We start from the raw sequence: 101205 nt of genomic DNA on the forward strand, positions 1-101205 counted from the left end.
CGGCGCCAAGGTCCCCGTCCGGGTGGCCGCCTTCTTCCCGGGTATCTTCATCGGTCAGCCACTCTCCGGGTCGATGGCGGTGATCCGGAGCCCGCTGAGCACCCACCACCCGCCACCAGCGCCCGCTACACCCCGCGTGTCCTCCTCCGGAACGCCGTCGGTGTGGCGCCGGTGCGCTGCCGGAAGAACTTGGTGAAGTCACCGGCTCCCGCGAAACCGAGTTGTTCGGCCACCGCGCTCACGGCCAGGTCGCCGTGGGCCAGCTCCCGCTTGGCCTCCAGAACCACCCGCTCGTCGACATAGCGCTTCGCCGACATCCCGACGGCCGCCTCCGTGGCACGTGTGAGGGTGCGCCGACTGTAGCCGAGGGCGGCAGCGTAGTCCTCCACCCGCCGGGTGACGGTGAAATCGCGTTCGACGGCTGCGTGGAAGCGACGGAACGTCTCGCTCGGCACCGCCCTGCCCGGCTCGGACCCGTAGGCCGCCGTCAGCCGTTCCACCAGCACCGTCAGCAGGTGCCGCAGCACTCTGAGGTGCGCCTCCAGGGGAAGCTCCGACGGGCTGTCGTACTCGTAGCGCAGATGGTCCAAGGCCCTGCGCAACCCCTCGGCCGCCGGGCCCGCCGGACTGAGCGGTCCCCGTGCGAAGGTCGGGTCGGCGGCGGTGGTCGCCGAGTCCGGGAATCCCGGCGGGAAGGCGACCACCACACCGTCCGCCTCCGTCAGACCCGGCCCCCAGCGCTGCACCTGCCCCGGCCGGATCCACAGCCAGTCACCCGCGCCCGGCTCGTACGCGGTGAAGTCCACCCAGACGCCGAGCCGGCCGGAGCGCACCGCGACGATCTGGTGGAAGGCCGGCCGCAGGGGAGCGTAGGGATCGTTGCCGTGCCGCGATGCCCGTCCGGCCAGCGCCGCCAGGTCCACCAGTTCCAGACCGGGCGGCGACCCCGCCGTGTGCCGGAACACCAGCTCCCGGATGACCGGTCTCGAAGACTGTCCGTTTCTGCCCATCGTGAGTCCCGAGCTTACCGCCGCCTGCCGTCCCCGCGCTCCTAGGCTGTTTACGTCGGCGCAGGTCAGCGCCGCACGGGCGAGAGGTGACCGCCGTATGAGACTGATCGTGGGAATGACGGGGGCGACGGGTGCCGTCCTCGGTGTCCGTTTCCTTCAGACCCTGGCCGAGCTGCCCGAGGTGGAGACACACCTGGTCCTCAGCCGGTGGGCGCGCACCACGATCGAGCTGGAGACCGGCCTGTCCGCGGACGCGGTCGGTGAGCTGGCCGATGTCGTGCACCGCCCCGAGGACCAGGGAGCCGTCATCTCCTCCGGTTCCTTCCGCACCGACGGCATGGTGATCGTGCCCTGCTCGATGAAGACCCTCGCCGGCATCCGCGCCGGTTACGCCGACGGCCTGGTCGGCCGGGCCGCGGACGTCGTCCTCAAGGAACGCCGCCCGCTGGTGCTGGTGCCCAGGGAGACACCGCTGAGCGAGATCCACCTGGAGAACATGCTGACGCTGTCGCGGATGGGCGTCCGGATGGTGCCGCCCATGCCCGCCTTCTACAACCATCCGCAGACCGTGGACGACATCGTCGACCACGTCGTCGCGCGTCTCCTCGACCAGCTCGACCTGCCCGCTCCGGCCGCCAAGCGGTGGGAGGGGATGCGTGCCGCCCGATCCCTGCGGCCGGCCTCCTGACGACGTACCGGCCGGTCTCCTGACGACGTACCGGCCGGTCTGCTGACGACGCACCGGCCGTCCCCCACCCCCGCTTCCGCAGCGACCTCCCACGGAGTACCCATGCCTTACGACGATCTGCGCTCCTTCCTCGACACCCTCGACGAGGAGGGGCAACTACTGCGGGTCAGCGAGGAAGTCCTCCCCGAACCAGATCTGGCCGCCGCCGCCAACGCCACCGGCCGGATCGGAGAGGGCGCCCCCGCCCTCTGGTTCGACAACGTCAAGGGCTTCACCGACGCCCGTATCGCCCTCAACGTGCACGGCTCCTGGGCCAACCACGCGCTCGCCCTCGGCCTGCCCAAGCACACCCCGGTCAAGGAGCAGGTGGCCGAGTTCGCCCGGCGCTGGGACGCGTTCCCCGTCCCGCCCGAACGCCGTGAGGACGCGCCGTGGCGTGCCAACACCCAGGAGGGCGACGACGTCGACCTCTTCTCCGTGCTGCCCCTGTTCCGGCTCAACGACGGCGACGGCGGCTTCTACCTCGACAAGGCCGCCGTGGTCTCGCGCGACCCCGAGGACCCCGGCAACTTCGGCAAGCAGAACGTCGGCACGTACCGACTGGAGGTCGTCGGCCGTGACCGGCTGGCCATCCAGCCCGTCCCCGTCCACGACATCGCCCTGCATCTGCGCAAGGCCGAGGAACGGGGCGAGGACCTGCCGATCGCCATCACCCTCGGCAACGACCCGGTCATGGCCATCGTGGCCGGCATGCCGATGCGTTACGACCAGAGCGAGTACGAGATGGCGGGCGCCCTGCGTGGTGCCCCCGCGCCGATCGCCACCGCCCCGCTCACCGGCTTCGACGTGCCCTGGGGTTCGGAGGTCGTGATCGAGGGTGTCGTGGAGGGCCGCAAGCGCCAGATCGAGGGACCGTTCGGTGAGTTCACCGGGCACTACTCCGGCGGCCGCCGGATGCCCGTGATCCGCGTCGACCGGATCTCGTACCGCACCCGCCCGGTCTTCGAGTCGCTCTACCTGGGCATGCCCTGGACCGAGTGCGACTACCTGGTCGGCCCCAACACCTGTGTCCCGCTGCTCAAGCAACTGCGTGCCGAGTTCCCCGAGGTCCAGGCCGTCAACGCCATGTACACGCACGGCCTGCTGGCCATCATCTCCACCAGGAAACGCTACGGCGGCTTCGCCAAGGCGGTCGCGATGCGCGCCATGACCACCCCGCACGGTCTGGGGTACATCACCACGGTCATCGTGGTCGACGAGGACGTGGACCCGTTCGACCTTCCCCAGGTCATGTGGGCGGTGTCCGCGAAGGTCAACCCGTCCGGCGACGTACTGATCATGCCCAACCTGCCGGTCGTCGAACTGGCGCCCGCCGCGCAGCCCGCCGGCATCACCAGCAAGATGATCATCGACGCCACCACGCCGGTCGCCCCCGACGTCCGCGGCAACTTCTCGACGCCGGCGAAGGACCTGCCCGAGACGCGCCAGTGGGTGACCAGGATCCAGAACCTCATGGCCGCGCGCGGCTGAGCCGCCCGGCGTCCGCCCGCCCGACATCCACTGCCGAGAACCCCGGCACCCGCCTCCGAGAGGAAGAGCCCCCATGCCCGTGTGCCCCCGCTGTGCCTTCGGGACCGTCGAGACGCTGCACTCCTCACCCGTCCCCGGCGTCTGGGGCGTCCTGCAGTGCCGACGCTGTCTGTACACCTGGCGCACCACCGAACCGGCCCGCCGCACCCGGCGCGAGGCCTATCCCGAGCAGTTCCGGCTGACCGCCGACGACATCGAGGCCGCTCCCGAGGTCCCGGCGGTGCCGCCGCTGCGCACTCCTGCCTGAGAGGCACACGGCGTCTGCCCGCCCAGCCCGGACGAGCGGACGTACGAAGCCGCTCCCCACCCCCTTGGGGTACCACCAACAGCCCGAGGGCGACGGCACCCGGTGCCCCGACCCGACCGACGACGGGAGCCGATGGCCCGCCCCGACTCCCCGCCGGCACGCTGCTTGTACCCGCTGCGGGACGAGCGCAGCGGTGAGGAGGCATGCCCGCCTCCCGGCTTCGGGCAGTGTTGGGGAAGCGGAGATCGCACAGGGCTTCGTCGTAAACATGCGGAAGCCACGGGCAGCCGGTCACACATGACCTCCGGACCCCGCAGGTATGCTCCCGCACCCGCTGCCGCCACTGCGGCCCCGGCGGTCTGGTCTGCGGCGGCTTCGTCGCGGCGGGCGCCGCTGGTCGGCAGGTCGGTGCGACAAGGCCTCGGCGTGCATGTGCCAGGACCCGAGCCGAGAAGCCGGGTCGGCCGCCGGCGTACCGCTCCGGCGACACCGGGAGCCGCGGTTCGTCGTCCGCCGCTTCCTCCAGGAACCGAGGCCCCGGTCAGGCCGTGGGCACGGGCAGCAGTCGGTAGGCGTCCCCGTGGACGACGACCCGGCCGGCGGTGGGCGGGGCGAAGTGGGTGCCGAGCAGGAGGGTGTCGGTGCCGGCGAGCGAGGCAAGCAGTGTGCGGCGCGTGGCCTCGGCTTGCTGGGGAGCGATGTCGACGCAGGCGCCGATGGCGGGGTGGGCGAGCTGGACCGGGTGGTGGATGCAGTCGCCGGTGATCAGGGCCGTCTCACCCCGGCTGGTCAGTTCGACGGCGACATGGCCGGGGGTGTGGCCGGGAGTCGGGAGCAGGCGCAGGCTCGGGGTGATCTGCACGCCGTCGGCCGGGACGTCGACCAGGTCGAGCAGGCCGGCCCGCTCGACCGGGATCACCGAGTCGCGGAACATCTGGCGGCGCGCCTCGTCCATGGCGTATCCAGCCCAGAACTCCCGTTCGGCGCGGGCGGTGAGGTAGCGGGCGGCCGGGAAGGTGGGGATCCACGCGCCGTCCATCTGCCGGGTGTTCCAGCCGACGTGGTCGGCGTGCAGGTGGGTGAGGATCACCAGGTCGACGGCCTCCGGCGGGAATCCGACCGCGGTGAGGCGCTCCGGGTAGTCGGTGCGCAGGTCGTGCCAGGCAGGGTTGGCCCGCTGCTTCCCGTTGCCGATACCGGTGTCGACGAGCACGCGCAGCCCGTCCACCACGAGGGCGAAGCTGTGACTGTCGAGGTGGAGGACGCCGCCGGCATCGGCGAAGTGGGGAAGCAGCCAGTCCTGGCTGGCCACCACCTCGGGGGTGGCGTCGGGCAGCAGCCACGGTCCGGTCGCGGGCGGCAGCGGGATCTCGTCGATACGGTGGACGGTCGCCTGGCCCACGGTCCAGGAGGGCGCGGCGGCGGTGGAGGAGGGCTGGGACTGCATGGTCTGTTGTTTCCTTTGACGAGGAGGGTGGAGCGGCCTGCGTGACCGGGGCGGCTGCCGGGACGAGGCGTCGTCCCAGGTGGCCGGGTAATGGGACTCCTCCCCGCAAACGCAATGGATTTGCTTTAAGCGACGATAGGACCTACCGTCCAACTAAAGCAAATCATTAGCTTTTACGGGGTGTTCCGCGCCCCGGTCCCGACCAGATGAGGGCTCCGTGTCTTCCGTCGAACTCACACCGCCCGAGGCCGCCCGTTGGGCCGCCCGGGCCGGACTTCCCCTGCCCGACGACCGCCACGCCGCTGTGGCGGCCACCGCCGACCACATCCACTCCGTCGTCGCGGTCCTGCGCGAGCTGGACTTCGGGGACACCCCGTCCGCCGCCGCCTATCGAGTGGGGGGAGGAGAAGCGCGATGAAGCCGCATGAGCTGACCCTCGCCGCCGCCGCGAACGAGATCCGGGAACGGCGGCTGTCCCCCGTCGAGCTCGTCGACTCCGTCCTCGATCGCATCGGCCAGGTGGATCCCCGGGTCAGGGCCTACGTCACGGTCGCGGCGGAGCAGGCCCGCAGCGCGGCCCGCACGACCGAGCGGGAAGCGGTCCGTGGTGTGTTCCGCGGGCCGCTGCACGGTGTCCCGGCCGGCCTCAAGGACCTGATCGACGTCGCCGACATGCCCACCACCGCCAGCTCCCGCGTCCGCGCCGGCCACCGCGCGACCACCGACAGCACGGTCGCCGCCCGGCTGCGGGCGGCCGGCGCGGTCCTGGTCGGCAAGACGCACACCCACGAGTTCGCCTACGGTCTGACCACCCCGCAGACCGGCAACGCCTGGGACAACGGCCGGGTCGCCGGAGGCTCCAGCGGCGGGTCCGCCGTCGCGGTGGCCGCCGGGGCGGCGACCTTCGCCCTCGGCACCGACACCGGCGGGTCGATCCGGGTTCCCGCCGCGCTGAACGGCGTGGTCGGCCTCAAGCCCACCTACGGGCTGGTGCCCCGCCACGGCGTCACCTCGCTGTCCTGGTCGCTCGACCACGTCGGGCCGCTCACCCGCACCGTCGAGGACGCGGCCCTGGTCCTGGCTGCCCTCGCCGGGCACGACCCGCGCGACCCCGCCTCGCTGGTCACCCCCGCCGTCGACCACCGGCCGGAACAGGAGCCGGACCTGACGGGCGTGCGCGTCGGCGTGCCGGGCAACTACTACTTCGACCACGTCGACCCGGAGGTCGCGGCCGCCGTCCACCAAGCCGTCGCAGAACTGGAGGCGCTGGGCACCCGGCTGATCGAGGTCGACATCCCGATGACCCGCTACCTCCAGGCCACCCAGTGGGGCCTGATGGTGCCGGAGGCCACCGCCTACCACGAGCGAACCCTGCGCACCGTCCCCGAGCTCTACCAGGCGGACGTGCGCATCCTCCTGGAGGCCGGCGAACTGATGAGCGCGGGCGACTACCTGCGCGCCCAGCGCGCCCGGACGCTGATGCGCGACGCATGGGCCCGCCTCCTGGAGGAGGTCGACATGATCGTCGCCCCGGCCGTCCCGATGACCGCGGTCCCGGCCGGCCAGGAGACCGTCACCTGGCCCGACGGCACGGTCGAGAGCGTCTCCGACCCCTACGTCCGCCTCTCCGCCCCGGCCAACATCACCGGCCTGCCCGCCCTGTCCGTCCCCGTCGGCCACGACCCGGCGGGCATGCCCATCGGCATGCAGCTGATCGGCCGACCGCTCGGCGAACGGACGCTGCTGCGGGTCGGCCACGCCTACGAGCGGACCCAGCCCGCCCGTGCGCTCGCGCAGGCCGCCTGAGGGCGGAAGTCTTCCGAGCCCACCCCGAGCGGCCCTGGGCAGCAGGTGATCCCCATGCCGCCCGCACCCCTAAACGCAAATCCTGCGCTTTAAACTGGTGCCATGAGTCGCAAGCAGATGACGCGCCCGGGCGGGCGCAGCGCCCGGGTCCAGGCTGCGGTGCACTCCGCCGTACGTGAACTCCTGGCGGAGTTGGGGCGCGACGCATTGACCGTCCCACTGGTCGCCCAGCGCGCCGACGTCACCCCGTCGACGATCTACCGCCGCTGGGGAGACCTGGCCGAACTGTTGTCGGACGTCGCGGTGGAACGACTGCGCCCCGACGGCGAGCCGGAAGACCACGGCGACCTGCGGTCCGACCTCACGGACTGGGCCGAACAGTTCCTCGACGAGATGGCGTCCGGCTCGGGCCGCGCCTACAGCCGAGACGCCCTGCTGGGCGATCCGGACGGCAGCAACGCAGGCCGGTGCTCGGCCTACGCCGCCGAGCAGATCGACACCATCCTCGCCCGTGCGGTCCACCGCGGGGAGAACACTCCCGACACCGAGGCGGTCATCGACCGCGTGGTCGCCCCCATGATGTACCGCATCCTCTTCCGCCCGGCCGGCCTCGACGCCGCATACGCCCGCCGACTCGTGACCGACCTCCTCGACGCCTCCGCAGCGGGCGCCCGGCAGGCGCGTGCCTCCCGGCAGTGATTCTCCACCTACCTGTTCGGTGACAAAACGTGCGGTCCGGGTCCGAGTCGTCCTGCGGCTTGTCAGAAGTGTGTAACAAGCATCTATGACCTGTGATCAAGTGGGTTCCGGTGTGATGAACTGCGGATGCCTGGGGAACTCCCCTGGCGCAGAAGTGTTTTGTGCGGTCGCAGACGTGTGGCCGCGCCGGGTGTGAGGTCCGGGCGCCCGCCATGCTTCGCAGGGGCTTCACCACCGTGGCCCGAAGCGTGGCGATCGGTGGTGGCTCGCGCCTGCCCGCGCCCAGCAGCCACGCGCCTGCGGCGCGTGTGCCCACAGACAGAAATGGAGTGAAGAATGCGCAACACCCTCAAGAAGGCGGTAGTCGTCGGTGCCGGCGTCCTGATGTTCTCCGGCATCGCTGCCGGCGCGGCTCAGGCGACGCCGCGGCAGGGCGCGGACATACCCGGCAAGGGCCCCCTCCAGGAATGCACCAACTGGGGCAACGCCCTTCAGGCCCACGGGACGATCGTGGGATTCGCCTGCATGGAGGACGAAGGCGGCAACTCCTGGGAGTTGACCCCCTACTACGCCAACTGACCCTTGGCGCATCAGATGTGACCGAAGCGGTCGCACTCGATGAGAGCGCACAGTGACGCCTGCGACGTCGGCAGGGGGAACGCCGACGACGCGCCGCAGGCGACGAGCCTTCTGCGCTCAACGTAAGGAAGGCTCAGCGCGATGCCCCAGGCAGAAGTCTGGGGCATCTGCGTGTAGTCGGTGTCCGTGCGCGTCCCACGGGCCGCGAAGACTTCGTCCCGAAACGGCGCATCCGCCCGACGCCCCGCTCCCGTTGCACGGCATCGGTCGGCATGCCGGGTTCTACGACCAGGTGTCTTCGGCGGCACCCTGCCCGGCCGACGCCGGCCGACCCGTCAGCATGAGCGATGAGGAGCAGCAGCAGTCGGCGCCGCGCCGTGGGAAGGTTCTGAAAGCTCTCGCACAGCAAAGTGAGAGCCGCCGGGCCCGCCACCGCTGCCTTGCGGCCCTCGATCCGCCGGTCCCGACCATCACCAGGGCAGCACCGCCCACAGCTTGGTGCCTTCCGAGGCTTCCGCCACCGCCCCGCGGCCGACTGGGTCGACCCGGACGTCAGCGCCCCGGTGGCCGCGGCGCTGAACGCCAGCGGCGGCGACGGGACCGCGTCGCTCGCCGTCTTCGAGTCGCTGGGCGCGGCGGGACCGGCCCCGCTGCTCAACTCACGCCTCAACAGGGCCCATTAACCGGCACTGGGGGTCGTGACCGCCAGATGACGGACGTGGTGTGTCGCTGGCTCGGCCCGTGGGTGTGTACTGGTGTCCGGCAGCACTGGCCGGTGTGTGGCGACAAGGTGGTCGGTGCGGCGAACCGCGCGGGCGTCCGTGACCGTGTGGTCCAGGGCAGGAGCCCGGGGCACCTGCGGAGGGGGGAGCCCAGCCCGTCACCTCTTCCCGATCCACAGGACGTGCGGCAGGCCGCGACCTCGGTTGCCGGGGCCGCGTCGACCTTCCCCCGCTGTGGCGCACTGACACTCCCGAGCCCCCGGGTGTCCTGAGCGCCTTCGGGCAAAGACGCGCGGCCTCAGGAGGCGGGTGCCGCGTCCCAGGGCGGCACCGTGCCGGCCGTGGTGTCCTTGAGCGGGCCGCTGACGGCGCCCGCGGTCAGGGCGAAGCCGAGGACCAGCAGGGCGCGGGATGTCTCCAGGGGGAGTGGGTCCGGTGCCGGGGGCCGATGGCCGAACTGCGGATCCGTCTTCCCTCGGGGGTCGTAGGTGACCTGCGCGCTTCTACCCGTCTGCCCTTCGCCCTCGACGGTGAGCGTGGTGCCGTTGCCGAGACGGACGTTGCAGTAGGAGGTCCGGGACGCCCCGTCGCCCTGGTCGAACCAGGTTCTCGTGATGACGCCGGTGGCCGTCACCCCGCGGTCGTGCAGCGCCCGTTGATCGATCGCGGAGGTGCCGGACAGGACGGTGGCGAACCAGCCACCGATGGCGGTCACCGTTCCGGCCCAGCAGAGCACCGCCTTCCAGCGGCCGGATCGGTTCCGCCACTGCCGCCTTGCGTACCGGGCCGTCAGCACGATCGCGCCGAAGTAGAACGGGAATCCGCCCAGTTGGAGCAGGACGGGCACGGTGGTGCGATGCCCGCCGCGCCACAGCTCCAACAGGAGCCACGAGAACACCAGCGCGAGCGCCGCCGGAACAGCGGCCGCCACGGCGCACCTCGCCGCCCACAGCAGCCCCCACAGTGCCTTTCGCACCCAGCCGCCCCCCATGCGGTCAGCGTGCCGGACGGGAGGGCGCCGCCGCAATACCCCGGCAGCCGCCGCGCCCGTGGCCAGGGCCAGGCCGTACTGCACTTCCGGGCCGCCGACCCTACGATCGAGGAGAAGCTGACCTCCTCTGCGACCGGTTTCTCGCCTTGTGAGAGACGCGCCCGTCCCGAGCGGAATCGGAGATCCTGCGCGGCTGGATTCTTCCGGTCCTCCGGCACAGCCGACGGCCTCGGCCTACGGTGCGCAGACTGGTTCGAAAGCCTGTTGAGCCGCCGTGTCGTTCGTGCTGAATGGCTTGGAGCGGCCGGAACAATTGCAATCCGCTGGGAGTTCGCCGCTGGTTCGTCGAGGGCCAGCCCGATGTCGACCATGAAGGCGTCGTGAGTGCCGGGTCGGTGCTGAACGCGGTCGAGCCGGTTCCACTCTCGCTGTGCACTGCGGCACCGGAACCCCGGCTTCACTGTGCAACTTGCCACGCCGCTCGAGGCATTGCCAGCCCTAGGGTGGCTTGCGAACGCGTACCGGCCTCGGCCAACCCGGCGCGCTCGACACGATGATCTCGCGGACCCATCCGTCCTCTCGGCAAGAAGGTGTTCGATCATGAAACTGCGCAGACTGCTCGCCCCCTCCGTCGCGACCGCCCTCGCCGTCCTCGGATTAGCCGGCAGCGCCACCAGCGCCCACGCCGGCGACGACCTACCGGACTACTGGGCGGTGATCACCACCGGCGATCACGTCGGTGTCTATTGGCAGCCCTACGACACGCCCGCCAATAAGGTGGGCCTCACCGACGACAGCAAGGACGGCTCGGTGTTGATCGACTGCTGGGTCTCCGCCGGCCAGGTCGGCACTGCCGGGGACGTCTGGTACCGCACTTGGAAGGTCAATTACCCGCCTCCGGGGGGAGCCACTGTCACCGACAGAGACACCAACCCGTGGTGGACCTTCGCTCCGTACGTCAACGGCGCATGGCACTTCCACAACCACATCGTGCCGCAGTGTCCCTGAGCTTCGGTTCGCGCCCGACCGCGTCCCAGAAGCGCTGCCTGTAGACGGTCTCCCGAGGACCGAACCGCTCGGACAGGACCCGACACCGGGCGATGCGTGCTGCCGAGGACGTTGTTCGCCTCCGCCCACGAAGGCGGCACCCATCTCCCGCCAAGCAGGGGGAAATCAACTGGGAGGGTCCAGGAGAGCAAGCCCCAGGGGACGCTTCACCGCGTGGCGCGGCAAGATGCACGTCATGGACGGCGATCCCTTCTACGTGCTCGCCCGACCGCGCACAAAGTCACGCCTGACGAGGTGCCCCGCTCCCGGAAATGCTCGGGAGCGGGGCACTCGCTCCGTGGAAGGAGGCTTCCCATGCTGATCCGTGAGACGACGTTCACCGTCGACCTCGGCGAAAACGGCTACCTCATCGGCTTCGACGACGACTACGAGTTCCCGACCGAAATGCCTTTCGGGTGGCGCTGCGGCCCCGCCACGCCGGCCACTGCCGTCGTCCTGCCCACCACCGACACGGGCACCCTGCGGATGACCGTTCAGCTGCACGACAGCCCGCCCGGTGCCGGGCGTGGTGACGGATGGGGGCCAGCCGAGGAGATGAGCCTGCTCGCCGACACTCCTACCCTCTGCGTCGCCACCATCGGGCAGGGCGACTTCTGGGACGCATGGCCCGAGGAGGAACCCCCTCTCGAGGCGTCTGCCGATGGCGACGGCTGGGTCCGGATGCGTCTGTACTGCCATGTCGCTGACCTTGAGCCGGGCACCGGCGACCGCGGGGAGAGGCACCTGATCCAGTTCTGGCCGGCCCCTCGGACAGCCCCCGTACACCCGGACATCAGCGACGCGGACCGGCAGGCACGCGCCGCCTACGCCGCGGACATGGCCAAGCCCGCGGAGGACTACTCCTACACCTACGGCGACCAGGAAATCTGACCGCGCTCGTCCGGCGCGAAACGGGCCACCACCGGCGCGCAGCACACCGTCGTTGTCGGTCACCGAGGACCTGAGCAACCTCCCGCTGCCGACCGAGAAGGCGATCGAGATCGACGGTTTCGTGCCGCTGGAGCCCGTCGACCCGCGCTGATTTGGCACCTCGCCATCATTGAGCTTCAACCTACAGGCCGGCTGCTCCGTGGGTACGGGGGTGTCAGCCGCGGGCGGCGGAGGCGATGAGAGCGGGGAGGGCCCCCAGCGGGGGTGGGCGGCGAATTCGGTGAGAAGTCTTCCCGTCCGGGTGGCCGTGGTGTTGGTGACGAACCACGGGGCTTGGGGGAGATGGACGCTTCACCGTGCAGGATCGAGCGGGGTGCGGGCCGGAAGGGACCGGTGACGAGGGTGCGTTCGGTGCCGGCGAGCAGGAGGGCGTTGTGGACGACGCCGATGCCGCTCTGGATGCGGTCGAGGGTGTGGCCGGGGTAGGCGCCCCAGGTGGCCCGGGGGGTGGCGTAGCCGACGCCGGTCCAGGCGTTGACGGCGATGGTGCCGTAGCGCAGTCGGAAGCCGAGTTCCTTGATCGTGGTGGGGTGGGCGATGAGGTGGGCGCCGAGGGTTCCGTGGAGTCGGTCATTGACGGCGGCGACGGCGGCGCCGAGGAACGCGGCGCCGGTACCGGGCAGTTCGGCGACGCCGAGGACGGGTCCGAAGTACTCGGTGGAGAACGCGGATTCGGTCGGGTCGTCGAGGTCGAGGCCGGTGAGGAGGGTGCGTTCAGGGGTGCCGCCGGGCATCTCGGCGTGGGGGTGCAGGTCGCGGGCGTCTTGGACCCGGGTCTGGCAGCAGCCGGGGTACCAGGCTGGGCGCGGTGGCGAGGGCGCGGCGCAGGGCGGTGAGGAAGGCGTCCTTCTGGGGCCAGTGGGAGCTGAGAAGGAGGATCTGACCGGCGATGCAGTTGCAGCCGCTGTTGTGCAGCCGCATGGTGGCGACGTGCTCGGCCTGGTATTGCAGGTCCGCGCTGGACCAGGGCCCGGGGAGGACGATGATCGGGGCGACCCCGCCGAGTTCGCTGGTCATGGGCTTGTCCAGCTTGGGGGTGCCGGCGGCCTTGGCGGCCTTTGCGCTTTCGCCGGTTCCCCAGGCGACGGCGTCGTGAGTGGTTGCGCTGCCGGTCATGTGGACGGCGGTGACGCCGGGGTGCTGGGCGAGCGCCTCACCGAGGTCGGGGCCGCCGGTGGCGATTTCCACCAGGCCGCGGTCGGTCAACGGGCGGAAGACGCTCCGGTAGACGTCGGCGAGGGGGTCGGTTACGGGGTTCAGCTTGAGGACGGTGGTGCGGTTCTCGGCGTAGAGCTGGTACAGCACGTCGAGCGGGGGGATGGACGTGATGTTACCGGCGCCGAGGACCAGGGTTGTGCCGCGTATCCGTTCCGGGCTTCGCTGCCCGAGGCCCGCCGTGGCCCGCAGCTCCCTCTCGGTGACGCCGGGGCGGGTCCAGACCTCGGCGTGGAAGCCTCCCATGAGCAGCCGGTCGAAGGAGTCGTAGGGCAGGACACGGACGGCGAGCCGTCGGCCGGGGGCCGCGGTGATACGGGCGTCGGCCAGGACGTCGGTGCCGCTCTCCAGGCGGCGGAGGGTGTGCTGGAGGGCCTGAATGTAGGTGAGCACGGCGTAGGGTCCGCTGATCCACTCCTCTCCGGTGAGCAGGGAGCCGGGCGGGAGCTGCTTGATCTGGCAGGCGGTGCGCACCCAGCGGTCGGCTGCGGCGGCGGTGGTGGCGGCGACCTCGAGGAGCAGACGGCGCCGGTCCTTCAGGGGGGTGCGGGCCCGGGTTCGTTCGCCGGCGGCGAGCCGGGCGAGGAGGGCGTCGATGTCCGGGGTGGAGCTGCGGGTGGTGGGGTCGGTGCTCATGACGGGACCTCGCTGACTGTGGCGGTGGGTGTCAGTGGAGAGCGGGCAGGACCTCGGCGGCGACGCGGTGCCCGGATTCGGCGGCCCCGTCGATGTAGCCGGCCCAGCGGGTGGCGGTCTCGGTGCCCGCCCAGTGCAGGGGGCCGACGGGCCGCCGCAGGGCCGGCCCGAACCGGGTGAGGGTGCCGGGCGGACCGAAGGCTCCGTAGCAGCCGCGGCTGTACTCTCCTCGGCCCAGTCGCGTTCGATGTAGGCGATCGGATCGCGCGTCCTGGGACCGAAGTAGCCCACGAGGTCGCCGATCACCTGGGACCGGCGCTCACCGGGATCCATACGGGAACAGACGTCGGCGTGCCGGCCCTCCAGGAACCCGACGAGGACACCGCACGAGCCGTCGAACGGCGTGTTGTCCAGCACCGTCCCCAGCGGCCGTTCGCTGTTGTTCGCCTGGCCGCTCAACGCCTCGCGCCGCCAGAACGGCTCCTCGTACGCCACGTTGACCTTGATCACACGCCCCATCGGCATCCGCTGGACCAACTGGTCCCGGTCACCGGGCAGCCCTGGGGAGAAGCGGATCCGCGCCGCGAGCGGCGGCGGCACCGCCAGTACCGCCCGGCGTGCCCGGACCACTGGGCGCCACGGGTCACCACCCGCACGTCCCCCTCCCGCCATTCGACGTCGGTGACCGGCGCCTCCAGTACCACCCGGTCCTGCTGCGCGCCCCCAGTGGTGTTGATCAGCGCGTCCAGACCTCCGGCGGAGCCGACGTAACAGGTGGCCCACAGGGCGGACACGTCCTCCGGTTCCGCCGAGAACACGGCCTCGGTGACCAGCCGGAAGAAGGCGCGGCCGTTCGCGGTGCGCGCGGTGCGGCGCAGCCAGGTGTCGAACGTCTGCCGGTCCAGGCGCTCGGCGCCGGGGGCCCGCCCGGCGCCGCCCGCGGCGACCTGCCGGGTTGTTCGGTCCAGGCGGTACTGGGCCTGCCCGACGTCGGCCAGTACCAGCGGGTTCAGGTGACCAGGTGTCGTGCCGGGTGGTGGCCATGACGTGGGAGGCGTCCGCCCGCTCCAGCTCGGAGCGCCGGCCCTTGGAGCAGCCGTAGGCGGCATCTGCGGTCACCCACCGGAAAGGGATCCCGGCCGTGCTGCCGCTGCGGACCATCGGCTTGGCCATGGCCACCTTGGTCTCGAAGCCGACGTCGTCGATGCCGGCCCGGCGGCACCTGTCGCGGTCGTCGGTCCAGGAGGCGGGCAGACACACAGCTACAGACGCCGGTCGATCAGTGTCCGCCCGCGGCCGGTTGCGTAGGTGAGGAAGACGCCGGCCTGGCAGTTCTCCGTCCGCCCGGCGGTGCAGGAGCAATGCCGTTGCACCCCGGCCGACCGCGTCCCCTTCTTCAAGGAGCCCGCGTCGCCCACGACCAGGACGGCGTCACGGTCGCCGAGCTGCTCGACGCGGAACCCGCGCTGTCATCGCCCAGCCGTCCGGCCAGGTCGGTCACCATCTGCGGCCCGGCCGCGTCGGCGGTCGTCCACCGGCCTTCGACGCCGAGACGTATCCAGCCCAGCACATCGGGCGACGCATCGAGCGGACAAGGATGGTGGCCAGGACGTTGCTCTCCTGTCGGTACCCGTCAAAGGGGCGGCGACCGCGCAGGTCGCCGCCCTTGAGATGAGTGAGGGCCCGGTTGCCGTTCAGCCGACGTCGCGTTTGCGGTAACGGATATGAGTGGTCAGCGGTGAGTGGAGCACCTCGACGGGTTCGAAATCGAAGGTCTCGACGCCGTCGAACAGGCGCTCGCCGCCGCCGAGTAGGACGGGTGCGATGTCGAGGGTGAGTTCATCGATCACGCCGGCGCTGAGTGCCTGTCGTACCGTCGAAGCGCCGCCGGCGATGTCCACGCCCCTGCCCTCGGCGGCTTCGAGCGCCTGTGCGTAAGCGGCGTCGAAGCCTTCGGTGACGAAGTGGAAGGTGGTTCCCCCCTCCATCTTGATCGACTCGTGGGCGTAGTGAGTGAGCACGAAGACCGGGGCGTGGTAGGGCGGCTCGGAGCCCCACCATCCGTCCCACGTCTCGTTCCACTCACCTCGGATCGGCCCGAACATGTTTCGGCCCATGACATAGGCGCCACGCGGGCGCATCAGCCAGCTTTTGGCCGTCTTGTCGGCTTCGGTCGCGCGCGGGTCGCCGATATGCCAGCCATGCAGCTCTTGGCCGCGCTTGCCCAGCGGATTGTCTCGACTCTGCTCGGAACCGGCGACGAAGCCGTCGAGGGAGATCGACATGTGGCAGGTGGTGTCGGACATCAGCTTCTCTCTGAAAGCAGCAGTTTCGGGTTGTCGTGAGGTAGTCGGGCCGCACGACATACGTAGAGACTGGTAGCGGCGACGAAACTCATCGCAGCACCGCGGATCCGTTGAAGGTTTGGCTGCGTCACGATCAGGCGGATACTCGCCACGCCCTACATGAGTTTGGACCCGACCGGTAAGGGCCGCAAACACTGGTCGCAGAAGTGGGAGGCCGACCTCGACGCCGTCGAGCAGAGACGGTGGCGCACCGTCCGGCCCACCGCGCCGAGTAGGGGATTGCCACGCACCGTGGTCAGAGAGACCGTCCATCGATGAGGCCAGCGGGGGCCAGACCATCGGCGATCCGCTCGGGGCGAGGCGGCCGGTGACGGCGGTGGGCGGCAGCGTCGGCGCCGTCCCCTCCGTCACCTAGGAGCCGATGGGCCGGGACGTGCGCGTGCTGCCCTTCGAAGCGATCACGCTCGGTGAGTTTGCACCCCCGAGGCTGAGGCTCGCGCGGATGCCCTGCAACGGGGACCGACAGAGGGCCCCCCACCCGCGTCAGCAGAACGGCTGGAACTCCCTGAAGCCGGGCGTCGGGCGGGGATCGGGCAGCCGGTAGGCGCCGGTCCGCGCCCGACCGCTGGCCGGGTCGGTGGTCCCGTCGGCCAGCGCGCCCGGTATCGGACGCCACCCCAGATTGGTCTCGAAATACGCCACGGCAGCGCTGACCGATGGCCACCAGACATCATCGAGCAGCACGATGCCGCCAGGTCGCACGATCTCGCCCAGAAAATGGAGGTCGACGAACACGTTGTGGAAGTGGTGACTGCCGTCGACGAACGCTGCGTCCGCGGCGAAGCCCGCGTCGGCCGCCCGGGCAAGGAAGCGCTGCGACGGTGCCGTCACCAGCTCGGCGACTCCGTCCAAGCCGGCGCTGTGCAGCAGCTCCCACCCGACACCGTCGTACACCGTGTACTGGAACGGGTCGATCACCACATGCCGCGGGTTCCGTGAACCGGTGCGCAGCAGCGCCTCACTGATCGCCAGTGCCGAGCCGGCGTAGGCGAGCCCGATCTCCACGACCGTGCCGACTCGCTCTTCCACCAGGAGGTCACGTACCCCATCGCAGTCGCGCTCCGGCAGCGTGACGGTGGCGAAGTCCGGAGCGCCGTCGGGACGCCGCGGCGGTCCGTGCTCGATGAGTTCGCGGCGTACGGCGGCCACTCGATCCAGCCACTGGATCGCGCCTCCGTTCGGTTGCACCATCGGGTTCACCAGGCTCACTCCTTCTGGCTCAGGGCACGTGGCTGGTCAACTGTGGCACTCAGACCGGCCTACCGCGGCGCTCGGTCACACCAGCCACGCCGGGCGGCTGGAATGAGCATGATCGTCCTGCCCTTCACGATGCCGCCGGACCGCTCAGCGGTGAAGTCCCGTTCGATGCGGCTGTGTGCGCGGACCGACGCCGTGATGTCGCCGGTCAGCCCCACCGTCAGCTCCATCTCCGGCACATCGAACTCTTTTGCGACTACGTGGATCACGGCGTGCACGTTCTCGACGAACCCCGTCAGGCCAGGGCGGGCACCGTTCTCTGAGAAGAGCCTGCGGCGTCCTGGCGCTGCTCCTGGAAGGTGGCGCCATGCAGAGCGAGCGGGCGGAGACCTACGCCAAGTGCACCGCCGACCCGGAGCTGGCCCCCACGCCGGCGGTGGCCGCCGGGGCCTTCGACACGGCCCTCGCCAACGGCCTGGCGGCGACCATCGCCCACGAGTGGCCGACCCAGCTTGCCTCCGACGAAGGGCGTACCAAGTCTGCTTCGGCGCTGCTGAAAGTTGTCGAGGAAGTGGAGGCGGCCGTCGCAGACCCCGGACAAGCCGGTTTCCACGTCCTGCCAGACCCCGAACCGGGCAGCCGCTGCCCTGCCCGGCACACCTCGGCCGTGGGCCGAAGCCTTCCCGCTGCGGCCACTCGACACCCGCATCGACGTCGAGGCCCTGAGCGACGGACCGCGCCGCACACAGCCAGTCCGCCACGCCGGCGGCGAAGTGGGCCTCGACCGGATTGGCCCAGCGGCCCGCACGGAGCGGCCGTCGACGGGCAGGGCCTCCGGCCTTCCCCGGCCGCTGGAGCAAGACGCCGAGGGTCACCGGGCGAGGGACGAGCGCCGCGCGGTCAAAGCCCTCTTGGAGCTCCGAACCCGGCCGCGTGGAGTTACTGTCCGACGGGGTTGAGGTAGGTGCCCGGTCGGGTGGCGCCGTCCTGCTTCAGGATCTGGCCGCCGAACGGCCACTTCAGGGTGAAGTGCGTCGTCTCGTTCGGCGGGGTGACCAGGAACTTCGCCGGGACGAACTTCTCCTTAAGCGGCGTGGACTTGGCGACGGGGAGCAGGGTGACGCTGAAGTCCGCCGTGCCTCCGCGCCCCAGGGTGATCTTCGTGGGCTTCTTGGAGGAGCGCACCAGGGACCAGGTGCCGTCGGTCTTCTGCGCGCCGACCATGTCGACACCGGCGAAGCCGGACAGGGTGCAGGTGCGGTTACTCTTGTTGGTGAACCAGATGAACGCCTGCGTCTGCTTCCCGGTCCGCCCCATCTCCGGCTTCGCGTCGTCCCCGGTGGCGAAACCGGCCTTCAGGTCGGCGGTGTGGCAACGCGTCGGCGCGGCCTTGGCGGTGGCGGCCGAGGCCGGGACGGCGGCGACGGCGGTACCGGCGGCGACGACCGCCGCAAGGGCCACGGTGGTCAGTTTGGTGTTCATGACGTGTTGGTTTCCCCTCGAGTACGACTCGGTGCGCGAGGTCAGTGCGCACCCCCGCACCTGGAGACGCTCGATGTCCGGCGAAGGTTCGGTGCGCCGGGCAACCTTTTCCACGGGTACGGCGGGGGCATGGGACCGCCTCGCACCCGAGCCGCCGGCACACGTGACCCGCAGGTTCCTCGAGCCGGCCGGGGAGGCTCCCTCGCCACCAACCCCTCCGCGCCCCGCCGCCATAAGCCGCAGGCGAGTTGATGATCGGCGACAACTGCTCCTGTGAAACGCGACGAACCTGGTGAACCGGCATGGCTACCGGAACTCCATGGAGCCGGCCGTGTTCAGCGCGAGCGGCAACACCCGGGCCCCCGTCGGGTGGGCCGAGCGCGCGACCCAGGAAGGGCCCGGTATATCCGAAGTCTGAGCGGCAGGTCTCCACTTCATCTCCTGGGCGAAGTACGCCGCTGCCCGGCGCAGGACCTCCCGCCCCGAACTGCCACTCCTCCGTCTTGCACAGCCGGCCGTTCTCCGCGCGCAGCCGGACCCGGTCGCCGTGGCCGTGAGCGCGGCCTGCGTGCTCATCGGCCCGACGCACCCGTCTCCGCAGCGACTTGCCGGTCACCCCGGCATCTTCCGGGCCGGCGCCGGTGGATCGCCGGCGTGAACCCCGCCGGGAGCTGCGGGCCGCCGCCGACGACGCCTTGCTCGTGGAAGACCTGCCGCCCGCAGCCGACTCTGGTACGGGTTGATCGTTTGGGCCAGCGATGATCTACTGCGGATCGTGGGCCGCCCCCGGAAACCCAAGGAGCCCGCCATGCGTGACGGTCGGCCGCACGCGTCCGATACCGGGGACCGGGGACCGGGGGATCGGCAGGCGGTCGGTGGCCTCGATCACCGCAAGAGGCACCGGCCGTGAGCACGAGACCCGAAAAGCTCGCAGCCGGCCGGGAGGGACCGTCCGCGTAGCGGCCAGGAACAAGTGGCTGCGACCAGCACATTCCATACTTGAGCCACGGAGGCCCATCGTTGACCCGACTCGAACTCACGCCCCAGCGCCGACCCCGGTCCGACGCGGCACCCGGCTACAAGGCCGGAGCTTTCGGCCATCAGAGGACCGGTGAGTGGGGTCGGCTGCGTGCACTGGAGGACCTGTGGGACCCGTTCACCGAGCACTGCCTGAGACAAGCAGGCGTGCCCCCCACGGCCCGCTGCCTGGAAGTCGGGGCGGGCGCCGGGTCGGTGGCCCGGATGTTGGCCCGGCTCTGCCCGAGTGGTGACGTCACCGCGACGGATACCGACACCCGCTTCTTCGAGGACCTCGCGGCCGAGGAGCGCATCACCATCCTCCGCCACGATGTGACCGAGGACGGCTTTCCCGCCGGCTCCTTCGACGTGATCCACGCCCGAATGCTCCTGTGTCATCTGGCTGACCCCGCGCGAGTGTTGGCTGCCATGGCGGGGTGGCTGAGGCCCGGCGGTCTCGTCCTGGTCGAGGATCTCGATCTGGGACCCGCCGATGTCCTGCCCCACCCGGTGATGCGTCGGGGTCTGCACGTCGCCGAGCGCACCCTTGGGCTCTCGCAGGGCAGCGATCTCCGTCTGGGCCGGCGATTGCAAGCCTTGGTGACCGACGGCGGCTTCACCTTGGACGGCACGGAGGTGCAGCCGGTGATGATCGGTGACGGCGGCCCCGCAGATGAGTTCTGGCGCCTGTCGTTCGCCCAACTCCGCGATTTCCAGGCCCGGAGCAGCGTCCCTCTGGCAGACGAGCTGGACGCGGCGCTGTCCTTGATCGACGATCCGGACTTCGTGGAACTCGGCATGCACGCCGTCTCCGTATGGGGCCGCAAGCCAGTGCAGCCGACAGGGTAGACCTGCGGTCTGACAGCTCCGGGAGCGGTCGGCCGCCCAGGTCCGTGCACCTCCGCGAGCCTTGAGCGCAGTCCCGACACGCCCTGTCGACGCCTCACCAGCATCCCTGACATCCGAGCCTGTGCCGCTCATGTGGAGGCCTCCATGGCTGAACTCCGTCCATCCTCTCCGTCCACCTCCACCGTCTGCGATCCCGCTTCTGTGCCCGCTGACGCGGTGGCGGTGATCGGGGTGGGCCTGCGTCTGCCGGGCGGCGTCCACCGCCTGGACCAGCTCGGGAAGGTGCTGGCCGAAGGACGCGACCTGGTCGGCACCATGCCCTCGGACCGCTTCGACATCAGTGCCCGTCAAGCCCGTCGCCCGGAAGCAACCGCGGGCGGTTTCCTGCCCGAACCGGAAGTCACCGGTTTCGACACCTCGTACTTCGGCATCACTCCCAAAGAAGCCTCCCGTATCGACCCGCAGCAGCGGCTGCTGCTCGAGTGCGCGGTCGAGGCCCTCGACGACGCCGCCCTGGACATCGATGCCCTGGCCGGCAGCGAAACCGCGGTCATCACCGGTGTCTCCACCCACGACTACGCCGACCTACAGGCCCGCCGTCTGCGTTCGAGCAATCCCTACACGACGACCGGCGGATTCCTGTCGATCACGGCCAACCGCGTCTCGTACGAACTGGACCTGACCGGCCCGTCGAGCGCCGTGGACACCGCCTGCTCCTCCGGCCTGACCGCGCTGCACCAGGCGTGCGAGCATCTGCGCACCGGCCGCAGCCCACTCGCCCTGGCAGGCGCGGTGAACCTGATGCTGTCGCCGGGCCTCTTCGTCGGCTATGCGCAGGCCGGAGTGCTCTCGCCGACGGGTCGTTGCCACCCCTTCGGCGCCGCGGCCGACGGCTTCGTACGCTCCGAGGGCGCCGTGATGCTCGTCCTGAAGCCCCTGGCCGCCGCGCTCGCCGACGGCGACCGGGTACATGCCGTCATTCTGGCCACCGCCCTCAACTCCGACGGCCGCACCGTGGGTCTGTCCGCACCGAGTTCACGCACCCAGGCGGCTCTGCTGCGCCGTGTGTACGCCGCCGCCGGCGTCGACCCGCGCGACCTGTCCTATGTGGAGGCGCACGGCACCGGCACCCTGGTCGGCGATCCCGTCGAGTGCGCGGCGCTGGGGGAGGTGCTCGGCAGCCACCGTGCCGATGCACCGCTGCCAATCGGTTCGATCAAGTCCAATCTCGGGCACATGGAAGCGGCGGCCGGGATGGCGGGAGTCCTGAAGTCGCTGGTCGTGATCAAATCACGTTCCATTCCGAAGACTCTGCATGCCGATCCGCCCAACCCGAAGATCGACTTCGATGGTCTCGGACTGCAGCCGGTACTCACCGCCCGCGCCCTCCCCGGTGACAGCCGTGTCGTGATCGGCGTCAACTCCTTCGGCATAGGCGGCGCCAACGCGCACGCCGTCCTGGCCTCACCGCCCGCCGGCAGCGCCGCGGTGAGCGCCGTCGCCGCCGCGCCAGTCGCCAACACGGCAGAGCGGCCGGTTCCGGTCATCGTTTCCGCGCACACGCGCCAGGCGCTGACCGCCGCCCTGGAGTCCTGGGCGGACCACTTCGCCGCTATGGCCGCCGATCCTTCGCGGGGACCCGAGGCGCTGTACGACGTCGCCTTCACCTCATGCCGACGACGGACCCGGCGCCGCCACGGTATGGCCTTCTTCGCGACCGGCCCCACCCAAGCCGCCGAAGTCCTGACGCGGGCGGCACGAGGACAGGAAGTCGGCACTGCCACCGAACGCCTGGTGAGCGCAGGCCGGATTGGCTTCGTCTTCTGCGGAAATGGCTCGCAGTGGGCGGGCATGGGAGCCGAACTCCTCGACAACGACCCCGCGTTCACCGCCGAGGTCCAAGCCGTCAGCGACGAACTCGAGCCCCTGCTCGGCTGGAAGGTGCGTGACGAGCTGGCCTGCGCCGATACCTCCCGCTGGGACCGTACGGAAGTCGCGCAGCCGACGCTGTTCGCCGTCCAGGCGGGCCTGGTCGCCGCCTTGTCCGCCCGGGGCATCGAGCCGCACGCCGTCATGGGACACAGCGTCGGGGAAGTGGCCGCCGCGTACTGTGCGGGTGGCCTCAGCCGGGCCCAGGCCTGCCTCGTCATCGCCGCCCGCAGCCTCGCCCAGGCCGCCACCGCGGGTTCGGGAGGCATGGCCGCGGTGGGCCTGAGCGAACAGGCCGTCAGGGAACGCCTCGAACAGGCTCACCTGCACGACCGGGTGGAGATCGCCGCGATCAACTCCGACCAGGACGTGACCCTCGCGGGCTCGCACGAGGACCTTGCGTCCCTTGGCACCGCGCTGGATTCGGACGGCGTCTTCTTCCGCGACCTGCGCCTCGACTACGCCTTCCACACGAGCGCCATGGACCCGGTGCGTGACCAGCTGGCCCGGGCGCTGAAGTCCCTCGTCCCCGGATCCTTCCGCGTCCCGCTGATCTCCACGGTGACCGGCCGCGCCGCGTCGGGGGGCGACCTGGACGCCGAGTACTGGTGGGACAACATCCGCCGCCCCGTCCGCTTCCACCAGGCCGCCACCGCGTTGACCACCGGGGATGCCGCCTGCGACGTCCTGGTCGAGATCGGCCCCCACCCCGTGCTGACCGCCTATCTGCGACGTGCCACCGCCGGCGCTTCCGGCCCCGGCGTGATCGTGCCCACGCTGTCCCGGACCTTCGCCACTGTGGACGCGCTGGAGCAGACCGTGCTGCGTGTACTCGCCGCCGGGGCAGTGGTGGACTGGGACAACTACTTTCCCCGCCCCGGCGCGGTAGCCGAGCTGCCCCCCGTGGCGTGGCAGCGCGAGCGGCACTGGAACGGCGACGCGTCCTGGTGGAGGGAAGACGCCCCCGGTGAGGACTCCGCCGGCGCCCACCCCCTTCTCGGGCCCCGCCAAGCCGGGCCGGAAGCGGCATGGCTGAACCGTCTGGACGCCGACCGGCTGGCTTGGATGGAGGACCATCGGGTCACGGACGCTGTCGTCTGGCCCGCCGCAGGCTTCGTGGAAATGGCCCTGGCCGCCGCGCGGAGCCGACAAGACGAACCACTCGAAATCACCGGCCTGTCCATCGGCCGAGCGCTGACCCTCGACTGGAGCGCCGACCCGGCAGATCCAGCGGACGGGGACGACGTCCAACTGGCCACCGGCCTTGCCCAGGACGGCCGGCTCATCATCCGAAGCCGCACGGGTGAACAGGACTGGACCGAGCACGTCCGCGCCGGCGTGCGGAGCCTGCTGCGCCCACAGCGCCCCCGTGTGGACATCGCCGCTCTGAAACGCCGCCTGCCGAACGAGTACCGCGCCGTCGAGCACTACGGGGCCGCCCACCGGGCCGGTCTCGACTACGGGCCGGCGTTTCGTACCGTCACACACTTGCACCTGGGGCAGGACGAAGCCTTGGGACGCTACGAATTCACCGCGCCCGTCCAGCCCGAGCCCCAAGTCATCGCCCACCCCACGCTGGTGGACGGTGCCCTGCAGACCTGCCTGCCGCTGGTGTTCACCGAGGACCGACCCGCCCCGTTCCTGCCCGCCCGCATCTCCACCATCCGCAGCTGGCGGACCCTGCCCCTGTCCGGCTTCACTCACGTCACCCGCGCCACCGGCCCCGACGCCCTGTGGGACATCGCCGTGTGCGACGACGACGGTGACGTGTGCATGGAAATGCTCGGCTGCGAGCTGCGACGCTTCGAAACTGCGTCCGTCGACGAACCGGACAGCCTGACCGAGGTGCTGCGCGCCGCCCCCCTGCCGGGCCAGCCTGCGCCCGGCCGGAGCCCACTGCCTGCCGCGCCGTCCCTGCCGGACCGGGTCAGGAGGCAGAACGACGCCCAGCTGGGCCGGCTGCATCAGGTCAGCGACGCACTCCGGCCGCGTCTGCTCGAAGTCTGCGCCCACTTCACGGCCCAGGCCGTGCGCCAATTGCTCCCGGCTGTGAAGCACGCCTCGTTCGGTCTCGCCGACCTCATCGGCGCAGGGGTCAAGGCCAAGCACGCGAAGCTGCTCGACGTCCTGCTGCCGCAGGCCGTCAGCCACGGCGTGCTCACCGTCACCGGGCCCGACGCCTGGAACATCCCGGCCGCGCCACGCCCCGAGGAACTGTTCAGCCGTCTGCTCGGGGACTTTCCCGGCGAGTCCGTCACCATCCTCACCTACGGTGTGTGCGGCGGCCGCCTCGCCGATGTCCTCACCGGTGACGTCGACCCTCTGGAGCTCCTCTTCTCCGACTCCGACAACCTCGTGCAGCGGTTCTACGAGGCCAGTACCTTCTTCGCCCCGCACACCCGTGCGCTCGTCGGCTGGATCCGCAACGTCGTCGACGGCTGGCCCGCCGACCGGCCGCTGCGGATCCTCGAGGTCGGCGCGGGCACCGGCGCCACCACCGCGGCCCTGCTGCCGCACCTGCCGCCCGAGCGGGTCCACTACACCTTCACGGACGTGTCTCCCGCGTTCTTCCCAGCCGCCGAAGAGCGCTTCTGCCACTACGACTTCCTCGTTCACCAGGTCCTGGACGCGGGAAGCGACCCCGTGGCCCAAGGCTTCGAGCCAGGTGCCTACGACCTCGTCATCGCCGCGAACATCCTGCACGCGACGAGCGACATCTCCCGCGCCCTGCGCGGCATGGCCACCTTGCTCGCCGACGGCGGCCATCTGATCGCCCTGGAGACCCACAGCGTGGAGCTTCTGGCACCGGTGTTCGGTCTCCTGGACTCCTTCTGGCTCCCCACCGACCAGGGTGTCCGGCCAGACGGCCCGCTGGTGCCCTATGACCGTTGGCCCGACCTCCTCGCCGACTGCGGCTTCACGAGCACCGGGCAATATGACGACACCGCGGCGGACCGGCCGTACGTGTCCCTCATCGTCGCGGAGCGCGACGCCCACGCCGTCCCCGACAGGACGACGGGCCGCATTTCCTCCGGCGCACCGGGCGTGCGACGGTCGTCCGCCGCTGCAACGGCGACCGACGGCGTGACGCAGCGGTCCTGGCTGCTGAGCACACCTACCGCCGGCGACCCCACCGCGCTGGCGCAGCGGCTCATCCGAGCGCTGCTCGCCGAAGGCCCTCACGGCAGCGTCCACCACATCGCGGGGACAAGCGGTGCGGCCTGGTGGACCCGCGAACTGGCCGGTGCGGCAGCCGGAGCCCAGGCACCCCGGCCGGTGAGCGACGTGATTTTCCTCGCCGAACCAGCCGACGGAACGGGTCCACAGCAACGTACCGACCACGGCGTACGGCAGCTGGCCGCGCTGCGTGACCTCACCCGTGCCTGGAGCCGGAGCGAGCGGTCACAAGCGGAGAGCCTGCGCGTCTGGATCGTCGACGCCGACAGTCAGCAGCCGCCCACCCCACCACCCTCGCTCCATGGCGCACCCCTGTGGGGCGCCGCGCGAAGCCTGGCGAACGAACACCCCTCACTGAACGTACGTCGTATCGCCCTGAGCGAACCCGGCAACGACGACACGTTTCAGCGTCTCCTGCACGAACTGCGCCATCTGGAGGGCAGTGCAGCCGCAGCGGTCGATCCCGATGCACTCGTCGACGACGAGGTGGTCCTCACGCCGCATGGGCGCTTCGCCACCCGTGTCGTACCACTGCCCGCCGGTGAGGTCACAGCCGAATCCGGGCCCCACTACGCACTGCACGTCGAAACCGCCGGACGACATCCCGTCTTCGCCTGGCGCGCCACCACCGCACTGCACCCGTCCGAAGGTCAAGTGCTCATCCGTACCGCGGCCGCAGCACTGAACCACCACGACCTGTTGACCGCAACCGGTGACAGCTCACTGCCGGCATCCCGGCGCCACGGGTTCCTCGGCCTCGGCTTGGACTGCGCGGGCACCGTCATCGCAGTCGGCCCCGGTGTCACCCATCTCGTACCGGGCGACCGCGTCGCGGCCATGGCCCACACCGCCCTGGCCTCCCATGTCCTCGCTTACAGCGATCACGTCATACCGCTGCCCTACACCATGGAATTCACCGCGGCGGCCACACTGCCCACCGCGTTCCTCACCGCACACCACGCCCTCCGGCAGTGTGCTGTCCTGACCGAGGACGACACCGTCCTCGTGCACGCCGCCGCCGGGGGAGTCGGGCTGGCCGCCCTGCAACTCGCACAGCGATCCGGCGCGCGCGTCATCGCCACGGCCGGCACCCCGGCCAAACGGAGCCTGTTGCGCCTGCTGGGTGTCGAGCACGTGCTGGACTCGCGCACCCTGGACTTCGCCGAGCAGATCGCAGACCTGACTGACGGCCACGGCGTCGACGTCGTCCTCAACTCCCTTCCGGGCGAGGCCCGTTTGCGCAGCCTGCACCTGCTCGCCCCACAGGGGCGCTTCGTCGAACTCGGACGCGGCATGGAGCGGGGCGATCCACTGCCCGCCGCTCCGCCGGCCCGCAACGTCTCGCTGTTCGGAGTGGACACGCTGGACCTGCACGATCGGCGAACGCCCCTGGTACGGCGCCACTTCACGAGGTTGGCCGAAGCCGTCACCACCGGCCACTGGAGGCCGTTGCCCCATCACACGTTCCCCGCACACCGCTTCGAGGAGGCCTTCGGTCTGCTGAATCGCGGCCGGCACATCGGGAAGATCGTCATCAGTTTCGATGCCCCACCGCCGGTCGTCCGCTCCGAGCCCACGAGCGCACTCGACGCCGACGCCGCTTACGTCATCACCGGTGGCCTCGCAGGATACGGGGCGGCCACGGCACGCCACTTCGCCGCACGCGGCGCCCGTCACCTCCATCTCGTCGGACGCCGAGGGAACCGGACGCCCGGCGCCGCGAAACTGCTCGACGAACTGTGCGCCGCGGGAGCCGAGGTCACCGTGCACTGCGCCGACATCACCCGGCCCGGCGCTCTCGATCCCGTGCGCACCGCTCTGCGGGACCGGCGCCTGGGTGGTGTCGTGCACGCCGCCATGGTCCTCGCCGACGCACCCTTGGCCGACTCCACCGACACCCGGCTGGAAACCGTCCTCGCGCCCAAGATCACCGGAATTCATGCGCTCGATGCCCTCGCCGGGGAACATGATCCGGACTTCTTCGTCGCCTACAGTTCAGTGGCCGCTCTCGACGGCAACATTCAACAAGCCCCCTACGTCGCCGCCAACGCCGCGATGGAGGCGCTGATCCGAGCCCGGCACCGATGCGGCAGCCCCGGCCTCGCCGTCCAATGGGGTGTCATCGCAGACGCCGGTTACGTCCACCGCACCGGACGCATCGACGAAATGGCCTCCTACGGCATGGCTCCCGTCACCGCCACCGACGCGCTCATCGCGCTCGACCGGCTTCTCGACACGCGAACGGGGCCCGTGGTTGCAGTGGGCCGCTTCGACTGGGACAGCATCAGCCGTGTCCTGCCCCGTCTTGGGGCGCCCAGGACCGGTGCACTGCTCCGACAGCGGCATGAAAACACCGACAATCCCAGCACCCTGCTCAGTGAAGTGGCCACGTTGAGCGACGGGGAGGCCCTCGTCCTGATCGAGGACAAGATCGCGGAGCTCGCCGCCGCGGTCCTGCACACCCCGGCGGAGCGCGTCGACCGCACCTGCCGTCTGGATCTGCTCGGCATCGACTCCCTGATGTTCCTGGAACTCTCCACGGCGCTGCGCCAACACCTCGGCTGCGACATCCCCGCCCTGGAACTGATGGGCGCCGCCCACCTCCCCGACCTCGCCAAGCGAGCCCTGCAACGCATCCGGCAGCCGGGTTCCCCGGACCGCGCCAAGACGGGCACCGTCCCAGAGCGGAGTGAACACGCATGAACGCCCCCGGCCCGACGGACGGCTCAGTCCGTCCCGACACCGCCTTGGACCAACCGGCTTTCGTCGCCCTGCGCCCGGCCACCGGCGACGAACACGTCCTTCGCCTCTACTGCATGCCGCCCGCGGGAATGAGCGCCCCCTACTTCCAAGGCTTCATCCCCTACCTGCCGGCCACCGTCAGTGTGCACGCCCTCCAGCTGCCCGGACGAGGACGCGCCATCGGCATGCCGGTGCACACCGACCCGCACCGCCTCGGACAACTCCTCGCAGAACGCATCCGACAGGCCGACAACGGCCACCCGTATGCCGTGTTCGGTCACAGCGTGGGATCACTCATCGCCTATGAGACCGTCAAATGCCTCGTCAGGCAGGGGCATCACCCCCCTACCCTGCTCGCCCTGTCCGCCATGGCCGCTCCCCACCACCCCGAGTTCACCGCACAGGCTCCGGACGTTCTGCTCGGTGGCCGAGAGGGGATCGAGAGACTCTTCGGCCGCCTGCCCGACCACGCCGGCCACGACCCCAGAGCACTGATCAACACCTGGGTTCCGATGCTCGCCGATCTTCTGCTCGCCCTGCAATTCCCGCCCCACCAGGGCCCACCCCTGGACACCCAACTCGCCCTCTACGGGGGCGCGGACGACCCTGTCATCTCCCCGGCGGCGCTGGCCGGCTGGAACGACATCAGTAGCCAACCGGCCACCCCGCGCCTTTTCCCAGGCACTCACACCTACCCCCTCGACAACGTCGAAGCCCTCAGCTCCCGGCTGACCGCCGACATCGTCACCTCCCTACGAGGGTGGGTGTGCCCCGCCAACGGCCCTGGCTCGGCTTCGGGGGAGTGCCCACTTGGCAATCCCCGGCACAGCGCGTGGTCGTGATCCGCGATCGCGTCACCGGCACTTCCCGACTGGAGATGGGGGAGGGAGCGCCTAGGTGTGCTGTCCCGGGACGTTGGTGACACGCGCGCTGGGTTCTTGAAACGGGTGAGGGCCTCCGGGTTCGGTGTGGATTGCGACATCTCCACCGAGATCAGGAGGCCCTCGTGGTCCACCGTAATGCCCCGCTGACCGAGACCGGGAGACTCCGTCTGGCCCGCTGCGTCGTCGAGGACGGATGGCCGGTGCGGCGGGCGGCCGAGCGTTTCCAGGTCAGCCCGCCACCGCAGCCCGCTGGGCCCACCGCTACCGGCAACTCGGCGTCACCGGAATGTGCGACCGTTCCAGCCGCCCGCACCACCAGCCCCGCAGGACCGCGGCCGCCGTCGAGGAGCAGGTGCTACGGCTACGACGCGAGCACCGGATCGGGCCGCTACGACTGGCCGTCCGATGCGGCATCGCCGCCTCGACCGCCCACCGCATTCTGGTCCGGCACGGCCTGCCGCCACTGGCCGCCATGGACCGGGCCACCGGCGAGCCCGTCCGCCGCTACGAACGCGACCGTCCGGGCGAGCTGATCCACATCGACGTCAAGAAGCTGGGCCGCATCCCCGACGGCGGCGGTCACAAAGTCCTGGGCCGGGCGGCCGGCAGCCCGAACAAGGACCGCCGCGACGGCGCCGGATACTCCTACCTGCACACCGCACTCGACGATCACACTGGCCTACACCGAAGACCTGACCGACGAGACCGCCCCGACCTGCGCAGGCTTCCTCAGACGGGCCACCGCACACTTCGCTTCCCTGGGCATCACGGTCGAACGCGTCCTGACCGACAACGCCTGGTCCTACAGCAAGAACACCTGGCGCAACGCCTGCCGCGACCTGGGCATCCAGCCCCGCTGGACGCGCCCCTGGCGCCCGCAGACCAACGGCAAGGTCGAACGCTTCCACCGCACCCTGCTCGACGAGTGGGCCTACCAGAAGCCCTACACCTCAAACCGGGATCGCATGGAAGCATTCACCAACTGGCTGCACTGGTACAACTATCACCGACCCCACACCGGAATCGGGGGCCAACCACCCGCCAGCCGCGTCACCAACCTGTCGGGACAGCACACCTACTGATCTTTTCGTAAGTTCGGTGGGTGTGCTGGGTGGATGGAGCGAACAGCGGGCTGGCGGTGCACACACGGGTGACGAAGTCCTGCCATCGCGGGTCGCCCGAGTTCTGACTGTGGCGATAGCGGAACGCTGCCACGGCTTCGGGCGCCTGCTCGTCGCGGTTGACGATGTGCTGCCCTCCGGTGCCGCGAAGAGGTGCCAGAGGGTGTTGCGCTTGCCTGGTGGAGCACTGACCAGAGCGGGGTGCAGGGCCGCGTACGCGCGGTTCCAGTGCAGCACGTCGGTGCGGGCGTCGACCAGCATGGCGGGCAACGGGTCCAGGGCTCCCAGGCCGGGGAGCTCGGTCGGCGGATCACTGATGACCGGGGGCTGGGGGACCTCGCCCAGACGGTAGAGGTGGTCGCGCTCGGCGGCATCGGTCGGCGTCACAAGGCGGAGTGCTCGCCATAACGGCAAGTCGTCTGCCGTGAGAACCGCAGAGGCGTCATGCCCGCGAATCTTCCGCCCTGCGACCGGATCGGTCCACCGGCTGGCCGAACATGATCGGTGACAAGACGGGCTGCTGTCCACCAGTTCAGGAACAATGGGCTGCGAACACGGTTGCCACGACTGTGCTTTGTGGCGTTTCGCGGCAGACAGAACCGAGGAAAGGTGGGCGCATGACGGAGAGCCCCGTGTCGAGCGAGGAACTCGCATGGCTGGACGCGACGGCGCAGGCCGACCTGGTGCGGTGCGGTCTGCTGACACCGCGTGAGCTCGTCGAGGCCGCCATCGAACGGATAGAGCGGCTCAACGGCACACTCAACGCCGTCATCACCCCTCTGTATGAGAAGGCCCTCGCCGACGCGGAGGCGTCCGGGCTGCCCCATGGCCCGTTCCGCGGCGTGCCGATGCTGCTGAAGGACGCCTTGTGCCAGACCGCGGGTGATCCGTACTACGGGGGGATGCGCGCGCTGCGGAACCGCGACTGGCGGGCTCATGAGGACTCCACCCTGGCGGCACGGTTCCGGTCGGCCGGGTTCGTCTTCTGCGGCCGGACGAACCTTCCCGAGCTGGCCACCAGCGTGACCACGGAGCCGTTGGCCCACGGGGCGACGCGCAATCCGTGGGCGCTCGATCGATCGCCTGGCGGCTCGAGCGGTGGGTCGGCGGCGGCGGTCGCCGCCGGCATGGTCCCGGTGGCGCACGGCAACGACATGGCCGGCTCGATACGGATGCCCGCCAGCGCCTGCGGCGTCGTCGGGCTGAAGCCCACTCGGGCACGGTCCTCGTTGGGGCCGCAGTACGGCGAGTACTGGGGAGGAGTGACGCACGAGCATGTGCTGACCCGGTCGGTGCGCGACACCGCCGCCGTGCTCGACGTGACAGCCGGTGCGGCAGTCGGTGACCCGTACGCGGCGGCACCCCCGGCGCGGCCCTACCGCGAGGAGGTCGGAGTCGATCCGGGCGCACTGCGGATCGGGTTCCGCTCGATCCCGCCCGGTGCGACCGACCCGGCCCACAAGGAATGTGTGGCGGCGGTCGAGCACACCGCCCGGCTGCTCGACCGCCTCGGCCACCACGTCGAGCCGACACCGGCGGCGGCGCTGGACGCACCCGAGCTGTTCCAGGCCCTGCCCACCCTCTTCTCAGCCATACTCGCCTGGGAGTTGGAGCAGTGGTCGCAGCGCCTCGGCGAACAGCTCGAACCCGCCGACCTGGAACCGATGAACGGGGCGCTCGCGGAAGCGGGCCGCTCGGTCACGGCCGCCCAGTGGCTCTCCGGCATACAGGCGTGGCAGAAGTGGGCACGAGGTGTGGCCGGTTTGTGGGAGACCGAGGTCGACGTCCTGCTCACGCCCACGCTGCCGATACCCCCGCCGCGCCTCGGTGAGCTCGCCCCGGACGCGAAGGCCCCGATGGACCTGGTGGCCGATGTCGCAGGATGTATCGCCTTCACCCTGCCGTTCAACGTCACCGGCCAGCCCGCCGTTTCCCTGCCCCTGTACCACGCCTCCGACGGACTCCCCATCGGCGTGCAGCTCGTCGCCGCGCACGGCCGGGAGGACGTGCTGATCCGATTGGCCTCCCAGCTCGAGCGAGCCGCTCCGTGGTCCGGCGCGCACCCCCCGTTCTCTGCCTGAGGGCTTCCAGCGCGTGTCGGCGGACAGCAGCGGCCTTCCGGGACGAACCTCCCGGAGGGCCGCCAGTGCTCGTGATCGTCTTCAGACCGGTGATGTCCCTACTGCGGGGAACCATGGGTGCGGTCGACCACAATCTGCCCGTGGTTGAAGGGCGTACGGGGTGGCTGCCAACTCCGGATCGGCCTTGACGATCGCGAGGGGCCGCCCGGCGGAGCCCATGTCGACGACGCCCTCGGCGCCCAGAAGCATCTCGTCGAGGTACGCGGCGCAGTGCCAGGCGCGCTTGGGCGCCGATCCGGAGCGAAGCGGCCCGCACGAAGTTCGGGTTCGGCGAGTTCACTGGCTTCACGGTGCCGCTGGCAGCCGCGGCACAGCTGGACCAGATGGAACAGATGCCCAGGATTGGGGAAGTCCGGCTGCAAGCCGGTTTTACGGAGGAACGCCGGGGTCTCCGTCACGGCGGGGTCTTCCAGGGCGACGCGGTCGTTCCGTAGCCGTTCGGACCGGCGGAGGGTCTCTCGATGCCGGTCTCTCGGCGGAACGCGTTATGGGGGTTACGTCGTCCAGCGCGGGCGATTCGACGCCGGCGCCATTCGAGCCGGGTCCACCGGGCGGCCCCGGCAGCCAGTGCGACGAAGAGGCCGGACGCGACGTTCTCAACGATGCGAGCTGACCACCGATTCGTGGAGTCGTAGGTCTGCTGATCTGCAACTGGCGCGTGGGCTGTAGTCGAGGCTGGTGACGGTGGGCGACGCCCTCGGCGCGAAGGCGGGCGCCATGAGCAGGTGCGGCCCGCCGTAGTTCCTCGGTGACGTTTCAGTGTTCGGCTGCGGCCCGGAATTCCTGGGTGAGGGAGGCGATCTGCTGGACGTTGATGCCGCTGGACAGGTTGCTGAGGAGTCCGCCGACGGTCCCGGAGTCGGCCCAGGCACAAAGCAGTTCTGCGCTGTTCCTTCCGCACCGCACCTTCCCGCCGGCCGAGCCAGAGTCGAAGACCTTGGCATCGGTGATGTGTGCTCCGGCCATGAGACCGGAGTTCTCGGTGTCTGCCGACTGCTGGGTGAGCTCCTGGGCGAGCTGTGGATCAGCGGTGCTGGTGTCGCTGAAGACTTCCAGTACGGGCTGAGCGGGACTTGTCGCGTTGGTGTAGAAGACGACGGCGTAGTGCTTGGGTAGCTTTCCGGCTATTCGCGCGTTAAGCAGGTCTGCTTGCTCGCCGGTCATCAGCCTGTAGCTGCCGAGGGTGGTCGGCGGTGTGACGGTGAGACGCGTGGGCCCCTCGGCTGCGGCGCTGACGTAGGCGTCGGACCGGTGCATGTGCGGTACGGCCATCACCGTGGCCGCCACGACGATGGCCACGGTGCCGATGACGACTCGACGGGTGCGTTCCCGCGCCAGCTTGGCCGTGGCCTCCAGATCCTCGGGGACCGTGATCGGTTTGGGCCGGCGCCATGTGCGGGTCGTCGCCCAGAGGATGACGATGGCGATCGAGGCCAGGAGGAACGGGGCGAGGACCTGTCCCGCCTGGTAGGCGTCCGAATGCGTGTCGACAGCGGCAAACATGATCGAGAGCCTAGGAAGCCTGCATAGGCATGTCCATGCCGTTGGGTTTCGGTCCGCTACCGATCATTCCGGTGAAAGGCAAACCGTCTTCCATGACCGGGAAGACTCGGGCGAATCGCGCTACCGCATTTCGCTCTCGCAGCGGCACAGCAACGATGTGCGCTCCACCCTCGGCCCAGGAAGGGACCCGCGGGGAATCACTGCGAGGCAGTAGGCAGGGCCCGCGGTGGACAGCACCAGGGCGGCCATCGGCTCGAATGCGACGGCGGCCGTGCTCGCCGCGACGCCGGTGAAGACCAGCCCGTGGTATCCGTGACGGTGAGCACAGCCCCGGCCGCGCCCATCACGGCGCCGACCCCGGTCACCCGGGAACCTCTGATTCCGGCGATCGAGCCCAGCCAGGCCAGCGCGGCGGCGGCCAGGGCCACAGGCGCCACGGCCCCGGGGCCGGCGGGGAGCGCGGCAACGTTGTTCAGGACGGTCACGCCCAGGCCCACCAGCATGGCCACCGCGCGCGCCCGGGGGGCTTCGGGTGACCGGGGCGAGCAGCGTCATGAGGATCACCGCGCGGCTCCCGTCGCCGGCATGGTGTCCAGGACTGTCCTGGTCCGGGCCAGGTGCGCTCGGCCTCGCACCCACAGCCCCAGGCTGCGACACAGGCTCATGCTCACGGAGAGGAAGATGAAGCCGTTCGCCAGACCGGTGCCACTGAGATGATGGGTGGCCAGGAACACGCCGAGCCCTACTGGAAAGACGTGCTGAGCGCCAAGCAGGTCGTTGCCGCCAGTGGGGAGCGAGGTGAAGAAAAAGGGCACGATCAGGGCGACGCCGATGACCGGACGTCCCACCCGGAACCAGCCGATCCTGCGGCGTCCGAGGTCCGACTCGAGCACCAGGGCCAGGAGCGCCAACTGCATGATCACGATGTTCGCTGTCAGGCACCCACCTTCGCCGCGACGCCGTGCCCTGACATCGGCCCCTGGGTCGAGGTCGGGTGGAGATCTGAGGGCCGGGGGTGGAGGCCGTGGTCCACCTGCCCGCGGCGACCGTAGTCACCTCTACCGGCGCGCCTGCAGTGGCCCGCTGTGCCGTGGACGGCGGCCGGCCCCTGCGCAGGGCTGGTGCGCGAGGCTGTGCCGGGGATTGGACCGACCCCGCTGGGGCAGGTGTGAGCGCGCGGCTTGTCGGCCTGAGGGAGGATCGGACGAGAGAGCGTACGGCGTAAGGAGGCGGCACCGGTGCAGGAGCAGGGACACAGAGAGGACTCTGTGGCCAGAGACACGCCGCTGGGGCCCGCAGCGCGTGCGTTGGAGTTCATCGGCAGTGGTGCCTATGTGGTGGACAAGGCGGGCCGGATACTGGCGGTCAACGGCGCCGCGCTTCGTCTGCTGGGCAGGAGCGCGGGGAACGTGGTCGGGCAGGACGCGCACGAACTGCTGCACCGTGGGGCACACGGCCAACCGCTGGCCGCGGCGCAGTGCGGGATGCGCCAAGCGTTCCACGGTGGACGAGCCGCCCAGGGCGACCAGGAGTTCTTCGCGCACGGCGACGGCTCCGTCATTCCTGTCTCGTGGCTGATCACTCCGTACGAGCTCGGCGGTCAGGAAACCGGCACGCTCGTGATTTTTCACTGCCCCGACCCCTCGGCGCCGACGGGACGGACTGCCGGCCGCCCCGCTGTGCCGCTGACGGAGGTGGAGCGGCTGGCCCTGCTGGCCGAGACCACCACGCGACTGACCTCCACCCTGGACGCCGACGAGGCGGTACGGCGGCTCACCGATCTGCTCCTGCCCAGGCTGGCGGACTGGGTGGTCGTCGACCTGATCGTGGAGCGGGACGAAGTGTGGCGCAAGGCCGTGGTCCGGGCTGACGGTACGGCGCTGAAGCACCGTACCGACCTCGAAGGGCCGATGCCGCCGGTCCCCGAGGAGTCGCCGATGCCGCTGTCGCGGGCGCTGCGCGGAGTCACGTCCACGCTGGCGGGGCCTGAGACCTACCGCGGTGAGCCCGACTCGGGGATCGCGGTGGAACAGCGCAGGCTGTTCGAGGCCACCGGCATCCACTCCGCGGCCATCGTGCCGCTGCGCGGCGCGCGCGACGTCCTGGGGGCCCTGACACTGGGCCGGTCCACGACGCCGGGCAACTACACCGACTCCGACATCCCGCTGTTCGACGACATCGGTCGCCGCGCCGCACTGGCGCTGGACAACGCCCGCCTCTACCAGCGCCAGCGCGCGGTGGCCGAGACCATGCAAAAGCACCTGCTGCCGCAGATGCCCCAGGTGCAGGGGCTGGAGATGACCGTCCGCTACCTGCCCGCACCCGACGCCTCGCAGGTCGGCGGGGACTGGTACGACGCTTTCACCCTGCCGGACGGCGCGATAGCCGTGGCCATCGGGGACGTCGTCGGGCACGACCTGGAGGCGGCCGCCGGCATGGCCCAGATGCGGAACATCCTGCGCGCCTACGCCTGGTCCCAGCAGCACCCCGCCAGCCGAGTCGTGGCACACCTGGATGAGGCGATCCAGCCCCTCACCGACGTCACCATGGCCACGCTGGTCTTCGCCCGTCTGGCCCAGACCACCGGCAACACGTGGGAACTCAGCTGGACGAACGCCGGCCACCCCCCACCGCTGCTGGTCACCCGAGACGGCCTGGCCGACTACCTCACGGACGGACACGGCCTCCTGCTGGGCACTGGCCTGCGGCAGCACACCACCCGCCCCGACGCTGTCACACAGCTCCCGCCGGGTTCCACCTTGGTCCTGTACACCGACGGGCTCATCGAGGCTCCGGGCCGCTCCCTCGACGACGGGATGGAGCGCCTTCGGCAGCACGCCGCAGCGCTCGCGCACCGCCCGCTCGCGTCGTTCACCGACCAACTGCTGCACCGTGCCCGCCCAACGGGCCACGACGATGTCGCTCTCCTCGCCGTACGCACACCTCGCTGAGCCCGCCGTGGGGGACGACCGTACGGTACGGTCCTCGACCGGTACGGGCGCCGTGACCTCCTCGTCGACAACGCGGGCGTCCTTCCCTTCACTGGCCTTGGTCCGGCCGTTCTCCGGTGGATTCCTGTCGCGGGGATGGTGGTGTCAGCAGCACCTTCGTTTCGGGGTGTGGGTCGACTGCTTCACGGGCCGCCGGGGAGGAGGGTTGTCCCCGTCAGCGAAGCCCGGCCGACGGTGCCGGACATCGACACGGGTGTGGAGGAACACGATGGCCGGTCGCACACGTCGGAGTCTTCTCAAGGGTGCCGCAGTCGCGGCAGCGGGCAGCGTGGTCGGGAGCGGTCTGGGCCCCGGCTTCTTCACGGCCGCCGCGCAGCCGGGTCCCGCGGCCGGGAAGACCGGCGCGACCAGGGCGGCGACACCGTTCCTGGAAGGTGCCTTCGCGCCGGTCGCCGAGGAGTTGACGGCCTTCGACCTCGAGGTGACGGGCCGGATCCCGCACGATCTGGACGGCCGCTATCTGCGCAATGGCCCGAACCCGCTGCGTCTTGAGGACGTTCGTGCTCACCACTGGATGCTCGGCGACGGCATGGTGCACGGGGTCCGTCTGCGCGGTGGGCGTGCGGAGTGGTACCGCAACCGCTGGGTGCGCTCCCGGCGGGTGACGGCGGAACTGGGGGAGCCCTATCCCGGCCAGGCACCGCCGGACGACTTCGCGTGCAACACGCACGTCATCCCGTACAAGGGCCGCATCCTGGCTTTGCAGGAAAGCGGGCCGCTGCCGTACGAACTGGACGGCGAGCTCAACACCGTCCGCCCGTACGACTTCCGCTCCACCCTCACGGGCGCGTTCACCGCGCACACCAAGTACGACGCGGTGGCCGACGAACTGCACGCGATCGCGTACTACCCCACCTGGGACCACGTCAGGCACATCATGATCGACCGGAGCGGCCGGGTCGTGCGGACCACACGGGTCCCCGTTGCGGACGCGCCGATGATGCACGACTTCGCGCTCACCGGTAAGTACGTGGTGATCGTGGACGTACCGATCACCTTCGACGCCGCCGCCGCGGAGGCGGGCGCGGTCGTGCCCTACGTGTGGAACGACCGGCACCCCATGCGCGTAGGGCTGCTGCCGCGCACCGGCGGCACCACACGCTGGTTCGAGATCGACCCGGTGTACTACTCGCACACCCTCAACGCCTACGACGAGGGCGACACCGTCGTGATGGAGTACGTAGGGTTCCCCGCACCGTTCTACGCGGCCGGCCGCGGCATGGGCGGTCCCTGCGCGACCGGGTCGCCGACGCTCGACCGCTGGACGATCGACGTGCACGCGGGCCGGCTCCGCGGCAGCCGGCTGGACGACCGCCCGCAGGAGTTCCCCCGCATCAACGAAGCCCTGGTCTCACGCCGGCACCGCTACGCCTACACCGCCAGCGCGGCCGAGATGTGGCGCGCGTACGAGACGGTCGACGGAGTGCCGCCCGACGAGAAGTTCTCGAACTACCTGGTGAAGCACGACATGGTGCGCGGCGGCGGGCAGCTCCATCGCTTCCCCACGGGCGCGGCGGTCGGCGAGCCGGTGTTCGTGCCGCGGCGCGGGGCGCGGGCCGAGGACGACGGCTACGTGTTGTCGTACGTCAACGATCCCGACCGCGGCGCAACCGACTTGGTGATCCTCGCGGCCCAGGACTTCACCGGCCACCCCCTGGGCCGGATCCATCTGCCCGGCCGGGTGCCCCTGGGCTTCCACGGCAGCTGGGTCGCGGACGCGTGACGGCGGTGACCCAGCTGAGACCGGCCAGCGGCTGCGTGCTACGTCCATCGCATGCCGATGGCGGACAGCAGTTCTACCAGATAGGCGGCGGCCCGGCGAAGAACCTCGTTCTCCTGCTCCAGCAGCTTGATCCGCTGACACGCGGCCCGCAGTTCCGCTTTCTCCTGACTGCTCGTTCCGGGCTTGGTCCCGTCGTCGATGTCCGCACGACGCATCCACTTCCACAGCGTCATCGCGTGCACTGCACTCCGAAGTCGGCGGCCACCTGCTCGTGTCACCTGTCGGGTCCTCCAACTCGTCAGAGACAGCCCTACTACCGCTGGCTCGACCGGCCGGTCCCCGACGCCGTGCTGGAGGAGGCCTACCGCGCGAACGCGCTGTTCGAGGCGCATCGTGAGGATCCGGAGTTCGGCTACCTCTTCCTGGCTGATGAGGCCCGCGACGCGGGGTCGGTCATGGCCGACCGGACTGCGTGGCGGATCTGCCGGGGCAACCGCTGGTGGAGCGTATTCAGGAAAAGGCGCGGCACGATCAAGAAGGCCGGCCCGCCGGTGCACGACGACCTGGTCCGCCGTGACTTCAGGCGGATGGCCCCAACCGCCTGTGGCTCGCCGACATCACCGAACACGCCACCGGTGAGGGAAGTCGTATCTCTGTGCCATCAAGGACGTCTTCAGCAAGAGGATCGTGGGCTACTCCACCGACGCGCGGATAAAGTCCCGCCTGGCCGTGGCCGCCCTGAACAATGCTGTTGCCCGGCGTGAGAAGGTCGCCGGGTGCATTGGACCGAGAGGACCCACCACCGGCGCCGCAGACAGGCCTCGCTCGGCCGGCTGACCCCCATCGAATGCGAGACCGTCCTGACCACACCGGCCCTCCACGCCGCGTGACCGAACCTGTCACCCAAACCTGCAGCAGACCCACCTGTTCAAGCATCCAGCACGCGTGCCACCAACGTCCCGGAACAGCACACCTGGTGCTGTTGCACAGCCTCTACATCGACGCCGCCGTCAACCAGCTCGCCGCCGACAGCTTCCCCATCACCGACGAGCTGCTCACCCGGCTCTCCCGCTTCAGTACGACCACATAGGCTTCCTCGGCCGCTATGCCTTCACCCGGCCCGCGGCGCCTGGTCTGCGCCCGTTGCGGGACCCCCACGCCCGCCGCGCACCGACATCCCGTCGGGGCGCGGCGTACTGCGTGATGCGGAGAGGGCAGGATTCGAACCTGCGTGGACCCCGAAGGAATCCGACCCCGAGACATGCTCGCTGGTCCCCGATCAACCGCTCCGGGCACCTCTCCTTGCTCCCGGCCCCCGATGGCGCCTGGGGCCGTTCACGTGAAAGAGAGTGACACGAGACCCTGACGGGAAACTGACGCACAAGACGAGGGCGATGTCGCCACGGCAGCGTGGACGAGCTCGCCGCTCCGGACCGCCGCAGTCAGCCAATCACTGGGGTCGGCAGAAGGCATGGCGGCTGGTGAGTGGCCCGGATCATCCCGTTCGCCCCGCTGCGCAGCTCCCTTCTGCGCCTGCCGCGGGCGTGCGCGTGCCGCGGCCCTGCGGTGAGGTCGGCGGCGAGAGCGACAGCACCGGGGCCCCGACGGCCGGGTGGAGGGCACCTCAGCCGGCGGGGCCGACGAGATCGGCGCCGACCGTACGGGCCTGTGGGTCTGGCCGGGCAATCCGTACGACGACATCGTCGAGCACGACATGCACCAGGTATTCCCGGCCCTGCTCGCCGTCCTGGCCCCACTGAACCTGACCTGCACGCGATCTACGCCGGCGACGAAGACCTTTTCACGAGGCTGCGCGCGAATGGCCTACGGCCTGCTGCTCACCGTGCCGGCGCTCCCCTCGAGGCCCGGATCGTCGACCTCGATGCCGGGCTGGTCGACGTCGTCGCCGTCGCCGCGACCGCTCTGGCCGACCCGGACCTGCCAGCCCGTCGTCAGGCGAACGCCCCACTGACCGCGGCCGACCCGGCCACCTTCTACGGCGGCGACTACACCGACTACCCCCCTCACCATGGCACAGAAGTGGCACGGAACCGGCGCACGACCCGTCGCGCGCCGGTAGCGACGCCTCCAGGGTGAATGGACAGCATGAGTCGATTAAAGTGGTTGGGGTAGGAATCGCCAGGCGGGTCTCGCAGAGGCGTGCATCTCCTGGTGAGTGGCGTGGTCTGCCAACACGTGACGAGTAGGCTGATCGTTCGTCATCGGACGGGGAGGCCGGCGTGGACTATGGCGACAAGCTCTTCTGGCTGTCGGTTGTGATTCAACGCAAGTACGCGCAGATCTGCGCCGAGTTCGACCTGACCCCCTCACAGGCCACGCTCATCTGCGCAGTCAGGAACGAGCCGCGGCAGATGGCTGACCTCGCCGCGTCGCTGGGTATGACCAAGAACGCATTGAGCCAGCTGGTCGATCGCACCGCACGGCGCGAGTTGGTCGGCCGGGCAAGCTCGGCGCAGGACCGACGGGTCGTCATGCTCAGTGCGACGCCTGCGGGGAGGGTGCTCGCCGAGGCCGTGTACGCCGAGGTCGCCAAGCGCCTGCCCGAGATCGCCAAAAACCTCGACGCCGACGACCAGCGCGACTTCGAGCGCGTGGCCACCGCCATCGTGGACACCGCGGACCTCTCTTCCCCCAACCAACCCATTCGACCGTGAGGTCCCGCTGCACCCGCACATTGACGAAGTTCATGGCGTGAACTAGTTTCATTCATGCCATGAACTAGTGGAGGGTGGCAGCGATGCGCATTCAGGCGACCGGCACGATCGCAGTCTTCGGCGCGACAGGGCAACAGGGCGGGGCGGTGGTCGACGCGCTGCTGGACCGCAAGGCCCCGGTGCGGGCCCTGGTCCGCGACCCCCAGTCCGACCGGGCTCAGGCACTGGCCGCCCGCGGCGTCGAGCTGGCGGCCATCCGGACCGACGACCCGGCCTCGTTGGCCGCCGCGCTGACGGCGGTCGAGGCGTTCTACTTCATGACCCCGGAGGCGAACAACCTCGAAGAGGTCGAGACGGAGATCCGTATCGGCACCGCGCTCGTCGACGCGGCCGTCGCGGCACGCGTCCCGCACGTCGTGTTCAACTCTGTCTTCGGCGCAGACCGGGAGTCGGGTGTACCGCATCATGACTCGAAGCACTCGATCGAGGAGCACCTGAGGAAGTCCGGCCTCAGGGCCGCGATGGTTCGCCCGACCGCCTTCATGGAGGTGCTGGCACCAAGCCTGGAGCACGGAGAGATCGTGCTGAGGCTGCCACTGCCGGAGGACGTCGCCCTGAAGATGATCTCGGTCAGGGACATCGGCCGGGTCGCCGCCGCACTCCTGCTCGACACCGCGGAGGCGCCCGGCGGAGCCGTCGAGCTCGTCGGCGACGAGCTGACGGGGCCTCAGGTCGCTGCGGTGTTCGGCGCGCGCGCCGGACTCCCGGCACGTTACGAGGCCCTCCCGTTGAGCGTGCTTCCCAGCGACCTCGACAGGGCGATGTTCCGCCAGTTCGCAAAGGCGGCGGAATACCCGTCGGATCTTGCGGTGGTGCGGGCGATCGAGCCGGCCACCCTGGACCTGGCCGAGTGGATCCGATCCACCGGCTGGACCGCGCCTACAAACTCGGCTGGCTCCTGAGCCTCCGGCCGCGATGAACACCCGCGATCGTGCCCACGGTCTCGGCGCTCCGGGGCACGTCAACACATCCGCCAACGGCTGAAGTAGTCACGAAGCTCCCAGGGCGCGCTCGCGGCTGACGCCGACATACCGCCGGCCTGGGCCGTCGACGCGCCGTCGGACGAGCCCGAGCTGAAGGCGCTGACGGACGACGCCCGCCGGCCCACGGCGACCGACCGGACCTGCAGAACACCGTGCGCCCCGTTGACGTCATCCACGGCCCCTGTGGCTCTGCGCCCGGTGCCCTCCGAGGTGGCCGGTGCGCTCGTCCAGCGAGTCTCCGTCCTGTCCGGCGGCCCCTTCGACGTCTGCTGGCTCCCGTCCGACGCGCCCAGACTTCCGTCGGACGTCTTCTCCTCCGGTGAGAGCCCGCCTCGCACGGCGGCTGGGACGTCGTCGCCCACCTTGGTCTCGCCACCGGCGAGGGCCATCTCGCTTCATGGCCTGCCGCCTCGGACACCTGGCCCCAACTCGTCCGTCCGACGCTCCGCGAGGTCCGCGGACTCTGCGCCGCACTCACGGTCGCGACCGCCGCGCTCAACCACTCGAAACCGTCTCACCGCAGTCTGAACTGGACCCCCAGGCATGCTCCATGCCCACCTGGCAGGAGCGGCCTTGCCATATGGCCACGCTCCCTTTATGCACGCACATGACGCCGAACGGGAGGACATGGTGGTCAACCACCAGCCCCTCTGGGGCTATCCGGGGATGGCCGCCCACCTGAGGATCACCGTCGGGACGGCTCATGGCCGGAAGACCCGGGATCATCTCTCCGCGCCGGACAAACAACAACTCCGTGCTGGCTGGCCCCGCTGGAAGCCAACGACGGTCCTTTGCTGTCAGCCGGTCGGCCGAGGCTTCCGCAGCGACCCATACGTGGCCCGGCCGGTTCACCGGCGTCCGACATGCCGAGGTCGTCGTGAACCTCCGCAAGGCAGGTGTTCCGAACGCCCCCCACAGCACGCGCCGCAACTGCCCGGCCTTGCCGCCACCCTCTGCTGTTACAGACGACTCGTCCACCTCACCACATAGGGCTCTGGCTCAGCTGCTCGACCTGGGGTGTCGGGTGGGGGCGCCGAAGTACTGAGCGATCGCCTCGGCCCGACCCGATACACCGAACTTCCGGTAAATAGAATGGAGATTGTTCTTCACCGTACGCTCGGCTATGCCGAGCGTACGACTTATCTGACGGTTTGACATTCCTGTCACCAGCAGATGGAAAACTTCACTCTCACGATCCGTGAGGGCTTCGACCCTGTCGTCGATTGACTTCCGTTCAGGGGTGGCCGAGTCGACGTCCGGTTGCCGCTCCTGAACCAGGATCTGCAACAAACGAACGATCTCATCGACATCCCGGATCAACGCCCGGAGGCTGCACGCGATTTCCTGGCAGCAGCGTTCTGCTTCGTCGGGCATGGCGTCGCCCCCGGGGGATGAGACTGTTGCTCAAGGGTCAGCGGCGCTGACGTCGAGGCGGTACAGACAGAGCCGTTATTCCCTTCTGTCACGGGCGGGGAACCTGGAATCCGGTCAGCGCCCCTTGCTGTAGCGGCCGTCCCTTCCGGGCCGTGCCTCCGCCTCCGCGCCGTGCCGGCCCACGTTGGTGCATCAACGCCTCTTCAGCACCTGTAGCCACCGGACGGCGCTTCGCCGCGCGTGTCGGTCTATCAAAGGATTGCGATGAAGAAAAGCTACTGAACCATTACGGCGGTGTGGGCGGATGAGTACCAAAGGACCTGGTGCCGTATCGGAGGTACCTAATTCCTCGCTGTTTCCGGGTACAGAGCACGGGCACTCGTGACTGCGCCAAGAAGAGAAGGCGGAGGAAAATGCTGGGGAGGGAATTTATGGATGCCGATCCCACGTCTGCTGCAGCACAGTTACTCTTCGAGCAGGATCAGGTCGTCAGGCAGCGTGACAACGCGCTGCTGCGCTCAGCACGTGACGGCCGGGTGGGCCGAGAGGCTCTTCGCCGTGTGGTGCAGGCCGACCAACTGTGCCTGGAGACCGAGACCGTGGCCTACGCGGTACTTCTTGCCCGGTTCCCCAGTGGACCGGCTGCTGATCTCTTCACCGGGCTGAACGATGCCCTGCGTTCGCTCAAGCCGAGCCTCGACCGGTGCGCGAGGGCTCTGAACTCCTCCCCCTCCTCCGCCCTCGACCCGTCAAAGGACGCCAACGCCTTCGCCTTTCCCAGGGCGGTTTCCTGGATGTGCCTGCACGCCGGTCCTGTTGACGCCGCGCTGGCGCTGCGATCGGACTTCGCGGCCTACACGCGGGAGTCCCGGGAACTCCTGCGGACACTGGCCGACGGGGGCACCGAGGTGCCCGAGGCGTTCCGTGACCACTACAGCTTGCCGACACCCACGGAGCTGCTCGACCTGGCCGCCGCCGTCGTAGAGGACGGCATCCGGGAGGGTGACACGCCCGACCGCGCCGCTTCTGTCGCCGACATGCTGCTGGCCAGCCTCGACGGCTTCTGGCTGTTCGCCGCCGGTGTGCACCGAGCACCGTCCGCGGTCGACGCAGGCCCGCGCAGTCGGCAGGGGTGACGGCCATGCGCGTAGGAATAGCGGGCGGCGGGATCGCGGGTCTGACACTGGCCTGGTTACTGGGCGAGAGCCACGAGGTGCTGCTGCTTGAGGCGCGGCCGAGGCTGGGCGGAAACGCGGAGTCCGTCCAGACGACCGTGCACGGCGGTACCTGTGTCATCGACCTCGGTGTCAGGGAGACACCTGCCGAGGCGTCTCCCCTCTGGCGGCAGATGGCGGCGTCAGCGGGTATTCCGGCGGGGGACCTGGTGGAGACCACTTCCTCTCGCGTGGTGTTCCGCGAGCGCGAGCGCTCGGCCCTGTGGGTCTCTGCCGCCGACCCCACCGACACGGTACGGCCGGTCACGACCGGCGGGCCGGCGTACCGGGCCATGTCCCGCTTCGCCGAGGAATACGCGCGGTGGGAGGCGGAGGGGATGTCCTGGGACCTCACGCTCGACGAGGTCCTGAACGCCTGGTCGCTGCCCTCGTCCTCGGTGGAGCACCTGCTGTGCGCGCTGCCGGCTTCACTCCACGGCTGCGCACTGGACGAGGTGCGGACCCTGTCCGCGCGAGCGGTAGGCGCGACCCTGACGCCGCCGGACGCGGTTCCCCGGACGACGTACCTGCGCTTTGGGGCCACGTCCCTCGCCCACGGACTCGCTGCCGGCTCACCTTCGGTCGGGATACGACTGGGCACCGGCCTGGTGGCGGTGCGCCAGACAGGGACGGGCTTCGAACTCGTGGACGGAACGGGGGCCGTTCACCCGGTGGACGCGGTGGCCCTGGCTCTTCCGGCAGACCGTGCCCTGGCCGCACTCTCTGGGCTGGCGGGCACGAGTGCCTGGCAAGCCGCGCTGAACTCCATCGCGTACCGGGAAGTGACCTACGTCCTGCACCGAGACCCGTACGGGATGCCCGAGGACCGGCGCTTGTGGTCCGCCGGCAACACGACCGTGAACGAGCACCGGAGCCAGACGACGACCTGGTACGGCCCCTCGCTGGGCGTCGACCTGTTCGTCAGTCAGGTCGATCACCGCAGCGGGCGGCCGCGCGAGGAACTCGCCCGCTCCTCGTTCCGGACGGCTCTTCCCACCCCGGCGGCCTGCTGGGCGCGGCAGCGGCTGGGCGAGATGGAAGCCGGGCAGCGCCTGCTCTTTCTCGGTCACTGCACGACCCCGGTGGAAACGCAGGAAGCGGCCATGAGATCGGCTCTGGCCGTGGCACATCACCTCTCGCCCCGCGACGCACGGCCGCGGAGGCTACGCGAATACCTGGAAGGCGGATGACTGATGCGGCATGGCAGCAGTACCACGTATTCCCGGGCTCAGGTGGCCCGGCGGGTGATCCCTTGCATCGACGTGCGCGACGGCGTGGCGACCGACCCGTCCGGGATCCCCGGTCTCGCCGATCCCCTCGACGTCGTAGGCATAGCCGTCGGCTACGCACACGACGGTGCCGACCAGTTGTTCCTGGATGTCGTCGACCCCTGGACCGCCGTCGGCTACCTGCCGAGCCTCTTGCGCGAACTGCGCAAGACCGGCCTGGAACTGCTCGTCTCCGTGCAGCACGGGGTCTTGCCGTCACCTGCGGAGTACAAGGAGTTGCTGTCCGCGGGTGCGGACGCGCTCTCGGTCAGTACCAGCATGGTCGAGGAACCCGACCGGGTGGCGGACGCGGTCCGCCTGCTCGGGGGACGACGGTTCGTCGGCGTCGTGAACTGTTCCGGGGACCGGCAGCGGGGATGGCGGGTGCTCGTCCACGGCGGCGCCACCCGCACAACCACGGACGCGCTCACGGTGGCCCGGCGGTTCGGCGAGCTGCGCCTGCGCGCGCTGCTCGCCAACAACGTGGACCGTGAGGGCACCGGCATCGGTTACGACCTCGATCTGACCCGTGCCACCGCCTACGTGTCCCAACTCCCGGTCATCGCCTCCGGCGGCGCGGGCTCCGCGGAGCAACTGGCCGACGCGCTGCGCACCGGCGACGCCGCCCACGTACTCGTCAACAAGGTCGTCCACAGCGGCCGGGAGACGATCGCTTCGCTGGGCGAGGGCCTGCGCCGGCACCTCCACGGAGAAGAGGGCTGATCGTGCGGGCGTTGGCTTTCCGGGAATACGGCGAACCTTCCCATGTGCTCAGCCTGGTGGACCTTCCACGGCCCGAACCGGGGCCGGGTGAGGTGCGGGTACGGCTCTCCGCCCGCCCGGTCAACCCCTCGGACCTCCTGTTCGTCCGGGGATCCTACGGTCGCGACGCACGCTTCACCCTGCGACCGGACAGGGAGGCCCAGGAGAGCGGCTGGGCTGTCGCCGGATTCGAGGGCGCAGGCGTCGTGGACGCTCTGGGGCCCGGGACGAGCGGCCCCGTGCCAGGCACCCGGGTGGCGGTCTCCGCCATGGGGACCTGGCAGGAGCACGTCTGCGTGCCCAGTGCCTCGGCGATCCCGGTTTCGCGCGGTGTTTCCACCGAGGCCGCCTGCCAGCTCACCGTGAACCCCTTCACCGCCCACCTGCTCGTGCGTGACATCGCCCTCGGCCCGGGCGACACACTGCTCCTCACCGCGGGTGCCTCCGCAGTGAGCCGAATGGTGATCCACCTGGCGAGCGAGCGCGGTGTCCGGTGCCTGCCCGTGGTCAGGCACCGCGAGCAGGCATGCGCGCTGACCCGCCCGGGCACGCGGCCCCTGACGGTCGGCTCCGCCGACGCTCTCCCCGGGGTGGTGCGAGGCACCCTGGAGCACGGCCGAGTGGACGCGGTGCTGGACGCGGTCGGTGGGGCTCTCGGCACTGCGGCGCTGCGGTGCCTGCGTCCCGCCGGGCGGTTCGTCTCCTACGGCATGCTGTCCGCTCAACCCCTCCTGGTGCGTCCCGACGACCTGGTCTTCCGACAGGTGAGCATCTCCGCTTTCTGGTTGCCCGCCCGTATGGAGCGTCTGGGCGGACGGGAGCTGAGCGCCCTCACCCGGCAAGTCCAGGAAGCCGTCGTGCGTGGCCTGCCCGGCCTCGATGTCGCGGAGCGCCGTGACCTCGCGGACTTCCAGCCCGCGCTCGAACACACGATGCGCCCCGGACGCGGCGGAAAGGTCGTGCTCACCGGCTGATCACGGCCGGTCCGCACTCGCCGACTGGACCACTCACGAAAGGATGCGCTCATGCCGTCGACGGCGCCCACCCCGAACGGCCGCGCCCCCGGGCACGTCCGCGCGTACGACGACACCCGTACCGACTACCCCCGCGACGCTCTGCTCCCGGACTTGTTCACCCAGCAGGTACGGCAGTCCCCCGACAGCGAGGCGCTGGTGTGGAGCGGTGGCCGCTGGACGTTTCGGGAACTCCACGACAGGGTGCTCCACGCCGCCGAACAGTTACGGGCCCGCGGCGTGGGCGACGGTGACGTCGTCGCCGTGCTCCTGGACCGCTCCCCGCAGTCGGTGGTGACCACGCTCGCCGTCCTGGAGGCAGGCGCCATCCACCTGCCCCTCGACCCCGGCACCCCCGGCAGACGGATCACCGCGATGATCCGGGACGCCGCGGCCAGGTGTCTGGTGACCCTGCCCGGCGCCGCTGTCCCCCCGTCCCTCCCGCTCGTCCGCGTCACCACCCACGAGTTGGAAGGGGTGCGGGCGGCCCGGACGGAACCGTGCCGCACCACGGGACGGGCGGCCACGGACGCCGCGTACCTTATCTACACCTCCGGTTCGACCGGTGTGCCCAAGGGCGTGCTGTGCCACCACCGGGGGCTGGTCCGATTCGTGACCGCCGTCCATCCGGCGGTTCCCGGGCCCGGCGACCGCCTGCTCGCCACGGCCAGCCCGACGTTCGACGTCTCCTGCTACGAGATCTTCTGCACCTTGCTCAACGGGGCGTGCCTGGTACTCCCGGAACCCGACGTCCTGCTCGACACGGAGGCGCTGGCGCAGTGCCTGCGCGACCAGGGCATCACCACCCTGTGGCTGGCCGCCGGCCTGTTCCACGTTCACGCCGGGTCCGCGCCTCGCATGTTCTCCGGGCTGCGATGTCTGATGGTGGGCGGCGACTCCGTCAGCCCCGGCGCCGTCCGCGCCGTACTGAACCACGGCGCGCCGGGCGTCCTGGTCAACGGCTACGGGCCGACGGAGAACGGCGTCATCAGCACCTCGTACACGGTTCGCGACCTTTCTGACCAGGCGGAGCTCGTCCCTATCGGCAAGCCGGTGCCTGCCACCACCGTCCACGTGGTGCGATGCGACGGCAGCCTGGCCGAGGCCGGAGAGGAAGGGGAGCTGTGGGTGGGCGGGGACGGCGTGGCGATCGGCTACCTCAACGACCCGGAACGGACCTCGGAGCGCTTCGTCCCCGACCGTTTCGGTGACGATCCGCGCGGCCGTCTCTACCGGACGGGCGACATCGTGCGCTGGCGGGACGACGGCGTGCTGGAGTTCCTGGGACGCACGGACAGGCAGGTGAAGCTGCGGGGCTTCCGGATCGAGCTGGACGAGGTCGAGGCCGTGCTGTGCGGCCATCCCAATGTCCGGGAGGCCGCTGTCGACGTGCTGGGCGAAGGACCGGGGCAGCACTTGGGGGCGGTCGTGGTCGGCGCCCCTGGCATTGACGGCACCGTCCTGGTCGCGCGTCTGCACGACCACGTCCGGGACCGCCTGCCGGCCCACATGGTGCCCGGCAGGCTGGTCTGCGTCCCGGACCTGCCGCTGACGACAAGCGGCAAGGCGGATCGCGGCCGCCTCCTGGCCCGGCTCACGCAGCCGGCGGCCGGTGGATGCGGGGGCGGAGCGCCGGCACGTGCGGACGAGAGCGCCATCGAGCGGATCTGGTGCGAGGCGCTGGGCAGGGAGAGCCTCGGCCGGGAGGACGACTTCTTCGCCTTGGGCGGCACCTCGTTGACAGCGACACACGTCGCCGCGGCCACCCGCCGCCACTTCGGCATCGCCCCGACCGACGGCAGTGGCCTCGTCCGCGAGCTGCTGAACAATCCGACCCTCGGGGCTTTCACGGAGCGGGCGCGGCATCTCGCCGAGCAGGGGACGGCGTGGGTGTCACCCACCAAACCGGACTTCCACGCAGAGGCGCAACTGCACCGGGCGATGCCCTTCACCGGGCCCCTGCCCGAAGCCGGAAACCTCGGACGGGCATTCGTCACCGGTTGCACCGGCTTCCTTGGCGTCCATCTCGTCGACCGGCTCCTGCGGGCCGGTGCGGAGCACCTCTACTGTCTCGTCCGCACCCGGGACGAGGCGCACGGCGCCGCGCGCATGGCCGCCCGGATGCGACGCTACGGCCTGGACCCGCACATGCTGGGCGGCCGGGTCACGGTGATCCCGGGCGACCTGTCTGCCAAGCGGTTCGGGCTCGGCGACACCGCCTGGGACCGACTGGCACAGGACAGCGACCTCATCGTGCACTGCGGCGCGCGGGTCAACTTCGCCTACCCCTATGAAGCGCTGGCTCCGGACAACATCGGCGGCACGCGTACGGTCATCGAACTGGCCGCCGTGCACCGGCTCAAACCCCTGCACCACATCTCCACCGTCGGTGTACTCGCCGGCCTTGGCCTCGCGGGCGTCCGGCACGCGACGGAGCACACTTTGCCCGCCCATCCCGACCGGCTGCCAGGCGGCTACGCGGAAACCAAGTGGGTCGCCGAGAAACTGGTGGCGGAAGCCGCGCGTCAGGGGCTTCCCGCGTCGATCCTCCGCCCATGCGAAGTCACGGGCACCAGTGACCGGGGGGTGTGGAACACCGACACCCTGATGTGCGCGCTGTTCCGCACGATCGCGCAAGGCGGCGAGGCCCCCGACGTGCCGTTGCCGCTCGACTTCGTCCCCGTGGACTACACCGCGGACGTGATCACCCGGGTGATCACCCACCAGCGGCCCGACGGCCGCGTCTACCACATCGCCAATCCCGACCCGGCACGCCTGTCCCTGCTCGTGGACCGTCTACGTGCCCTGTCCTACCGGGTACGCACGGTCACATACCAGGAATGGGTCTCCGGGGTCGTCCGGGCGGTCGATGCAGACCCCCCGCACCCGATGACGCCGTACCTCCCACTGCTCGTCGAATCGGCACCCGGCACGGATCTCGCGGCCGAACAGCCGTACTTCACGAGCGCGTTCCCCCGGCTCGGCCGCGACAACACCGACCGTGTGTCGGCGGACGCCGGGCTGGCCTGCCCGCCGGTGGACGCCCGGCTGATCGACCTCTACCTCGGACGTCTCCGGGAGAGCGGGTACCTACCGCCACCGGAAGCCACCGGCGTCGTCGCCTGAGCCGGCCACCCACCCGAACCGGCGACGGTCGCCCGTCGCCGACCACCTCCGAAGGGAATCACATGACCGCCCGAAACCACACTGACGCCAAAGCCCTGGCGGAAGACGTCCGGCAGCGCTTCAGCGGCGAAGCTCCTGGCAGCCCGCTCGTCCTGGCACCCGTCACGGGCCCCGGCGTCCTCGAACCCCTGCGCCGTCTGGTCGCGGTCGAGTACCAGGCCCACCCGGTGGAACTCGTCGCGTACGGCACCCTGCTGGCCCGGTTCCCCCACCGGCCCTCCGCCGAACTCTGGGTGACTCTGGCACGCATCGTCCACGAGGCCACGCCCAAGCTGCGCGAGGTGGCCCGGGCCCTCGGGATGTCCGAGACCGACCTGGCGGGCCGGACGGCGGACGGCGGCGCCTACTCCTTCCACGGCGCCATGTCCTGGATCGCCGCGTCCGGGAGCCAGAGCGCGGCAGCCCTGGCGGCCCACACCGACATGCGGGTCTACTACTCCGGCGCCACCGCCGTCGCACGACGCCTGCGGGAGACCGGCGCCCCGGTGCCGCAGGAGTTCCTCGACTACTACGACGACCCCGGCGACGGCGCTCTGGAGGAACTCGCCCTGGCCGTTGCCCAGGACGGCCTCGACCGCGGTGACAACCCCCAGGAGACGCTGTTCCACGCCCACTGCGTCGCGGACGCGCTGCTGGGCGTCTGGAAGGCCACGACGGCCGATCTGGCTTGATCCGGTGAACCTGCGGCGCCGGAACGACCACCCCGGCCCCGCAACAAGCCTACCGAAAGGAAGCCGTGTTGAACGGCACCGACGAACCGACGTACGAGGTACTGCCGAGCCACCAGAGCGATCCGTTCCGAGACCACGTGGTCCGGGCCTACGAGGACTCCCCGGCAGACTGGCAGAAGGTCATCGGCGAGCAACTGCATTTCCAGTGGGGCGCCTTCGATCATCCGGACGCGCCTCGCCCCGTGTCCCTCGACGAGGCAGGGCTCCGGTACCTGGAACAGCAACTCGCCCTCGCCACAGGCGAGAGGCCCGGGCACACGCGCCTGCGACGCATCCTGGACGTGGGATGCGGGTGGGGAGCGACGCTGAGGCACCTCGCGCAGGCCTTTCCCGACTGTCCGCGCCTGGACGGCGTGAACATCAGCGCCGAGCAACTCACCCACTGCGCGGGCCTTGTACGCGACGTGCCCCGCCCGGGCCGCGTCCACTTGTATCTGTGCGACGCCGCTGACATCGCCGAGCTGCCCGACCCTGAACAGCCCTACGACCTGGTGCTCGCCCGGGGAGTCATCACGCACCTCCCTCCTCAGGTGTACGAGACCGCGACCGAGGCGCTGTCCCGGCGCATGCGGCCGGGGTCGCTGCTCGTCGTCTCCGAGACGCTCTACAGCGAGGAGTTGCTGGCCCGTGAGCCGCGTCTGCCCGCGGACGCGGACCATCTGGCGCTGGGGCACCGCAAGTCGCTGCGCTACGTCATCGACGTCATGCGGGACAGCGGCTTCCGGATCAGGGACGAGCGAGTGCTGCCCTGCGCGGAGGACGCCGCCCGCTGGGTGCTGGAGCTCAAGAGCAACATCGACGTCCACTTCCCCAAGGAGGCGAGCTCGCCCCTGGAGGCGATCCGGTGCATGGCCTCGGATCTGGCGGTCGCCCTGCTCCGGCGGGAAGCATCGGTCCACAGCATCGTCGCCGAACGGGTCTCCGCATAGGACAGTCGGTACCGGCCTCCCTCGGCGCGGCGCCCAACGGCTGCTCCTGGACGGCGGATCCTGAGGTCCGCCGTCACCGCGGCGCCGTACGGCATTTCCCGTACGCGCGCCCGACATCTCGCCCCGGGTACTGCCGCGCATGGTGCCCGACGGGCCTAACCGCACGCATTTCGCGTCACCGCGTCAGCCACCAGCGGATGACGCCGGAGAACGACGGCCTCGACCACCTAACCGAATCCAAGGAGTCGACGTGGCAACACCAGACGAAACCACCCCCACCTCCCTGCCCCAGCATGCTCATGACTGGAATCGGGTGTCCGCGAGCTATCCCCGGACGGCCACCATTCCTCTGCTCTTCGCGGAACAGGTCGACGCCCGGCCCGAAGCGACGGCCGTCGAATGGGCGGACGGGGCATGGACCTACCAGGAGCTGGCAGCGCGAGCCCGGCGCGGCGCCACGGCGCTGCGGGCACACGGGATCGGCGCCGGGGACGTGGTAGGGGTGGTAATGCGGCGGTCGCCGGCGGCAGTGGCCGCCATCCTCGCGGTCCTGCACGCGGGCGGGGTATACCTCCCGCTCGGTCCGGACCAGCCCGCCGACCGGCTGAACGGGATCATGCGGGACGCCGACGTCCGGGTGGCTGTGCACGGTGCGGACGAGCCCGTGGAGGTGCCGGACTCCACGACCGCCGTCTGCGCCGACGACTTGTTCGGTGGCCCCGAGGACGCCGATCCCCGGTGGTGGGGTGAACGTGCCGCCGATGAGGCGGCGTACGTCATCTACACGTCGGGATCGACCGGCGCTCCCAAGGGCGTGGTGTGTCCCCACCGCGGCCAGACCAGGCTGGCCCGCGGGGCGGGGGAACTGCGCATCCGGCCCGACGACCGCGTCCTCGCGACCACCGATCTGACGTTCGATGTCTCCTGCTTCGAGATCTTCGCCACTCTGCTGAACGGCGCCTGCCTCCTACTCGTGCAGGACCCGGACCTGTTGGACTCCAAGGCGCTGGAGAACGTGGTGAGCGGCCGGGGCGTCAGCGTGATGTGGCTGAGCGCGGGCCTCTTCCACCAGCACGCCCACCTCGTACCTCACCTCTTCGCCGGGCTGCGTCTTCTCATCGCGGGCGGTGACGTACTCAACCCCCGGGCCGTGCACGCCGTTCTGACGAAGGGCGGGCCGGACGTGTTCCTCAACGGCTACGGGCCCACCGAGAACTCCTCCTTGTCCACCGTGTACCGGTTGGACGAGCTGTCCTCGCAGGCCGAGAACGTGCCCATCGGGGTGCCGGTCGCGGGCTCGACCGCCTACGTGGTGCGTGAGGACGGCACGGTCGCCGCTCCCGGTGAGACGGCCGAACTCTGGGTCGGCGGGGACGGAGTTGCACTGGGGTATCTCGGCGATCCGCGCAGGACGGCGGAACACTTCGTCGAGGACCGGTGGAGCCCCGACGAAATACGCGGACGGCTCTACCGCACCGGCGACATGGCACGGTGGCGCGAGGACGGAGCGCTCGAATTCCTCGGGCGGCGCGACCGGCAGGTCAAGATCCGCGGTTACCGCGTCGAGCTGGACGAGGTCGAGTCCGTGCTGTCGGCGCATCCGCACGTGCGTCAGACGGCGGTCGATGTCGTCGGCGAAGGGGCGGGGCAGCGGCTGGTGGCCGCTGTCGTGGCGCACACCGGACGTGACCAGAAGGACCTCACGGCTCGCCTGCACGAGCACGTACGCGACCGGCTGCCCAGCTACATGACGCCGACGCGGATCGCGCTGGTGGACGCGCTCCCCCTCACCTCCAGTGGCAAGGTCGACCGCAGGTCGCTGTCCGCCCTCGCCTCGCCCGCCGCTTCGTCCGCCCGCGACGACGCGCCCCGCGGAGAGGTGGAGGAGATCCTCACGAGCGTGTGGCGCGATGTCCTCAATGCGGACGTGGTCGGGCGCGACGCGCACTTCTTCGCCCTCGGTGGTACGTCGCTGCGTGCCACCCAGGTCACCGCCGCGGTGCGCGAACGGCTCGGAGTCGCGGCCGAGTTCGGGCGTGCGATGATCCGCAGTCTGGTCGAGGACCCGTCCCTGCGGCACTTCGCCGCGACGGTGCAGGACTTACTCGACGGTCACGAGGAATCCACCGCCCCGGACACAAACTTCGCGATCGAGAGCCGACTCGACCCGGACCTGCGTTACACCGCGCCCGCGACGGCCGCGGCCCGGGTCCCATGCCAGGTGCTGCTGACCGGTGCAACCGGCTTCCTGGGGGTCTACCTCGTCGACCGGCTGCTGCGGGAGGGCGTGGAGCGAGTGCACTGTCTGATCCGCGCCGACGACCCACCTCAGGCCCTCGCGCGGCTGGCGGCCAGGATGCGGCGCTACGGCCTCAATCCCGAACCGCTGCTGGACCGGGTCGTCCCGGTACCGGGAGAGCTGGCCGAGCCGCACTTCGGGCTGTCCGACGGAGACTGGGACCGGCTGGCCCGTGAGATCGACTTGATCGTGCACTGCGGCGCACGGGTCAACTTCGCCTACCCCTACCGCGCGCTCGCGCCGATCAACGTCGGTGGCACCCGCACCGTCCTGGAATTGGCGGGCGAGCACACCACCAAGCCGCTCCATCACATCTCCACCATCGCGGTGATCGCCGGGTTCGGCACCGCCGGTGTGGCGCACGTCGACGAGAACACACCGCTCGACCACGCCGACCGCTTGTCCCTGGGCTACCCCGAGACCAAATGGGTCGCCGAGAACCTCGTCATTGAGGCCGGACGACGCGGCCTGCCCGTGGCCGTCCACCGCCCCTACGAGGTGACCGGCACGGTGGAGCGGGGCGTGTGGAACACCGACACCATGATGTGCGCCCTGTTCCGGACCATCGCCGAGACCGGCCTCGCCCCGGACATGGCCCTGCCGCTGGACTTCGTGCCGGTGGACTACACCGCGGACGCGATCACACACCTCATCACTCACCAGGAACCCGACGGCCGCGTCTACCACCTCACCAACCCCCGCCCGGGCCGCCTGCCCCTGCTCGTGGAGCGCCTGAGCGCTTTGGGCTATTCGGTGCGGACCGTGCCCTATGACGCGTGGACGGAGATGCTCGCCGAGCTGACGGCCCGGCTGCCCGACCACCCCATGGCCCCATATGTCGCCATGTTCGTCGAACCGGCCCATGACAGTGAGGTCTCGGTCAAGCAGATGTACACCGACGGTGTCTTCCCCGCCTTCAGCCGCCACAACACCGACGCCGCACTCGCCGGTAGCGGACTCGTCTGTCCGCCCGTCGATGCCGGGCTGCTCGACACCTACCTGCGCGAATTCAGGCGCACCGGGTTCCTTGCGCCGCCCTCCGCATCCGACCGCGCCGCATCTGTTCGCGGGGGCACGGTATGACGTCGCGCACGCATATCGGCATGTCGCGTAAGTTGTCAGGTGTCTCCTACAGTCTGCGCGGTCCGCTGGCGGCACAGGCCGAACGCATGCGAGCCGCCGGGGAGGACGTACTCACGCTGAGCCTCGGAGACCCCGCCGCGCACGGTCTGCCACCCGCTCGTGAGGTGGTGCGGGCGGTGCGTGACCGCCTCGACGACTCCTGCGGATACAGCGGCGCCGCCGGACTTCCGGACGCCCGTGACGCGGTGGCCCGGCACTACCGCGGCAAGGGACTCGACACCGTACGCTCGTGCGACGTCTACCTCGGCAACGGAGTTTCGGAACTCGCACCCCTGTCCCTGCACGCGCTCCTGGATCCCCGTGACCAGGTTCTCATCCCGGCACCGGACTATCCCATGTGGACCGCCTCCGTCGTCGTGGCGGGCGGCCGGCCGGTGCACTACCCGTGCGACGAAGCCTCCGACTGGTACCCGGACCCGGGGGACGTCGCCCGCCGGGTGACCGACCGGACGCGAGCCATCGTGGTGATCAACCCCAACAACCCCACCGGCGCCGTATGGCCTCGCTGGGTCCTCGACGGCATCGCCGACGTCGCCCGCAGACACGGCCTGGTCCTCCTGGCCGACGAGATATACGCCGACTTCCTCTACGACGGCACCCTGCACACACCACTCGCGAAGTGCGCCCCGGACGTACCCTGCCTGACCTTCGGAGGGTTGTCCAAACGCAGCCGCATCCCCGGCTACCGCATGGGATGGCTGGCACTGACCGGTTGCCGCGGCCCCGCGCGCGACTACGTCGCCGCGTTGGACACCCTTGCGTCGCTGCGGCTGTGCCCGAACGTTCCCGCGCAACGCGCTGTGGCAGCCGCGCTGCGCATCGACGACACAACAGCGTTGACCGCCCCGGGAGGTGCGCTGTACCTTCGGCGAGACCACCTGTGGCGGCTGCTCGCCGACATCCCGGGCGTACGGACCGTCAAACCCCACGGCGCGTTCTACGTCTTCCCCGGCATCAGCCCCGGTCAGTACCGTCTGGGCGACGACGAGAGCCTGGTTTCCGACCTGCTGCACGAGGAGGGGCTGTTCGTCGTTCCCGGGTCCGGCCTCGGACCCGTCCCGCCCGGCCACCTGCGCATGGTCACCCTGCCCCCGCCCGACGTCCTCACCGAAGCGGTCACCAGGCTGGCCCGTTTCCTCGAGCGCCGCAGAACTCCCGGCCCGTCGAGCCGACGAAACCCCGCTCGCCGGGGTCCTTAACGGGCTCCTGGCTGCCGCCGGTGAGTTCGACGGCGGCCTTGCGATCCGATTCGTCGGCGCCCCGCCCCGCGATCTGTCCACGGGCCCTGGCCGCGCCCGCGTGTTCTGGGACATCGAGGGCGCCCTCGCCGACGCGCTCGCCGAGCGGCTGCCGGACCACGGCGACCTGCGCCCGCAGGTACTCGCCCGCGTCTGCGTCGCCGCCGCACAGATCCGCCGAGGTGGTGAGCCACAAACGACACGTCCGCTCACCGCGTAGGACACCGTCTAAGACCGTGTCCTACGTGGTGAGGCGGATTAGTCGCACCTCACGGTCGGGCAGCACATCGGCCGGGGTGGCGAGGCAGTACACCGGCACGTCCGGAAAGATCGACAACTGCCAGATCGGTGTCTTCGCGGCCTACGCCACCGGCCATGGCAGAGCCCTAGTCGACCGCGAGCTCTATCTGCCCAAGTCCTGGACCAAGGATCGAGAGCGGTGCCGGGAAGCGAAGATCCCCGACGAGCGCACCTTCGCGACCAAGGGCGAGCTGGCCAGGGGCCTGGTCCTCCGCTGCCTCGCCGCAGGGCTGCCCGCTGCTTGGGTGACCGCCGGTGAGGCTTACGGAGAGAACTGGTCCTTCCGCCACCTGCTCGAACGGCTCGACGTCGGCTACGTAGTGGCGGTGCCGAAGTCCCAGCAGATCAAGTCCCTGGCCGGCATCTGGCGCATCGACCAGCTCATCGAGGAAGCACCCGACGACGCCTGGCAGCGGCTGTCCTGCGGCGATGGAGCCAAGGGGCCGCGCGTCTACGACTGGGCCGCGGCCAAACTGCCCGCCAACATCATCCTCGACCCGGACCCACCCACCCATCACCGCTGGGTGATGGCCCGACGCAGCCTGTCCGATCCCAGCCAGCTCGCCTACTACCTCGCCTACGCACCCGTTGGTGTCGAGATCGGTGAGCTGGCCCGCGTCGCCGGCTCACGCTGGGCCATCGAAGAGTGCTTCTAGGCCGTGAAGTTTCCCCGTAATCTTGGACACTAGTTCGTTATACGGCGAGGGTGTGCTGATGCCGCTGCCTGGTCTCGGCGGGGGTGAGGTAGCCGAAGACCTTGTGTTTGCGTAGGCGGCGGCGGTTGTAGAAGGTCTCGATGAAGATGAAGACCTCGGCGCGGGCGGTTGCCCGGTCGGGCCAGACGCGGGTGCCGATCTCTTCCTTGAGTAGGGCCCAGAAACTCTCCGCGGCCGCGTTGTCGAAGCATGATCCGGTGCGTCCGCAGCTGGCCCGCAGTCCCAACTCCTCTATTCGTAGGCGGAATTGGGTCGAGGTGTATTCGCTGCCGCGGTCGCTGTGGATCACGCAGCCGGGTTCCAGGTTCCCTCGGCCGTGGGCCATGTCGAGGGCATCGACGACGAGCTCGGCGCGGTGGTGGTCGGCCATGGCGTAGCCGACGACCTCGCGGGTGGCCAGGTCCAGCAAGCAGGCGAGGTAGAGCCAGCCCTCGGCGGTGGGCAGGTAAGTGATGTCGCCGACCAGTTTGATCCCAGGGCGCTCGGCGTGAACGTCGCGGCCGATCAGGTCCGGGGCCGGCTTCGCCTTCTTGTCGGGCCGGGTCAGCGAGCGCCGCTTGCGCCGGGTGACGCCTCGGATGTCGCGCTCGCGCATCACGCGGGCGATGCGCTTGCGGTTCACCCGCCGGCCCAGACGCCGCAGTTCGGCGTGGATGCGCGGGACACCGTAGGTGCGGCGGGAGGCGATGTGCACCACGGTGATCTCGTGCGCGAGCGCGTCGTCAGCGGCCTGCCGGGCATGGCGGGCGGCCTCGCCCTCGCGCCACGCGTAGTAGGAGGAGCGGGCGACGTGCAGCACCCGGCACAGCAGAACGATCGGGTAGTTCGCCTTCTCCGCATGGATGAACCGGTACAACTCGCTCACCGGTCGTTCTCCTTCACGAAGAAGACGGTCGCTTTTTTCAGGATCTCGATCGTCTGCTGCTGTTCACGGTTCTCCCGCCGCAGCCGCCTGAGCTCCTCGCGCTCGGCACTGCTCAATTCGCCGGTGGTGCCTTCGCCCCTGTCCGCCTTGGCCTTGCGGTACCAGCCGCGCAGCGACTCGGAGCTGATGCCGAGTTCCCGGGCGATCGCCGTGACCGTCTTGCCCGAGGAGTCGACGAGCGCGATCGCGTCCCGCTTGAACTCTTCGGTGTACCGCTTCGTGTACTTGCTTCCCACCTGGTGCTACTTCCTCTGGAACCTCAGGACCCAGTCTCCAGGTGTCCACGATCAAGGGGAAGGTTCAGCTGGTGTACGCCCCCATCCGGCGTCGTTGATGTCAGCCGTGGATGTCAGAAGCCTTCCGCTGGTAAAGGCTTGCGTCCTTGGACGTAAGCTGCGACGCGAGGGGGCATCGGTGAAGCGTGGCGTAGTGATGCGGGGCCTGCGGCTCGGCCTGGTTGTCGGAGGAGTCTGCGCGCTGGGTTGGGGCGCCGTGTGGACGGCCAGCGTGATGGTCGCGGCGGTGCTGGGGCACTGGCACGGCGTGCCTTCGGCTCTCGTCTCCGAAGTGATCCTCGTGGGCGGCAGTCTGTTCGCGGGCGTGGTGCTGGGTCTGTTGCTCGGGGCGACGCTGGCGGTCGCACCCGACTGGCTGACTTCTCGTGGGCTGCTTCGCCGGCTTCTGGCGGGACTTGTTGCCGGAACACTCTTCCTCGGCGAGGTCCTGGTGAGCATAGAGGGCGGTATTCTGCCGGTGCTGTCGATGATCTTGTGTATCCCGGTGGTCGGCGCGGTAGCGGCTGCGTGCAGTGGTGACATCGTGGGAAGGAGCCGCCGGCATGCCTGGTTGTGGCCGGGCACGCTTCTGCGGGCTGATGTGCGAGCACTCGCCTGGCGCGGCAAGGTCCGTGCCGTGGTTGAGCTGCTGTGGAACTGACACCTACCGCCGCGGAAACCCGTTCACCTCCGATGAGGGCCCGAGAGGGCAGTGACGTTCCATGGACGAAAGTCAAGCACCGCGAGGTGTGATCAGTAGCCGGTCTACTGATCACAGATTCCGCCTACCAGCGGGCCTGACGAAGCCCACGGCTCTGAGCTGCTCAGATGCCGTGGGCTTCTGTCGTTGTCGGTCGACGTCGGGTGACCTCGTACGGCTCAGGGACGGCCCAGCCTCTGCCGCACTGGACTGGCGGCCGGCCCCTCGACGGGCCCCGGTCACGCGCATCCGCATGACTTTGTCGTCCTCGCCCAGCGGTCCCGTCTGCGGGTCCCTCGGCGGAGCCCACGAACTCGGTGTCGTCCGAACGGTTGTAGAGCAGTGAGGTCCGCGGCCACGACCTGATCCGCATGCTCTCCCGGGACGGCAAGCCGACCGGGCTGGGCGACGCGTTCGCCCACTACGGGCGGGTCTTCAAGACCCTGCACCTGCTCCAGTTCGTCTCCGACGAGGGATACCGGCGGATGATCGGCGCCCAGCTCAACGTCACCGAGGCCCGCCACCGCCTCGCCCGGAAGATCTTCTTCGGGCAGCGGGGCGAACTGCGCCAGCACTACCGCGAGGGCATGGAGGACCAGCTCGGTGGCTCTGCCACGAGAACCGACAGCAGTTGTTCATGAGTTTGGACAGCACTCGCCCCGCCGTAGGAATCGAACAGTTCATGATTCCGGGCAGCACGGGCTCTGCCGGATTGGTGTGATCAGTTCCTGTCGCAAGTGATGTCAGTTGACGATGCTGGGGAGGTCCCCTGCGTCTGACGGGTGCTCGGTGGCGGCCCAGGTGGCGAGGAGCCGCAGGGCGTCGTGCTCGGGGGAGCCGGGGGCGGCGCTGTAGGCGGTCAAAGTCAGTCCTGGCTGGGCGGGTAGCTCCATGGCGTCGAAGTCGAGGGTGAGGTCGCCGACGGCGGGGTGGTGGAACGCTTTGCGGCCGGTGTGGTGCAGGCGCACGTTGTGCTTGGCCCAGGCGGTGCGGAACTCCTCGCTGCGGGTGACGAGCTCGCCGATCAGCCCGGTCAGCTCGGTGTCGTGCGGGGCGCGTCCGGCCTCGGTGCGCAGCAGGGCGACGGTGGTGTTCACGCCGGCTTCCCAGTCGGGGAAGAAGTCGCGGCCGGCGGGGGTGAGGAACTGGGCGCGGGCGATGTTGGTGGTCTTGGCAGTGGGGTGGGGGAACAGGGGGGCGTAGAGGGCGCGGCCGAGGGGGTTGGTGGCGAGGATTTCGAGGCGGCCGTTGCGGATGAAGGCCGGGGAGTCGGTCATGGAGGCCAGGACGCGCAGAACGCTGTCGGGGAGGGCCCCGGCAGGGCGGCGGGTGCGGCGGGCGGGGCGCTTGGCGGCGGCGCGGGCGAGGTCGAACAGGTGGGCGCGTTCGGCGTCGTCGAGCTGGAGGGCGTTGGCGACGGCGTCAAGGACTTCCTCGGAGGCTCCGGCGAGGTGGCCGCGCTCCAGGCGGACGTAGTAGTCGATGCTGACGCCGGCGAGCAGGGCGACTTCTTCGCGGCGCAGGCCGGGCACGCGCCGGTTGCCGCCGTAGGCGGGCAGCCCGGCCTGCTGCGGGGTGATCTTGGCGCGGCGGGAGGCCAGGAACTCGCGGATGTCGCTCTCGGTGCTCATGCTTTCCACGCTAAGCCGGACGGCGCGCACGTGGGGGGTCCTGTCAGTACCTGTAACGGCAGGCCCTTCTCCACCTTCTTGAGCTGGGGTTTCCTCGATATCAGAGGCCGCCGGAGCCATCGGTGGCCGACCGGAACGGTTCACGGCGGCTGCCGTGGAACCCGGAACCGGCTCGGCCCATCCGTTCGATCAAGGAGTCACCGCTCATGCCGAAGCAGCACGCGCCCCAGGAGCTTGCCGGAATCGCTCCGAAGCTGGTCGAGGTCACCAACGAGGTCCTCTTCGGTGATGTCTGGGAGCGCCCCGGGCTGTCGCCCCGGGACCGCAGTCTGGTGACCGTGAGCGTGCTGGCAGCGCTGTACCGCAGCGAGCAGCTCGGCTACCACCTCGGCGTAGCCCTGGACAACGGGCTGAGCGTGGAGGAGCTGTCCGAGGCGATCACGCACCTGGCGTTCTACGCCGGCTGGCCCAACGCGATGACCGCGATCACGCAGTTGAAGAAGATCGCCGACGAGCGCGGCGCCTGACCCCCGGCGCGAGTGGCGCAACAACACCCGGCACAGCCGGTGGGCTGTACGGAACCGATGAGGAGAGAACCGGATGACTGACAACGGATTCGACCAGATGTTCCCCCTTGGGGAGAAGAACGACGCCTTCGCGCCGTACTTCATCGGCCAGAGCTACTTGGCCCCGCTGGCCTCGGGGAGCGTTCCCGTCAGCAACGTCTCCTTCGAGCCGGGCTGCCGCAACAACTGGCACATCCACCACGGCACGGCCGGGGGCGGTGACCAGATCCTGCTGTGTACGGCGGGCAGCGGCTGGTACCAGGCCGAGGGCGAGGAGCCCGTCAGTATGGAGCCGGGAACGGTGGTCCACGTCCCGGCGGGCACGAAGCACTGGCACGGTGCGAAGGCCGACTCGTGGTTCTCCCACGTCGCCTTCATCACGCCGGGCGAGAACGTCAGCAACGAATGGCTGGAGCCCGTCACCGACGAGGCGTACGGGCAGCTGCCGAAGAACGGAGCGAACGCATGACCGTCCTGAACGAGACCTACACGCTGTCGAACGGCGTCGAGATCCCCAGGCTGGGGCTCGGCACCTGGTTCATCGACGACGACAAGGCGGCCGACGCGGTCCGCGCAGCCGTGGAAATCGGATACCGCAACATCGACACCGCCCAGGCCTACGGCAACGAGCGCGGCGTCGGCGAGGGCGCGCGCACCTCGGGGCTGGCCCGGGACGAGCTGTTCGTGTCGACCAAACTCGCCGCGGAGATCAAGGACTACGACCAGGCGCTCGCCGCGATCGACGGCTCCCTGGACACGCTGGGCCTGGACTACGTCGACCTGATGCTGATCCACAGCCCGCAGCCGTGGGACGACTTCCGCGGCGGCGACTACGCCCAGGGCAACCGTGAGGCGTGGCGTGCCCTGGAGGACGCCCACCGGGCCGGCAAGATCCGCTCCATCGGGGTGTCCAACTTCCAGCAGCACGACCTGGAGAACATCCTTGAGGGCGCGAGTGTCGTTCCGCACGTGAACCAGCTGCTCGTGCACGCTGGCAACACCCCCTCCGACCTGCTGGCCTACTGCGAGAGCAAGCAGATCCTCGTCGAGGCGTACTCGCCGATCGCCCACGGCGCGATCTTGAAGAACGCCGAAGTCCAGGCAATGGCGGACAAGTACAGCGTGTCCGTTCCCCAGCTGTGCATCCGCTACACCCTGCAGCTGGGCACGGTGTCGCTGCCCAAGACGGCTAACCCTGAGCACATGCGCTCCAACGCCGAGGTCGACTTCGAGATTTCCGGCGACGACATGGACGTCCTGCGAGAGCTGCGCGACGTGGACTACGGGGAGCACAGCGCCTTCCCCGTCTACAGCGGCAAGTGACGCCGGACGGGCGCCACCTCGCGCCGCCACGGCCGGCCACGACGCAACCGGCCGGGTCGCGCGCCGCGCCATCAAGACCGGGCTGAGCCTGTGATCCCACCCCGTTATGAGGACCTGCCGTCATGAACCGCACCGTGCTCACCTGCCCCGGCACCGAAGCTGCCGTGCCGGCCCGGCCAAGCGGCGCCGCCCGTGCGGCGCTGGGGGCCGCGGTGCTGGGCTTCTTCGTCATCACCTTCGACGCTGTCGTCGTCAACGTCGCCCTGCCCTCGATCCGGCGCGACGTCGGCGGCGGCCTCGCCGGCCTGCAGTGGGTCGTCGACGGCTACACCCTGATGTTCGCCGCGCTGCTGCTGTCCGCCGGCTCCCTGGCCGACCGCATCGGTGCCCGCCGCGCACTGGCCGCGGGCCTGGCGGTGTTCGCCGCCGCATCGGCCGCCTGCGGCCTCGCCCCCGGCATCGGGGCGCTGGTCGCCGCCCGCTTCGTCCAAGGGGCGGCGGCCGCGGTGATGATGCCGGCCTCCATGGCGCTGATCGGCCACGCCTACCCCGATGCGCGCCGCCGGGCGCGGGCGGTGGCGATCTGGGCGATGGGCGGCGCGGTGGCGTCCTCCTCTGGCCCCGTGCTCGGGGGACTGCTCACCCAGCTGTCCTGGCGGTGGATCTTCTTCATCAACCTGCCCGTCACCGCGGCGGCCCTGCTCCTGCTCGCCCGCACCCCCCGTTCGCCCCACCGACGCGTCCCCCTCGACTGGGCCGGGTAGGCCAGCGCGGTGATCGCGATGGGCGCCCTGACCTACGGGGCGATCGAGGCTGGCAGCGCGGGCTTCACCGCACCGCGGGTGATCACGGCGTTCGCGCTCGCCGCGTTCCTGGCCGCTCAGGCCCGCGGCCGCCACCCGATGATGCCGCTGGAGCTGTTCCGCTCCCACACGGTGAGCGTTGCCGTCGTCATCGGGTTCGCGTTCATCGTCGGCTACTACGGCCTGCCGTTCGTCATCAGCCTCTACCTGCAACAGGTCAGGGGCCTGGCCGCGCTGGCCACCGGCACCGCATTTCTGCCCATGATGCTGATCGGCGCCGCCCTGACCCCCTTCAGCGCACGACTCGCTGAACGGGCCGGCGCCCGCGCCCTCGCCATAGGCGGCCTGGCCTTGATGGCCACCGGACTCGTCCGGCTCGCCGTACTGCCCGCCTCCACGCCCGTGTGGGAGATCGCTGCGCTCCTGGTCCTGGTCGGCCTGGCCGGCCCCTTGGTCATGCCGCCGGTAACCGCCGTCCTGCTCGACGCCGTCCCCGCCCACCAGGCTGGCGTCGCCAGCGGCGTGTTCAACACCAGCCGCCAGGTCGGCGGCGCGCTCGCCGTCGCGGTCTTCGGCGCCCTGCTCGCCCAGCCCGCCGGCTTTATGACCGGCATGCGCGAAAGCCTGCTCATCGCCGCGGCCGTCGCCCTCGCGGCAGCCGTGGCCAGCGCCCGCCTGGCACCGACCAAGCGCCTCTGAACCGCCCGCACTCACGACCAGCCGAAGGACATCCGCAGGGGCCGCGAGCAGATCTCGTCGTTTCTCGTGAATATCGAACACAACGCGCCGCTTACGCCTCCCAATTTCGTGTACAAGTGCTGTCGGTTCTCGGGTTCTGGCTCAAATTCCGTGACCCGTGGAGGCGCTGTCCGCACCGCTGGGCGAAACCGCAGTTCACCACAGTGAGTGGATGCGCTGCTGGGCAGTCCACGGGGCCGTTTCACAGAAGTTGAGCCAGAACCTCACTTCGGGAGGCGGCCCAGGGCATCCAAGAATCGAACACTGAGCATGTCGCCCTCTGGTCGGCGGCCGCCCGGCATAGTTACGAGGGTGACCACACACCAGAACCACGTGAGTGCCGGCTGCATCGCCGACGCCGCAGCACCCATCACCGCCGCGCTCGCAGCCGTCGGGGACCTGGACATCAATGTGCCTGCCGCTGACGTGCTGATCTCGTATACCGCCCGGGGCTGCATTGTGCGCGTGGCCGACCGTCGAGCCCAACACCAAGAGGCGGTGGAGCGCGCATTCTGGGACGCGTTCATCGCAGCTGGATGGGGTGTAGCCCGCCGTCAGCCGGCGGTCTTCGGCTTGAGCATCCGTCCAGCATGACTCGCCTCTGAGGAACCGAACACCGCCGGGCTTTGGTGCCTCCCGAAGTGATGAACATCTGCTGCTCGTTCTCGGGTTCTTGCTCAACTTCTGTGAAACGGCCCCGTGGACTGCCCAGCAGCGCATCCACTCACTGTGGTGAACTGCGGTTTCGCCCAGCGGTGCGGACAGCGCCTCCACGGGTCACGGAAGTTGAGCCAGAACCGGTTCTCGTGAACAAAACCAAGCTCGGCGCTCTCGGCCTGGCGCTCAACGCCGTGGTGCTGTTCAACAGCCTCTACATCGACGCCGCCGTCAAGCAACTGGCCGCCGACGGCTTCCCGGTCACCGACGAGCTGCTCACGCGCCTCTCCCCGCTCCAGTACGACCACGTCAACTTCCTGGGCCGCTACGCCTTCACCCGGCCGCCGGCGCCGGGCCTGCGGCAGCTACGCGACCCGCACAGCGACGACGAGGCGGCCGACGGCGAGGATGGATAGCCGCGGGCCCGTACCGGCGAACAGCGGTCCGGCCCGGAGCCATACCTACGCCTCCGGGCCGGACCGTTCTGTGCGAGTCGGGCTCAGCCAGTGGGCAGGATGCGCAGGTGCGGCCTGCCCTGAGTCAACCCCGATGGGCAGGCGCGGGGCGGTGCGGTCCGTCCGGCAAACCCATGGCGAGCAGCTCGTCCTGACCGGGCCGGCTCGCATGACACACACCCACCACAAAAAGAATCTCTGTTCTGCTAGCGTCTCCCGTAAGCAGAACAGAGATTCTTTTTGTGGGAGGTGTTGTGCCTCGGCTCACCGACGCGCGCAAGGAACTCCGGCGTACTCAGATCGCCGAGGCCGCCGTTCGCTGCTTCAGCCGCAACGGCCTGGAGCGGACCTCGATCGCCGACATCATCGCCGAGTCCGGCCTCTCGGCCGGCTCGATCTATGCGCACTACCGCAACAAGGCCGACCTGGTGCAGGCCGCCGCCCGCGAGATGCTCGCCAAGCGCGGCGGCACCATCGGCGAGTACGCCGCAGCGGACGTTCCGCCCGACCCCGACGAACTGCTCTCCCACCTGATCGCCGCGATCGACCCCGCCGAGGCCCGGGTCGGCATACAGACCTGGGGTGAAGCGACCACCGACCCAATCATCCGCGACATCGTCGTCGACGCGACCGACCGGATGCGCGCGATGCTGCACGACTGCGTCACGGCCTGGCTCGTCAAGGTCGAGCACCACGAGCCGCCCCAAGCCCGGGAGCGCGCCACGCCGATCGCCCACCGGGTCATGGCGCTCTACCAGGCCGAACTGCTGTACACCGCCTTGCGAACACCGACCGAGGAGACACCGTCGTGATCACCGCGACCGCTTCGTTCGCCGCCCGCACCGTTTTCCGGATCGGCTACGGCGCACTGCAGCTCGAGCGGCTGCACGACCGCCGCGGCGAGGCCGTCGCGCTGCTGCGCCGCGCGGTCGAGCTGGGCGTCGACCACGTGGACACCGCCGAGTTCTACGGCTTCGGTTTCGCCAACGACGTGATCCGCGAGGCACTTCGCCCCGAGGACGACGTCCTGGTCGTCACGAAGGTGGGGGCCGACCCCAACCCCGGCGGGCACCTGCCGCTGCGTCTGGCACAGCGGCCCGAGCAACTGCGCGCCAGCGTCGAGGACAACCTGCGCAGCCTCGGCGTCGACCGGCTCGCGGTCGTCAACCTCCGCCGCCTGGACACCGGCCCCGGCCTGCGTCCTCAGGGGGACCAGGTCGTCGACCTCGACGACCAGCTCGCCGTGATGACCGCACTGCGCGACGAGGGCAAGATCGGCGCGATCGGCCTGAGCAGCGTCACCCTCGACGGTCTGCGCCGTGCCCTGCCCGCCGGCGTCGTCTGCGTGCAGAACGCCTACAGTCTCGTCTCCCGCGACGACGAGGACATGCTGCAGCTGTGCGCGGCCGAAGGCATCGCCTGGGTGCCGTTCTTCCCGCTCGGCGGGGCCTTTCCCGGCCTGCCCAAAGCGACCGACGCGCCGGCGGTGCACGCCGTGGCCGAGTCCCTGGGCGCCACGCCCTCCCAGGTCGGCCTCGCCTGGTTGCTGCACCACGCCCCGAACGTGCTGCTCATCCCCGGCACCGCCAATGCCGCCCACCTGGAGGCCAACATCGCGGTCAGCGACATCGCCCTCGACGCCGAGACCCTCGCCACCCTCGATGCCATCAAGTCCCGCTCCAACGACGTCCCCATCGGCTGACCGGAACCAACGCGACCCGGCTCGCGACCACACCACACGCCGGACACCCTGACGAACCGCCAGGCCACGCCCGATAACCCCGCTCTACCCCGCTCCAAGGACGGATCATGAAGGCCATCATCTACCGCGACAACGGCGCCCCCGACGTTCTGCAGTTCGTCGACCGTGACCTGCCCGCGCCCGGCCCCGGCGAGGTGCGCGTCCGGGTCGCCGTGTCCGGGGTCAACCCGACCGACTGGCAGGCGCGCGCCGGCGCGGGCCACCCCAAGCACTTCTTCGAGGTCACCCCGCACCTCGACGGCGCCGGCACGATCGACGCCGTCGGTGAGGGCGTCGACCACAGCCGGGTCGGTCAGCGGGTCTGGCTGTTCATGGCCACCGCCGGGCGGCCCACCGGCACCGCCGCCGAGTTCACCGTCGTGCCCGCCGAACAGGCCGTGCCGCTGCCCGACGAGGCCGGCTTCGACGTCGGCGCCGCACTCGGAGTCCCCGCGCTGACCGCGCACCGCGCGCTCACCGTCGCCGAGGACGGACCGCGTCGGCTGCGGCCCGGGGCACTCGACGGGAAGGTGGTGCTCGCCGCAGGCGGGGCCGGAGCGGTCGGGCACGCGGTGATCCAGCTCGCCCGATGGGCTGGCGCCACCGTGATCAGCACGATCAGCAGCCCCGAGAAAGCCCGGCTGGCGGCCGCCGCCGGAGCCCACCACGTGATCAACTACCGCGAGGGCGACCCGGCCGCCGAGATCCGCAAGATCGCCCCGGACGGCGTCGACACCGTCGCCGAGGTGGCCCTGGGTGCGAACCTCGCACTGGATCTGGCCGTGCTGCGAACCCGCGGCACGATCTCGACCTACGCCAACGACGGTGGCAAGCCAGTCGAACTGAACGTGCTGCAGAACATGGTGCTGAACACACGCTTCCAGTTCCTGGTGCTCTACACGGCCGGTCCGGAGGCACGCGCCGCGGCCGTCCAGGACGTCGCCGCCGCAGTGCGCGACGGCGCGCTGCCGGTCGGCGAGAAGCACGGCCTGCCGCTGATCCGCTTTCCCCTCGACCGCACCGCTGACGCGCACCGAGCGGTCGAGAGCCGCGCGGTCGGCAAAGTCATGGTGGACGTCACCTCCTGACGCCCAGTCGGCCACCGCGCGCCCACCCGCCGCCCCGGGGAACCCGGCATGGGGCGGCCGGGTGGGCGGCGTCGGTGACGCGGTACTGCGTCAGCCACTACCGCTAATCCCCGTTCCGATACTCCTCAAGGGCCACCCCAGACGGAGTTCGTGCTCGTCAACGTCGCCTGGCTGTCCCGTTGACCGACGGCGCGGCCGGTGCCCCAGGCGGTGGCGACGTTGTGGATCTCCCAGGCGAGGACCACCTAGGTTCTGTCGTCAAATGTCAGCCCACATCAGCAGGGCTGCGAGGGTGACGGCTGCTTGGTAGGACTCGGTGGTCTTGTCGTACCGGGTGGCGATGCCGCGCCATTGCTTCAGTTTGTTGAAGCACCGTTCCACTACGTTGCGCCGCTTGTAGGTGTCGCGGTCGAAGGCCGGGGGTCGTCCGCCGCGGCTGCCGCGGTTCAGCCGGTTGCGGACCTGGTCGGCTCGCTCGGGGATGGTGTGGCTGATCCCGCGCCGCCGCAGCCAGGTGCGGATCGCTCTGGAGCTGTAGCCCTTGTCACCCAGCACATGCGAGGGCCGCACCCGGGGTCGTCCCGGGCCGGTGCGGGGCACCCGGATCGCCTCCATCACGGCGGTGAACTGGGTGCAGTCGTTGGTGTTGCCGCCCGTGACGATGAAAGCCAGCGGGCGGCCCACACCGTCGCAGGCCAGGTGAATCTTGCTGGTCAGGCCGCCTCGGGAGCGTCCGAGGGCCGGGCTGCGGAGCCCCTTTTTCGGGCCCCGGCGGCATGCTGGTGAGCGCGGACGATCGTGGAGTCGACCGACACCAGCCAGTCGATGTCGCCGGCGGCGTCCGCCTTCGCCTGGGCGGCGCGGAGCATCCGCTCGAACGTGCCGTCCGCCGCCCACCGGCGAAAACGGGTGTGCAGCGTGGCCCACGGCCCGTACCGCTCGGGCACATCCCGCCAGGCCGTGCCAGTACGGAACTTCCACACGATCCCGTTGAGGACTCTGCGGTCATCCAGCCGCTTGCGCCCACGCAATGTCACGGGCAGCAACGGCCGGACGAACTCCCATTCTGCATCGGACAGTTCATGGCGACGTATCACCTGACCATGATCCACCACTCAAGATCATTTGAAGACACCGCCTAGTACTCCAGCAGGATTTTGCTGTCTGACCTGGTCTTTCGCCGGGCGGCCGGAGTGTAGCGCGGCTTCGGTGGTGTGGGGGCGGTCTCACGGGGACCGCCCCTCGATCGTGCGACAACGCCGCAGGTAGTGACAGCGGCGGGGCAGCCTCCGAGGGTGATCACCGAGTATGCCGCCGAGCAGTGGGACCTCGAACTGGACGATCTCTTCCTGAGCATCGGGCACCGCTTCGGCCGAGTCGAGCTCCGCCGCCGCATGCGTGACTACGTGCGCGGGCTGCTCGCCCCGGTGGCCCGCAAGAACAGCTGGCAGCTGGCCGAACAGGCCGGCCACCGCACGCCTGACGGGTTGCAGCACCTCCTAGCCGGATCGAAGTGGGAGTCCGATGACATCCGCGACGACCTGCAGGAATACGTCGCCGACAAGCTCGGCGAGAACGACGGCGTACTGATCATCGACGACACCGGGTTCGTCAAGAAGGGCACCACCTCAGCCGGGGTCCAGCGCCAGTACTCCGGAACCGCCGGCCGGACGGAGAACTGCCAGATCGGCGTCTTCGCCGCCTACGCCTCTGTCCGCGGCCGGGCTCTGGTCGACCGTGAGTTGTATCTCCCGAAGTCATGGACCGAGGACCGGGAACGCTGTCGCACCGCAAGGGTCCCCGGCGAGCGGGAGTTCGCCACCAAAGGCGAACTGGCCCGGCACATCGTGCTGCGGGCCCTCGCCTCGCCGTTGCCCATCGCCTGGGTCACCGCGGACTCCGCCTACGGCCAGGACAACCGCTTTCGCCGGCTGCTGGAGCAGTCAGGTGTTGGCTATGTAATGGCTGTCCCCAAGTCGCAGTTCAGCGTGGGCTGTTCACGGATCGAGGGCCTGTTCGCGCAGGCCCCCAACGAAGCGTGGGAGAAGATCTCCTGCGGCGACGGCGCGAAGGGGCCACGCGTCTACCACTGGGCAGCAGTGCGGCTGCCGGCCGTCGCCGAGTTCGACTACCAGGGCCAGGTGCCTCACCGGATGCGGTGGGCACTGGCCCGGCGCAGCATCAGCAAGCCAGACGAGATCGCCTACTACCTCGCCTACACACCCCTTCAGGTCACCGTCCAGGAGCTGGTGAGAGTCGCCGGGACGCGCTGGGCGATCGAGGAGTGCTTCCAGGCCGCGAAGAACGAGTGCGGCCTGGACCAGTACGAGGTTCGCCGCTACGTGGGCTGGTATCGGCACATCACGCTGGCCATGCTTGCGCACGCCTTCCTGGCCGCTACGGCACACCAGGTCCGGGAAAAGGGGGCGGAACAGGTGGGACAGCTGGGGTCATCGGACTCACAGTGGCGGAGGTTCGGCGACTCCTGGCAGCTTGTCGTGCCCAGCCCCCGCACCGGAGCGGATATCGCGGACGACGTCATGCGCTGAGCTGGTCGAACTGGCGCCGTCAGCGCCAAGCAGTCGCCCGCCGCTGTCACTACCTGCGGCGTTGTCGCACGATCGAGGGGCGGTCCCCGTGAGACCGCCCCCACACCACCGAAGCCGCGCTACACTCCGGCCGCCCGGCGAAAGACCAGGTCAGACAGCAAAATCCTGCTGGAGTACTAGCCCGCACCGGCCGCAGCGGCGATGTTCGCGAGGTCGGCGGTCCCGGCGATCGCGTCCTGGCCCACCTTGAGCGGGCGGGCCTAGATCAGCCCGACCAGCTCGCCGCGCTCCAACGGCATCCTGACCGGCCGCGTGCATGACGGCCACAAGGAGACGTACAACACCCAGGTGACTCTTCAGGTCGAGTACCGCGGACGCTTCAGCGCACCCGGAATCGCAGACTCGCACAATGAACCGCTCCGGGATCGGTGGAGGCTCTATGCGCTGACTCCAGCCGCCGGTTGGGGCTGGTGTTGAGCGTAGTGGTTGGTCTCGTGCTCGTGGGGCGGGATGTCTCCGATCGCGGTGTGGAGGCGCTGGTTGTTGAACCAGTCGACCCATTCCGCGGTGCCGAGTTCGACGTCGGCGAGGCCGTGCCAGGGCCTGCGGGGCTTGATCAGCTCGGTCTTGTAGAGGCCGATCTGGGATTCCATGAGCGCGTTGTCCAGGGCGTCGCCGACGGTGCCGATCGAGGCATCGATACCCGCCTCGATCAGGTGCGCCGTGAACGCGAACGACGTGTATTGGCCGCCGGCATCCGAATGATGAACGAGCCCCGGTCCAGCGGGAGTTCCGGCGCGGTCGCGGCGCCACAGGGCCATGTCGAGGGCGTCGAGGACGAGCTTGGCCCGCTTGCTGGTGGCAGCGGACCAGCCCACGATCGCCCGGGAGAACACGTCCACGACGAACGCGACGTAGACGATCCCGGACCAGGTGGCGACATAGGTGAAGCCCGCGACCCATCTTTCGTTCGGCCGGGACGCCGTGAAGTCGCGTTGCAGCAGGTCAGCTGCCCGATCACGGCCGTCGTCCCGGACGGTGGTGCGGATCTTCCTCCCTCGCCGGGCGCCCTCCAGGCCCAGGTCGCGCATCAGCCGGGCGACGGTGCAGCGGGCCACCGGTATGCCCTCGCGATGCAGTTGTCGCCAGACTTTCCTGACCCCGTAGACGCTGAAGTTGTCCGTGTGGACGCGGCTGATCTGCGTCTTCAGCTCGGCATCGCGGACCGATCGGTCGCTGGGTGTGCGGTTCTTCGCCGCGTAGTAGGTGCTCGTCGCGATCTTCAGTCCGTGGCTGGTCAGGACTCGGCAGATCGGCTCGACTCCGAACACCTTCTTGAACTCGTCGATGAACGCCACGAGCGCTTCGACGGCCGGTCGAGCTCGGCCGCGAAGAAAGCCGAAGCCGCCTTGAGGATCTCGTTCGCCCGCCGCAGTTCGGCGTTCTCCGCCTTCAGGCGCTTGATCTCTGCAGCCTCGTCCGAAGTCACGCCTGGACGCTGGCCGGCATCGACCTCGGCTTTGCGGACCCAGGTCCGCACCGTCTCAGCGGCACCGATCCCGAGCTTCGCGGCGACCGCCTTCATCGCGGCCCACTCGGTCGGGTAATTCGGGCAGACCTCCGCGACCATGCGCACCGCACGCTCACGAAGCTCAGCAGGGTAGGGGGACGGACGTGCCATGACTCGATCCTCTCAGGGAATCGAGCCTCCATCAGACTCGGAGCGGTTCATGTACCAACGTCGAATTCACTTTGCTGAGCCGGGACAAGGCTCATCCGGAGGCCTTCAGTAACGGCAGCCTGTCGTGGCCGGACAAAAGGCAATTGAACGTGCTCCTGGAAGACAGCGACCGTTCCAACGTCATGGGCTATCCGGTGGCTGGAGCGAAGGCGCCGTCCGGGAAGCAGGAGGCGTACCGGATCGCGCGCACGTACATGAACAATCGCTACCCCTGGGCCGAGGATGCGACCTCCCACCGTACAGATGCCGTGGGCGGGAAGGCCGAGCTCGGATGGATCACCAGTTGGCGCTGGCTACAGGACGACGTGCTGATGCCCAGAATGCTGGATGTCCAGGTCGACAGGACAGGGCGCGTCTCACAGGTGGATGTGACGCTCGGCCCGAAGCACGTGAAGCTCGGTAAGGCGAAGCTGGACGCCGGCCAGGCCGAACGAGCCGTGCGCGAGGGACTGATCGCACAGTACAAAGCCAACCGGGGAGGGGGCCTGGATGAACACCAGGTGGAGGCGAAGTACCAGGTTAAGGCGTTCACTCTGAAGGCTAACGAGCGGAACGGTACGTGGCGGCCGGAGTGGCTCGTGAACGTGTCGATGCGGACGCAGCCGGGAACCGAACCGCAACAGCCGAGCGATACGGACATGTGGCGAGTGGACGCGGTGAACGGGCAGGTCTACGACGGCACAGACGCACCTGTGAAGGCAGTCAGCTGAGGAGACGTAGCCCGCGGCCCTGCTCGGCACGGGCAGGGGCCAGACGGGAGGGTGCGGCCTGCCGAGGCAAGCCGGCTGCACCCGTGCGGGCATCAGCGGCCGGGCGAGCGCGGCGATCTCGTCCAGCTCCCGGCGGTGCCGCGGGAGCGCCCGGCGCAGGCCTTGGTGGAGGCGGAGGAATGAGCGTTTTCAGCGTTGCTTCTCCAGGGTGAGGACGGCTTTGGTGATGACGCTCATGCGGCTGGGGCTGACGCGGGATCTGCGGAAGATCTGCCAGGACTTCAGCCGTGCCATGCCTCGTTCGACGGGTGCCCGGGCCGCGGACAGGGCCCGGTTCACGGTCCGCTCGGTGAGGGTGAGTTCACCGCCTGGCGGGCGGCGTTTGGCTGTGGTGACCCAGTCGCCCGCGCCGATGTAGGCCATGTCGGCGAGGATCGGAACGCCCTGGCGCGCGCAGATCCGGAGGATCTTGTGGGTGCGGGCGGCCGTCAGATCGTGGGTCCGACCCGGCAGGGCCGGCGACAGCCACAGAATCTCGCCGGCCGGGTCCGTGACGACCTGCAGGTTCACCCCGTGCCGCTTGTGTTTCGAGGAGTAGTCGGCCTTGCCGTCGCCGACGGGGTCGCACTCTGCGAGCGTGCCGTCCAGGAGCACGAAGTCCGGGTCGTGCGCGCGGAGTGTCTTCAGCAGGCCCGGCGCCTGCTCGGCGAGCAGACCGGTGACCGCGGCGACGTAGGCATGGGTGGTGCCGACGGATATATCGAATGCCGCGGCGATCCTCGTGAGGGTGTCGTGGCGGCGCAGGTACACGAGTGCGACCAGCGCACGGCGGTGCGGCGGGAGTTTGCAGCGCCGGTCACCCTCACGGGTGACGATGAGCATCGTGACCCACTCGACCAGGGCGTGGGGCAGGTCGAGTGCGGCAGGATACGGAACCAACAGGGCTCCTGTGTCGCTGAGTTGAGACGTCGAACATCTCTCTCAACGGCACGGGAGCCCTGTCCGTTGCGCACCCCGGTTCGCGTCACCGCCGTCACCCGATCAGTGGCCACCTTGAAAGCGCTCAATGACTCGGCCTCCTGTTCGGTGTAGGGGCGGAGCCGTTCTGCGGCCAGGGCCCATGAAGCCCGTCCGGCGCCGCCGCTCTCGTGGCGCAGCAGGGCTTGGCCGTCCCGGCGGATCACCGTGATGGACGCGGTCTGCGGGTGCTGCTCGGCGACGGCGACGACGTCGGCGAGCGCGCGGAAGCAGGTGTCGTGTCCGGAGCGGCTGGTGAAACGGGCGGTGCCGCCGCGCTGCAGGGCACGGGCGTAGCGCAGTGCGGTTGCGAGCCGGCTGTCGGTTTCCCGCACGGCCAGCACGACGAGTTCGACAGCGTAGCCGCCGGTCGCGAAGGGCAGCGCGCTGGCGAGGAACTCCTTCACGCTGCCGGGAGCGGCCTCGATCAGGACGTCGCCGCGCCGGTCACGGACGTACTTGCTCGGCCCAGGCGAACCAGGCCCGGTAGTCCGCGCGGATCGCCGCGCCGGCGCTGCGGGGGTCGTCGCGCAGCAGCTGGAAGTAGTCGGGGTGTTGGGCCTTGAAGTCGTCGCCGACCAGCCGCGTCGTTCCGGGCCGCATCGCGCGGCGCACCGTCCGGGCGGCCAGCAGCTTGCCTGCTCCGGGCTGCCCCAGGACGTAGACGGCGCGCGGCTCGTCCCGGGTGACGATGCCGTTCAGGTAGGACGGGGCAATCAACTCGTCGAAGATCCACCGGTGTTCGCTGGCGGAGAGCCGGTGGTAGTCGACGCCCGGCGCGCGCCGTCGGGGCTGGGCGATGCGCCGGACCGGCTCGGCGAGCGCCGCGGCCCGCCGCGCGTCCCGTGCGACGGCCAGACGCTCGCCCTCGCCCGGCACCTCGCGGATCACGCGCACCTCGGCGCGGACTATCTCTCGATGGAACAGGGCCGTCTCCCGGGCCGTCCACGCGCGTGAACGGCCCCGGGCGACCGCCTTGTCGGCGCCGGGCCGGCGCCGCCACGCGCCGTCGACGAGCTCGTTGTCGTACAGCACCGTGCCGTCGCGCATCACCACGGTGATGCGGTCGGCGAGCTGCTCCTCCTCGATGACCGCGAGCGTCGCCAGCATGTTCCTCGCAGACGTCGTGGTTCGCCCAGGACACGAACCGCCCGCCCATCCCGTCGGAGGCCTCGGTGAGGAAGCGATCGAGGATGCCCAGCTGGCTCCATGCCTCCGGAGTCGCGAGCGCGACGACCTCGATCCGGTACCGGGAGCCGCGGTACGCCGCCGACGACGCACGGAAGTCGTCCGGGTCAGCGAGGGCGGATTCGACGACCGCGTCCAGGCCGTGGTCGCGGACTCCTCGACGGCTGCCTGCCACGCGATGGTGTCCGCACGGACCTTCGCGCCGGCGGTCCGGACGTCGGCGGCCAATGCCGCGGCGTAGTGGCGGTGGGCGGCCTTGTAGAGGTCGCGGCCAATTCGTACGGAGCCACCGCGCCGCCCGAGCGCCGCCTGGACCACGTCGGCGACGTTGGTCTTCCCAGCCCCCGGCTGGCCACCGACAAACACCACGACATCTACGCCCGGATCAGCGACGAGCCGGCTCAGGACGGCACGAGCGTGCTCCTGCTGGTCGTGCAGGGCACGAGCTCGAAGCGCTCTGGAGCGTGCTGACCGTGCTGCGTCGCGCCCGCGACGGAGACGGAGATACCCAGGAGCTCTCCCGTCTCGTCACCGACTACGTACGGGGAGAGCTCGCGCGCCTTCACGAACGTGATCAGCACGCTGGAGCGCGTACTTACGCTGCTGACCCTGGACATCCCGGCCGTCCGCGACCTCGCCACGGCGCTCCTCGTCAAGCAGGAACCGAGCGAGGAGCTCTGCCTGGAGTGCGCCGGCTGTGCCGCCTGCGGGCAGTGCACCGGCCCGCATGTCTGGCCGCCGCTCTCGAACTGATCGCCGGCACCCGTCTCCAGGGCGACGACCGTCCTGGGCACGGCATAGCGCCGGGGTGACCACGACACCGGACCGTCTGGACCTTCCCGCCCGCCGGCGCCGCAACGCGCGGCTGATCGCCGCCCTGACTCAGCTGATCGGCGTTCTGCGCCGAAGCGGCGAGCGCGGTCTACCGGCCGATCGCCGCCGCACCACCCGACCAGGAGGGCGTGGAGGTGAACCTTCTGCCGTGCCTCCAGGTCAGTCTCAGCGCCGCCCCGCTGCTGGACATGGCCCGCGCCGAGGACGACGCCCGGTGGCCGGCCGCCGTGGCGCGGGAGCGAGCGGCGGCCGGGTTAACCTTCGCCGCGCGCTGCGCACTGGCGGCGGCCGGGGAGGTCTTCGAGCCGGACGGCCCGCCCGGTCCGCCCGGGATGGCCGCGGCCATGGGGCTGGCGAGCGCCGGTGAGGACGTCGCCGCTTGCTGGCGGCACGATCCGCAGGAGGCCCTCGCCCTGGTGCAGGAGCTGGTGGCCAGCGGCGAGTTCACCGAGGACGAGCTCCTGGACGACGCGGTCGACTCCGCCGTGCTGACCGGCCTCCTGACGTTGCAGGAGGTGCGCACCGCGTCCGACCCGAGCGCAGCCGCGGAACTCTGCCTCCAGGCAGTGCCCCACATCGCGCTCGCGGTCACCCTCGCCAGCACCGACCTGGACTGACCCGGCCCGCCGGTGCGGGCGGCAACCCAGGTTCCAGACGCGCCCCGTGACGTTCACCGAACGTCATAGTCTGCGTGTCACGCGCCCTTTTGCGTCGCCCGTCACGTCGCCGGGATGGCGCGTGACAACACACAAACAAAATATGCTCACTTCGGACATTCGGGCCGGAATTGGCCCGGAACCCCTCTCTAGGCCGATTCGCGTGACAGGCGCGGCAGCGTGACAGCCCCTCCAGGGGCGATCACGCTCCGTGCGGGGGCTGTCCCGTCTCACTGAAGCTTGACTCCGCCACCAGTCGCGTGCGGGCGGTCAAACTCCGTCGAGACGCTGGCCAAGGTTCAGCGAGACGGGGCAGCGGGCGAGGAGCCCGGCGAGGCTGCCGGCCGCTTCGGTGTCGACGGTGGCGAGCTGTGCCGCGAACACCAGCTGGTCGGCGCCGGCGTTCGGGGTGAGGCAGGCGAGTTCGGTGGGCAGGGCGGTGTGCCCTGGGTGACGAGGTGGAAATGGAGCATCTTGCGGAGGGGCCGGAGGGCCGGTCACCCTGGCGTGATGGGGGACACCTTGATGCGGCGAGCGGCGCGGGCGGCGCTGTGGACGGTGGTGTGCGCGGTGCTGGCAGCAGTGCCGTTGGGGATCTCGCTGCTGTTGCTGCGGTTCGTGCTGGACGAGCAGCGCGAGGGGCACCACACTCTGGTCCTCTGGTTCACCGCCGCGGCGCAACTACTGGCCTTCGGTGGGTCCATTCTGCTGCTTTTTTACGTCAATCACCGCTGGGCCGGCCGGCTCGGCAAACGGAACGCATTGGTCGGTTGGGCCGGAATCGTCGTCGTCCTCCTGGGCTGGTTGGGGGCCCTCATCTCCGGCAGGGGGGATGTCGACCAGCAGATCCTGCACGACCGCGGGGTGACGGAAGCAGGCGTGGTCACCAAGTACGAGACGTTCACCGGCGACGACACCACCGGCAGGCCTATCGATGTCGTGGCAACGGTGCGTCTCGCCGACGGCATGACGACCACCGTCAGCGGCTACGACCCGAAACTCGGCAGCGCCGTGCGGGTCACCGTCGACCCTCTGCACAAAGCTGACCCTCAGTTCGGCAGGCGCCCGGGCGCACCCGGCAGACTGGACCTCAAGGTGTGCGTCGCGATCCTGACGGCCGGCTATCTCCTGGCAGCGAGCAGCATCGCCGGCCCACTCGCCGAAGCCCTCACCTCCCGAGGACCACGCAACCGAGGGACCCCGACGGACGAAACACCGGCCGACAAGCTGGCCAGCGGTTGAGCCTCCCTACGAAGGGCACCGTGAGGAAGCCGCCCCAGCGAGGACGGGCGCAGGCCCAGCGTGCCGAGTTCGCGAAGCCTCCCGTCTCGATGAACCTTGGCCAGCGTCTCGACGGAGTTTGACCGCCCGCACGCGCGCGACTGGTGGCGGAGTCGGTCAAAGTTCAGTGAGAACGGTCAAGCTTCAGTGAGACGGGACAGGGGCCGGGCGCGCCTGGACGGAGCGGCAGAGCCTGCCCGCGCCCAGTGCAGCGGCCACCGTCCGTTCCCCGATGTGGGAATGGACGGTGCGGACCGGGCGTGGGCCGGCATCCGGCGGCGGGCGAGAGAGGGCCCCGTACGAGGCGCTTCACGAGGCGCCTCGCCGCTGACGGCCGGACGGGAAAACCTGCACGTCAGAGCATGTGGTCAAGGGGTCTGGTGCGCGGCGACTACTTCCCTGGGAGACCTCTGCGGCCAGCACCGGCCCGGTTCCGCCGGGTCCTGGCGCTCCCGCTCGGAGCCGAGCAGCCGCCGGGGGCGAGGCGGTTACGGGTTACCGGTAACCGACCGGCGGGCCGCGCCCCACCGGCACGCCGACGACGGGTCAGGGGATCTGCCGGGCCGAGGCGTCGTGGTGGCTGGGGGAGACGCGCGTGTCCACTGGGTGCAGCCAGCGCAGCGGCACGGTGAGCGAGCTGATCCGGGAGAGCCCGACGGGCTCTCCCTCGGCGTCCAGGAGCATTCCGGAGACCTGGTAGCCGTCCCCGGGCGGGAGGCCGGCCTCCCGCGCCTGGTCCTCGGTGAGCATCACCGTGACGCGGGTACTGCCCTCGACCATTACCAGGCCGTGCGCGGTCCGGGCGCTGGTGTCCACGTCGACCACGGACAGCGGGAAGTACGTGCCCCGCAGCCAGCTCAGCGGCCACCAGGAGTCGCCCAGCGTCTCCGGCCGGTACCGCCGCCACGGCAGCACGAACGGCACCTCGCAGCGGTAGGTCTCGCCCACCCGAACGTCCTAGGTGCGCATGCCTCCAGGGACCTCCCCCGCCGCCCACCGCCGGGTTCGTCCGTACCGTCCCGGAGGACCCCGCCTCGGCGCTACCGTGAGGACACACGCCAGCACCCCGTCCAGGAGCCCCGGATGAGCCAGCAGCCGGCCCCCGCGCCCACCCCCGACCGCCAGCCCCTCGATGAGAACGCCGCCGCGTCCGTCCGCGCCTACGCAGCCGACCAACGCGCCCGGGTCGACGTCCTCGCCTCAGTCCTTGAGGACATCGCGGAGAACGGCTACCCGGCCGCGGAGTCCGGCGTGCTGTGGGAGGAAGCCCGCGACGCCCACCTCTCCCGCCTCGCGGACGAGCAGCCCCGTGTCGCCTGAGCACGGGCCGCGCCGCTCCCAGGTCGTCATGGTGGAGCCCGCGCTGAGCCAGCTGGCGAAGCTGACGGCGGCCGAGACGCACCGCCTGGACCGCGCGATCGTCGCGATCAGCGTCAACCCAGAGCTGGGCACCCCGGTGCCCGACACCCTGCTGCGCGACTACGTCGACGACGTTGACGGGGTCCGCGTCATCTACTACGTCACGGCCCTTCGGCTGATCACGATCGTGGCGTACGTCGAAGCCTGATCAGCATGTAGCAGTGCCCCGGACCTGGTCGGGTCCGGGGCACTGCTGTGTTTGCCGCACGAGGTGCTGCTGCCGGTGATTCGGACTGCCGGAGCGATGACATTCGAATGCCGATCCCAGGCGCCACGCGGCTGCTGTTCGGGTAGCAGGATGCGGTGGTTCCGTGAACTTGCTCGGAAACACGTGTGGGTGGGCGCTTGCGGGCACTCAGCGCGGTGAGGGGCTGAGGACACAGCCTCTCGGGTTCTTCGCCGGTCCCCACACCAGGGCCGGCGAAGAACGCCCGCTTCGCGGGAGGCCCCGCCACGTGGGGTTGGTGGCCGCGCTGCATCCGGTCGGTCCGTGCCGGTGGCCCACCGCTCCATCTCGCTCCGGTCCTCTTCAGCACTGCGCGGTGGCCCGCTTGACGTCCATGGCGCTCGCCAGTGCGCCGTACGAGCCGCCGCCTGCGGCGTGCTGACGGACGGCGACCCCTGCCACCCCGGTCGTGGGTGCACGGCCCCGTCGGCGCGCACCTGCGCGAGGCCGTGCAGAACGGCACCGTTTTCCGCCCAGAGGAACGATGTACGCCTCTGCGGGGACGGGCCGCTCTGCTTTGCTCAGGCCGCGGCCCGACGGTCGTCGTCCCGGTGGCCCATGACGTAGTCGGCTCATCCGGGTGACGAGCCGGTCGGACCGTCACCCACGCGGTCCGGACGTCCATCCCCTCGCCGAACTCGGCAGCCGGGCGGCGCGCTTGCCACGTCGTACGCCGAGCGTGGACCTGCCGCCCGACGACAACGCGACCGCATTTCGCTTGAACTCGGCCGCATATCGCCTACCCGTGTTGCTCCCTCACACGGGCCTGACCAGAGGCTTCGCCCTGTCGGAGGCGGCCTGCACCAGCCGGATCCGCAGGGGCTGGCCCAGGTGCAGGTCGGGGCCCTGGACGCGGCCGATGACCTCTGGGGTGGCCAGTTGGACGGTGCCGGTGGCCGGCCGGGTGCTTCCACGTCGACCACGCAAGCGTCGAAGACCTCGCCAACCCGGTCCTTCAGAGGCTGGCCACCCAGGACGGGACAGTGTTCCCCGCGCCTCGGGTCGGCGTCGACTACACCTACGGCTGCAGTCGACGCCGGGAAGAAGATCGTCGCGGAAGCGGAGCATCGTCACCGACACCGCCGGGCTGCTGCTGGCCGTGCTGGTCATGTCGGCGAGCGTGCAGGCCGCCGCCGTCGGCACCCGGCCCCTGGGCCAAGTCGCCGCCGAACACCCCGGCAACCGGAAGGTGTGGGCCGACGGCGGCTACTGCCGGCACCTCGTCGACCACGCAGCCACCCAACCTCGGCATCGACATGGCCCCCGGTCGCAGGGGTCACCTCGATCCGACGACGGCGAGCCGCGGTTCCTGCCCGTGGTCTCCGAGCGGGCCCGCGCCAAGCTCAACCAGATGGCAGCCCGCAAGACCCGCCCGCCGAAGCAGTCGTCCCGGCCGCTCGCGCAGCTGCGCGCGTGGTGGAAGGCGAGCGCGATCCTCACCTCCGGTGTGCACGTCGACGTCATCACCTCCCTCCTCGAGCACGCCCGCGCCGCAGCTGCGGCGATCCGGGCCCGGGTCGCCGCCGTGGTCGGCATAGCGCTGGCGGCCGTCGACGTCACCGCGACGGTGTTCGTGATGAACGACGGCGGCCACTTCCACCGCCGGCACCTACTTGCTGAAGCCCGCCGCCACCTCGCCCTCGTCCTGCGCGGCCGCCGCCGCGGCCCCGGCCTGGACGACCGGATCGTGGCCGCCGCCATCTCCACCCACTGCCTGGACATCAGCGAGCCGAAGACCGTGCGCGGCCTGGAGGCCGGCTACCGCCTCTACACCGCCCGGTGGTCCCTGTCCGCCCTCCCCGCCCGCCGCCGCCCACCCGCCCTGGCGCCCGACCCGACGCGGCAACCCCCGGCCGATTCCGGCGAGCCGGCCGCGCCTTGGCCCCCGGGCCAGGACGCGGGGGAGTGGGAGATCCCCCGCATACCGCTCCCGTACGAGCGCGCCGTCCTCGCCGCCGCGGTGGTGCGCGAGAAGCTACGCACCACCGTCACCGCCGTGCGGGGCCGGGCGTATGACGACGTAGTGACGCACCAGCAGGCGGCGATGCCCGAGCAGCTGGTCGCGCCCGAGCCGGCCGACCCCGAGCACGACGACCAGGAGCAAGGGCCCGGCCGCCGCGAGGCGCTGGACCTGACGGCGCTGCGGGCCCTGCGGGAATCCCGCACGGATGTGGAAGCCCTCGATCTAACCGCCGAACGCCTGCGCCGCTCCGGGCAATCGGCGCCGCGGACGTCCGCGGACTCGTTCTCGCACGCGTCCCCTGGGGTGCATGACCCCGCTGGAACACCGTCAGCGTCCGGCCGCGCCGCTCGGGACCGACGAGAGCAGGGCCCCGAAAGTCGCTCACAGCGGCGCACAGCGCTTCGAGCGGCAGTGAAGCGCCCTGCCCCCTCGGCAGCGGCTCACGGCGGGCGCCACGCTCTTTCCTTTCGGCTGCTGCCTCTCGCTGCTCCGGTCCCGAGCTCTGCTCTCAGAGGGAAGGGAACTCAACCCGCAGATAGGTACTACCTGTACTACCTACCAATGGGGTGCAAGACGCGCTCCGCTCCCGCCAGGCTGCGATCGCCGACGGCTGCTGGCGGCCGGGTGCAGCGCCTCGTGTTGCTCGGCCGCCGACCTCCTGCCGCGCCTGGCGGTGATGGTCTGGTCCCGTTGGGAGTTGCATCGCCAGGCGGTCGTGACCAGCGAGGTGAAAGGTTGATCTGCACCGTCGGCAGTTCGGTTGGGCAGCTCAACATGGCATCTTCGGCGACCGCATCCAGTCGAGCCGTCGCCACGTCGTGCAAGGGCCAATGATTATTACGGGCCTACGGGGTGGCTGGCTCCGCGTGAGGTCGTCGCGACGGTGAGGACCAGCTTGCCGGTGGTCTGCCCGGATTCGATGCGGCGGTGTGCCTCTGCGGCCTGTTCCAGCGGCAGGGCCTCCACCTGTACTCCCAGGGTTCCCTGCGCTGCGGCCTGTACGGCGCGGCGCAGGGCACGTCCGGCGTCATGGGGAAAGGCGGCGGAAAAGGCGGCGAGGTTGAACCCGGAGACGGTCTTGTTGGTGAACCACAGGTGATTGGCCAGGATGCCGACGTCGTCGGCGCCCGAGGCGTTGCCCATCACTACCAGGCGTCCCATGGGGGCCAGCCGATCCAGACTGGCGGTGCGGGAGGGGCCGCCGACCATGTCGACGGCGATGTCGAACTCACCTGCCTCGGCGATCTGGTCGCGCAGGATCACCTCGTCGTAGCCGAAGCCCTTGGCGGTCTCGATCTTTGCTTCGCTGCCGACCGTTCCGACCACGCGGCCGGCGCCCAGCAGGCGGGCCGTCTGGCCGAGCTGGCTTCCCACGCCGCCCGCGGCGGCATGGACCAGGACGCGGTCTCCGGCCTCGATGCGCGCCACGCGGTCCAAGACGAGGAAGGCGGTGGTGCTGTTGGAGGGGAGCGCTGCGGCGACGTCGAGTCCGATGTCGAGTCCGTCCAGCGGGGCGACCAGGTCTGCGGAGGTGACCACCACCTCGGCGTAGCCGCCGCTGTTGACGATCGTCAGTGCGGCCACAGGCTGGCCGACTCTCAGGTCCGTGACGCCCGCGCCGAGTGCTCGAATGCGGCCGGAGACCTCGATGCCCGGCACGAAGGGCAGCGGCACGTCCACCACGCCGCGCCGGTAGAGAACCTCGGCGAAGTTGGCGCCCGCATAGGCCACGTCGATGGCGACCTGACCGGGGCCCGGCTCGGGTATGGGCATCTGCTCGACGCGGAGCACCTCGACCTCGCCGAACTTGGGGATGGTCACTGCCCTCATCTGCGCGTTGTTGCTGTTCATGGCAATGATCCTGCCGGGTTGTCACGATGCCCGGCAGTGTCGGCTCATCCTGGGTGTGGCACCACCATGCTGCGCGCACCCATGAGCTGCTCCAGTCGCTCTTTGGTGTCGATGCCCGGACGGGGGTTGTGCAGGATCAGGTGGTGTCCGGGCAACTCGGGCAGCGGCAGCAGGGTGGCGTCTACCTGGGACGTTCATGAGAGCGAACAGCACCCGGCCGTCGGTGGCGAGCTGATGGTTTCTGCGCCACACGGCCTCCGCCTCTAGGGTCAGGGGTTCCTCAGGGTCGAGATCAGGGGAAGCCCGGAGGCGTGGGTGTTGAGAGCGGCCCTACCGTCGGTGCTGCGGGTGACCGATACCCCCGCTCGATCTCCCCGGGGAAAGGCGAGCTCGTGTTCCGGAACAAGGATCTACCGACACAGGCTTCAGGCCCGGACCTTGCCGGTGCGGACAGGTTTGGCCATATTGTCCGCCTGACCGAGGTGCGCAAGGCGTACGGCCGTGGCGACAACCGGGTGCGGGCGCTCGACGGGGTGGACGTCGAGTTCGCGGCGGGCACCTTCACCGCCATCATGGGGCCTTCCGGCTCGGGCAAGTCGACGCTGCTGCAGTGCGCGGCGGGCCTGGACCGGGTCGACGCGGGCGAGGTCCTGCTGGACGGCGCACCGTTGCACCGGCTCTCCGAGCGGGCGCTGACCGAGTTGCGCCGCGAGCACATGGGCTTCGTCTTCCAGTCCTTCAATCTGATTCCCGCACTGACGGCTCGTCAGAACGTCGAGCTGCCACTGCGGTTGGCGGGGCGCTCCATCGATCCCGCGTCGATCGACAAGGGGCTGGCCGAAGTCGGTCTCGCCGAGCGGGGCGAGCACCGGCCGGCCGAACTGTCGGGTGGCCAGCAGCAGCGCGTGGCGATCGCGCGGGCGCTGGTGACCAGACCGAAGGTGATCTTCGCGGACGAGCCGACCGGTGCGCTGGACTCGCGTACCGCGCGTGAGGTCCTGGCGCTGCTGCGGGGTGTCGTCGAGCAGCACGGACAGACGGTGATCATGGTCACGCACGACCCGGTGGCCGCCTCCTACTCCCAGCGGGTGGTCTTCCTCGCCGACGGCAGGGTGACCGGTGAACTGTTCGAGCCGACGGCCGAGTCCGTGGCCCTGCGGATGGCCGCGCTGGAACCGGGCGAGAGCGAGACGACGCCGTGCTGAGCATCGCCGCAGCCACCCTCCGGCACCGTCTGGTGGGCTTCGTGGGTGCCTTCCTCGCCCTCGCCCTCGGCACGACGATGATCGGCATGATGACGCTGACCCTGGCGGCCACCTTCGGCACGCCGCATCCGGGGCCGCAACGGTTCAAGGAAGCCTCGACCGTCATCGCGCCGCAGGGCTTCGAGGGGCATCCGATGAAGGCCCCCGCGGTGCTGCCCGCCGACGTCGTGACCAAGGTGACCGAGGCCGGGAAGGCCACGGCCGACCGCAGCTTCCCGGTACGGCTGAGCCCCGGCTCCGGGGAGTCGACCGGCCACTCCTGGGCCTCGGCCGGTTTCGCGGGTTACCACCTGGTGGCCGGGCGCGCGCCGCAGGGCCCGGACGAGATCGTCGTTGCCGGGGGCGCCAAGTCGCTCATCGGGGGTGAAGCCGAGGCCGTCACCTCCGACGGCACCGGCCGCTACCGGGTGGTGGGCGTCACCGACGCGCTCTGGTTCGAGAACGCGGTCTTCTTCAGCGGTGCCGAGGCGCAGCGCCTGTCGCCCGGCGTCAACGCACTGGTCACCGACAAGGACGCGAAGCAGCTGACCGCCCTCGTGGGCGGCCGGGCCGTGGTCCTCAGCGGCCACGATCTGAACCAGGTCGACCCCGATTCCACCGGCGGCGCCCAGGCGCTGGCCAACGCCCAGGCGATGGCGGGCAGTACGACCGGACTGGCGGTGTTCGTCGCCGTGTTCGTCGTCATCGCGACCTTCGCCTTCGCCACCGAGCAGCGCCGCCGCGAACTGGCTCTGCTGCGGCTGGTGGGTGCCGCGCCGCGGCAGGTGCGGCGCATGGTCCTCGGCGAGGCGATGCTGGTCGGCCTTGCGGCGGCGGTCGCCGGCTGCGTCCTCGCCCCGCTGTGCACCGTGCCGCTGCGCTCCTGGATGCTCGACCACGGCGTCGCCCCGTCCTGGTTCACCATCCCCTTCAACCCGCTGCCGCTGCTGATCTCCTTCGTCATCGGCGTGGTCGCGGCGCTGGCCGGTTTGGCCGCCACTCTCGTCCGGATCTCACTGATCCGGCCGATCGAGGTGCTGCGCGAGAGCGTGGTGGAGCGTCGCGGAATGACGCCAGTCCGCTGGCTGCTCGGGACCGGGATGCTGATCGGCGCAATCGTCGCCGGGGTTGCGATCTCTCGGACCGAGCCGTATTTGGCGGCCACTGCCCGCAAGTACGAGGCGGTGCCGGTCCTCTACGTCGGCGCGGTCACCCTGCTGGCGCCGATCATGTTGCGTCCGGTCACCCGGCTGCTGATCGGTCCGCTGCGCCGCTCAGCCAAGGCCGGTCCGCTGCTGGTGCACGAGAACATCCTCACCTCCCGGCGGCGTACGGCCGCCACGGTGGCGCCGATCGTGGTGGCCGTCGGGCTGGTCGGCGCTCTGCTGACCATGCAGAAGTCCGGTGACGCCGCGGTCCTCGTCCGCCAGCGGCAGGAGGTCAAGGCGGCGGATGTCGTCGTGCCCGGCGGTTCCGGGATCGACGCCCGCACACTGCAGCGGCTGACGGCTGTGCCCGGCGTCCGGGTCACCCCGGTCACCTCGATGAACGTCCGGATCGGCACCGCCCGAGGCGAGCAGATCGACTCGCTCACCACCAACGCGGTGCCCGCAGCGGCGCTGGGGGGCACCATCACGCCGCCCGTGCTCTCCGGGTCCCTCGCCTCGCCGCCGGACGACTTCCTGGTCATCGACGAGCACGCGGCCCAGTCCGACAGCCTGTCGGCCGGGGACCACGTGGTCGCGTTGCTGCCGACCGGCGAGAAGGTCCATACCGTCATCGCGGCGGTGGTCGCGCGCGGTCTGCGCGGCGAGGACACCTATGTGTCCGCGTCACTGACCGGTGCGGTGATGCCGAGCCAGGTCTATCTCGACTCGACGGCGGGCCCGGGCCGGCCGCTCGACGAGCGGCAGACGGCCGCGGTGAACCAGGCACTGGCCGGCTCCGGGGCGCACGTCCTGACCTACGACGCCTACCTGGAGGCCCAGCGGGCGCACGCCGCCGAGCAGACGAACAACGCCGCGGTGGTCATCCTGGGTATCGCACTGGCCTACGCGCTGATCGCGGTCGCCAACACACTGATCATGGCGATGGCCGGACGACGGCGGGAGTTCGCCCTGCTCGGACTGGCCGGCACGGTGCGCAGTCAGATCGTGAAGGTCGCCGCCGCCGAGGCTGCCGTGGCGGTCGTCGTCGGCACCGTGCTCGCCGCCGTGGCGACCGGACTCGCCGCGATCACCCAGCACGTCTCGCTGAGCAAACTCGTGACCGGCGCGCCGACGGTGTTCCCATGGGCACAAGCCCTGGGGACCGTCGCGCTCTGCGCCGTCGTCACCGTCGTCACCGCGTCCGGGGCGACCGGACGGGCGACCCGCCGACGGGCGATCGAAGCCGCCGGCATCCGCGAATAGGACACGGCCGGGACCACGCGGGCCGCTGGTTGGCTCCCGCCTCTCGTCAGGCACTGCCGCCAGCGGCTGCCCAGCGTCCCTGCCGAAACCGCCCTATCCGGGTGCTGGTGTCGGCGTACGAGCGGAAGGCCCCAGCACGGTACGGAGGGTCTGTCAAACGAGCGGCTCTGGCCCGTAGTCGGTGGTAGCTGTGAGTGACAGCATGTCATGATCGGACTGTGCTTGATGTCAACTACCTTGTGGGGACCGTGTTTTCGGGATTGTCCGCGCTGGTGGTAGAGGACGTTGCGGACGAGGGTGAGGTGATCCTGGTGTCCGCGCGGACGCGGGGCGGCCCGATGCCGTGCCCGGCCTGCGGGACGCCGACGGGGAAGGTCCACGGTTTCCACACCCGCACGCTCGCGGATGTCCCGGTGGACGGGCGGCGGGTCAGGGTCTCGGTCCGGCTGCGGCGTCTGGTGTGTCCGGTGCTGGACTGTCCGCGGCAGACGTTCCGCGAGCAGGTGCCCGGGGTTGTGGAGCGCCATCAGCGCCGCACAAACCGCTTAACTGCCAAACTCGGCGCTGTGGTCAGGGAGTTAGCGGGCCGTGCGGGCGCCCGCATCTCTCGTTTCCTGGCGATCCCCGTCTCCCGTTCGTCCGCGCTGCGCACGCTGAGGGCCCTGCCGGTGCCGGCGGTACGCCTCCCCCGTGTCATCGGGATCGACGACTTCGCGCTCAAGCGCCGCCACCGCTACGCGACTGTGGTCATCGACGCCGAGACCGGCGAACGCATCGACGTCCTGCCCGACCGGACTCTGGAGACCGTGGCCGCGTGGTTGCGGAACCACCCCGGCGCCGAGTACGTCTGCCGTGACGGTTCGGGCTCCTACGGCGAGGCCATCCGCCAGGCCCTCCCCGAAGCCGTGCAGGTCAGCGACCGCTGGCACCTGTGGAAGAACCTCTGCGACAAAGCCCACGCCGAGGTCCGCTCGCATGCGGCGTGCTGGTCGGCCGCCGTCAATCCGGCCCTGCCCGGCGGGGCGCGCGAGCAGACCACCCGCGAGCGATGGCAGCAGGTCCACGCCCTGCTCGACAAGGGCGTCGGCCTGCTCGAATGCGCCCGCCGCCTCGACCTCGCCCTCAACACCGTCAAGCGCTACGCGCGCATGAAGGAGCCCACCGGGCAGAAGACCGCACCACGCTACAAACCCACACTCGTCGACCCCTACCGCCCCCATCTCCGCGCCCGGCGTGCCGCCGACCCGGCCGTCCCGGTCCAGCAGCTCTTCCGCGAGATCCAGGAGCAGGGCTACACCGGCAGCCTCAACCTCCTCTACAAGTACGTCACCCAGGGCTGCATCGAGGGCGAACGGCCGGTCACCACCCCGCAACGGTTCTCCCGGCTCCTCCTGTCACGCCCCGAGAACCTCCGCGACAAGGACACCGCCTTCCTGCGGGAGCTGACCTCCTCCTGCCCCGAACTGAACGAACTGACCAAACTTGTAGCCGAGTTCGCCCAGCTCCTGGCCCCGGCCGAGGGCAACGACACCAAACTCACCAAGTGGATCGCCCAGGTCCGTGCCGTCGCCCTGCCCCACCTGCACTCCTTCACCAACGGCCTGGAACTCGACCGGGCCGCCGTCGACGCCGGCCTCACCCTGCCCTACCACAACGGCCGCACGGAAGGCGTCAACACCCGCACCAAGAAGATCATGAGGTAGATGCACGGCCGTGCCGGCTTCCCCCTCCTCCGCCACCGCATCCTGCTCCAATAGCCACCCTCACTTACAGCTACCACCGACTACGGAACAGAGCCGCTCGTTTGACAGTCCCGGGGATGCGATGACGTTGGAGTCGGCTGAAGTCGGATGTCGTCACATAGTCGCCGCCGACGCCCTCCTGTTCATGGAGGAGGTGACGGCGCGGCTCGGGTGGGCGTGGGAGCCGCGCGAAGTCGCCCCGGGCCGCCGGCCCGTGACGGAGATCGCGGGGATCTACCAGCGGCTGATCGGCTGGCAGTCGACCCGCCGTCAGCAGATCGAGGACGCGCTGCCCGTCCTGACGGCCAGTACGAGGAGAAGCACGGGCACGTGCCGGGGAAGCGGGCCTCCTACGCGCTGGCCTGCCAGGCCGCCGACCAGACGCGCTCACCGAAGCGCACGGAGCTGCTGTCGCTGAGCGAACTGCGCCAGCGGTGGCGTTCCTCGGCGATCCGGGCGTTCGGGGGCTGCACCATCTACCGGCTTGCGGAACGAGCGTGGGCGGCGGCCGCGGGTACGGCCGGCGGTCGACGTCGACCGGCTGTGAGGTCAAGAACTCGATGGCTGGATTGAGTTGCGCAACCTATGACCCGTCTGTGTGATCAGCGTCACACCTGTTGACCACACGCGATCACTCACCGTTTACTTTCCGAGATGCATACACAGGGGGATTTCATGTTGCGGCAGGTCTGTGCCGAGCGGCGACAAGCCCGGTGGCCGCCGGGCGCATCAGATTCAGGCGCGGCGTCCTCCGGGAGAGCTGGGTCGTCGCCGAGGACGTGCCGTTCCTGGTCGATCCCCAATGGCTGTTCGCGTTCCGCCCGGTCCCGGCTTGGCCGACTGAGCTGACGCTCGCCCGCCGCGCCGGTGTTGTCAGTGGCGCGTGTGAGCATGGGCAGGCCAGGCGGATGAGGTGGATTGCGGAAGTGAAGGGGCATCGGATGGCGCGAGCGGGCGGGGGACGTGAGAGCGGCTACGAGGACGCCGTGTCGGTGGTGATGGCCGCGGCGCGGCTGGTGATCGGGATGTCCGTGCGCGCGTTGGCGGAGGTGGACGACTCGTTGTCGTTGCCGCAGTTGCGGACGTTGGTGGCTTTGCGGGAGTGCGGTCCCGTCAAACTGGCCAGCCTCGCCGAGGTGTTGGGGGTGAACGCCTCCACGGCGTTGCGGGCCGTGGCGCGGCTGGAGGAGGCCGGGCTCGCGGATCGGCGGACGAACCCGGAGAGCCGGAGAGAAGTGGTGCTCACCCTGACCGATCACGGATCTACGCTGGTGGACCGGGTCCTTGGCCAGCGGCGCCTGGCGATGGAGAAGGTCGTGGCGGACGTACCGGCGGCGGCCCGGGCGGGGTTGGTCGAAGGGCTGCGGGCCCTGCTGGACGCCGCGGACGGGCAGTTGAAGGCGATACGGGGGGCGGCGGAGGAGTTCCGGGGCGGTCTGGCATGACCCGGGCGGTACCGGGTATGCGCGCCGTAGGGCGAAGCCTGCGGACGATGCGCCGGCACCCGCGGTGGCGCCGACCTGATCGCTGTCGGTCGGACCGCATCGCAAGATGGCCCCGTGACCCATCTCCGCGGTGGGCTCACCTTCGCCGGGGCCGGCCGACCTGGCCCGGGGTGGTGTGCCGCGCCGGATACGGGCCGGTGCCGTGGGCCTCGGTGACCGGGTGGGTGCCGCGCGAGCGGTATACGACGTAGGGGCGGACGAGGTAGCCCACGGGTGCGGCGAAGGCATGGACGAGGCGGCTGAACGGCCACAGGGCGAACAAAGCCGTGGCGAGCAGCGCGTGGACCTGGTAGACGAGCGGGGCGTGGGCCATGGCGGGCACGTTCGGGTCGAGCGTGAACAGGGAGCGGAACCAGACCGAGACGCCGCGGCGGTAGTCGTAGGGGTGAGGTCGCAGGGTGGTGGCCGTGGCGGTCAAACCGGCCAGGAGCACCGCGGTGAGCAACGGGTAGACGGCGCGGTCGCTGCGGCTGGTGGCGGCGCGCACGGCGGGCACGCGCAGTCGGCGGTACAGGAGGATCGCCAGACCCGTGAGAGTTGCCAGGCCCGCCACGCCGCCCACGCCGAGAGCGTTGGCGTGGTACAGCCACTCGTGGACGTACACCTGTTCGGTGAGGGATTCGGGGACGAGTAGGCCGATGACGTGTCCGCAGGCCACGAGGAGGATGCCGTAATGGAAGAGGGGGCCGCCGACGCTGAGCAGACGGTGTTCATGGAGCTGACTGGACCGGGTGGTGAGCCCGAACCGGTCGTAGCGGTGGCGCCATACCGTGCCGGTGACGAGGAAGGTGGCGGCGACATAGGGCAGGACACCCCACAGCGCGATGTCGAGGTGGTCGGTCACCTGGTGGTCTCCTTCGGGAGCGGTACGTGCCCGGCGGCCTGTGAGCCACGCGGGAAGGAGGGAAGGGGCAGCAGACCGACCGACTCCGCGGGCGGGCCGGTGCGGACCAGGTGCAGCGCGGCGGCGCGGTCAGCGGGCGAGGTGCCGGGCAGCGAGTGGCAGACGGCGTCGACGACGTCGGAGTACGGGCTGTGGTGGTCGTGCAGGGCGAGGCGGAGCAGTTCGAGGGCGGCGCGGTGGTCTTGCAGTGCCTGCTGTCCGGGTTCGGGGCAGCGGGCGGCGAACTCCAATGCCAGCGGCAGGAAGTCGGGGAGTTCGTCGGCCGGGGGCTGCCAGCCGTGGGCGGCGTACAACTGCCGCCAGCGCAGCAGGGAGGCGCCGCGTCGCCGGGTGTCGCCGTCCGTGTAGTAGGTGAGGTGGAGTGTGCGGCGACGGCTGCGGTCGAAGGTAGTGACGTAGCGGGCCGACAGCTCCAGCACCGCGGTGTCGCGAACGGTGCCGCAGAAGGCGCGCAGAAGTTGCGCGGGTCGGCCGGGCAGGTCGTCCAACTCCCCTTCAACCAGTGCCAGCCGGGCGGGCCAGTCGGGGTCTGGGTGGTGCAGGAGCAGGGAGGCCGCCTGGTGGATCAAGGGGCTGGTCGCGGATGCGGACGCGGTCATGCCTGGGGCTCCTTCCGGCGGGGGAAGAGACCGCTCGGCCGGCCGCGGCCGTTCCAGTTGAGGAGGTTGACGCGGCCGCGCAGCGAGACGCCCGCATGCTCGGGCCCCGCAGGGGCCGGGACGACGGGTGCGTGGAAGGTGTCGGCGTCGTACATGCCGGGGCCGCCCGGGCCGTCGAGGCCACAGCCGTCGTCGAGCCCGTTGTCGTCTTCGGGGACGGACGCCGTGTAACTGGTGGGGACAACATAGCGCTCGTCGTATTTGGCGAGGGCGAGCAGGCGGTACATGGCCTCGATCTCCGCGCCCGTCATGCCGACTGCGCGGGCGATGGCAGGATCCTGTTTCTCGCCGAGGTTGACGTGTCGCATGTGGGAGCGCATGGCGGCCAGGCGGCACAGGGATGCCTCGACCGGTTCCGGGTCGCCAGCGGTGAAGAGCCCGGCCAAATAGCCGAGGGGGATGCGCAGCGAGTCGATCGCCGCGAACAGCTTCGCTGGGTCCTCGCCGTCGTGGCCGGTGGCGGTGAGGGACTCCACGATCGGGGAGAGCGGTGGGATGTACCAGACCATGGGCATGGTGCGGTACTCCGGGTGCAATGGCAGGGCCACCCGGTAGCGGCTGATGAGGCTGTACACCGGGGAGCGGCGGGCCGCGGTGATCCAGTCGTGCGGGATGCCGGAGGCCTCCGCGGCAGCCGCGACCGCAGGGTTTTCCGGGTCCAGAAAGCACTCCAACTGCGCCTGATACAACTTGCGTTCGTCGTCAGTTGCGGCCGCGGCGCCCACCTTGTCGGCGTCGTACAGCATCACGCCCAGGTAGCGCAGCCGCCCGACACAGGTCTCGGAACAGATGGTGGGCCGGCCTGCCTCGATGCGCGGGTAGCAGAACGTGCACTTTTCGGCCTTGCCGGTCCGGTGGTTGAAGTAGACCTTCTTGTACGGGCAGCCGCTCACGCACATCCGCCAGCCGCGGCAGCGGTCTTGGTCGACGAGGACGATGCCGTCCTCGATCCGCTTGTACAGGGCACCCGACGGACAGGCCGCGACGCACGAAGGATTGAGGCAGTGCTCGCAGATGCGCGGCAGATAGAACATGAACGACTGCTCGTACTCGAGGCGTACCTTCTCGTTCAACTGGCGCAACACCGGGTCGCCCGCGAGATGTTCCGGACCCCCGCCGAGGTCGTCGTCCCAGTTGGGGCCCCAGGTGACCTGGGTGGGACGGCCGTCGACGAGGGAGCGGGGCGGTGCGGTGGGCACGTCGTCGCCGAGCGGGGCGGCCAGGAGGTTGTCGTAGTCGTACGTCCAGGGCTGGTAGTAGTCGTCGAGGCTGGGCAGCTCAGGGTTGGCGAACAGGCGGGCCAGGCGGCGGGCCCGGCCGCCGCCGCGCGGCACCAGCCTGCCGTGCTTGAGGCGCCAGCCGCCCCGCCACCTGTCCTGGTCCTGGTAGCCGCGGGGGTAGCCCTGGCCGGGGCGCGTCTCGACGTTGTTGAACCACACGTACTCGGTGCCGGACCGGTTGGTCCAGGTCTGTTTGCAGGTGACGGAGCAGGTGTGGCAGCCGATGCACTTGTCGAGATTCATGACCATGGCGACCTGTGCCATGACGTTCATCCGTCAGTACTCCACGTTCTGCGAGCGGCGGCGGATCGTCGTCACCGCGTCGCGCTGGTTGCCGGTGGGACCGTAGTAGTTGGGGGCGAACGACAACTGGGCGTGGCCGCCGATCAGATGGGTGGGTTTGATAAGCAGTTTGGTGAGGGCGTTGTGGACGCCGCCGCGCCGGCCGCTCGCCTCGGACTTGGGTACGTTCACCATGCGTTCCTGCACGTGGTACATGAAGACCGTGCCGGGCGGCATGCGGTGGGAGACGATCGCGCGGGCGACGACGACACCGTTGGCGTTGACCGCCTCGATCCAGTCGTTGTCGGCGACGCCGATCGCCTCGGCGTCCTGCACACCGATCCAGATGGCGGGGCCGCCGCGCGCCAGGGTCTGCATCAGCAGGTTCTCCTGGTACTCGGAGTGGATCGACCACTTGGAGTGCGGGGTGAGGTAGCGCACGGTCAGCGAGCGGCCGGCTCCCGTGCCGGTCTGCTCACCGAGCGCGGAAAGATCCAACGGCGGACGGTATACCGGGAGTTGCTCGCCGAACTCGATGATCCACTCGTGGTCGAGGTAGAAGTGCTGGCGGCCGGTGAGGGTGTGCCAGGGCTTGAGGTGTTCGGTATTGATCGTGAACGGGCTGTAGCGCCGGTCGTGTCCCTCCTTGCCGGACCATTCGAAGCTGGCACCGACCTGGACGGGACGGGCCTGGGTGTCGGAGAAGTCGACGCGGCGCCCGGCGACGTGCGCGGCTAGTTCGTCGAGTCCGGAGTCGGGGCCGCACCGCTCGGCGAGTTGCTTGAAGCCCTCGGCGGCCAGGCGGCCGTTGGTGGTGCCGGACAGGGCGAGGATCGCCTCGCACAGCTTCACGTCGGTGTCGAGGAGCGGGCGACCGCGGGCCGCGCCTGCGGCGGCGGTGCCGCACCGGGCCGCCAGCCAGCGGGTTTCCGCGCCCGGCCGGACCGTGACCCCCTTGACGGTCATGCCGAGTTCGTCGGGCAGCGAACCGAACGCGGCGAGTTTGTCGGCGATCGCCGTGTAGTCCCGCTCGACGACCGTGAACTGCGGCGCAGTGGGCTCGCGCGGCGGGGCCTCGCCCGGGGTGTCGTGCAGCAGCGGCGTGGCCATCAGGTCGTACTCCGTCCCCAACCGGCCAGCGGCGAGGCGGCCGACGGCGGCGGCGAGACCGTGGAAGATCTCGAAGTCGGTGCGGGCCTGCCAGGGCGGGTCGATCGCCGGGGAAAAGGCGTGCACATAAGGGTGCATGTCCGTGCTGGACAGGTCGTGTTTCTCGTACCAGGTGGCGGCAGGCAGCACGAGGTCGGAGAAGAGGGTCGTGGACGTCATCCGGAAGTCCAGAGACAGCAGCAGGTCGAGTTTGCCGCGGGGCGCCTCATCGTGCCAGGCGACCTCATTGGGGCGCTCGCCGGGGGCGGCCTCCTGGGCGCTTGCACTATCGGTGGCGCCCAACAGATGCCGCAGGAAGTACTCATTGCCCTTGGCGGAGGACCCAATGAGGTTGGCGCGCCAGACGGTCAGCACCCGCGGCCAGTTCGTGGGAGCGTCCGGATCCTCACACGCGTACGACAGGCGCCCGGCGTCCTGTTCGGCGGCGACCCAGCGGCTGAGGTCGCCACCCGCCTCGCGCGCCGCCTGGCCCAGGCGCAGCGGATTGACACCGAACGTCGGGTACGACGGCATCCAGCCCTGGCGGACCGAGCGTGCCACCAGGTCGGCGGTGTGCAGTCCGGAGAGCGTCCCCCGCGCGGTCGGGGCAGTGAGGGTGTCGACGGCGAACCTCTCGTACCGCCACTGGCAAGTGTGCAGGTACCAGTACGGGGTCCCGGCCATCTGCCGGGAGGGGCGCACCCAGTCGGCGGCCGTGGCCAGCTGCTGCCAGCCGGTGTAGGGGCGGACCTTCTCCTGTCCCACGTAGTGGGCCCAGCCGCCGCCGTTGACGCCCTGGCAGCCGGTGAGCAGCAGCAGTGAAAGGAAGGAGCGGTAGATGGTGTCCGAGTGGAACCAGTGGTTGGTGCCCGCACCCATCACGATCATGCAGCGGCCCTTGGTCTGCTCGGCGGTCCGGGCGAACTCGCGGGCGGCGCGCACCGCGGCACCCGCCGCTACCGAGGTGATCGCCTCCTGCCAGGCGGGGGTGCAAGGCGTGGCGGCGTCCTCGTACGAGGTGGGCCACTCGCCTCCGAGGCCGTCGCGCGCCACGCCGTACTGGGCCAGCATCAGATCGAAGACGGTGGTCACCAAAGGGCCGTCCGGCCCGCCCAGCCGCAGCGTGGGCACCGAGCGGCGCAGCACCCCGCCGTTCTGGTCACCGTCGGGGACGGCACCCTCTTCGAAGACCGCGTCGAAGCGGGGCAGCAGCACCTCGGCGGGACTCGTCCCGGGCACACCGAGAAACGTCAACTGCGGTTCGATCTCGCCGAGTTTTAGGTTCCAGTGGCCTTCGCCGCCGTTGCCCCAGCGGTCTCCCAGGGTGCCGTTCGGCACCACCGGACGCCCGGTGCGCGCGTCGACGAGCACCGGCATCCAGCGCCGCGCCTCGGGGTCTGCCTCGCGCGCCAGGCCGAGATCGCGGGCGGTGACGAAGGCACCGGGTGTGCGGACGCCGGGCGTCCGTTCGTCGAGGGCAACCAGGAAGGGCAGGTCGGTGAACCGCTTCACATAGTCGGTGAAATAGGGCACCTGCCGCTCCACGAAGCATTCGCGCAGGATCACATGGCCCATGGCCATGGCGAGTGCGCCGTCGGTCCCCGGGTGTGGGTGCAGCCACTCGTCGGCGAACTTCGAGGCATCCGCGAAGTCCGGGGAGACGACGACGACCTTCTGCCCCCGGTAGCGGGCCTCGGCCATCCAGTGGGCATCGGGGGTCCGGGTGACCGGAACGTTCGAACCCCACAGCATCAGGTACGCGGCGTCCCACCAGTCGCCCGACTCCGGTACGTCCGTCTGGTCGCCGAACACCTGAGGCGAGGCGATCGGTAGGTCCGCGTACCAGTCGTAGAACGAGATCATGGGCGCGCCGATCAGCGACATGAAGCGGGCACCGACCGCGTGCGAGGCCATCGACATCGCGGGGATGGGCGAGAAACCGGCGATGCGGTCCGGACCGTACTCGCGCAGGGTGTGTACATGGGCGGCGGCTGCGATCTCCAGCGCCTCGTCCCAGGCGATGCGCACGAGGCCGCCCTTGCCGCGCGCGGACTGATAACGGCGGCGCTTCTCGGGGTCCGTGGTGAGCTCGGCCCAGGCCGCTACCGCGTCGCCGCCGTGCCGTCGCTTCGCGTCCCGGAACATCTCCACCAGAACTCCGCGTGCATGGGGATGGCGCACGCGCGTGGGGGAGTAGGTGTACCAGGAGAAGGACGCACCACGCGGGCAACCGCGAGGCTCGTAGTCCGGCCGGTCAGCGCCGACGGACGGGTAGTCCGTCGCCTGGGTCTCCCAGGTGATCAGACCGTCCTTGACGTACACCTGCCAGGAGCACGAGCCCGTGCAGTTCACGCCGTGCGTGGAGCGCACCACTTTGTCGTGTGCCCAACGCTCCCGGTACGGCAAGTCGTTGACCGTCTGATCCGCGCGGATGACGGCACGGCCGTCCGGTGAGACCTGTGCACCGCGCACCAGTCGTCCGGCCGCCAGCAGCCGTTCGGAAGCTTCCAGCGCAACGCGCTCGGCCTTGGCCCTGCCACGCACCATCTCACGAACTCCCCTCGGGGAACGCCGCACCGGAACACCGGTCTGGTACGGACCTGAGTGAACGCAGTACAGCGTGCTCCTTCTCGGATCGCGGCGCAGTCGGCTTTTGGGCTGCTTGAATACCCTTCGACCTTATTTTTCTTGCACTTTGCAATGGTTGCTCTGTGTGTGCGGCAACCGTGAAATCCCGCTCGAAGCAGCACCCCTCGCGTGCCCCGCTTCACCGGGACCGTGTCCCTGTGGTTCGAGCGGCTGCCGGTCGGCGGCGTTGTCCAGGTCCGCATGACGGAGTACGACGGCGACAAGGCGGTGCAGGACCACTCGATCCACGAGGTGATCGGCACCCCCGGCGGCACCTACAGCGTGGTGCCCCTGGCCAACCGGCTCGGCGCGGGCCGCTCCATGCGCGTGCGGCTGCTCAACCAGAGCGCCGACGGAATCGAGGTAGCCAGCGCCGTGTGCCCCCGATCCCGCAGGCTGACGTTGGGCGGGCAGACGGACGGTACGAGCACGCCCCCCTGCTTGTCAGGCGGGCGCGGCGCTCGCTGCCCGAGCGCCTGGAGGACCCCATGTTGTCCGCGGTCTCGCCCGGCCCGAGCAGGACCGGCACTACGAGGGATGCGATCTTGCCCTCGCCTGGCTGGATCCGCAGCGCGCGGCCGACGGCCTGGACGAGGTCGGGCATGGAGCCGCGTACGTCTGCCCAGTACACGGAGTCGCAGTTCTTGGTGTCGACGCCCTCGCCGAGCACCTTCACGGAGCCGAGGAAGCCCTTCTCCACGACCGTGCCGTCCGTGGCGATGCCGGACGCGAATTCCCCGAGGACCCGCTGCCGGTGGAGGGGCTTGTGCTCGCCGCACAGCCAGTCCGCCCAGATCGTCTTGGGGTACAGCTCGGGGTCCGCAGCGTGCAGCCGTTTGGCGACGTTCGGCAGGCCGGCCGCGAACGCCTCGGCCTCCTTCACGACGTGGTGGAAGATCAGCGTGCGCCGGAAGTTCTCCTCCGACGACGCCTTCAGCAGCGCGGTCTGGAGGGCAGCGAGCCGGGCCCCGCGGACCTCGTCCGAGCGACCTTCGGCGCCCAGGAGCTGCGCGGCCTGGAGCTGGGTGTCGGTGATGTCCACGCACACCACCTGGTAGGGGGCACAGATCCCCCGGTCGATCGCCTCCGAGAGGGTCAGCGTGAACGCCCGGCTGCCGAACGGGCCGTCCGGGTCGTCCTCCATGCTCGCTACCAACTCACCCGGCGCGCCCTCGGCATCCTCGTCCAGCTGCCACAGCCGGGGCGTGGCGGTCATGTACAGCCGCCGCAGGGCGGGGACGCGGGTGTTGTCATGGACGACCGCCCATGGCTTGCCCAGCCGACCCGAAGTCCGGTGCGCCTCATCGACCACGATCAGGTCCCAGCCCGGAAGGCCGGCCTTGTGGGCGCGCTCCAGCGTGCCGAGACCGAGAGAGGCGTAGGTGGCGAACACGGTGACCTTGTCGAACGGCCGCACCCAGTCGACCAGTTCTGCCACGTCCGTGGTGTTGGGGAAGGACACGTCCTCGCCCCGCAGGGACGAGACCCCGATCATCGGGCCCGTGCGGCCGGCCTCGCGCCACGCGGCCTCGGTCTGGGTGAGCAGGTCCAGCGAGGGGACGAGCACCAGCACGCGGCCCGCACGGAGCTTCTCCGCGCTGCGGGCCGCGACCCGAGTCTTGCCGGACCCGGTCGCCATGATCACCTGAGTCCGGAGCCCCCTCTCGGGCACAAGCGATCTTGCAGGCAATTCGAGGGCACGGACCACCGCGTCAACTGCTTCCTGCTGCGCCGCCTCACGCTGATCCGTTCGGCTTGTGGTCGACATATCCGTCTGCCTTCTCCTGGGCTCTTGGCTGGGCAGTGAACGGGATACCTACACGTAGAGTGCACGTGACCGGCTACGGTAGACCTCACTGGAACCGGGTTATCGCCTCGAACCAGTAGAGGGGGAACGTGATCGAAAAACGGCCCAGCTCCCTTAGTGGTGTTGCTATCTGAGTCCAGACTCTATCTCATACTTCAAAATGAAGCACTCAGAACCGAGAAGACCCCTCGAACGTGGCTTAACCCTGTTACTGTCGCCTTATGGCCACCCCCGAAAGCAGCCTGACGGCCGATCAACTTGCCCCCCGCACTCCCCGGTTCGACTCGTCACTCTCCCGACCACCCGTCACCCCTCCCTCTCCTTGCTGTTCCCACGGGCCGCAGGGCCCATGGGTGGGCCGCGCGGAGCATGACACGCCTTACCCCGTACGAGAGTTGAGGCCGCACCTCGCCCCTCCCCTACTGCGTTTTTGGTGGCTGGAGCGCAGCGGAGGCCACCGGGGCCGGCCGAAGGCCGGCCCCGGCCCGCAACGCGGGCCGGGTGCCCTGCGGTTGGCGGGGCGCGCGGAGCGCGTGCCGCCTGGCGGTGAGCGAAGCGAGCCGCAGCCGCTCACGCGGAGCGGGAGCGGCCGGGGC

General features: G+C 70.1%; 80 protein-coding genes, 1 tRNA gene and 10 pseudogenes (1 of these 91 only partly in view). 55 read left to right on the plus strand and 36 right to left on the minus strand.

Annotated elements, in window-relative coordinates; translation table 11 throughout:
• Nucleotides 1-51, minus strand: partial view of a DUF4232 domain-containing protein gene (locus tag ACE4Q9_RS32955; RefSeq protein WP_397988161.1) — the 5' end (the start) only. The gene continues 408 nt to the left of window position 1, outside the view; 51 of the gene's 459 nt are visible here — the first part of the coding sequence; it begins with the start codon at nt 49-51; its stop codon lies off the left edge, out of view.
• A 74-nt stretch (nt 52-125) separates the two neighbouring features.
• Nucleotides 126-1010, minus strand: a complete 885-nt coding sequence (locus tag ACE4Q9_RS32960; protein ID WP_397988162.1) for a helix-turn-helix domain-containing protein — start codon at nt 1008-1010, stop codon at nt 126-128.
• A 97-nt stretch (nt 1011-1107) separates the two neighbouring features.
• On the opposite strand from ACE4Q9_RS32960, the gene ACE4Q9_RS32965 reads away from it, so the two are divergent.
• From ACE4Q9_RS32965 to ACE4Q9_RS32975, 3 genes are all read left to right on the plus strand, one after another.
• Nucleotides 1108-1698 (plus strand): non-oxidative hydroxyarylic acid decarboxylases subunit B, encoded by a 591-nt coding sequence (locus ACE4Q9_RS32965; RefSeq protein WP_397988163.1) that lies wholly within the window; start codon nt 1108-1110, stop codon nt 1696-1698.
• A gap of 102 nt (nt 1699-1800) precedes the next feature.
• On the plus strand, nt 1801-3228 hold the full coding sequence (locus ACE4Q9_RS32970) for a non-oxidative hydroxyarylic acid decarboxylases subunit C (protein ID WP_397988164.1): 1428 nt from the start codon (nt 1801-1803) through the stop codon (nt 3226-3228).
• Between the two features lie 73 nt (nt 3229-3301).
• Nucleotides 3302-3535 (plus strand): non-oxidative hydroxyarylic acid decarboxylases subunit D, encoded by a 234-nt coding sequence (locus ACE4Q9_RS32975; RefSeq protein ID WP_397988165.1) that lies wholly within the window; start codon nt 3302-3304, stop codon nt 3533-3535.
• Between the two features lie 541 nt (nt 3536-4076).
• Here the strand turns inward: ACE4Q9_RS32975 and ACE4Q9_RS32980 are convergent.
• Nucleotides 4077-4982: an MBL fold metallo-hydrolase gene (locus ACE4Q9_RS32980; RefSeq protein ID WP_397988166.1), complete on the minus strand. Its 906-nt coding sequence runs from the start codon at nt 4980-4982 to the stop codon at nt 4077-4079.
• 217 nt (nt 4983-5199) lie between these two features.
• Between ACE4Q9_RS32980 and ACE4Q9_RS32985 the strand changes: the two genes are divergently transcribed.
• The 4 genes from ACE4Q9_RS32985 to ACE4Q9_RS33000 all read left to right on the plus strand — a co-directional run bounded on the left by ACE4Q9_RS32985 (nt 5200) and on the right by ACE4Q9_RS33000 (nt 8066).
• Entirely contained in the window at nt 5200-5400 is a 201-nt protein-coding gene (locus tag ACE4Q9_RS32985; RefSeq protein ID WP_397988167.1) for a hypothetical protein, read from the plus strand.
• Nucleotides 5397-6788 carry an amidase gene (locus ACE4Q9_RS32990; protein WP_397988168.1) on the plus strand — a complete coding sequence of 464 codons (1392 nt, stop codon included), beginning with the start codon at nt 5397-5399 and terminating at the stop codon, nt 6786-6788. Before ACE4Q9_RS32985 ends, ACE4Q9_RS32990 begins: the two co-directional genes overlap by 4 nt.
• Nucleotides 6789-6890: 102 nt before the next feature.
• Nucleotides 6891-7487 (plus strand): TetR/AcrR family transcriptional regulator, encoded by a 597-nt coding sequence (locus ACE4Q9_RS32995; protein ID WP_397988169.1) that lies wholly within the window; start codon nt 6891-6893, stop codon nt 7485-7487.
• Between the two features lie 336 nt (nt 7488-7823).
• A complete protein-coding gene (locus ACE4Q9_RS33000) occupies nt 7824-8066 on the plus strand; it encodes a hypothetical protein (RefSeq protein ID WP_397988170.1) in 243 nt (80 codons plus the stop codon).
• A 1020-nt stretch (nt 8067-9086) separates the two neighbouring features.
• On the opposite strand, the gene ACE4Q9_RS33005 is transcribed toward ACE4Q9_RS33000, so the two are convergent.
• Nucleotides 9087-9764: a hypothetical protein gene (locus tag ACE4Q9_RS33005; RefSeq protein ID WP_397988171.1), complete on the minus strand. Its 678-nt coding sequence runs from the start codon at nt 9762-9764 to the stop codon at nt 9087-9089.
• Between the two features lie 615 nt (nt 9765-10379).
• Between ACE4Q9_RS33005 and ACE4Q9_RS33010 the strand changes: the two genes are divergently transcribed.
• A complete protein-coding gene (locus ACE4Q9_RS33010) occupies nt 10380-10787 on the plus strand; it encodes a hypothetical protein (RefSeq protein WP_397988172.1) in 408 nt (135 codons plus the stop codon).
• A gap of 354 nt (nt 10788-11141) precedes the next feature.
• Complete coding sequence (locus tag ACE4Q9_RS33015) at nt 11142-11717, plus strand: hypothetical protein (protein ID WP_397988173.1); 576 nt, start codon at nt 11142-11144, stop codon at nt 11715-11717.
• Nucleotides 11718-11893: 176 nt separating this feature from the next.
• Here ACE4Q9_RS33015 and ACE4Q9_RS33020 read toward each other — a convergent pair whose 3' ends face one another.
• The 8 genes and pseudogenes from ACE4Q9_RS33020 to ACE4Q9_RS33055 form a co-directional block, all read right to left on the minus strand.
• Nucleotides 11894-12511: a hypothetical protein gene (locus ACE4Q9_RS33020; RefSeq protein ID WP_397988174.1), complete on the minus strand. Its 618-nt coding sequence runs from the start codon at nt 12509-12511 to the stop codon at nt 11894-11896.
• Nucleotides 12492-13628, minus strand: coding sequence for an aldehyde dehydrogenase family protein (locus ACE4Q9_RS33025; RefSeq protein ID WP_397988175.1), 1137 nt, complete (start codon nt 13626-13628; stop codon nt 12492-12494). The genes ACE4Q9_RS33020 and ACE4Q9_RS33025 overlap by 20 nt, the downstream gene beginning before the upstream one ends.
• A 31-nt stretch (nt 13629-13659) precedes the next feature.
• Nucleotides 13660-14888 (minus strand): annotated as a pseudogene (locus ACE4Q9_RS33030) (FAD-dependent oxidoreductase).
• Between the two features lie 2 nt (nt 14889-14890).
• Nucleotides 14891-15046: a transposase gene (locus tag ACE4Q9_RS33035; protein ID WP_397988176.1), complete on the minus strand. Its 156-nt coding sequence runs from the start codon at nt 15044-15046 to the stop codon at nt 14891-14893.
• Between the two features lie 276 nt (nt 15047-15322).
• Nucleotides 15323-15934 (minus strand): dihydrofolate reductase family protein, encoded by a 612-nt coding sequence (locus ACE4Q9_RS33040; RefSeq protein WP_397988177.1) that lies wholly within the window; start codon nt 15932-15934, stop codon nt 15323-15325.
• A gap of 543 nt (nt 15935-16477) precedes the next feature.
• On the minus strand, nt 16478-17185 hold the full coding sequence (locus ACE4Q9_RS33045) for a class I SAM-dependent methyltransferase (RefSeq protein WP_397988304.1): 708 nt from the start codon (nt 17183-17185) through the stop codon (nt 16478-16480).
• Between the two features lie 68 nt (nt 17186-17253).
• Nucleotides 17254-17460: a hypothetical protein gene (locus tag ACE4Q9_RS33050; RefSeq protein WP_397988178.1), complete on the minus strand. Its 207-nt coding sequence runs from the start codon at nt 17458-17460 to the stop codon at nt 17254-17256.
• Between the two features lie 670 nt (nt 17461-18130).
• Nucleotides 18131-18673, minus strand: a complete 543-nt coding sequence (locus ACE4Q9_RS33055; RefSeq protein WP_397988179.1) for a DUF4232 domain-containing protein — start codon at nt 18671-18673, stop codon at nt 18131-18133.
• 1020 nt (nt 18674-19693) lie between these two features.
• Here ACE4Q9_RS33055 and ACE4Q9_RS33060 point away from each other — a divergent pair.
• From ACE4Q9_RS33060 to ACE4Q9_RS33075, 4 genes and pseudogenes are all read left to right on the plus strand, one after another.
• Complete coding sequence (locus tag ACE4Q9_RS33060) at nt 19694-20539, plus strand: class I SAM-dependent methyltransferase (protein WP_397988180.1); 846 nt, start codon at nt 19694-19696, stop codon at nt 20537-20539.
• A 201-nt stretch (nt 20540-20740) separates the two neighbouring features.
• A complete protein-coding gene (locus ACE4Q9_RS33065; protein WP_397988181.1) occupies nt 20741-28348 on the plus strand; it encodes an SDR family NAD(P)-dependent oxidoreductase in 7608 nt (2535 codons plus the stop codon).
• Nucleotides 28349-28392: 44 nt separating this feature from the next.
• A complete protein-coding gene (locus tag ACE4Q9_RS33070) occupies nt 28393-29229 on the plus strand; it encodes a thioesterase II family protein (protein WP_397988182.1) in 837 nt (278 codons plus the stop codon).
• A gap of 164 nt (nt 29230-29393) precedes the next feature.
• Nucleotides 29394-30353: pseudogene (locus ACE4Q9_RS33075) on the plus strand (IS481 family transposase).
• Here ACE4Q9_RS33075 and ACE4Q9_RS33080 read toward each other — a convergent pair.
• Nucleotides 30322-31046: pseudogene (locus ACE4Q9_RS33080) on the minus strand (hypothetical protein). The pseudogenes ACE4Q9_RS33075 and ACE4Q9_RS33080 sit on opposite strands and share 32 nt — an antisense overlap.
• Here ACE4Q9_RS33080 and ACE4Q9_RS33085 point away from each other — a divergent pair.
• Nucleotides 31010-32473 carry an amidase gene (locus tag ACE4Q9_RS33085; protein WP_397988183.1) on the plus strand — a complete coding sequence of 488 codons (1464 nt, stop codon included), beginning with the start codon at nt 31010-31012 and terminating at the stop codon, nt 32471-32473. The pseudogene ACE4Q9_RS33080 and the gene ACE4Q9_RS33085 overlap by 37 nt on opposite strands.
• 816 nt (nt 32474-33289) lie before the next feature.
• Here the strand turns inward: ACE4Q9_RS33085 and ACE4Q9_RS33090 are convergent.
• Nucleotides 33290-34036 carry a hypothetical protein gene (locus ACE4Q9_RS33090; protein WP_397988184.1) on the minus strand — a complete coding sequence of 249 codons (747 nt, stop codon included), beginning with the start codon at nt 34034-34036 and terminating at the stop codon, nt 33290-33292.
• Nucleotides 34037-34596: 560 nt separating this feature from the next.
• The gene (locus ACE4Q9_RS33095) at nt 34597-34953 is read right to left on the minus strand and encodes a hypothetical protein (protein WP_397988185.1); all 357 of its coding nucleotides are present in this window, start codon (nt 34951-34953) and stop codon (nt 34597-34599) included.
• 351 nt (nt 34954-35304) lie between these two features.
• On the opposite strand from ACE4Q9_RS33095, the gene ACE4Q9_RS33100 reads away from it, so the two are divergent.
• Both ACE4Q9_RS33100 and ACE4Q9_RS33105 read left to right on the plus strand, forming a co-directional pair.
• Nucleotides 35305-36987, plus strand: coding sequence for a SpoIIE family protein phosphatase (locus ACE4Q9_RS33100; RefSeq protein WP_397988186.1), 1683 nt, complete (start codon nt 35305-35307; stop codon nt 36985-36987).
• Between the two features lie 268 nt (nt 36988-37255).
• On the plus strand, nt 37256-38770 hold the full coding sequence (locus tag ACE4Q9_RS33105; protein WP_397988187.1) for a carotenoid oxygenase family protein: 1515 nt from the start codon (nt 37256-37258) through the stop codon (nt 38768-38770).
• Nucleotides 38771-38808: 38 nt separating this feature from the next.
• Here ACE4Q9_RS33105 and ACE4Q9_RS33110 read toward each other — a convergent pair whose 3' ends face one another.
• Together ACE4Q9_RS33110 and ACE4Q9_RS33115 are read right to left on the minus strand one after the other, a co-directional pair.
• Entirely contained in the window at nt 38809-39003 is a 195-nt protein-coding gene (locus ACE4Q9_RS33110) for a hypothetical protein (protein ID WP_397988188.1), read from the minus strand.
• Nucleotides 39004-39976: 973 nt separating this feature from the next.
• A tRNA-OTHER gene (locus ACE4Q9_RS33115) sits at nt 39977-40072 on the minus strand.
• Between the two features lie 310 nt (nt 40073-40382).
• Between ACE4Q9_RS33115 and ACE4Q9_RS33120 the strand changes: the two genes are divergently transcribed.
• The 3 genes from ACE4Q9_RS33120 to ACE4Q9_RS33130 all read left to right on the plus strand — a co-directional run bounded on the left by ACE4Q9_RS33120 (nt 40383) and on the right by ACE4Q9_RS33130 (nt 42407).
• Nucleotides 40383-40742 carry a hypothetical protein gene (locus tag ACE4Q9_RS33120; protein ID WP_397988189.1) on the plus strand — a complete coding sequence of 120 codons (360 nt, stop codon included), beginning with the start codon at nt 40383-40385 and terminating at the stop codon, nt 40740-40742.
• A 268-nt stretch (nt 40743-41010) separates the two neighbouring features.
• A complete protein-coding gene (locus ACE4Q9_RS33125) occupies nt 41011-41445 on the plus strand; it encodes a MarR family winged helix-turn-helix transcriptional regulator (RefSeq protein ID WP_397988190.1) in 435 nt (144 codons plus the stop codon).
• Nucleotides 41446-41528: 83 nt separating this feature from the next.
• Complete coding sequence (locus tag ACE4Q9_RS33130; protein ID WP_397988191.1) at nt 41529-42407, plus strand: NmrA/HSCARG family protein; 879 nt, start codon at nt 41529-41531, stop codon at nt 42405-42407.
• 1080 nt (nt 42408-43487) lie between these two features.
• Here ACE4Q9_RS33130 and ACE4Q9_RS33135 read toward each other — a convergent pair.
• Entirely contained in the window at nt 43488-43862 is a 375-nt protein-coding gene (locus ACE4Q9_RS33135; RefSeq protein ID WP_397988192.1) for a response regulator transcription factor, read from the minus strand.
• A 413-nt stretch (nt 43863-44275) separates the two neighbouring features.
• Here ACE4Q9_RS33135 and ACE4Q9_RS33140 point away from each other — a divergent pair, with 413 nt between their 5' ends.
• From ACE4Q9_RS33140 to ACE4Q9_RS33190, 11 genes are all read left to right on the plus strand, one after another.
• Nucleotides 44276-44998 (plus strand): hypothetical protein, encoded by a 723-nt coding sequence (locus tag ACE4Q9_RS33140; protein WP_397988193.1) that lies wholly within the window; start codon nt 44276-44278, stop codon nt 44996-44998.
• A gap of 5 nt (nt 44999-45003) precedes the next feature.
• Nucleotides 45004-46266 (plus strand): NAD(P)-binding protein, encoded by a 1263-nt coding sequence (locus tag ACE4Q9_RS33145; protein WP_397988194.1) that lies wholly within the window; start codon nt 45004-45006, stop codon nt 46264-46266.
• 54 nt (nt 46267-46320) lie between these two features.
• Complete coding sequence (locus tag ACE4Q9_RS33150) at nt 46321-47067, plus strand: HisA/HisF-related TIM barrel protein (RefSeq protein ID WP_397988195.1); 747 nt, start codon at nt 46321-46323, stop codon at nt 47065-47067.
• Between the two features lie 92 nt (nt 47068-47159).
• Nucleotides 47160-48080 carry a zinc-dependent alcohol dehydrogenase family protein gene (locus tag ACE4Q9_RS33155; protein ID WP_397988305.1) on the plus strand — a complete coding sequence of 307 codons (921 nt, stop codon included), beginning with the start codon at nt 47160-47162 and terminating at the stop codon, nt 48078-48080.
• Nucleotides 48081-48131: 51 nt separating this feature from the next.
• Nucleotides 48132-51245, plus strand: a complete 3114-nt coding sequence (locus tag ACE4Q9_RS33160; protein ID WP_397988196.1) for an amino acid adenylation domain-containing protein — start codon at nt 48132-48134, stop codon at nt 51243-51245.
• A gap of 62 nt (nt 51246-51307) precedes the next feature.
• On the plus strand, nt 51308-51976 hold the full coding sequence (locus ACE4Q9_RS33165; RefSeq protein ID WP_397988197.1) for a hypothetical protein: 669 nt from the start codon (nt 51308-51310) through the stop codon (nt 51974-51976).
• Nucleotides 51977-52044: 68 nt separating this feature from the next.
• On the plus strand, nt 52045-52965 hold the full coding sequence (locus tag ACE4Q9_RS33170) for an SAM-dependent methyltransferase (protein WP_397988198.1): 921 nt from the start codon (nt 52045-52047) through the stop codon (nt 52963-52965).
• Nucleotides 52966-53215: 250 nt separating this feature from the next.
• Nucleotides 53216-56347, plus strand: a complete 3132-nt coding sequence (locus ACE4Q9_RS33175) for an amino acid adenylation domain-containing protein (protein ID WP_397988199.1) — start codon at nt 53216-53218, stop codon at nt 56345-56347.
• Nucleotides 56348-56367: 20 nt separating this feature from the next.
• Nucleotides 56368-57606, plus strand: coding sequence for an aminotransferase class I/II-fold pyridoxal phosphate-dependent enzyme (locus tag ACE4Q9_RS33180; RefSeq protein ID WP_397988200.1), 1239 nt, complete (start codon nt 56368-56370; stop codon nt 57604-57606).
• 100 nt (nt 57607-57706) lie between these two features.
• Nucleotides 57707-57865, plus strand: coding sequence for a hypothetical protein (locus tag ACE4Q9_RS33185; RefSeq protein ID WP_397988201.1), 159 nt, complete (start codon nt 57707-57709; stop codon nt 57863-57865).
• Nucleotides 57866-57893: 28 nt separating this feature from the next.
• Nucleotides 57894-58601, plus strand: coding sequence for an IS701 family transposase (locus ACE4Q9_RS33190; RefSeq protein WP_397988306.1), 708 nt, complete (start codon nt 57894-57896; stop codon nt 58599-58601).
• Between the two features lie 37 nt (nt 58602-58638).
• On the opposite strand, the gene ACE4Q9_RS33195 is transcribed toward ACE4Q9_RS33190, so the two are convergent.
• On the minus strand, nt 58639-59526 hold the full coding sequence (locus tag ACE4Q9_RS33195) for an IS3 family transposase (RefSeq protein ID WP_397988202.1): 888 nt from the start codon (nt 59524-59526) through the stop codon (nt 58639-58641).
• Nucleotides 59523-59822 (minus strand): transposase, encoded by a 300-nt coding sequence (locus ACE4Q9_RS33200; RefSeq protein WP_397988203.1) that lies wholly within the window; start codon nt 59820-59822, stop codon nt 59523-59525. The genes ACE4Q9_RS33195 and ACE4Q9_RS33200 overlap by 4 nt, the downstream gene beginning before the upstream one ends.
• Before the next feature lie 178 nt (nt 59823-60000).
• Between ACE4Q9_RS33200 and ACE4Q9_RS33205 the strand changes: the two genes are divergently transcribed.
• Entirely contained in the window at nt 60001-60522 is a 522-nt protein-coding gene (locus ACE4Q9_RS33205) for a hypothetical protein (protein WP_397988204.1), read from the plus strand.
• 386 nt (nt 60523-60908) lie between these two features.
• Nucleotides 60909-61166, plus strand: a pseudogene (locus tag ACE4Q9_RS33210) (Tn3 family transposase); the annotation flags it as partial.
• A 138-nt stretch (nt 61167-61304) separates the two neighbouring features.
• On the opposite strand, the gene ACE4Q9_RS33215 reads toward ACE4Q9_RS33210, so the two are convergent.
• Complete coding sequence (locus tag ACE4Q9_RS33215) at nt 61305-62192, minus strand: helix-turn-helix transcriptional regulator (protein ID WP_397988205.1); 888 nt, start codon at nt 62190-62192, stop codon at nt 61305-61307.
• Nucleotides 62193-62398: 206 nt separating this feature from the next.
• Here ACE4Q9_RS33215 and ACE4Q9_RS33220 point away from each other — a divergent pair, with 206 nt between their 5' ends.
• From ACE4Q9_RS33220 to ACE4Q9_RS33260, 9 genes and pseudogenes are all read left to right on the plus strand, one after another.
• The gene (locus ACE4Q9_RS33220; RefSeq protein WP_397988206.1) at nt 62399-62719 is read left to right on the plus strand and encodes a carboxymuconolactone decarboxylase family protein; all 321 of its coding nucleotides are present in this window, start codon (nt 62399-62401) and stop codon (nt 62717-62719) included.
• Nucleotides 62720-62792: 73 nt separating this feature from the next.
• The gene (locus ACE4Q9_RS33225) at nt 62793-63227 is read left to right on the plus strand and encodes a cupin domain-containing protein (RefSeq protein WP_397988207.1); all 435 of its coding nucleotides are present in this window, start codon (nt 62793-62795) and stop codon (nt 63225-63227) included.
• A complete protein-coding gene (locus tag ACE4Q9_RS33230) occupies nt 63224-64081 on the plus strand; it encodes an aldo/keto reductase (RefSeq protein ID WP_397988208.1) in 858 nt (285 codons plus the stop codon). The genes ACE4Q9_RS33225 and ACE4Q9_RS33230 overlap by 4 nt, the downstream gene beginning before the upstream one ends.
• Nucleotides 64082-64203: 122 nt before the next feature.
• Nucleotides 64204-65583: pseudogene (locus tag ACE4Q9_RS33235) on the plus strand (MFS transporter).
• A 351-nt stretch (nt 65584-65934) separates the two neighbouring features.
• Entirely contained in the window at nt 65935-66216 is a 282-nt protein-coding gene (locus tag ACE4Q9_RS33240; RefSeq protein WP_397988209.1) for a hypothetical protein, read from the plus strand.
• Nucleotides 66217-66428: 212 nt separating this feature from the next.
• Complete coding sequence (locus tag ACE4Q9_RS33245; protein ID WP_397988210.1) at nt 66429-66695, plus strand: Tn3 family transposase; 267 nt, start codon at nt 66429-66431, stop codon at nt 66693-66695.
• A gap of 293 nt (nt 66696-66988) precedes the next feature.
• Nucleotides 66989-67546, plus strand: a complete 558-nt coding sequence (locus tag ACE4Q9_RS33250) for a TetR/AcrR family transcriptional regulator (protein ID WP_397988211.1) — start codon at nt 66989-66991, stop codon at nt 67544-67546.
• The gene (locus ACE4Q9_RS33255) at nt 67543-68436 is read left to right on the plus strand and encodes an aldo/keto reductase (RefSeq protein ID WP_397988212.1); all 894 of its coding nucleotides are present in this window, start codon (nt 67543-67545) and stop codon (nt 68434-68436) included. Before ACE4Q9_RS33250 ends, ACE4Q9_RS33255 begins: the two co-directional genes overlap by 4 nt.
• A 107-nt stretch (nt 68437-68543) precedes the next feature.
• Nucleotides 68544-69563, plus strand: a complete 1020-nt coding sequence (locus ACE4Q9_RS33260; protein ID WP_397988213.1) for an NADPH:quinone reductase — start codon at nt 68544-68546, stop codon at nt 69561-69563.
• Between the two features lie 258 nt (nt 69564-69821).
• On the opposite strand, the pseudogene ACE4Q9_RS33265 reads toward ACE4Q9_RS33260, so the two are convergent.
• Nucleotides 69822-70657 (minus strand): annotated as a pseudogene (locus ACE4Q9_RS33265) (IS5 family transposase).
• Nucleotides 70658-70861: 204 nt separating this feature from the next.
• Between ACE4Q9_RS33265 and ACE4Q9_RS33270 the strand changes: the two are divergent.
• Entirely contained in the window at nt 70862-72112 is a 1251-nt protein-coding gene (locus tag ACE4Q9_RS33270) for an IS701 family transposase (RefSeq protein WP_397988288.1), read from the plus strand.
• Nucleotides 72113-72549: 437 nt separating this feature from the next.
• Here the strand turns inward: ACE4Q9_RS33270 and ACE4Q9_RS33275 are convergent.
• A protein-coding gene (locus tag ACE4Q9_RS33275; protein WP_397988214.1) for an IS3 family transposase occupies nt 72550-73793 on the minus strand; the annotation gives its coding sequence in 2 pieces (ribosomal slippage) (nt 72550-73511 and nt 73511-73793; 1245 coding nt in all).
• 143 nt (nt 73794-73936) lie between these two features.
• Here ACE4Q9_RS33275 and ACE4Q9_RS33280 point away from each other — a divergent pair.
• Nucleotides 73937-74563 carry a hypothetical protein gene (locus ACE4Q9_RS33280; RefSeq protein WP_397988215.1) on the plus strand — a complete coding sequence of 209 codons (627 nt, stop codon included), beginning with the start codon at nt 73937-73939 and terminating at the stop codon, nt 74561-74563.
• A gap of 189 nt (nt 74564-74752) precedes the next feature.
• On the opposite strand, the gene ACE4Q9_RS33285 is transcribed toward ACE4Q9_RS33280, so the two are convergent.
• The 4 genes and pseudogenes from ACE4Q9_RS33285 to ACE4Q9_RS33300 form a co-directional block, all read right to left on the minus strand.
• Complete coding sequence (locus ACE4Q9_RS33285) at nt 74753-75502, minus strand: transposase family protein (RefSeq protein ID WP_397988216.1); 750 nt, start codon at nt 75500-75502, stop codon at nt 74753-74755.
• A 275-nt stretch (nt 75503-75777) separates the two neighbouring features.
• Nucleotides 75778-75987, minus strand: a pseudogene (locus tag ACE4Q9_RS33290) (zeta toxin family protein); the annotation flags it as partial.
• Nucleotides 75988-76027: 40 nt separating this feature from the next.
• On the minus strand, nt 76028-76690 hold the full coding sequence (locus ACE4Q9_RS33295; protein ID WP_397988217.1) for a zeta toxin family protein: 663 nt from the start codon (nt 76688-76690) through the stop codon (nt 76028-76030).
• Between the two features lie 52 nt (nt 76691-76742).
• Nucleotides 76743-77086: pseudogene (locus ACE4Q9_RS33300) on the minus strand (zeta toxin family protein); the annotation flags it as partial.
• Here ACE4Q9_RS33300 and ACE4Q9_RS33305 point away from each other — a divergent pair.
• The 3 genes from ACE4Q9_RS33305 (at nt 77015) to ACE4Q9_RS33315 (ending at nt 78219) form a co-directional block, all read left to right on the plus strand.
• Nucleotides 77015-77239: a hypothetical protein gene (locus tag ACE4Q9_RS33305; protein ID WP_397988309.1), complete on the plus strand. Its 225-nt coding sequence runs from the start codon at nt 77015-77017 to the stop codon at nt 77237-77239. The pseudogene ACE4Q9_RS33300 and the gene ACE4Q9_RS33305 sit on opposite strands and share 72 nt — an antisense overlap.
• A gap of 99 nt (nt 77240-77338) precedes the next feature.
• Entirely contained in the window at nt 77339-77521 is a 183-nt protein-coding gene (locus ACE4Q9_RS33310) for a hypothetical protein (protein WP_397988218.1), read from the plus strand.
• A 215-nt stretch (nt 77522-77736) separates the two neighbouring features.
• Nucleotides 77737-78219, plus strand: coding sequence for a hypothetical protein (locus ACE4Q9_RS33315; protein WP_397988219.1), 483 nt, complete (start codon nt 77737-77739; stop codon nt 78217-78219).
• A gap of 309 nt (nt 78220-78528) precedes the next feature.
• Here ACE4Q9_RS33315 and ACE4Q9_RS33320 read toward each other — a convergent pair whose 3' ends face one another.
• Nucleotides 78529-78759, minus strand: a complete 231-nt coding sequence (locus ACE4Q9_RS33320) for a hypothetical protein (RefSeq protein WP_397988220.1) — start codon at nt 78757-78759, stop codon at nt 78529-78531.
• 9 nt (nt 78760-78768) lie between these two features.
• On the opposite strand from ACE4Q9_RS33320, the gene ACE4Q9_RS33325 reads away from it, so the two are divergent.
• Nucleotides 78769-79500: a hypothetical protein gene (locus tag ACE4Q9_RS33325; RefSeq protein WP_397988221.1), complete on the plus strand. Its 732-nt coding sequence runs from the start codon at nt 78769-78771 to the stop codon at nt 79498-79500.
• A gap of 585 nt (nt 79501-80085) precedes the next feature.
• Here ACE4Q9_RS33325 and ACE4Q9_RS33330 read toward each other — a convergent pair.
• The gene (locus tag ACE4Q9_RS33330) at nt 80086-80487 is read right to left on the minus strand and encodes a hypothetical protein (RefSeq protein WP_397988222.1); all 402 of its coding nucleotides are present in this window, start codon (nt 80485-80487) and stop codon (nt 80086-80088) included.
• A gap of 135 nt (nt 80488-80622) precedes the next feature.
• On the opposite strand from ACE4Q9_RS33330, the gene ACE4Q9_RS33335 reads away from it, so the two are divergent.
• On the plus strand, nt 80623-80859 hold the full coding sequence (locus tag ACE4Q9_RS33335; RefSeq protein ID WP_397988223.1) for a hypothetical protein: 237 nt from the start codon (nt 80623-80625) through the stop codon (nt 80857-80859).
• The gene (locus ACE4Q9_RS33340; protein ID WP_397988224.1) at nt 80849-81106 is read left to right on the plus strand and encodes a hypothetical protein; all 258 of its coding nucleotides are present in this window, start codon (nt 80849-80851) and stop codon (nt 81104-81106) included. The genes ACE4Q9_RS33335 and ACE4Q9_RS33340 overlap by 11 nt, the downstream gene beginning before the upstream one ends.
• 834 nt (nt 81107-81940) lie before the next feature.
• Here the strand turns inward: ACE4Q9_RS33340 and ACE4Q9_RS33345 are convergent.
• A complete protein-coding gene (locus ACE4Q9_RS33345; RefSeq protein WP_397988225.1) occupies nt 81941-82111 on the minus strand; it encodes a hypothetical protein in 171 nt (56 codons plus the stop codon).
• 101 nt (nt 82112-82212) lie between these two features.
• Here ACE4Q9_RS33345 and ACE4Q9_RS33350 point away from each other — a divergent pair.
• A pseudogene (locus ACE4Q9_RS33350) lies at nt 82213-82424 on the plus strand (transposase); the annotation flags it as partial.
• 1560 nt (nt 82425-83984) lie between these two features.
• On the opposite strand, the gene ACE4Q9_RS33355 reads toward ACE4Q9_RS33350, so the two are convergent.
• The gene (locus ACE4Q9_RS33355) at nt 83985-84998 is read right to left on the minus strand and encodes a zinc-binding alcohol dehydrogenase family protein (RefSeq protein ID WP_397988226.1); all 1014 of its coding nucleotides are present in this window, start codon (nt 84996-84998) and stop codon (nt 83985-83987) included.
• Nucleotides 84999-85480: 482 nt separating this feature from the next.
• On the opposite strand from ACE4Q9_RS33355, the gene ACE4Q9_RS33360 reads away from it, so the two are divergent.
• The 5 genes and pseudogenes from ACE4Q9_RS33360 (at nt 85481) to ACE4Q9_RS33380 (ending at nt 91840) form a co-directional block, all read left to right on the plus strand.
• Nucleotides 85481-86203: an ABC transporter ATP-binding protein gene (locus tag ACE4Q9_RS33360; RefSeq protein WP_397988228.1), complete on the plus strand. Its 723-nt coding sequence runs from the start codon at nt 85481-85483 to the stop codon at nt 86201-86203.
• Nucleotides 86197-88653, plus strand: a complete 2457-nt coding sequence (locus tag ACE4Q9_RS33365) for an FtsX-like permease family protein (protein WP_397988229.1) — start codon at nt 86197-86199, stop codon at nt 88651-88653. Before ACE4Q9_RS33360 ends, ACE4Q9_RS33365 begins: the two co-directional genes overlap by 7 nt.
• Before the next feature lie 248 nt (nt 88654-88901).
• Nucleotides 88902-90356 carry an ISL3 family transposase gene (locus ACE4Q9_RS33370; protein WP_397988307.1) on the plus strand — a complete coding sequence of 485 codons (1455 nt, stop codon included), beginning with the start codon at nt 88902-88904 and terminating at the stop codon, nt 90354-90356.
• A 133-nt stretch (nt 90357-90489) separates the two neighbouring features.
• Nucleotides 90490-90941, plus strand: a pseudogene (locus ACE4Q9_RS33375) (relaxase domain-containing protein); the annotation flags it as partial.
• 395 nt (nt 90942-91336) lie between these two features.
• On the plus strand, nt 91337-91840 hold the full coding sequence (locus ACE4Q9_RS33380) for a MarR family winged helix-turn-helix transcriptional regulator (protein WP_397988230.1): 504 nt from the start codon (nt 91337-91339) through the stop codon (nt 91838-91840).
• A gap of 136 nt (nt 91841-91976) precedes the next feature.
• On the opposite strand, the gene narI is transcribed toward ACE4Q9_RS33380, so the two are convergent.
• The 5 genes from narI to ACE4Q9_RS33405 all read right to left on the minus strand — a co-directional run bounded on the left by narI (nt 91977) and on the right by ACE4Q9_RS33405 (nt 100570).
• Nucleotides 91977-92744, minus strand: coding sequence for a respiratory nitrate reductase subunit gamma (narI, locus tag ACE4Q9_RS33385; protein WP_397988231.1), 768 nt, complete (start codon nt 92742-92744; stop codon nt 91977-91979).
• Nucleotides 92741-93403 carry a nitrate reductase molybdenum cofactor assembly chaperone gene (narJ, locus tag ACE4Q9_RS33390; RefSeq protein ID WP_397988232.1) on the minus strand — a complete coding sequence of 221 codons (663 nt, stop codon included), beginning with the start codon at nt 93401-93403 and terminating at the stop codon, nt 92741-92743. Before narJ ends, narI begins: the two co-directional genes overlap by 4 nt.
• Entirely contained in the window at nt 93400-95016 is a 1617-nt protein-coding gene (narH, locus tag ACE4Q9_RS33395; protein ID WP_397988233.1) for a nitrate reductase subunit beta, read from the minus strand. Before narH ends, narJ begins: the two co-directional genes overlap by 4 nt.
• 3 nt (nt 95017-95019) lie before the next feature.
• Nucleotides 95020-98721, minus strand: coding sequence for a nitrate reductase subunit alpha (locus tag ACE4Q9_RS33400; protein WP_397988235.1), 3702 nt, complete (start codon nt 98719-98721; stop codon nt 95020-95022).
• Nucleotides 98722-99139: 418 nt separating this feature from the next.
• On the minus strand, nt 99140-100570 hold the full coding sequence (locus tag ACE4Q9_RS33405) for a DEAD/DEAH box helicase family protein (RefSeq protein ID WP_397988237.1): 1431 nt from the start codon (nt 100568-100570) through the stop codon (nt 99140-99142).
• Nucleotides 100571-101205 lie beyond the last annotated feature (635 nt).

It is taken from the genome of Streptomyces sp. AM6-12, from assembly GCF_044327085.1.
Taxonomy (GTDB): Bacteria; Actinomycetota; Actinomycetes; order Streptomycetales; family Streptomycetaceae; genus Streptomyces.

Coding starts and splice junctions, on each gene's coding strand:
- ACE4Q9_RS32960 (WP_397988162.1), bottom strand. CDS start 1,010: ATGGGCAGAAACGGACAGTCTTCGAGACCGGTCATCCGGGAGCTGGTG.
- ACE4Q9_RS32965 (WP_397988163.1), top strand. CDS start 1,108: ATGAGACTGATCGTGGGAATGACGGGGGCGACGGGTGCCGTCCTCGGT.
- ACE4Q9_RS32970 (WP_397988164.1), top strand. CDS start 1,801: ATGCCTTACGACGATCTGCGCTCCTTCCTCGACACCCTCGACGAGGAG.
- ACE4Q9_RS32975 (WP_397988165.1), top strand. CDS start 3,302: ATGCCCGTGTGCCCCCGCTGTGCCTTCGGGACCGTCGAGACGCTGCAC.
- ACE4Q9_RS32980 (WP_397988166.1), bottom strand. CDS start 4,982: ATGCAGTCCCAGCCCTCCTCCACCGCCGCCGCGCCCTCCTGGACCGTG.
- ACE4Q9_RS32990 (WP_397988168.1), top strand. CDS start 5,397: ATGAAGCCGCATGAGCTGACCCTCGCCGCCGCCGCGAACGAGATCCGG.
- ACE4Q9_RS32995 (WP_397988169.1), top strand. CDS start 6,891: ATGAGTCGCAAGCAGATGACGCGCCCGGGCGGGCGCAGCGCCCGGGTC.
- ACE4Q9_RS33000 (WP_397988170.1), top strand. CDS start 7,824: ATGCGCAACACCCTCAAGAAGGCGGTAGTCGTCGGTGCCGGCGTCCTG.
- ACE4Q9_RS33010 (WP_397988172.1), top strand. CDS start 10,380: ATGAAACTGCGCAGACTGCTCGCCCCCTCCGTCGCGACCGCCCTCGCC.
- ACE4Q9_RS33015 (WP_397988173.1), top strand. CDS start 11,142: ATGCTGATCCGTGAGACGACGTTCACCGTCGACCTCGGCGAAAACGGC.
- ACE4Q9_RS33020 (WP_397988174.1), bottom strand. CDS start 12,511: ATGCCCGGCGGCACCCCTGAACGCACCCTCCTCACCGGCCTCGACCTC.
- ACE4Q9_RS33025 (WP_397988175.1), bottom strand. CDS start 13,628: ATGAGCACCGACCCCACCACCCGCAGCTCCACCCCGGACATCGACGCC.
- ACE4Q9_RS33040 (WP_397988177.1), bottom strand. CDS start 15,934: ATGTCCGACACCACCTGCCACATGTCGATCTCCCTCGACGGCTTCGTC.
- ACE4Q9_RS33045 (WP_397988304.1), bottom strand. CDS start 17,185: ATGGTGCAACCGAACGGAGGCGCGATCCAGTGGCTGGATCGAGTGGCC.
- ACE4Q9_RS33055 (WP_397988179.1), bottom strand. CDS start 18,673: ATGAACACCAAACTGACCACCGTGGCCCTTGCGGCGGTCGTCGCCGCC.
- ACE4Q9_RS33085 (WP_397988183.1), top strand. CDS start 31,010: ATGACGGAGAGCCCCGTGTCGAGCGAGGAACTCGCATGGCTGGACGCG.
- ACE4Q9_RS33090 (WP_397988184.1), bottom strand. CDS start 34,036: ATGTTTGCCGCTGTCGACACGCATTCGGACGCCTACCAGGCGGGACAG.
- ACE4Q9_RS33095 (WP_397988185.1), bottom strand. CDS start 34,953: ATGCAGTTGGCGCTCCTGGCCCTGGTGCTCGAGTCGGACCTCGGACGC.
- ACE4Q9_RS33105 (WP_397988187.1), top strand. CDS start 37,256: ATGGCCGGTCGCACACGTCGGAGTCTTCTCAAGGGTGCCGCAGTCGCG.
- ACE4Q9_RS33110 (WP_397988188.1), bottom strand. CDS start 39,003: ATGACGCTGTGGAAGTGGATGCGTCGTGCGGACATCGACGACGGGACC.
- ACE4Q9_RS33130 (WP_397988191.1), top strand. CDS start 41,529: ATGCGCATTCAGGCGACCGGCACGATCGCAGTCTTCGGCGCGACAGGG.
- ACE4Q9_RS33135 (WP_397988192.1), bottom strand. CDS start 43,862: ATGCCCGACGAAGCAGAACGCTGCTGCCAGGAAATCGCGTGCAGCCTC.
- ACE4Q9_RS33140 (WP_397988193.1), top strand. CDS start 44,276: ATGCTGGGGAGGGAATTTATGGATGCCGATCCCACGTCTGCTGCAGCA.
- ACE4Q9_RS33145 (WP_397988194.1), top strand. CDS start 45,004: ATGCGCGTAGGAATAGCGGGCGGCGGGATCGCGGGTCTGACACTGGCC.
- ACE4Q9_RS33160 (WP_397988196.1), top strand. CDS start 48,132: ATGCCGTCGACGGCGCCCACCCCGAACGGCCGCGCCCCCGGGCACGTC.
- ACE4Q9_RS33165 (WP_397988197.1), top strand. CDS start 51,308: ATGACCGCCCGAAACCACACTGACGCCAAAGCCCTGGCGGAAGACGTC.
- ACE4Q9_RS33180 (WP_397988200.1), top strand. CDS start 56,368: ATGTCGCGTAAGTTGTCAGGTGTCTCCTACAGTCTGCGCGGTCCGCTG.
- ACE4Q9_RS33215 (WP_397988205.1), bottom strand. CDS start 62,192: ATGAGCACCGAGAGCGACATCCGCGAGTTCCTGGCCTCCCGCCGCGCC.
- ACE4Q9_RS33220 (WP_397988206.1), top strand. CDS start 62,399: ATGCCGAAGCAGCACGCGCCCCAGGAGCTTGCCGGAATCGCTCCGAAG.
- ACE4Q9_RS33225 (WP_397988207.1), top strand. CDS start 62,793: ATGACTGACAACGGATTCGACCAGATGTTCCCCCTTGGGGAGAAGAAC.
- ACE4Q9_RS33230 (WP_397988208.1), top strand. CDS start 63,224: ATGACCGTCCTGAACGAGACCTACACGCTGTCGAACGGCGTCGAGATC.
- ACE4Q9_RS33260 (WP_397988213.1), top strand. CDS start 68,544: ATGAAGGCCATCATCTACCGCGACAACGGCGCCCCCGACGTTCTGCAG.
- ACE4Q9_RS33295 (WP_397988217.1), bottom strand. CDS start 76,690: ATGCTGGCGACGCTCGCGGTCATCGAGGAGGAGCAGCTCGCCGACCGC.
- ACE4Q9_RS33325 (WP_397988221.1), top strand. CDS start 78,769: ATGGGGGACACCTTGATGCGGCGAGCGGCGCGGGCGGCGCTGTGGACG.
- ACE4Q9_RS33335 (WP_397988223.1), top strand. CDS start 80,623: ATGAGCCAGCAGCCGGCCCCCGCGCCCACCCCCGACCGCCAGCCCCTC.
- ACE4Q9_RS33355 (WP_397988226.1), bottom strand. CDS start 84,998: ATGAACAGCAACAACGCGCAGATGAGGGCAGTGACCATCCCCAAGTTC.
- ACE4Q9_RS33380 (WP_397988230.1), top strand. CDS start 91,337: ATGGCGCGAGCGGGCGGGGGACGTGAGAGCGGCTACGAGGACGCCGTG.
- narJ (WP_397988232.1), bottom strand. CDS start 93,403: ATGACCGCGTCCGCATCCGCGACCAGCCCCTTGATCCACCAGGCGGCC.
- narH (WP_397988233.1), bottom strand. CDS start 95,016: ATGAACGTCATGGCACAGGTCGCCATGGTCATGAATCTCGACAAGTGC.
- ACE4Q9_RS33400 (WP_397988235.1), bottom strand. CDS start 98,721: ATGGTGCGTGGCAGGGCCAAGGCCGAGCGCGTTGCGCTGGAAGCTTCC.
- ACE4Q9_RS33405 (WP_397988237.1), bottom strand. CDS start 100,570: ATGTCGACCACAAGCCGAACGGATCAGCGTGAGGCGGCGCAGCAGGAA.